Origin of the sequence: Moorena sp. SIO3A2, assembly GCF_010672265.1 — a bacterium.
Classification (GTDB): Bacteria; Cyanobacteriota; Cyanobacteriia; order Cyanobacteriales; family Coleofasciculaceae; genus Moorena; species Moorena producens.
Genome location: NZ_JAAHHC010000001.1, coordinates 230,687 through 346,029, shown reverse-complemented (window position 1 = coordinate 346,029; position 115,343 = coordinate 230,687). Strand labels below are relative to the sequence as shown.

The 115,343-nt window shown below is 44.0% G+C and carries 105 protein-coding genes, 3 tRNA genes and 4 pseudogenes (2 of these 112 running past the window's edge); 51 read left to right on the top strand and 61 right to left on the bottom strand.

The annotated features are described in order from the left end of the window. Positions 1-951, top strand: the end of a protein-coding gene (locus F6K64_RS01520) for a phosphoketolase family protein (RefSeq protein ID WP_008185869.1). The gene continues 1,260 nt to the left of window position 1, outside the view; 951 of the gene's 2,211 nt are visible here — the last part of the coding sequence; its start codon lies beyond the left edge, outside the window; it ends in the stop codon at positions 949-951. Between the two features lie 301 nt (positions 952-1,252). On the opposite strand, the gene F6K64_RS01515 is transcribed toward F6K64_RS01520, so the two are convergent. From F6K64_RS01515 to F6K64_RS01500, 4 genes and pseudogenes are all read right to left on the bottom strand, one after another. Beyond that, entirely contained in the window at positions 1,253-2,638 is a 1,386-nt protein-coding gene (locus F6K64_RS01515) for a PI-PLC domain-containing protein (RefSeq protein WP_048815270.1), read from the bottom strand. 246 nt (positions 2,639-2,884) lie between these two features. Next, the gene (locus tag F6K64_RS01510; protein WP_008185865.1) at positions 2,885-3,319 is read right to left on the bottom strand and encodes a hypothetical protein; all 435 of its coding nucleotides are present in this window, start codon (positions 3,317-3,319) and stop codon (positions 2,885-2,887) included. Positions 3,320-4,118: 799 nt separating this feature from the next. Next, positions 4,119-4,715 (bottom strand): annotated as a pseudogene (locus F6K64_RS01505) (zinc ribbon domain-containing protein); the annotation flags it as partial. A gap of 98 nt (positions 4,716-4,813) precedes the next feature. Beyond that, a complete protein-coding gene (locus F6K64_RS01500) occupies positions 4,814-4,918 on the bottom strand; it encodes a MerR family DNA-binding transcriptional regulator (RefSeq protein ID WP_287264711.1) in 105 nt (34 codons plus the stop codon). 68 nt (positions 4,919-4,986) lie between these two features. Here F6K64_RS01500 and F6K64_RS01495 point away from each other — a divergent pair, with 68 nt between their 5' ends. Next, the gene (locus tag F6K64_RS01495) at positions 4,987-5,550 is read left to right on the top strand and encodes an SDR family NAD(P)-dependent oxidoreductase (protein WP_081431876.1); all 564 of its coding nucleotides are present in this window, start codon (positions 4,987-4,989) and stop codon (positions 5,548-5,550) included. 93 nt (positions 5,551-5,643) lie between these two features. On the opposite strand, the gene F6K64_RS01490 is transcribed toward F6K64_RS01495, so the two are convergent. From F6K64_RS01490 to hslO, 9 genes and pseudogenes are all read right to left on the bottom strand, one after another. After that, entirely contained in the window at positions 5,644-6,366 is a 723-nt protein-coding gene (locus F6K64_RS01490) for a metallophosphoesterase family protein (protein ID WP_008177499.1), read from the bottom strand. A 33-nt stretch (positions 6,367-6,399) separates the two neighbouring features. Continuing rightward, positions 6,400-7,215, bottom strand: coding sequence for a metallophosphoesterase family protein (locus tag F6K64_RS01485; protein ID WP_071104567.1), 816 nt, complete (start codon positions 7,213-7,215; stop codon positions 6,400-6,402). After that, positions 7,212-7,964, bottom strand: a complete 753-nt coding sequence (locus tag F6K64_RS01480; RefSeq protein WP_008177495.1) for a CobW family GTP-binding protein — start codon at positions 7,962-7,964, stop codon at positions 7,212-7,214. The genes F6K64_RS01485 and F6K64_RS01480 overlap by 4 nt, the downstream gene beginning before the upstream one ends. 85 nt (positions 7,965-8,049) lie before the next feature. After that, positions 8,050-8,706: a GTP cyclohydrolase I FolE gene (folE, locus tag F6K64_RS01475; RefSeq protein ID WP_071104566.1), complete on the bottom strand. Its 657-nt coding sequence runs from the start codon at positions 8,704-8,706 to the stop codon at positions 8,050-8,052. 358 nt (positions 8,707-9,064) lie between these two features. Next, positions 9,065-9,827, bottom strand: a pseudogene (locus F6K64_RS38715) (IS1634 family transposase); the annotation flags it as partial. Between the two features lie 679 nt (positions 9,828-10,506). Beyond that, positions 10,507-11,934 (bottom strand): ion transporter, encoded by a 1,428-nt coding sequence (locus F6K64_RS01455; RefSeq protein ID WP_071104503.1) that lies wholly within the window; start codon positions 11,932-11,934, stop codon positions 10,507-10,509. A 230-nt stretch (positions 11,935-12,164) separates the two neighbouring features. Continuing rightward, the gene (locus tag F6K64_RS01450) at positions 12,165-12,299 is read right to left on the bottom strand and encodes a hypothetical protein (RefSeq protein ID WP_267871959.1); all 135 of its coding nucleotides are present in this window, start codon (positions 12,297-12,299) and stop codon (positions 12,165-12,167) included. Between the two features lie 253 nt (positions 12,300-12,552). Next, positions 12,553-14,856, bottom strand: coding sequence for an AAA family ATPase (locus tag F6K64_RS01445; RefSeq protein WP_008177481.1), 2,304 nt, complete (start codon positions 14,854-14,856; stop codon positions 12,553-12,555). Between the two features lie 224 nt (positions 14,857-15,080). Then, the gene (gene hslO, locus F6K64_RS01440; RefSeq protein WP_287248125.1) at positions 15,081-15,965 is read right to left on the bottom strand and encodes an Hsp33 family molecular chaperone HslO; all 885 of its coding nucleotides are present in this window, start codon (positions 15,963-15,965) and stop codon (positions 15,081-15,083) included. 182 nt (positions 15,966-16,147) lie between these two features. Here hslO and F6K64_RS01435 point away from each other — a divergent pair, with 182 nt between their 5' ends. Continuing rightward, complete coding sequence (locus F6K64_RS01435) at positions 16,148-16,543, top strand: hypothetical protein (RefSeq protein WP_287248127.1); 396 nt, start codon at positions 16,148-16,150, stop codon at positions 16,541-16,543. Here F6K64_RS01435 and F6K64_RS01430 read toward each other — a convergent pair. Beyond that, entirely contained in the window at positions 16,540-16,884 is a 345-nt protein-coding gene (locus tag F6K64_RS01430) for a metal-sensing transcriptional repressor (RefSeq protein ID WP_008177474.1), read from the bottom strand. The genes F6K64_RS01435 and F6K64_RS01430 overlap by 4 nt on opposite strands. Positions 16,885-17,333: 449 nt before the next feature. On the opposite strand from F6K64_RS01430, the gene F6K64_RS01425 reads away from it, so the two are divergent. The 9 genes from F6K64_RS01425 to F6K64_RS01385 all read left to right on the top strand — a co-directional run bounded on the left by F6K64_RS01425 (position 17,334) and on the right by F6K64_RS01385 (position 27,854). Next, positions 17,334-18,542 carry an HhoA/HhoB/HtrA family serine endopeptidase gene (locus tag F6K64_RS01425; RefSeq protein ID WP_287248130.1) on the top strand — a complete coding sequence of 403 codons (1,209 nt, stop codon included), beginning with the start codon at positions 17,334-17,336 and terminating at the stop codon, positions 18,540-18,542. Between the two features lie 765 nt (positions 18,543-19,307). Continuing rightward, positions 19,308-20,327: a LicD family protein gene (locus F6K64_RS01420; protein WP_287248132.1), complete on the top strand. Its 1,020-nt coding sequence runs from the start codon at positions 19,308-19,310 to the stop codon at positions 20,325-20,327. A gap of 304 nt (positions 20,328-20,631) precedes the next feature. Continuing rightward, entirely contained in the window at positions 20,632-22,323 is a 1,692-nt protein-coding gene (aepX, locus tag F6K64_RS01415; protein WP_287248133.1) for a phosphoenolpyruvate mutase, read from the top strand. Then, the gene (gene aepY, locus F6K64_RS01410) at positions 22,324-23,469 is read left to right on the top strand and encodes a phosphonopyruvate decarboxylase (RefSeq protein WP_287248135.1); all 1,146 of its coding nucleotides are present in this window, start codon (positions 22,324-22,326) and stop codon (positions 23,467-23,469) included. 51 nt (positions 23,470-23,520) lie between these two features. After that, positions 23,521-24,606, top strand: a complete 1,086-nt coding sequence (locus F6K64_RS01405) for a 2-aminoethylphosphonate aminotransferase (RefSeq protein ID WP_071104512.1) — start codon at positions 23,521-23,523, stop codon at positions 24,604-24,606. 92 nt (positions 24,607-24,698) lie between these two features. Further along, positions 24,699-25,364, top strand: coding sequence for an HAD family hydrolase (locus F6K64_RS01400; protein WP_287248139.1), 666 nt, complete (start codon positions 24,699-24,701; stop codon positions 25,362-25,364). An 18-nt stretch (positions 25,365-25,382) separates the two neighbouring features. Beyond that, complete coding sequence (locus F6K64_RS01395) at positions 25,383-26,390, top strand: iron-containing alcohol dehydrogenase (RefSeq protein ID WP_287257363.1); 1,008 nt, start codon at positions 25,383-25,385, stop codon at positions 26,388-26,390. Positions 26,391-26,395: 5 nt separating this feature from the next. Next, a complete protein-coding gene (locus F6K64_RS01390; protein ID WP_008191540.1) occupies positions 26,396-27,103 on the top strand; it encodes a CDP-alcohol phosphatidyltransferase family protein in 708 nt (235 codons plus the stop codon). Positions 27,104-27,206: 103 nt separating this feature from the next. Then, a complete protein-coding gene (locus F6K64_RS01385; RefSeq protein WP_008191538.1) occupies positions 27,207-27,854 on the top strand; it encodes a class I SAM-dependent DNA methyltransferase in 648 nt (215 codons plus the stop codon). Between the two features lie 104 nt (positions 27,855-27,958). Here F6K64_RS01385 and F6K64_RS01380 read toward each other — a convergent pair whose 3' ends face one another. Continuing rightward, complete coding sequence (locus F6K64_RS01380) at positions 27,959-28,798, bottom strand: class I SAM-dependent methyltransferase (RefSeq protein WP_008191536.1); 840 nt, start codon at positions 28,796-28,798, stop codon at positions 27,959-27,961. Between the two features lie 200 nt (positions 28,799-28,998). On the opposite strand from F6K64_RS01380, the gene F6K64_RS01375 reads away from it, so the two are divergent. From F6K64_RS01375 to F6K64_RS01360, 4 genes are all read left to right on the top strand, one after another. Then, positions 28,999-29,205 carry a hypothetical protein gene (locus F6K64_RS01375; RefSeq protein WP_287264708.1) on the top strand — a complete coding sequence of 69 codons (207 nt, stop codon included), beginning with the start codon at positions 28,999-29,001 and terminating at the stop codon, positions 29,203-29,205. Positions 29,206-29,310: 105 nt separating this feature from the next. Then, positions 29,311-30,159: an aspartyl/asparaginyl beta-hydroxylase domain-containing protein gene (locus F6K64_RS01370; RefSeq protein WP_008191534.1), complete on the top strand. Its 849-nt coding sequence runs from the start codon at positions 29,311-29,313 to the stop codon at positions 30,157-30,159. A gap of 244 nt (positions 30,160-30,403) precedes the next feature. Further along, entirely contained in the window at positions 30,404-31,102 is a 699-nt protein-coding gene (locus F6K64_RS01365) for a class I SAM-dependent methyltransferase (protein ID WP_008191533.1), read from the top strand. Beyond that, on the top strand, positions 31,102-31,845 hold the full coding sequence (locus F6K64_RS01360) for a phosphocholine cytidylyltransferase family protein (protein WP_008191531.1): 744 nt from the start codon (positions 31,102-31,104) through the stop codon (positions 31,843-31,845). Before F6K64_RS01365 ends, F6K64_RS01360 begins: the two co-directional genes overlap by 1 nt. A 57-nt stretch (positions 31,846-31,902) precedes the next feature. On the opposite strand, the pseudogene F6K64_RS01355 reads toward F6K64_RS01360, so the two are convergent. Together F6K64_RS01355 and F6K64_RS01350 are read right to left on the bottom strand one after the other, a co-directional pair. Next, positions 31,903-32,067, bottom strand: a pseudogene (locus F6K64_RS01355) (transposase); the annotation flags it as partial. Positions 32,068-32,159: 92 nt separating this feature from the next. Beyond that, positions 32,160-32,987 (bottom strand): class I SAM-dependent methyltransferase, encoded by an 828-nt coding sequence (locus F6K64_RS01350; protein WP_008191529.1) that lies wholly within the window; start codon positions 32,985-32,987, stop codon positions 32,160-32,162. Between the two features lie 209 nt (positions 32,988-33,196). On the opposite strand from F6K64_RS01350, the gene F6K64_RS01345 reads away from it, so the two are divergent. Next, a complete protein-coding gene (locus tag F6K64_RS01345) occupies positions 33,197-33,343 on the top strand; it encodes a hypothetical protein (protein ID WP_287251068.1) in 147 nt (48 codons plus the stop codon). Positions 33,344-33,409: 66 nt separating this feature from the next. Here the strand turns inward: F6K64_RS01345 and F6K64_RS01340 are convergent, their stop codons facing one another. From F6K64_RS01340 to F6K64_RS01330, 3 genes are all read right to left on the bottom strand, one after another. Next, positions 33,410-34,768, bottom strand: coding sequence for an aromatic ring-hydroxylating dioxygenase subunit alpha (locus F6K64_RS01340; RefSeq protein WP_008191526.1), 1,359 nt, complete (start codon positions 34,766-34,768; stop codon positions 33,410-33,412). Positions 34,769-34,903: 135 nt separating this feature from the next. After that, on the bottom strand, positions 34,904-35,752 hold the full coding sequence (locus F6K64_RS01335; RefSeq protein ID WP_008191524.1) for a DUF3598 family protein: 849 nt from the start codon (positions 35,750-35,752) through the stop codon (positions 34,904-34,906). 882 nt (positions 35,753-36,634) lie between these two features. After that, positions 36,635-36,814 carry a PEP-CTERM sorting domain-containing protein gene (locus F6K64_RS01330; RefSeq protein ID WP_008191520.1) on the bottom strand — a complete coding sequence of 60 codons (180 nt, stop codon included), beginning with the start codon at positions 36,812-36,814 and terminating at the stop codon, positions 36,635-36,637. 155 nt (positions 36,815-36,969) lie between these two features. On the opposite strand from F6K64_RS01330, the gene F6K64_RS01325 reads away from it, so the two are divergent. Together F6K64_RS01325 and F6K64_RS01320 are read left to right on the top strand one after the other, a co-directional pair. Further along, positions 36,970-37,557, top strand: coding sequence for an IS607 family transposase (locus tag F6K64_RS01325; RefSeq protein ID WP_287264023.1), 588 nt, complete (start codon positions 36,970-36,972; stop codon positions 37,555-37,557). Further along, entirely contained in the window at positions 37,460-38,548 is a 1,089-nt protein-coding gene (locus tag F6K64_RS01320) for an RNA-guided endonuclease InsQ/TnpB family protein (RefSeq protein WP_287264024.1), read from the top strand. The genes F6K64_RS01325 and F6K64_RS01320 overlap by 98 nt, the downstream gene beginning before the upstream one ends. 126 nt (positions 38,549-38,674) lie before the next feature. Here the strand turns inward: F6K64_RS01320 and F6K64_RS01315 are convergent, their stop codons facing one another. After that, positions 38,675-39,478 carry an alpha/beta hydrolase family protein gene (locus tag F6K64_RS01315; RefSeq protein ID WP_287251067.1) on the bottom strand — a complete coding sequence of 268 codons (804 nt, stop codon included), beginning with the start codon at positions 39,476-39,478 and terminating at the stop codon, positions 38,675-38,677. A 234-nt stretch (positions 39,479-39,712) separates the two neighbouring features. Then, a complete protein-coding gene (locus F6K64_RS01310) occupies positions 39,713-41,635 on the bottom strand; it encodes an ABC transporter substrate-binding protein (RefSeq protein WP_081431874.1) in 1,923 nt (640 codons plus the stop codon). 466 nt (positions 41,636-42,101) lie between these two features. Here F6K64_RS01310 and F6K64_RS01305 point away from each other — a divergent pair, with 466 nt between their 5' ends. Continuing rightward, positions 42,102-43,199: an acyl-CoA dehydrogenase family protein gene (locus F6K64_RS01305; RefSeq protein ID WP_008191568.1), complete on the top strand. Its 1,098-nt coding sequence runs from the start codon at positions 42,102-42,104 to the stop codon at positions 43,197-43,199. Between the two features lie 347 nt (positions 43,200-43,546). Continuing rightward, the gene (locus F6K64_RS01300) at positions 43,547-44,935 is read left to right on the top strand and encodes an SDR family NAD(P)-dependent oxidoreductase (protein ID WP_287248262.1); all 1,389 of its coding nucleotides are present in this window, start codon (positions 43,547-43,549) and stop codon (positions 44,933-44,935) included. Positions 44,936-45,575: 640 nt separating this feature from the next. On the opposite strand, the gene F6K64_RS01295 is transcribed toward F6K64_RS01300, so the two are convergent. From F6K64_RS01295 to F6K64_RS01280, 4 genes are all read right to left on the bottom strand, one after another. Next, a tRNA-Pro gene (locus F6K64_RS01295) sits at positions 45,576-45,649 on the bottom strand. 48 nt (positions 45,650-45,697) lie between these two features. Continuing rightward, positions 45,698-46,063: a DUF1818 family protein gene (locus tag F6K64_RS01290; protein ID WP_044495827.1), complete on the bottom strand. Its 366-nt coding sequence runs from the start codon at positions 46,061-46,063 to the stop codon at positions 45,698-45,700. 31 nt (positions 46,064-46,094) lie between these two features. Beyond that, the gene (locus F6K64_RS01285; RefSeq protein ID WP_008191576.1) at positions 46,095-46,754 is read right to left on the bottom strand and encodes a hypothetical protein; all 660 of its coding nucleotides are present in this window, start codon (positions 46,752-46,754) and stop codon (positions 46,095-46,097) included. 110 nt (positions 46,755-46,864) lie between these two features. Further along, the gene (locus tag F6K64_RS01280) at positions 46,865-47,095 is read right to left on the bottom strand and encodes a DNA-directed RNA polymerase subunit omega (protein WP_008191578.1); all 231 of its coding nucleotides are present in this window, start codon (positions 47,093-47,095) and stop codon (positions 46,865-46,867) included. A gap of 350 nt (positions 47,096-47,445) precedes the next feature. Here F6K64_RS01280 and F6K64_RS01275 point away from each other — a divergent pair, with 350 nt between their 5' ends. Together F6K64_RS01275 and F6K64_RS01270 are read left to right on the top strand one after the other, a co-directional pair. Continuing rightward, complete coding sequence (locus F6K64_RS01275) at positions 47,446-47,616, top strand: hypothetical protein (protein WP_287264707.1); 171 nt, start codon at positions 47,446-47,448, stop codon at positions 47,614-47,616. Positions 47,617-47,625: 9 nt separating this feature from the next. Beyond that, positions 47,626-48,336 carry a GDSL-type esterase/lipase family protein gene (locus tag F6K64_RS01270; protein ID WP_008191579.1) on the top strand — a complete coding sequence of 237 codons (711 nt, stop codon included), beginning with the start codon at positions 47,626-47,628 and terminating at the stop codon, positions 48,334-48,336. Here the strand turns inward: F6K64_RS01270 and F6K64_RS01265 are convergent. Together F6K64_RS01265 and F6K64_RS01260 are read right to left on the bottom strand one after the other, a co-directional pair. Further along, entirely contained in the window at positions 48,322-48,780 is a 459-nt protein-coding gene (locus F6K64_RS01265; protein ID WP_081431989.1) for a pentapeptide repeat-containing protein, read from the bottom strand. The genes F6K64_RS01270 and F6K64_RS01265 overlap by 15 nt on opposite strands. Before the next feature lie 81 nt (positions 48,781-48,861). Continuing rightward, positions 48,862-50,301 carry an LCP family protein gene (locus tag F6K64_RS01260; protein ID WP_008191583.1) on the bottom strand — a complete coding sequence of 480 codons (1,440 nt, stop codon included), beginning with the start codon at positions 50,299-50,301 and terminating at the stop codon, positions 48,862-48,864. Positions 50,302-50,964: 663 nt separating this feature from the next. Here F6K64_RS01260 and F6K64_RS01255 point away from each other — a divergent pair. Next, positions 50,965-52,026 (top strand): mannose-1-phosphate guanylyltransferase, encoded by a 1,062-nt coding sequence (locus F6K64_RS01255; protein ID WP_008191588.1) that lies wholly within the window; start codon positions 50,965-50,967, stop codon positions 52,024-52,026. Between the two features lie 1,035 nt (positions 52,027-53,061). Here the strand turns inward: F6K64_RS01255 and F6K64_RS01250 are convergent. After that, positions 53,062-53,370: a hypothetical protein gene (locus tag F6K64_RS01250; RefSeq protein ID WP_008191590.1), complete on the bottom strand. Its 309-nt coding sequence runs from the start codon at positions 53,368-53,370 to the stop codon at positions 53,062-53,064. Between the two features lie 419 nt (positions 53,371-53,789). Between F6K64_RS01250 and F6K64_RS01245 the strand changes: the two genes are divergently transcribed. Both F6K64_RS01245 and F6K64_RS01240 read left to right on the top strand, forming a co-directional pair. Further along, entirely contained in the window at positions 53,790-55,685 is a 1,896-nt protein-coding gene (locus F6K64_RS01245; protein ID WP_287263042.1) for a TolC family protein, read from the top strand. 325 nt (positions 55,686-56,010) lie between these two features. Continuing rightward, entirely contained in the window at positions 56,011-56,340 is a 330-nt protein-coding gene (locus F6K64_RS01240; RefSeq protein WP_008191595.1) for a 2Fe-2S iron-sulfur cluster-binding protein, read from the top strand. Positions 56,341-56,432: 92 nt separating this feature from the next. On the opposite strand, the gene F6K64_RS01235 is transcribed toward F6K64_RS01240, so the two are convergent. Further along, the gene (locus F6K64_RS01235; RefSeq protein ID WP_154659991.1) at positions 56,433-56,573 is read right to left on the bottom strand and encodes a hypothetical protein; all 141 of its coding nucleotides are present in this window, start codon (positions 56,571-56,573) and stop codon (positions 56,433-56,435) included. Positions 56,574-56,684: 111 nt separating this feature from the next. Here F6K64_RS01235 and psbM point away from each other — a divergent pair, with 111 nt between their 5' ends. Beyond that, the gene (psbM, locus tag F6K64_RS01230) at positions 56,685-56,798 is read left to right on the top strand and encodes a photosystem II reaction center protein PsbM (protein WP_044495836.1); all 114 of its coding nucleotides are present in this window, start codon (positions 56,685-56,687) and stop codon (positions 56,796-56,798) included. A gap of 587 nt (positions 56,799-57,385) precedes the next feature. Here the strand turns inward: psbM and F6K64_RS01225 are convergent. From F6K64_RS01225 to F6K64_RS01215, 3 genes are all read right to left on the bottom strand, one after another. Beyond that, the gene (locus F6K64_RS01225; protein WP_008191600.1) at positions 57,386-58,228 is read right to left on the bottom strand and encodes a universal stress protein; all 843 of its coding nucleotides are present in this window, start codon (positions 58,226-58,228) and stop codon (positions 57,386-57,388) included. 822 nt (positions 58,229-59,050) lie between these two features. Then, complete coding sequence (gene rpmF / locus F6K64_RS01220) at positions 59,051-59,221, bottom strand: 50S ribosomal protein L32 (protein WP_008191603.1); 171 nt, start codon at positions 59,219-59,221, stop codon at positions 59,051-59,053. A 44-nt stretch (positions 59,222-59,265) separates the two neighbouring features. Further along, a complete protein-coding gene (locus F6K64_RS01215; protein WP_008191605.1) occupies positions 59,266-59,811 on the bottom strand; it encodes a hypothetical protein in 546 nt (181 codons plus the stop codon). Between the two features lie 293 nt (positions 59,812-60,104). Between F6K64_RS01215 and F6K64_RS01210 the strand changes: the two genes are divergently transcribed. Then, positions 60,105-62,030 (top strand): caspase family protein, encoded by a 1,926-nt coding sequence (locus F6K64_RS01210; protein ID WP_008191607.1) that lies wholly within the window; start codon positions 60,105-60,107, stop codon positions 62,028-62,030. Positions 62,031-62,569: 539 nt separating this feature from the next. On the opposite strand, the gene F6K64_RS01205 is transcribed toward F6K64_RS01210, so the two are convergent. Further along, positions 62,570-63,301, bottom strand: coding sequence for a response regulator transcription factor (locus F6K64_RS01205; protein ID WP_008191611.1), 732 nt, complete (start codon positions 63,299-63,301; stop codon positions 62,570-62,572). A gap of 523 nt (positions 63,302-63,824) precedes the next feature. Next, entirely contained in the window at positions 63,825-63,983 is a 159-nt protein-coding gene (locus tag F6K64_RS01200) for a hypothetical protein (protein ID WP_287263043.1), read from the bottom strand. Positions 63,984-64,473: 490 nt separating this feature from the next. Here F6K64_RS01200 and F6K64_RS01195 point away from each other — a divergent pair, with 490 nt between their 5' ends. Then, complete coding sequence (locus F6K64_RS01195; protein WP_008191615.1) at positions 64,474-67,371, top strand: hybrid sensor histidine kinase/response regulator; 2,898 nt, start codon at positions 64,474-64,476, stop codon at positions 67,369-67,371. A gap of 247 nt (positions 67,372-67,618) precedes the next feature. Here F6K64_RS01195 and ruvA read toward each other — a convergent pair whose 3' ends face one another. Continuing rightward, positions 67,619-68,254: a Holliday junction branch migration protein RuvA gene (gene ruvA, locus F6K64_RS01190; protein WP_008191617.1), complete on the bottom strand. Its 636-nt coding sequence runs from the start codon at positions 68,252-68,254 to the stop codon at positions 67,619-67,621. Positions 68,255-68,717: 463 nt separating this feature from the next. Continuing rightward, positions 68,718-69,485 (bottom strand): sucrose-phosphate phosphatase, encoded by a 768-nt coding sequence (locus F6K64_RS01185; protein WP_008191619.1) that lies wholly within the window; start codon positions 69,483-69,485, stop codon positions 68,718-68,720. A 453-nt stretch (positions 69,486-69,938) separates the two neighbouring features. Here F6K64_RS01185 and F6K64_RS01180 point away from each other — a divergent pair, with 453 nt between their 5' ends. Next, positions 69,939-70,163, top strand: a complete 225-nt coding sequence (locus F6K64_RS01180) for a hypothetical protein (protein WP_131827029.1) — start codon at positions 69,939-69,941, stop codon at positions 70,161-70,163. Between the two features lie 38 nt (positions 70,164-70,201). Continuing rightward, positions 70,202-71,026 carry an MBL fold metallo-hydrolase gene (locus tag F6K64_RS01175; protein WP_044495806.1) on the top strand — a complete coding sequence of 275 codons (825 nt, stop codon included), beginning with the start codon at positions 70,202-70,204 and terminating at the stop codon, positions 71,024-71,026. A 208-nt stretch (positions 71,027-71,234) separates the two neighbouring features. Here the strand turns inward: F6K64_RS01175 and F6K64_RS01170 are convergent, their stop codons facing one another. Next, on the bottom strand, positions 71,235-71,618 hold the full coding sequence (locus tag F6K64_RS01170; RefSeq protein ID WP_008191623.1) for a DUF2780 domain-containing protein: 384 nt from the start codon (positions 71,616-71,618) through the stop codon (positions 71,235-71,237). A gap of 492 nt (positions 71,619-72,110) precedes the next feature. Between F6K64_RS01170 and F6K64_RS38045 the strand changes: the two genes are divergently transcribed. Further along, positions 72,111-72,503 carry a hypothetical protein gene (locus tag F6K64_RS38045; RefSeq protein WP_353736720.1) on the top strand — a complete coding sequence of 131 codons (393 nt, stop codon included), beginning with the start codon at positions 72,111-72,113 and terminating at the stop codon, positions 72,501-72,503. Between the two features lie 154 nt (positions 72,504-72,657). Here F6K64_RS38045 and F6K64_RS01160 read toward each other — a convergent pair whose 3' ends face one another. Further along, positions 72,658-74,346 carry a potassium channel family protein gene (locus tag F6K64_RS01160; RefSeq protein WP_008191625.1) on the bottom strand — a complete coding sequence of 563 codons (1,689 nt, stop codon included), beginning with the start codon at positions 74,344-74,346 and terminating at the stop codon, positions 72,658-72,660. Positions 74,347-75,767: 1,421 nt separating this feature from the next. On the opposite strand from F6K64_RS01160, the gene F6K64_RS01155 reads away from it, so the two are divergent. The 4 genes from F6K64_RS01155 (at position 75,768) to rbsK (ending at position 79,180) form a co-directional block, all read left to right on the top strand. Continuing rightward, the gene (locus F6K64_RS01155; RefSeq protein WP_008191629.1) at positions 75,768-76,175 is read left to right on the top strand and encodes a thiol-disulfide oxidoreductase DCC family protein; all 408 of its coding nucleotides are present in this window, start codon (positions 75,768-75,770) and stop codon (positions 76,173-76,175) included. Positions 76,176-76,409: 234 nt separating this feature from the next. Continuing rightward, positions 76,410-76,784 (top strand): type IV pilus biogenesis protein EbsA, encoded by a 375-nt coding sequence (gene ebsA / locus F6K64_RS01150; RefSeq protein WP_008191631.1) that lies wholly within the window; start codon positions 76,410-76,412, stop codon positions 76,782-76,784. Between the two features lie 37 nt (positions 76,785-76,821). After that, entirely contained in the window at positions 76,822-77,913 is a 1,092-nt protein-coding gene (locus F6K64_RS01145) for a phosphotransacetylase family protein (RefSeq protein ID WP_008191633.1), read from the top strand. Positions 77,914-78,250: 337 nt separating this feature from the next. Then, entirely contained in the window at positions 78,251-79,180 is a 930-nt protein-coding gene (gene rbsK / locus F6K64_RS01140; RefSeq protein WP_008191635.1) for a ribokinase, read from the top strand. Between the two features lie 215 nt (positions 79,181-79,395). Here rbsK and F6K64_RS01135 read toward each other — a convergent pair whose 3' ends face one another. The 3 genes from F6K64_RS01135 to F6K64_RS01125 form a co-directional block, all read right to left on the bottom strand. Then, entirely contained in the window at positions 79,396-79,959 is a 564-nt protein-coding gene (locus F6K64_RS01135; RefSeq protein WP_008191638.1) for a Uma2 family endonuclease, read from the bottom strand. 174 nt (positions 79,960-80,133) lie between these two features. Continuing rightward, the gene (locus F6K64_RS01130; protein WP_008191640.1) at positions 80,134-81,633 is read right to left on the bottom strand and encodes a sensor histidine kinase; all 1,500 of its coding nucleotides are present in this window, start codon (positions 81,631-81,633) and stop codon (positions 80,134-80,136) included. A 97-nt stretch (positions 81,634-81,730) separates the two neighbouring features. Beyond that, positions 81,731-81,877: a hypothetical protein gene (locus tag F6K64_RS01125; protein ID WP_008191642.1), complete on the bottom strand. Its 147-nt coding sequence runs from the start codon at positions 81,875-81,877 to the stop codon at positions 81,731-81,733. Between the two features lie 117 nt (positions 81,878-81,994). Between F6K64_RS01125 and F6K64_RS01120 the strand changes: the two genes are divergently transcribed. From F6K64_RS01120 to F6K64_RS01105, 4 genes are all read left to right on the top strand, one after another. After that, positions 81,995-83,122: a sensor histidine kinase gene (locus tag F6K64_RS01120; protein ID WP_287248291.1), complete on the top strand. Its 1,128-nt coding sequence runs from the start codon at positions 81,995-81,997 to the stop codon at positions 83,120-83,122. A 91-nt stretch (positions 83,123-83,213) separates the two neighbouring features. Further along, positions 83,214-83,648 carry a response regulator gene (locus F6K64_RS01115; RefSeq protein WP_008191647.1) on the top strand — a complete coding sequence of 145 codons (435 nt, stop codon included), beginning with the start codon at positions 83,214-83,216 and terminating at the stop codon, positions 83,646-83,648. A gap of 187 nt (positions 83,649-83,835) precedes the next feature. After that, entirely contained in the window at positions 83,836-84,054 is a 219-nt protein-coding gene (locus tag F6K64_RS01110) for a hypothetical protein (RefSeq protein WP_154659993.1), read from the top strand. Positions 84,055-84,417: 363 nt separating this feature from the next. Continuing rightward, positions 84,418-86,079, top strand: coding sequence for a hybrid sensor histidine kinase/response regulator (locus F6K64_RS01105; RefSeq protein WP_008191649.1), 1,662 nt, complete (start codon positions 84,418-84,420; stop codon positions 86,077-86,079). Positions 86,080-86,350: 271 nt separating this feature from the next. Here the strand turns inward: F6K64_RS01105 and F6K64_RS01100 are convergent, their stop codons facing one another. Next, complete coding sequence (locus tag F6K64_RS01100) at positions 86,351-87,157, bottom strand: PRC-barrel domain-containing protein (protein WP_008191651.1); 807 nt, start codon at positions 87,155-87,157, stop codon at positions 86,351-86,353. Positions 87,158-87,803: 646 nt separating this feature from the next. Between F6K64_RS01100 and F6K64_RS01095 the strand changes: the two genes are divergently transcribed. Further along, the gene (locus F6K64_RS01095; protein ID WP_008191653.1) at positions 87,804-88,169 is read left to right on the top strand and encodes a LapA family protein; all 366 of its coding nucleotides are present in this window, start codon (positions 87,804-87,806) and stop codon (positions 88,167-88,169) included. A 309-nt stretch (positions 88,170-88,478) separates the two neighbouring features. Here F6K64_RS01095 and F6K64_RS01090 read toward each other — a convergent pair whose 3' ends face one another. Together F6K64_RS01090 and F6K64_RS01085 are read right to left on the bottom strand one after the other, a co-directional pair. Then, on the bottom strand, positions 88,479-88,823 hold the full coding sequence (locus F6K64_RS01090) for a hypothetical protein (protein ID WP_008191655.1): 345 nt from the start codon (positions 88,821-88,823) through the stop codon (positions 88,479-88,481). 157 nt (positions 88,824-88,980) lie between these two features. Then, the gene (locus F6K64_RS01085) at positions 88,981-89,211 is read right to left on the bottom strand and encodes a hypothetical protein (protein WP_287264705.1); all 231 of its coding nucleotides are present in this window, start codon (positions 89,209-89,211) and stop codon (positions 88,981-88,983) included. Between F6K64_RS01085 and F6K64_RS01080 the strand changes: the two are divergent. The 3 genes and pseudogenes from F6K64_RS01080 to trpD form a co-directional block, all read left to right on the top strand. Next, positions 89,200-89,310, top strand: a pseudogene (locus F6K64_RS01080) (transposase); the annotation flags it as partial. The gene F6K64_RS01085 and the pseudogene F6K64_RS01080 sit on opposite strands and share 12 nt — an antisense overlap. Positions 89,311-89,377: 67 nt before the next feature. Beyond that, the gene (gene ispF / locus F6K64_RS01075) at positions 89,378-89,857 is read left to right on the top strand and encodes a 2-C-methyl-D-erythritol 2,4-cyclodiphosphate synthase (RefSeq protein WP_008180966.1); all 480 of its coding nucleotides are present in this window, start codon (positions 89,378-89,380) and stop codon (positions 89,855-89,857) included. Positions 89,858-89,923: 66 nt separating this feature from the next. Next, positions 89,924-90,964, top strand: a complete 1,041-nt coding sequence (gene trpD / locus F6K64_RS01070; protein WP_008180967.1) for an anthranilate phosphoribosyltransferase — start codon at positions 89,924-89,926, stop codon at positions 90,962-90,964. A gap of 103 nt (positions 90,965-91,067) precedes the next feature. Here the strand turns inward: trpD and F6K64_RS01065 are convergent, their stop codons facing one another. The 4 genes from F6K64_RS01065 to F6K64_RS01050 all read right to left on the bottom strand — a co-directional run bounded on the left by F6K64_RS01065 (position 91,068) and on the right by F6K64_RS01050 (position 94,992). Further along, a complete protein-coding gene (locus tag F6K64_RS01065) occupies positions 91,068-91,487 on the bottom strand; it encodes a hypothetical protein (RefSeq protein ID WP_008180968.1) in 420 nt (139 codons plus the stop codon). Positions 91,488-91,759: 272 nt separating this feature from the next. Further along, positions 91,760-92,446, bottom strand: coding sequence for a lecithin retinol acyltransferase family protein (locus tag F6K64_RS01060; protein ID WP_008180972.1), 687 nt, complete (start codon positions 92,444-92,446; stop codon positions 91,760-91,762). 52 nt (positions 92,447-92,498) lie between these two features. After that, entirely contained in the window at positions 92,499-93,950 is a 1,452-nt protein-coding gene (locus F6K64_RS01055) for a hemolysin family protein (protein WP_287264704.1), read from the bottom strand. Positions 93,951-94,269: 319 nt separating this feature from the next. Next, on the bottom strand, positions 94,270-94,992 hold the full coding sequence (locus F6K64_RS01050) for a hypothetical protein (RefSeq protein WP_044492411.1): 723 nt from the start codon (positions 94,990-94,992) through the stop codon (positions 94,270-94,272). Positions 94,993-95,158: 166 nt separating this feature from the next. On the opposite strand from F6K64_RS01050, the gene F6K64_RS01045 reads away from it, so the two are divergent. Then, a tRNA-Ile gene (locus F6K64_RS01045) sits at positions 95,159-95,231 on the top strand. 53 nt (positions 95,232-95,284) lie between these two features. Here the strand turns inward: F6K64_RS01045 and F6K64_RS01040 are convergent. Continuing rightward, on the bottom strand, positions 95,285-95,752 hold the full coding sequence (locus F6K64_RS01040) for a hypothetical protein (protein WP_131826948.1): 468 nt from the start codon (positions 95,750-95,752) through the stop codon (positions 95,285-95,287). 79 nt (positions 95,753-95,831) lie between these two features. On the opposite strand from F6K64_RS01040, the gene F6K64_RS01035 reads away from it, so the two are divergent. Further along, positions 95,832-96,014 (top strand): hypothetical protein, encoded by a 183-nt coding sequence (locus F6K64_RS01035; RefSeq protein WP_287264703.1) that lies wholly within the window; start codon positions 95,832-95,834, stop codon positions 96,012-96,014. A gap of 148 nt (positions 96,015-96,162) precedes the next feature. Continuing rightward, the gene (pyrE, locus tag F6K64_RS01030; protein ID WP_008180983.1) at positions 96,163-96,774 is read left to right on the top strand and encodes an orotate phosphoribosyltransferase; all 612 of its coding nucleotides are present in this window, start codon (positions 96,163-96,165) and stop codon (positions 96,772-96,774) included. A 15-nt stretch (positions 96,775-96,789) separates the two neighbouring features. Here pyrE and F6K64_RS01025 read toward each other — a convergent pair. From F6K64_RS01025 to F6K64_RS01005, 5 genes are all read right to left on the bottom strand, one after another. Beyond that, positions 96,790-96,862, bottom strand: a tRNA-Met gene (locus tag F6K64_RS01025). A gap of 857 nt (positions 96,863-97,719) precedes the next feature. Continuing rightward, positions 97,720-100,137: a peptidoglycan DD-metalloendopeptidase family protein gene (locus F6K64_RS01020; RefSeq protein ID WP_008180987.1), complete on the bottom strand. Its 2,418-nt coding sequence runs from the start codon at positions 100,135-100,137 to the stop codon at positions 97,720-97,722. A 1,395-nt stretch (positions 100,138-101,532) separates the two neighbouring features. Continuing rightward, on the bottom strand, positions 101,533-101,994 hold the full coding sequence (gene trmL, locus F6K64_RS01015) for a tRNA (uridine(34)/cytosine(34)/5-carboxymethylaminomethyluridine(34)-2'-O)-methyltransferase TrmL (protein WP_008180990.1): 462 nt from the start codon (positions 101,992-101,994) through the stop codon (positions 101,533-101,535). 711 nt (positions 101,995-102,705) lie between these two features. Then, complete coding sequence (gene gshA / locus F6K64_RS01010; protein WP_008180992.1) at positions 102,706-103,857, bottom strand: glutamate--cysteine ligase; 1,152 nt, start codon at positions 103,855-103,857, stop codon at positions 102,706-102,708. A 135-nt stretch (positions 103,858-103,992) separates the two neighbouring features. Next, positions 103,993-104,910: a histone deacetylase family protein gene (locus F6K64_RS01005; protein ID WP_044492412.1), complete on the bottom strand. Its 918-nt coding sequence runs from the start codon at positions 104,908-104,910 to the stop codon at positions 103,993-103,995. A 130-nt stretch (positions 104,911-105,040) separates the two neighbouring features. On the opposite strand from F6K64_RS01005, the gene F6K64_RS01000 reads away from it, so the two are divergent. Together F6K64_RS01000 and F6K64_RS00995 are read left to right on the top strand one after the other, a co-directional pair. Continuing rightward, entirely contained in the window at positions 105,041-105,457 is a 417-nt protein-coding gene (locus F6K64_RS01000) for a hypothetical protein (protein WP_008180997.1), read from the top strand. Between the two features lie 316 nt (positions 105,458-105,773). Continuing rightward, positions 105,774-106,724 (top strand): LamG-like jellyroll fold domain-containing protein, encoded by a 951-nt coding sequence (locus tag F6K64_RS00995; RefSeq protein ID WP_008180999.1) that lies wholly within the window; start codon positions 105,774-105,776, stop codon positions 106,722-106,724. Positions 106,725-106,976: 252 nt separating this feature from the next. On the opposite strand, the gene F6K64_RS00990 is transcribed toward F6K64_RS00995, so the two are convergent. Together F6K64_RS00990 and F6K64_RS00985 are read right to left on the bottom strand one after the other, a co-directional pair. Further along, complete coding sequence (locus F6K64_RS00990; RefSeq protein ID WP_229414357.1) at positions 106,977-107,219, bottom strand: DUF4351 domain-containing protein; 243 nt, start codon at positions 107,217-107,219, stop codon at positions 106,977-106,979. A 110-nt stretch (positions 107,220-107,329) separates the two neighbouring features. After that, positions 107,330-109,978, bottom strand: a complete 2,649-nt coding sequence (locus tag F6K64_RS00985; protein WP_502708024.1) for a tetratricopeptide repeat protein — start codon at positions 109,976-109,978, stop codon at positions 107,330-107,332. 1,236 nt (positions 109,979-111,214) lie between these two features. Here F6K64_RS00985 and F6K64_RS00980 point away from each other — a divergent pair. Then, positions 111,215-111,469 (top strand): hypothetical protein, encoded by a 255-nt coding sequence (locus F6K64_RS00980; protein WP_008181007.1) that lies wholly within the window; start codon positions 111,215-111,217, stop codon positions 111,467-111,469. 867 nt (positions 111,470-112,336) lie between these two features. Beyond that, a complete protein-coding gene (locus F6K64_RS00975) occupies positions 112,337-112,570 on the top strand; it encodes a hypothetical protein (protein ID WP_287250400.1) in 234 nt (77 codons plus the stop codon). On the opposite strand, the gene ctpB is transcribed toward F6K64_RS00975, so the two are convergent. The 4 genes from ctpB to thrC form a co-directional block, all read right to left on the bottom strand. Then, positions 112,540-113,862: a carboxyl-terminal processing protease CtpB gene (ctpB, locus tag F6K64_RS00970; RefSeq protein ID WP_287250398.1), complete on the bottom strand. Its 1,323-nt coding sequence runs from the start codon at positions 113,860-113,862 to the stop codon at positions 112,540-112,542. The two genes, F6K64_RS00975 and ctpB, sit on opposite strands and share 31 nt — an antisense overlap. Before the next feature lie 756 nt (positions 113,863-114,618). Beyond that, positions 114,619-114,894 (bottom strand): MoaD/ThiS family protein, encoded by a 276-nt coding sequence (locus tag F6K64_RS00965; RefSeq protein WP_008181013.1) that lies wholly within the window; start codon positions 114,892-114,894, stop codon positions 114,619-114,621. 150 nt (positions 114,895-115,044) lie between these two features. Next, the gene (locus F6K64_RS00960) at positions 115,045-115,185 is read right to left on the bottom strand and encodes a hypothetical protein (protein WP_154659702.1); all 141 of its coding nucleotides are present in this window, start codon (positions 115,183-115,185) and stop codon (positions 115,045-115,047) included. Further along, positions 115,164-115,343: the 3' portion of a threonine synthase gene (gene thrC, locus F6K64_RS00955; protein ID WP_287264701.1), read on the bottom strand. 1,125 nt of this gene lie beyond the right edge of the window; 180 of the gene's 1,305 nt are visible here — the last part of the coding sequence; the start codon falls outside the window, past its right edge; its stop codon occupies positions 115,164-115,166. Before thrC ends, F6K64_RS00960 begins: the two co-directional genes overlap by 22 nt.

Below are 115,343 nucleotides of genomic sequence, written 5' to 3'. Positions count from 1 at the left end.
GCTTCTGGAATTAATAATATTAACCAAGCCCTAAAAATTATCCACCCCACCCCGGATGAAATTTACTTCCAAGGCCCAAAAGGTCAGGTGTATGAACCCTTGAGTGAAGATGCTTGTGCTGGATTAGCGGTAGGGTTAGCTTTGTTTGGAGCTCGTACTCTGTGGTGTTCTTATGAATCTTTTGCTATCAATGGGTTACCCATTTGGCAAACCGTTACCCAAGCCATGGCAGAATTGCGCCGTCCTACTCCCTCTACTATTACATTATTTACGGCTGGGGCACTGGAGCAAGGACGGAATGGTTGGACTCACCAGCGTCCTGAAATTGAAAATTACTTTGCTGCTATGATGCGCAATGGCAATATTTTCCCGTTGTTTCCCTGTGATGCTAATAGTATCCAAGTGTGTTATGAGTGGGCGCTGAGTACTAAGAATAAAGGAATTACCATTACTGCTAGTAAGTCACCCTTACCGGTGCGCACGACCTTTGAGCAAACCCGTCAAGGCTTGCAAGATGGTGCAGTGGTTTTGCATGAAACTAAAGGCAGTAAAACCGTTGTGTTTGCGGTGATTGGGGATATGAGCCTGATACCAGTGTTTGATGCTGCTTCTAATTTGGAAGACCAAGGGATTGGGGTGCGGATTGTTTCGGTAATCAGTCCCCGCCGTTTGTACCGTCCTGATGATACGGCTTGGAAAACCTGTAGTGAAGCTGATGGGGGTTTCTTAGATGATCAGGGGTTTGAACGGCTGTTTGGTGGGGATGGATTGATTGGTGTTACTGGTGGTACCAGTGCCATGCTGGAACCGATTATGTTACGTAGTACTTGCAAGCGGGATGTGGTTTCTTGGAAGCGTGGTGAAACTGCTAGCAGTGCTGGTCAAATTATGGCCTTTAATGGTTTGACTGCTGAGGCTTTGGCCAAACGGGCCACTGAGTTGGTTAGTTAAAATTTAGTTGGTTAGCATTTTTTGGTGTAGCCCTATCCTTAAGGATGGGGCTGTCAGCTATCAGCGATCAGCTATCAGCTAATGGGCTATGCCCACGCTACTTGAGGTGCTTTTGAATAAAAGAGATAAGCTAAGGCCAAAGGCCACGCTACGGGAACGTTTAATCTGAGTGTAAGCCTTGAGCTATCAGCCATTAGCTTTCAGCTTTTTAATAAAATAAGCTGACGGCTAATAGCTGATAGCTAACATCGGGCTACACCAATTAAGCCCCCCTAGGAATATTAGGGAATGCTGCCCTATCCTACTGCTCGCAATTGTAGCCGCCTTTCATTCTACCATCATTCCAGTCTTTTATTTCAAAATTATCTATTCCAATGTAGCTAAGTCCATAGCTATTAACTGCAGTGCTGTAGGAACAATCATTCTCTGGGGAAATCACTCCAACATGGGATACATAGTTATTGCTTCTGACAGCCTCTCCTAAACTGCTAGACATGCTTTCGAAAATGAAATTATCGCAGACTACAGACTCCGCCGTCTTGGCATCGAAACTCTTTGGTATTCCAGTAATCTCTTCTAGTGTCTCTACATCAGGGCAAGCAAATATCAACCCTTGATTGTAGTTTGTATCTCGAACATATTGAGCAATTACTGGGTTAGGATTTCCTGTTATTCCTCCTGCCGGTCCACTACCGCCAATGATTACCATGAATTGTCCTTTATAATCACCCTCTTTGCCCCAACAATTATTTTGTGCAGCAACTCGCATAGATGATAGTCCTTCGCTGTTTTGTAAGCAGCCCTCCCCTTCTAGTAAGTCAGTGGGTTCGTAAAAAATATCTGCATTATTTGGAGATAGTATTCTTATAATTAGAGCATCTAGATCCTGGGGACCCCTTTGTTCGCCCTTTTGCCCCCAACCTTGTTTCTTATCAATCAAGATAGTAACAAGCTCGTGTTCGGGATTTTCTTCGTGCCATTGTCTGACATCATTCAGGCAGTCTGATAGGAATTTACCACTACAGTTATTGCGTGGGAAATCTGTCGGGTTGTGAAATACGAACCAATTTCCTGGTACTGAGCCACCACCACCAATTCCGAAAGGCGAATCAAAGATATCAATCTCGATCGCTTTTACCTGGTCTAGGACTTCCGCCAAACTATTGGCATATTGTAGCTCGTAACTGTTGTGACTCATTGGTTTAAAAACCTGACCAATATTAAGGGAGTCACTATAGTCACAGGTAGTATTTTGATTTCCCCCACCATTGTCTTCGCAAGTGGAAGTATAACCTAATACTTGAAAAAGTTGAGTAGCACCATTGGGATTTCCTATGTACATTTTAGGGTCTTTTACCAGCTCTGTAAAAGAACAATCACGCAGGTCTCGAAAAATTGTGGGGTCAGAACCGGGTTGATCTTGTGCAACACTAAATTCAATCTGATCAGCTTCATCTGTCAGTTCGATCTGCCATTGTATCAGGTCACCTTCGCAATATCGTGTGCTGAAATTATCACTGCTACGCCAAGTTTGACCATCTTGGGGTCTTGATTCTGACCAGCCAATAAAACAGATCTCGCCTTGAGGTTCACAAGCTGAGGCATAAGCCTTCGGTACAGGGATGAGACTGGTAATAATCAGACTCAGTAAAGCAGCTATGAAAAATTGCTTAAGGGTTTTGAACATCTTAATCACTTTGTTTTTCAACAGTATTTTCAACAGTGTTTTCAACAGTAACTGTCTAGAACGTTAGTGAATTAGAGTAGTCAATTAGAGTATGATTTCTACAAAGGCGGATAGACACAGGAGGATAGACACAAGGTAGTTCATTCTATGATTCCCTTGCATCTATCTCTTTATTCTAGAAAGCCAGAACAGAAGGTAAACTAGATTACTCTAATTCTGGATTACTCTAATCTGCCAACTTGAACTTTACTGAGGCATGGGTTCATTAGTGTAAACATGCACTGAGAACGTTTGACCCGCTCCCCTTGGATTTCCTAGGTACAGATTGTTATCTTGGAACATAGTAGTGATTCCACAGTATACAATTGGATCCTGTAAAGTAGGGTCACTTCCACTTACATCTTTTGCAAGACCAAATTCAATGTTTTCAGCATCCGGACCTTGGGCGATCCACATCATCTGAGTTCCTGGGCAATATCCTGTGCTGAAATTATCACTGCTACGCCAGCTTTGACCATCTTGGGGACCTTTTTCAGAGAAGACAACAGCACATAGAGTACCGTTATCAGGACCAGGAGGTTGACAAGGAAACTGAGCATAGGCTTTCGGTACAAAAATACCGCTGGTAATCAGAATGCTGAGTAGACCAGCTAAGAACAATTGCTTGATGAATTTGAACATTAATTTACCTCGTTGGTGTGTATCTAATGTGTATCTAAGTTATTACCCTCTTGCTGACAGAGGGCTGTGAACAACACGTCCAGAGGTAGTTAACCTTTAACCTTTAAGCTGCAAATAGCTATAGAAACCAGCTGGTGATTGTGGCAGGTATATCCTTAAACAGACCTAGCACACAACCGGTTAGCTCTCATTTTTTTAAGCACCCTAAATTTTTGATAAGCTGTTGCGCATCTAAGCTTTAGATTTGCCTATCTGATTAAATCCTGGCCAAGCTTTACCCATAAGCATTTTGACCAGAAGTTTTATGTTATAATAGGCAGATTGAATCATCACAGCTCTGGTTTTACTTAATCATACTAATATCTTAAAAATAATTTGTCAAGCCTTTTTTTTAGACCCAATTCAGATTTGCTTTTGGCTGGTGCTATAATGTGGTATGTTCTATGAACTATATTTTTTTACCCTTTCGGAGCCGCTAATTTATACAACCTTTATCCTCAGAAGGATTAAGTGATTTGAGCCTAGTTTGGATTAATGATTAGGATCCTATGGCATTCCCGTCCCGTGACCTACGCTCAATCGCTAGTTGTGTAATACTTACAGGATCTATAAATTGCCAGGGTTATACCCATAGGAAAGGGAGCAGGGAACAGGGAGCAGGGAGTAGGAATCAAAAATTTTCACAATTCATTGAAGATACCTATAGCACCTAAATTTACTGACTCTATTTTCAATAATTAAGTCTGTGATCAACTGTATTCCGATACTTTTTAGCTACCAAAGTCTACCAAGGTAGAAATTAGCCCGCCAAGGCAAGATGCTCTCGCATCCAGGGTGTATCTACCAAAGCTCTCAGGAATATCCCACGAGCGCCATTTATATCTCTATCCATTTTTTGACCATCAATTTTGGACTTAATGATTTTGCTTCCACCAATTTTGACGAGTTCACCTGTCCAGCTGACAGTTTGGCTGGTGTAGGCTTCACATACATCAACTACGAGCTTTCCTGTCTCGAAAGCTTTATGCTTAAGGAACTGTTTGAACCTGTAATGAGCAAAAGAGAGTAGGTTTCGGACTGTTTTTGTTCGCGTAGCGTGGCCTTTTGGCCAACGAATCTTTCGCTCTTGTCGTTTTGACATTTGAGATGTCTCAAAAGTGGGAAGCAGAATAAAGTCAAAATTGTCAACCAAAAATCTGGCAGCTTTGTGATGCAATTCATTGATCAAGTTCTGTATTCTGATAGTGATTATTCTGGCCGCCTTTCTGATTCGACGTTTTTGTTTACCTTTTGATAGGCTGATTTTTGAAATCAGCCTATCAAAAGGTAAACATAGACGCTGAATTCGAGAAAAGTCCCCTTCACCAATTTTTCCTACAGAATTTTCGGTGACATACTCCCACACGCTCATCGAAGATTACAGTGTGGGCTTCTTACCAACTCCAGCCATCACTATCGGCTTTCGCCGACGCGGGGCGCGTTCGGATACACGGGTTACTTTATTAACGACACGGGCCCCTCTTTGTCCCACCGCCTAAGAGTTGAGATCGAGACTCCGAGGTGCTCGGCTGCCTCTTTTGGAGTGACATATTTTTTCATTGACCGTGAACCTTACTAAATCTAGTATACTTAACTTTAGTAAAGTTTGCTAAGGCTTAGTAAGATATCTGGCTAATAGTTGCACCTCTTTGAAGGGTAATGTCGAAAACCTCAGGGTGAATGACTATCGACGTCTTTGGGAAACCAATGTTTTTGGGGTACTGAGTACCATCTACGCCACCTTAGATGACCTCAAGAAAACTAAAGGAAGACTGGTCATCATTAGTAGCGTAAAAAGTTACGTTGCCTTGAGTGGCGATTCTCCCTATAGTATGAGCAAATTTGCGATGCGGGCTTTGTGTGAGTCGTTGTCTCAAGAGTTGGCTCCCGATGGGGTGTCGGTCACACACATTTGTCCAGGGTACGTTGCTACTGAAATTCGTCAGCTAGACAATCAGGGAATTTGGCATTCAGACTGGGAGGATCCTATTTCCCCCAGGCTTCTGATTTCTGCTGATCAAACTGCCAAACAAATTGTTAAAGCTATTTCCCGACGACAACGGGAACAGGTAATAACAAACTACGGCAAGCTGATTGTCCTGATCAAGCGTCACATGCCTTGGTTGCTCTCATTGCTGATTTCAAAATTCCAAATCAAGGTAGCTTCTAAGCCGTCACCGATTCAGCAATAATATTTTTTACTATAGCAATTATCATCTCATTTTCCAGAAAGTTGTCTCCGACTACCTGTTTTTGCACTTAGCCATACCTTTAGTAACCTGAAACTAATTACCAGATCCCTTTTTATTGCCATAAAAAACTGTTTTAAACTCCAGAAAATCGCTGTTTGGACTATAAAGCGTATAAATAGCCTTTCCTAGTTCTTTGCCTACATTTCCTACACCAACAACTCTTCTTTTGGGTGCAGTAATAGTTTGCACGGGTTGCTGGCGATCTAAAGTCATCACCGAACTATTTACTGAACCTCTTTGTAGTTGATATTCAAATACTTGACCCGAACGACCACAAAAGAGATGATTTGCCTGGACTCTTTGCAAGCGGTCTAGCATTTGCCAGGGTAAGGTTTCGGGGGTTAACTCATCGCTGACGCTAACAGTGCTACCGTGAATTAACAAACAATCTAATTCAAAGAAGCCAAAATGACAGTTGCGTAACCACTGTACGGTTTCGCGAGATACCGAATCCCAAAGAAGTTTAGCGGTTTCTTTACCAAAGCGCTCGATTAATTCTGTCGGTTCTGCTGTCGAACCCAAACCGTGTAAAGCAAAGCATTGTTCTTCCCACCAGCCGAAGCATACTTGGGGTTCTAATTCTCCAGGTAAAGGATTCTGAATTCGTTTAATTACTTGTTCGCTATCTTGGTTAGCTGCTACGATATCGCCCAGAATATACAATGCTTCCACCTTAACGCGCTGGCGTTTGATATCTGCCAACACTGCTTCGTAAGCTGCGATATTTCCTTCAATTCCGCTTAAAATTGCCCACATTGATTTTCAATTTAAATATTTAAGTAATTTAATTTACCTCTCACACACATGAGTAGGATCGTCGGCTTTTTCGGCAAATTCCAAACCTCTAGCCAAACGCCAAGCGAAAATCGGTGGTAAACCAGCATCTAAGATGGCAGCGCAGGTTGTTTGATAGTCATACTCCACTTCCCGCAAGTTTACTGCTTGTGTTTCCGTGTCATAGATAACATAGGTAGCATTGGGACGACCATGACGGGGTTCGCCTACCGAACCGACATTGATAATTCGCTTCAGGGGAGTATTAAAACTTATGGTTGGTTGTTCGTTTCCACTGGGTTGACGAACTTTAACCTGTAATTGTCCAGAATCTAGGGTGCGGACATAGGGAAAGTGGGTATGTCCGCAAAATAATATATCTGCATCGCTGGAGAGAACTCTTTCTAAAGCAGTGAAAGCATCCATTTCGGGTAACAAATATTCGTGGTTGCTATTAGGACTACCATGTACGAAACAGAGATTATCTTCTTTGTAGGTATGGGGTAGTTGGGCTAAATATTCCCTAACTTCGGCATTGACGTGCTTATTTGTCCATTCGTGGGCAATTTTACCTCTTTTTTCCGCCAACAGGGAAGGATAACTACATTCACAAGCATTTAGTCCTTCTACAATATCTTCATCCCAACAACCCTGTACAGTGGGAATATCTAAAGAACGAATTTGTTCCACCACTGCATTAGGATAGGGACCATAACCCACTAAATCCCCCAGACAATAAATCTTTTCTGCTTTTTGTTCGTCAATATCCAGTAAAACTGCATCTAAAGCTGCATAATTACCATGGATACAAGATATCACTGCTATTTTCATACCACTTCTACCTCTGGTTCACTTTCTAAAGACTCTTTTACTTGTTGTTGGTAATAATTAATTGCCGATTCGGGAAGACAGCAATCTCGGACAGTTTGAACAATTTCAGCTTTATCTAAATTACTACCTACTATTTCAAAACCACTAAAACGATCTGGTTTACCATTTAACCAACGGGGTAATTTTAAAGGTTTAAATGCTAATTCCGATTCCCCTAGTATGAAGTCACCATAATAAATTTGTCCATCCACTAGGTCGAAAATTCCTTTTACCCGAGCTACCTCACCGTAAGCACCTTGAGTAAGTTCCAGCCAAAAAGTAGCTAAACTATCAAAATCTACAATTTCCCCCGTCAAAACCCCCCGATGAATCTGCAAAGCTGTGGTTGGCTTACTGATGTTATTTCCTGGAATAACTTCATCCGCCCAAGTATTTAACTCTGTACTATCTGTATCGCCGGGGATTATGGCTACTCGATGGGGGTTCAAAGTTTGCAGTAAAGGTTCAATTCCGGCTAAATCCAAATACCAGGGAATCTCTAGATAAGTTATGGTTTTGTCTAATTCCGCTTCTTCCCCTGTCTGATAAAGTTTTAGTTGAGGGTATTCACTTTGGAGATATATTGCATCAATGGGTACGGAATCAGTTTGAGGACTGAAATAACCTACAGGTTTATTGGTTTGGGCTATTTGTTGACCAATCCAGTGGGTTTTACCGCCACCGGTCGGACTGGCGACAGCAATAATCATAAGCAGTTTTGTTGATAACGATAATTATTGTATCAAAAAAAGAGATGAGCTTTATACCCATCTCTCATGCTGTCACGCGAATTAATTAATGCATTGAACGGTTGTAGTGAATTAAACTCATAAACTCCTGACGGGTTTTTGGATCATCTGCAAATACGCCTCTAACCGCACTAGTGGCAGTCCAAGAACCAGGTTTTTGGACTCCTCGCATTACCATACACATATGGCTTGCTTCCACTACTACCGCCACCCCTTTTGGTTTTAATAATCCTTGAAGGGCATCGGCAATTTGGGCAGTTAATCTTTCCTGTACCTGCAAACGTCGTCCGTACATTTCACAAATACGAGCAATTTTTGACAGTCCGATTACCTTACCGTCGGGAATATAAGCGACGTGAGCGTGACCGAGAATAGGTAAGATATGGTGTTCGCAGGAGCTAAATAGGTCAATGTCCCGAACTAAGACCATTTCATTGGTATTTTCGTGAAATACTGCCCCGTTGAGGAGTTCGTCTAAAGATTGATGATAGCCAGAAGTCAGAAATTTTAAGGCTTTGACCACTCTTTTAGGAGTATCTTTCAAGCCTTCGCGGTCTGGGTCTTCTCCCAATCCTAACAGTAAAGTCCGTACCGCTTGGCGCATCTCTTCTTCAGAAACGAGAGGTTGGTGGGTGGTATTTAGTTTTGGTAATTTGCGATTAATTTTATCAATCTGGTTCGGTTCGGACTTACCTAAGGTCATGAATTTGAATTAGATGAAATTAAACAGTAACAGAAGTAGCCAAGCAGTTATTTAACTTTTGGCGAAGTTTATCGGTATCTATAATGATAACCGATAAAGACTAGCTGATTCGTAAATTCGCACTAAACCTTGTAGGATAAGGCTTGCGCTACAATAGCAAAACTGAACTATTTAATAACCAAAAGACAATCATACCAAGGCTTTCAGACTTTTTGAGATTTACGTTACGAATCAGCTGTTAATTGCGATGCGGCTTTGCCGACGCTACGGGAACGCAACGACTTCTGTTTCTTTTGCTCAAAGCCAGCTAAAATATCGCAATCAATAGGACTAATGTACCCCACATTCCGCAGGTGGGTCAGATCAACAAATAATATTTTTGGCAGGGAGCACCGAGAAACTGTAGAATCCCTTGATGCTCTTGGGTTAAGTTGATAATCTGTTGAACTCCATCAACAAGACCTATGTGAATCGACTGAAAACACTGAAACACCCAACGCATTGTTGGGGTAGCCGTCGGCTTACCTAATTGATTGTCAATGGTTTGTTTGGTTCTGCTGAGAGCTTGGCGTAAGGCTCTGTGAGCCAGAGTATAAACCAACAAACACAGACCCATCACCATGTGCGTTGGCGGCTACCCGTTTAGGAGTTTTGAGAAAGACACTGTAGGCATACGAACATCGGGTCTTTGAGAAAACGGAAACCCCTCTCAGTGCATTGTTGCCCTTTGTACTCACAGAGGATCTCCTCTGGGCTAAGTTGTTTCGACTCCAAGACATTGGTGGCAAGAACGAACCGTCCCGCCCTTCTTCGAGCCAGGGCAACCACCTCTTGTTTAACTTTCAAAGTCCCTTGGAGACGATAGTGATAGCCGTCTGGAGGTTGTCCTATTCGCGGTCGTCCCGGTTTGTGGTAGTAAGGATGTGGCACGACTTCGAGCTGAGACAAGCGCATGATAACGCAACTGTTGATTCAACTTTTCCCCTGCCCTGAAGGCATCAGCAGCACAGGCGAAGTCCTGTTGCCCTAACTGCAACAGTAGCTTTTGAGCCGACTGCTGATGCTGTTGGATTTTCTTGTTCTTGCTGCTTGAGGTCAGCTTCTTTTCTAGCTTGACTCTCCCGCTTCCGGAGTGTACTCGAAAAAGCAAGCGAGCGAAGCTGAATAATCATTAGTTACCATCTTCAGTAACACTCGGCGGATTGTGCTGTATGATGGCAGTCGGTTGACTTGAAACAATTGGCTCAACTCCTCACGATTGTTTCAATCCAATCAGCGTACGCTAAAAATCTTTTATTCCCTGCAGCTACTGCTAGGGTAAAGATAGCCAGACATATAGCCACGCTCGTGTCAACATCCGCTGCCCTAATCGAGCATCTGGTAAATCAGAAAAGGCTTCTAAAATAGCAATTTGACCCATTGATGTTGATTCTCTTGTGCCCTTGTGCCGGGAGCAGGTCTTGCGTTGCAGAACAAATGAACTATGTACCATCACAGCAAGCTTAAACCCATGAGGGGGCATAAGATTTAGTACAAATGTTCGGCATTTGTGACATGCTCCCTGTTGTGCCAAAGCATCTTATCTTACCATCTAGAATGAAATAGCCCTGTACCAATTACGGAGAGGAGGTTTAATTTTGAAGTGCCAGGGAAGTAAGTTTTAAAAAATTGTAACTGCCCAGATAGGGTATCTAGATAAAGACAAGCGGAATGTGGGTTTAAAACGTCGGAATCATGGTAAACTGAAGGGGGATATGAACTTGCGATCGCACCATAAAAACCTGCCGACAAGTTGAGACTTCACCGGACTGGAACCCCAATTTTCGGCAAACTACGAGCAATAATCACTAAGTGATCGCCAGACAGTAGTGTTTGATCTTTGGGGGGATTAATTAGGGTTTCCCGATTTCCATTGCTATGGCGCTCTATTGCGATCAACGTTGTATCAAACTCCTCTTTCAACCGCCGAGCAGCTTCCCAAAACGAAATGTCAACCCACCTCTGTGGTAAAACAATTTTGTAGAATTGGTTTCCCACTTGCACAGTTAGCAACTCTGCCAGCACATCTACAGCCCCTAGGTTCCGAGCTGAGGTAGCGATTAAGTGACTGGCTAGTTCATCAACAACAATAACATCTTCAACTCCCGCTACTCGCAGTTGGACATTGTTTTTCCGGTCAAGGAGTTGAGCACAAGTGTAGATTCCGGGTTGGAGTTTTTCAATGGTCAAGGCAGCTAGGACTGTCCGTGCATCCCGGTCTTGGTCACTTCGAGGACGGGTAGAATCAGCAAGGAGGATTGCCCGTGAGGCATGATAGATCCCCACACTTTCGAGGACATCAATAGTAGTGTAATCACCAATATAGAAATATATTTGGGAACGGTTAACTCCCTTGAGTTCCCACTCTGGTGTGTCGGTAAACTCTGCCACAACCACCATTGGATAGTGCTTGAGCTCAGAGTCTGCCTGGAGTTCCTCAATGAGTAGGTGACCACCTCGGTTCCAGCCGCAGATAACAATGTGATTGCGCAGTTCATCCAGTTCCAAGTATTTCACCTCCATGACTGTTCTAAGTCGTTGCACCATCACTGCTGACACTACACCAGTGAAGACGGCAAACATGGTTAACCCGCCAATGACTACCATGAGGGTAATCAGACGCCCAGCATCAGTCTGGGGTTCACCACCAATGGGTTCTCCTGAGATTAGGGTAAAAAAACTCCACCATAATGAGTCTCTTAGGGAAGCAAATGACTCATTTTGTCCTCCCTCCAGCAAATACATCCCTAAAGCACCGACTAATATAATTAAGCCGATAATCAGAAAAACTCCAATCTGAGCACTAATACTGGCAGCCAGTGAGGAAGAGATACGGTTGAGGTTACGGTTTACCAAAATTCCGACTCTGAGCAGCCTTAACATCCGTAAAACTCGCAATAAGCGGAATGCCCGGAACAAAGGCAGCACAGCAACAATATCCAGCCAGTAGTGACGCAAGAACCGACGTTTGTTTCTTGCCACTAGGTAGCGGATTGTTAGTTCTACGATAAATATGCCCGTCAGTAGCTCTTCGCTTACATAGACCAGTCCATATATGAAACCTGCACCCTCTAGACTTGCTTCAACAACCACTAGAACTACCGAAAGTAGAATTAGCAGAATGAGGGTGAATTCAGTTTGGGGAGCATGAATGAACTGGTCAAGACGGGACTTGATGGTTGATGACAAGTTAAAGTCTTCTATATTAAATGGAATTCACTCCATTTAATATTAAGAATTTTTAATTCTGAATGCTTCCCCCACCTGAGTTTTCATGGTGTGGGTATCCGTCTTAATTACAAGGTTTTATCCCTCGCGACAGGCGGCATTCTCGCGCCTGTTGCCAGGACTTTTGCTGGACTATTCCCCCAAGTCGTTGTCTTGATGCAATAGCGAGTGGGGGAAACCACGGCAGTCGCTCATGGGGGGAACCCCCAAGACCGCGCTGCCTCCCCAAGACCGTAATGGTGCGCTTTCCGTAGGCGAATTAAATTCGCCACGGGTCGCACCTCTGCATCGCTTCCGCTGTGGGGCTTATGCTTAGAAACTTTCACCTAGAGTCTGACGTTTATAAACCGACAGAGCGAGGAAAAACAGGTTTAATTTCCCTATCGTGAGAGGTCGTGCCTCCAGTTTGCTCAGAATCTCGTTCTGCCCTTTGCCGTACCACTCAAGATAATTCAATTATATCACAATTTGCCGCTCCTTGACCCCCACCTGCGTTCTCGTGGTGGGGGAATGCGTCGCTCATTTTTGTTCAATTTCCACAGGTTTGCTCCTAGCCGGTTGTACTACCCTCGGAAACTCTTAAGAGTCAGCATCAATCAACTCAATCTTCCTACCAGCGGGGGGATTAAACCTGGGCGGCTCTAACTGAGTCGGTGGTTTGACGATACCCGATGGTGAGGTCACTTCCGGTGGTGGAACCACAATTGGGAAGGAGCGAACCGGTGATGGCGGTTTGACCACTGATGATGGTTTTACCACTGATGGTGGGGAGGGAGCTGGTTTCGGGATCACCACTTGTGGGGGAGATGGAGGCGGAACCGGTCTTGGTCGTCTTACGGGCACAGGAGGTGGGGGAGGTGGGGCTAAAATCTTGCGCCATGATTGAATTTGCCGTTGGGCTTCCTGGTAAGGGCGAGTACCAGACGGAACTATGTTTGCGATCGCAATGGATTCAGACAGGTTATAGGCAGAACGACTTCTGGCTATGGATAGGATTTTGTAACTCCAGCGATTGACTACTGTTCTCGCCTCGCTACGGGATTTGGTTGAGGTTGGCACTTGCCTAGCTACTCGAATCGCTTTTCTTAGGGCTTGTGGAGTTCCAGCCTCAGCAATTTGGTAAGCTTCCCGTAAACGCTGCTGACCCTCTAGTTCTAACTTCCAGCTTCTGACTTTGCTTTGGGCTTCATTGTACAGAGCCCGACCTGCCTTAATTTGTTGGGCAGTTGCCACGGCTGCATATAGATCACCCCGGATTGCCAGAGTGCGTGCTTGGTCTAAATAAGGTTGGTCTTCTTGCTGCTGGATACTTCTAGACCACTGATTAATTTTACTTTGAGCTTCCTGGTAAAGACTACGACCTCGGGAAATTTTACGGGCTTCTTGAACAGCAGCTTGCAAAGAATCAATGCTGCCATAACTAGCCAGTTGTGCTGCCCGTTCCAGGAATGGCCTGTCTTCGATCAGCTGAATTTGACGAGTCCAATCTCGAATTTCGCCCCGTGCTTCCTCATAGCGGGGATTACCACGAGGGATCTGTTCCACTTCAGCTACTGCCAGTCTTAAGTCACTAGGTAAACCCGAGGTAGCATAGGTTCTGGCTCGCTCAAGTCGCGCCACATCTTCTACTTCTCGTTGCCAACGGCTAATTAATTGCTGCCCTTTCTTATATAGGGGACGTTCTGATCCCAGCTTTTGGGCAGATGCGATCGCTTCTTCTAAATCCCAGGTTGTACCAGACTCAGCACGAGATAGGGCATGAGCTAGGTCAATTAAATCCGATTTGAGTTCAGGTACTTTAATCGTTTCGGGAAGTTTATAGGCAATGTCAAGAACTTCGGACCACTTACCTTGCTCTAGCTTGTTCTGAGCAATCTCCACCAGCTTGTTGCCAGAGTCTTTAATTAAATCCTGAGCTTCTTTGTAAGCATAACTTTGCTCTGTGATTTCCTTAGCTTTTTCAATAGCTGCCAGGATCTTCTCTATATTGCCACTTCTACTCAGCTCATAAGCCTTATCCAGCTTAGCCGAGTCTTCCCGTCCCATCTTAATCTTATCCGTTAGCTGGTTATACTTAGCCGTAGCCCAGTAGTCATTGTCCACATAGGTCAATCGTACTGCTTCGCGAAATGCTAAGTTCCAGTTTGATAACCTCAACTGTTTTTCCGCTTGCTCATAAACTCCCTCTGCCCTCGACCAGATTTTCTGCCAACGTTTTACCCGCTTTTCTACTATCGCGCCAGCTACGGATTTTGAAGGAATACGTTTAGCAATCTTAAGAGCTTCACTGAGCTGACCAGCTTGAAACTTAGCTTCCCCAATCTCTAGGATTACCTGTGACCACTCTTCGATATGTTGGTTAACTTGTGGGCGTAACGGGTGATCTTCGGGCAGGGCATCCACTAATGCGATCGCTTTTAGCAACTGGGGGACAGTTTGCTGATTTGCTGCCACCTGAGCACAAGATAGGCGCATCGATGCTGAAGCCGTTGGCCAAAACACAGCACGGCAGTTTGGTACAGCTGGCAACCTTAACAACATCATTGCTGAAGCAAATCCAGCACTACCGAAAAGCAACACAACTAAAGCTGACCAAAACTGCCAACTGCGAGGCAAGAGGTTTTTTACTCCAGTCGTTTTTCCTGAGGGAGCTTGTCTACCGGTAGTTTGTGCTGTGTTTAATCGAGAGTTAGCTACTGGTTGACCAACCCCAAATTTTTCTGATTGCTGGGGGGGCTGTGTCGATGGGTTTCCTCGGTCAGGATAGTTTACGTTCGGTTGAGTAACCGGCTGGCTCTGGTTAGGTTGCCAGCCATTAAACTTACCTGAACTTGAACCATTTGAGGTTGGCCAACGGTCTGGAAATTCTCTATTTCTGGTCATAATTCACTTCCACACTCCCTACACCGGAAGACAGCAGGTTGTTTACAGCAACCTCAGTTGTTGAGATTTTACCCACCTTACACATATAGAGTCTACACCCTATCTTATAGTAGTGTTCTTATAATTCTGGTTGAGTTTATATGCTGATCCATATTTCTTGCAATCCTTTACAAGTCAGGATTCTAATCTTCCAGTTACAGTAGGAAGTCCAGTAGCTACTGAGTTTACAATTCTTTTATCAATTGAGATAGTTGATCGGGATTGGCATGATAGACCTCTGAGCAAAAATGACAAGTTGCCTCAGCGCCACCGTCTTTTTCTATCATATCCTGAAGTTCCTCTTTTCCCAGCATTTTCAGAGCCCCCAACATCCGGTCAAAGGAGCAACCACAGTTAAAATGCAGCATCTGGGTTTCTGGAAAAATCTCTAGCTCCATATCCCCCAGCAACTGTTCAAAAATCTCTGGTAAGGTCTGGTTAGCTTGGAGCAGTGGTGTAAAACCTGATAGTTTGGTAATGCGAGATTCCAAAGTTTGAACTAATGCCTCATCCGTTGCTGCCTTAGGCATAACTTGGATTAAAATACCCCCAGCCGCAGTGACCCCTTGAGCACCTACGAATACACCAACCACCAGCGCTGATGGGGTTTGTTCCGAATTTAGCAGATAGTGAGCGATGTCATCACCTATTTCACCAGAAACCAACTCTACTGTACTCGAATAGGGATAGCCATAACCCACATCCCTAACCACGTATAGGAAACCATCCTTACCAACAGCACCACCCACATCTAATTTGCCCTTCTTATTTGGTGGCAGTTCCACCTCTGGGTTGTCTACATAACCTCGAACTTTACCATCTAATCCTGCATCCACCATAATTCCACCCAGTGGACCATTGCCATTGATCCGAATATTGACCCTCGACTCTGCTCGCTTCATACTAGAAGCCAGCAGAAGACCTGCAGACATGGTACGACCTAGGGCAGCCGTTGCCACATAAGAGAGTTGGTGACGTTGTCTAGCTTCTTCCGTCAGGCGTGTAGTAATCACACCAACTGCGCGAATACCCCCTGAAGCTGCTGTGGCGCGAATTAACTGGTCAGCCATAGAAAACTCTTACACTTCTTAATATAATTAATGTTTATTTTACAAAGTATTGAGAAAGTATCGAGTCCCTTGCTTGCCCTCTCCTTTTAGCCGAGGCATTAAAACAACAGACGGGATTTATCCCATTGGTTCATTCACAATAATTACAAATATTTCCTACGAGTAAGGACGATCTAACCAAAATGCTAGGAATCTTTCAAAAAAGTCATCTGAGGATTGAAGTCGAAGCACCACAAAATGTGATCCGGGATAGTCTGCTCTATACCGCGCAACTGCACCAGTGGTTGTGGCCGGAGAATTTATCTTCCGAGTTACCCGAACAGCTAGATTTAGGATTGACCTTTACTTCTTCCATCGGGCCAGTAGCAGTACAACACAAAGTTGAGCTTGTTCAGCCGAACTGTTTAAGACTGCTCTTGAGCCAGGGAATTGATGGTTATCATGAATGGTATTGGGGAGATGGTTGGGTACAATCTCGCCTAGAAGGGGTGTCTTTGTTACCCTTGAATTGGGGTCAAACCTTAAGTTTGCTGAGGCTACGTCAGTTTGTAGAACAGCATAAAGCCTCTGACTCCTAACGTAAAAATTGATCTAAAGCGGCTTTCAACTCCTCAATTTCTACCTCAATGTTGCCCTGCTCAGCGGCACGACCGATACACTCGCTTAAATGTTCATCTAGGATAATTCGTGCCACTTTATCCAAAGCCCCTCGAACTGCAGCAATCTGTACCAAAACATCAGGACAGGGGCGACTTTCTTGCACCATAGTCTTAATCCCTCGAATATGCCCCTCGATTCGAGACAGGCGATTGATAATTCGCCTCAGAGATTCTTCATCATGGACGTGACCATGGGTATGTTCACTATGGTTGTGATTCAGTTCTTGAGTCAGGGCATATTCTCTATCTTTCGAGATCATAGCGGTTTTATTAGTTTTATTAGTCCAAGGTTAACCAACTTCCTGGGTATATCATTATTGATAATTATTAAGCTTAACTTCTTCGGGTCTCAAGGGCTGATCACCCCTTGAGGTCAACCTCTCTCACTCTCGGTGCGCGCCTCCTAGGGTCGCACCGTCTGGAACTCGCCCAGGTACTACTAACGTCATAGTAATAACTCTCAAAATAGCGATTAGATGCTTGTAGCAACTAATCCACAATCCTACAAATCTGCCTCGAAACCCACTCCTGGCTCTGGGTGGGAGGAATATCAGGGAAGGTAAACTTGAGTTAGGGGTTAACACTAAGGGTCAGCAACAACTGACTACTAACCACTAGCCAAAGCCAAGTAAATCCCATGGGTTTTAGGTCGTGGGATTGGCTTAGCAATAGTATTCCCCAAAATTAACCAGAAGAATACGATAATACTATGTCATCAACTAAATTTTCGATTTGGCTTCGCTCAATTAGTAACTATCTCTTGGCTATTTTACTTGGAGTCTTATTGACAGTTGGCGTTTATCGTGTATCTCCCTCCAAGGCTGCTCCTGTACCCAGCACAGACTCAGTAACTCCGCCACTGATCGCCCAACAACTGCTAAGTCCACAGCAAGCTAGTAATAGCAGTTTTGTAACAGCAGCGGTGAATCGGGTTGGAGCAGCAGTGGTGCGTATTGACACCGAGCGCACAGTTTCCAGGCGCGTCGATCCCTTGTTTGATGACCCCTTCTTCCGGCGCTTTTTCGGTGATGACTTTTCAGCCCAAATTCCCCAAGAAAGACGTTTACAAGGTCAAGGCTCTGGCTTTATCATTGACAACAGTGGCATCCTACTGACTAATGCCCATGTTGTGGAAGGTGCAGATAAAGTAACCGTTACCCTCAAGGATGGGCGCAAGTTTAATGGTCAAGTCAAGGGTGTTGATGAATTCACTGACTTAGCTGTTGTCAAAATTAACGGTACTTCCTTACCGATTGTCTCTCTAGGGGATTCGAGTCAAGTTCAGGTTGGAGATTGGGCTATTGCTGTTGGTAACCCCCTAGGGCTAGATAATACAGTGACTTTGGGAATTGTCAGCACCATAGGACGCTCCAGCGCTCAGGCAGGTATTCCCGACAAGCGACTGGACTTTATACAAACCGATGCTGCTATTAATCCTGGAAACTCTGGTGGTCCGTTGTTGAATGCTACAGGGGAAGTTATTGGCATCAACACTGCTATTCGGGCTAATGCCATGGGAATTGGTTTTGCTATTCCCATCAACAAAGTCAAAGAGATTTCCAACAAACTAGCCCAAGGGCAAAAAGTTGTCCATCCATATATCGGTGTTCGGATGACAACCCTAACCCCGGAACTAGCACAAGAGAACAACAATGATCCCAACTCTGTTTTACTATTACCAGAAATCAATGGTGTCTTGGTAATTCAAGTAATGCCGGATACACCAGCTGCTGATGCTGGTATGCGTCGTGGGGACATAATTGTTCAAATTGATGGAACATCTGTTACTAATGCCACACAACTACAGCGCCTTGTGGAAAATAGTGGAGTAAATAAGGTTCTAGAAATAAAAGTAAGGCGCGGTAAGCAGACTACTAGCGTGTTTGTCCGCACCGATGCACTAAAAAATCCTAATTAGTGATTACCAAAAAATTTGGGTCTAAAGCCCCGTCCTTACAGGAGGGCTTTTTTTTTGTTCGCAACTGAAGGCTCCAAAGGAGCATCTTTGTATTGACAGTTTGGTAGCACCGTGTTAATATAAAGGAATAATTAATGTTCTAAATAAACATGATATTGAATAATTAGACAGTGTAAAAAACATGTTTTGAGATAATCATGTTGCACAATCAAGTCTAACGATTTGGACATCTATGAAAGTCTTTGATCAAAAAAATGTTCATCTAAATTTGTTAACTTAAACTTGTTAACTTAAACTTGTTAACTATTTTAGGTACGGTGGGGTTAGAAGTTACCGTAAAAATAGTGGAGCCTTTATAGTTAGTCGGCGCTTGTGTAAAAATTTTTAACCTTTTTGATTAAGGCTCCACTATTCTATGGTTTAGTTTCCGGCACACCGAAACCTGGATCCGCTGATCCAATACGCTTATAGATAATTGTCCTCTACCTTTTCTGGTTCAGACCTGAATAGGCAAGACAGCTCGTTGTTCGCTTAGCGTGGCCTACGGCCAAGTAAGAATCCCCTTTGTTATAGCAGGGCTGTAACATTGCTCGATGCTAAAATTCCTGGGTGAGGGGCTCAAAGCCCGTTAATGTCAAGCAAATCGCCGTTTTTTTATACTATTTTTAATAATATAAAAACAGGGGCGAAACCGCTGCCACTCGGGAGCTTTAGCGAACCGAAAAATTGACAATGAAACAGCCCTGCGTTGTTATAGGAGGGGGAGTGTCAAGAAATTCACCAGATGATCTAGTACAGGCAATCGCCAACACCCAGAAAAACATTGAGCTACAACCAGATAATCCTCAACTTTATTTAGAATTGGGAGAACTCTACTGCCAACAAGGTGAGTGGGTCGAATCAATTGCCTGTTACCTGAAAGCGATTAAGATTAAACCGGACTGCGAGGAATTTCACGAGCAGCTGTGGTACCTATTGTTGTCTGCTCAGATATCATCCCAGGGATTAGAAGAAATTGATCGCTGTGCCCGTCAAGTGATACAAGCAGCCACCATGTATCAGCAAGCCCTTGCGCTAGAGTCAGATGTGTTATCAGCGCAACCCCACGAGGCGCTGACAAAACAAGAAGGACTTGCTGAAGCGATCGCGGATTACAACTATGCCATCGAGAAGGGCATTGAGTCAAAAATGACAGGGACAATCGCAGACATGGTGGTTGCTTTGGCTGAGAAATTAAAACCAATACATTGGCAATTGCGCCAAGATTTCCAGTTCCTTGATTCCCTCCTTAGACAGCATCATATCCCTTACTGGGCTATTTCAGGAACTTTAATCGGTGCTCTGCGACACGAAGGAGTCATTCCCTGGGATGATGACATTGATATTGAGATGACAGAGGCAGATTTCCAGAAATTATTTACTTTAGAAACTCTCCTCAATGATCATGGTTTCTACTTTAGAAAGATCGAAAAAAATCTTTACAAAATAACTGACGGGATTGAAATTTATATCTATGACCAAAGGAGATTGCCCTCTGAAGGGGGACATCCTCAGTATCCAGATCTCGATGAGATCTTTCCTTTGCGAGAGTTTCAATTCTACAATTTTAAGATTTATGGACCCAACCAGGCCGAGAGGTATCTCAAAAGAGGATACGGGCAAGACGTTTTAAAGGTTTGCAGGATTTGGAATCATCGTTTGAATGTCGCACTAGGACCTGATCACGATCCGAAGCGATATTCATTGAGCACAAAAAAGGTTAAAATTATTTTAAATTTAGTTTAAAGGTTCGTTAAACGTCGTTAGATAAGGCTATTGAGCCTTTGCACTGGTTTCCCTAACTCCCCTGATTTCTTCCCCACCATGGAAGGGCTGGGAGCTAGGTAAGCTTGTCATGTCTCTAAACACTGCTAGTCAAGTAGTGCTGAAAGGCTATGAGCCGACAGCAGCATCAGGGATTAGAGAGCTAATCCTGAGTTAACTGTGTTTTGAGTGGCTCATGATCGATTGAGATCCTTAACAAAGATGAAAATCTTGCCTATCCCCTAGACCGCTTTGGTTAAACATTGTTGCAATTTTAGGATGCCACATGAAAACAACAGCACAATTTAGAAAAACGACAGAACCTAGAAAAGCAACGCAAGCTAGAAAAACAACACAACCTAGAAAAACAACACAACTTAGAACACTGCTGAACTCTAATCAGTTAGAGTTTCTGATAGAGGCCCATGATGGAATCAGCGCTAAGATTGCTGAAGAGGCAGGCTTTCAGGGCATTTGGGGCAGTGGCCTCAGCATTTCTGCCCAGTTGGGTGTGCGTGATAACAACGAAGCAAGTTGGACTCAAGTCTTGGAAGTAGTTGAGTTCATGTCCGATGCCACTTCTATCCCAATTCTGCTGGATGGGGATACGGGCTACGGAAATTTTAACAATGTGCAACGCTTGGTCAAAAAATTAGAGCAGCGTGGTGTCGCTGGTGTCTGTATTGAGGACAAACTCTTCCCCAAAACCAATAGCTTTATTAAGGGCACAGCTCAGCCCCTGGCTGACATGGACGAGTTCTGCGGCAAAATCAAGGCCGCTAAAGATGCCCAAAGTGATGATGACTTTGTCCTGATTGCCCGGGTAGAAGCGTTTATTGCCGGTTGGGGGCTCTCAGAAGCATTAAGGCGAGCCCAAGCCTATTACGATGCCGGAGCGGATGGCATTTTGATCCACAGCTCCTTGCATGTGCCTGATGAAGTGTTGGCCTTCAAACGGGAGTGGGGCGATCGCTCGCCAGTGGTGATTGTACCGACCAAGTACTACGCAACACCGACTGAAGTCTTTAGGGATGCTGGCTTCTCTATCGCCATTTGGGCGAATCACCTGCTCCGAGCTTCCGTTACCATGACCCAAAAGGTGGCTCAGAGGTTAATGCTAGAGCAGAACCTGCTGAATGTTGAAGACGAGATCGTCCCTGTGTCTGAGATCTTCCGGCTTCAAGGGGTTGCCGAACACCTGGAAGCGGAGCAGCGCTATTTACCCCAGAACGCTGCTGCTGGGATCCGCACGATTCTGCTAGCCGCCTCGCGCGGGATTGAATTGGGTGAGTTCACTAAAGATAAACCCAAGTGCATGGTAGATCTGCACGGTCAACCCCTGCTATCACGGATTGTGGAAGAGCACCACAATGTCGGTATTCAAGACATCACTGTGGTGCGTGGCTACAAAAAGGAAGTTGTCAACTTACCTGGCCTCGATTATGTAGATAACGACGACTATGACACCACAGGTGAACTCGTTTCCCTGAGTCGAGGCTTGCAGGAGTTGCCCCAGGATGGACAGGATTGGATCATTGGCTACGGTGATGTTCTGTTCAAGAAGTACATTCTGCAAATGCTGTCAGGGGTTGATCATGACTTTGTGGTCATTATAGATTCGAGTCAGCACCGCCAAGCCGAGCAGATCCGACCCGATTACGTTGCCTGTTCTCTACCCGACTCGACTCAGGCATTTTATCAACATGTTTATCTACAGCAAATCACCCCTGACCTGCCCGAGGGCGAAATCTGTGGCATATGGACCGGATTGCTGAAAGTGTCCCAACAGGGGCAGCAGAAATTACGGGATACCCTTAATACTCTGCTCCAGTCAGAGCAGGTGCGGCAACAGGGACGAATGCCAACTCTGATTAATGGGTTGATCAGCCATGGCCATCGGGTACATGTGCTTTATATCAAAGGGCATTGGCTCGATATCGATCAAGTCGAAGATCTGTTCAAGGCTGGAAGTTTCTAGATGATCAAATCCGAAGACTTTATCCGAGCGGCTCAGGCAAAGGGGTTTGGGTTATACACAGGGGTGCCCTGCTCCTACCTCAAATCTTTTATTAACACTGTGATTGACTCTGATCATCTCCGCTATGTGGGGGCTGCCAATGAAGGGGATGCCGTGGCGATCGCCTCCGGTGCCGAGTTGGCTGGAGTGCCCAGTGTGGTCATGTTTCAGAATTCGGGGTTTGGTAACGCTGTCAATCCCCTCACTTCTCTGAATCAAACCTTTAAAATTCCCATCTTGGTGATTGTGACCTGGCGAGGACAACCCGGTGGGGCACCGGACGAACCCCAGCACCAGCTGATGGGAGCCATTACTCCCCAATTGCTAGATCTAATCCAGGTGCCATGGGAACCTTTTCCCACGGAAATAGACCAGGTTGAGCCGACTCTAGACCGGGCAGTTGCCCATATGCAGGAGCATCAGACGCCCTATGCCCTGGTGATGCAAAAGGGTTCGGTAGAATCTTGCCAGTTAAGCTCTCAATTAACCGTCAAGCCCCTCTCGATCACCCCTGCTGAGGCTCTCCCCCTTCCACAGAACCCCTCCTTCACCCGTCGTGACATGCTGCAAGCCATCCAAGCTGCAACTGGGCCTGAAGACATTCTGTTGGCCACTACGGGCTACACCGGTCGGGAATTGTATGCCATTCAGGACCAAGCTAATCAACTTTACATGGTTGGTTCCATGGGATGTATCTCCAGTCTCGGCCTGGGCATGGCCCTGGCTCAGCCCCACCGTCGGGTGATTGTGGTCGATGGCGATGGTGCCGCTTTGATGCGCCTAGGAGCGTTAGCCACCGTTGGCTATGAACGTCCGCCCAACTTGCGGCATATTCTCCTAGACAATCAGCGCCATGAATCCACAGGGGGACAGTCCACGGTGTCGGCCTCCATTGATTTTGGTGCGATCGCAAAAGCCTGTGGTTACAAACAAGTTGCTGTAGCCACAACCCCTGAAGAGGTGAAAGCTTTGACCCAAGACCCATCCGAGGAATTAATGTTCATTCACGCCAAGATTAAGCCTGGTATTCCTGAAAAATTACCTCGGCCCCACATTACCCCCCTAGAAGTTGCTCAACGTTTACGGCAGTTTATCAAATCGCCGTAATCACACCTTGATTCGATCTCAATCCAGCCAAACTCTAAGCTTTACATCAACATGAACCGGACCATCTTACTCAACCCTGGCCCTGTTACCCTAAGCGAGCGGGTGCGCCGTGCCTTACTCCAGCCAGACCTGTGCCATCGTGAACCTGAGTTTGCTGAGCTGACCCTAGATATCAAAGCCCGCCTAGCCAAGGTGTATCCCGCAGCCGCTGAGGACTATGAAGCGATTTTACTTACCGGTTCCGGCACTTGTGCCGTAGAGGCAATGCTATCAACCCTTGTGCCTCAGGATGGCAAGGCTTTAGTGGTAACAAATGGGGTCTATGGTGAACGCATGGCAGCAATGATCAAGGCTCACGGTAAGTCCCTGGAGGTGATCAAGGCTCCCTGGCACGAGCCAATGAACCTGAAAGAGGTTGAAACCTGCCTGAGCCAGGATTCAGCCATTACCCATGTGATTGCCGTTCATCACGAAACCACCACTGGACGGCTCAATGATGTGGCTCAGTTGGGTCAACTATGTCAGCGCTACAATGTCGCACTGCTACTTGATAGTGTTTCCAGTTTTGGGGCTGAGGCCATTGAGTTTGCCCCTTGGAATTTAGAAGCCTGTGCTGCAACGGCCAATAAATGCTTGCATGGTGTGCCTGGTCTATCCTTTGTGTTGGTAAAGCGATCCATTTTCGAAACTCGCCCCTCTGCCGCTGGGACCGTTTACTTAGATCTCTATCGCTATCATCAAGAGCAGGCAAGGGGCTATTCGCCCTTTACCCAAGCAGTACAGGTGGCTTATGGGCTCCAGGAGGCTCTCAAGGAAATGGAGGACATGGGGGGACAGTCGGCTAGAAACAGCTCTTACACTGAGCGTGCTCAGCAGATTTTGCAAAGTCTGCAAAATCTCGAGATCAAACCGCTCTTGGATGTGCAGGATTATAGCTGTGTCCTGACTTCTTTCAAATTGCCCCCAGGCTACAGCTATGACCAAATCCATGACACGCTCAAAGAATCCGGTTTTGTGATTTATGCGGGGCAGGGGGGACTCAAAAACCAGATTTTCCGGATAGCTAATATGGGCGATATCCAACCGAGTGATCTAGACCGTCTGCTGGATTGTTTTCATGGCTTGTTTAAGAATTAACAGGGAATATAAATTTAAAATGCTAGCTCCTAATTTTTGGAGCTACACACATATTTTTTATAGTTTTGGAGAGGTCTTTTTCGCAGTAAAAAATGGAAGCTATTTTTTTAGATTTTGATGGGGTAATCGTAGATTCTCTTGAAGAATGGTATCACATTGGCGTACTTGCATATCATGGTATCGACAAACCTCTTCATGATAATCAACATAAAGAATTATATAAAAATAATTGTCATCTTATTTACTCAGATGCAGATGAATATTGTTTATTTAAAGCCTTAGAAAATCAAACTATAAAAGACTTTCACAAAATTCGTAAAGATGTAAATCAAAAAGAAGTAGATAGTTATAGTAAACAATTCAAAAAAATTAGAAATTTTTATCAAAATCATCATTTAAATTGGTGGTGTGGGTTACATAGTCTTACAGATTATGGAAAAACACTGACAAATCCAAAAAACACCAAAGATTATTTTATTCTAACTCGTAAAAATATGGATGATGTTTTAATTTTAAAAAACTATTTCAATATTAAAATACCCGATCTAAAAGTATTTGATTATAGTCATTCTGTAAAATATGGCGGTAAAGTAGATTTTATTGAAAAGTTTTTAGATAACCATTCAGACTATAATCAGGCTGTTTTAGTTGATGATAGGATAGAGAATTTGTGTAAATCTTCAAAAGTTAAGTGTTATTTCGCCTCTTGGGGTTATGGTAAAGGAAATAATACATTTGAAACATATAAGGTTAGTTAAACAGTAGTCAAACTTATTATGAAGTCTACATTACATATTTCAAAAAATTCGATAGATAAATGCATAGAAAAAATTCTAATAAATGAAAAAATAGACGGTAGTATTATAGGTCCAACTGTCTATTCAATGAATTGTTTTGCTCCCATTTACGAGCATTTTAATAAAAATCAGCTACCGATAATTGTACCAAAATATCCTTTATTTTATTCAAATATTGAGAAATTAAAGTTTCCTACCAGTGGTCAACGTTTTTTAGTTTTTGGGGGGGGAAGTCTCATAGATTTTGTAAAAGTTTGTGCTCAACGGGATAAAATTTATTTAACTGTTTTGTTATCTTCTATTTCCAATGATGGATTTTCATCTAGTTTTAGTTCGTTAAAGGCGGATGAAATGTCATATAATCAGAGTTATCCATCAAAAGCACCTCAGTCTGTTTATGCTTGTTTGCCCTTATTAAATAAGCACATGCCACATAAATTTTGGATTAGTGCTCTGGGTGAATTATTATCAAAATTGAATGTGTGGGAGGACTTAAAAGTTGATAAGAAAGTCAAGGAATTTGATCAAACACCTTTTTATCAAATTGAACGATTTATAAACAAATACACGAAACGTAATGAAAACTCATTAATCGAAATAATCAAACAGCTTTACTCATTTTCTTTATTAATGAAAAATGATAGTAGTTGGTGTAGCCGTTCTGAACACGAATTTGAGAAGTTATATGCAGCAGATAGTGACATGTCACACGGTAAATTAGTTTTAATGGGTGCTTTAGTTGCCATGAAGATAAGATGTATTTATAAATTACCTGATTTATATGAGCAGTTATTATATTATTGTCGAAAATTAGAGATAACCTTAGAATTAAAACAAGGATTTGATACTATTATAGAATCAAATACTTATAAAAGAATGAAAAAACTATCTTCAGTACGACCTGAAAGATTTGGCTTGTGGAATATTGTAGATTCCACAACTGTTGACTGGAAAATGATTATCAAAGAAATAATCAAGGAGTTATAGATATCGTGATTAAACCGAATCACATTACCTTATTTAGATTATTTTTAATTTTTATAGCTTTTGTTTCATGGTATCTTGTTCCTCCTCAATACTATCTGTATATTGGTGTGTTATTCTATATAGCATTTTTATTGGATGCTGTTGATGGGTGGTTAGCTAGAACAAAGGACTTAAAAACAGATTTCGGTAAGTATTTCGATCCGATTGTAGACTATATAGGTTTCCTAGCTTTGTATGTCATTAGCATTGAGATGGGAATTCTCCCGATATGGTTTGTTTTTCTAGCTCTGACAAGAGACTTTTTAGCAACATTTGCCAGACAGATATTAAATTTAAATAATATTGTGATTGAAGCAAATGTTATTGCTAAATTAAAAGCCGTATATATTGGTTATCCGTTGGTAGGGCTTTATTGGTATAAACTTTATGGGTTTTCAAGTCAATGGTTGTTTATTGTTATTGGTTTACACATACTACTAGAAGGTCGAATTTTTGGATATTCCGATCCTTTAGAAAATCGTTGGAATTCTATAATATTGTGTTTCACGACTATTGCAGTAATTACATTAACTACATTAAGACCTGCAAGTGAGAGTCTTTCTGACCTGACTGTGTTATTCATACTTATAACTCAATCATTGATCTGGGTTTCTGGTATTCAATATTTATGGTATGCCAGAGAGTATATTATTCAATCATTTGATTCAAACTAATCACTTTCACTAGTTTTTATTTTCTGTAGAAAAACAGTTAATGCTATGCTATAGTAGAAATTAAAATATAGGTAATTAAAGTTAAAATTAAAGAGAAGACTTAATGACTAATAATCAACAAGCCCAATTCTTAGCAAAGTGGTCAAATAAATGGAACACTGAGAGCAGCGAGGTTGAGAAGGAATATGATACTTTAGCTCAAGTATATGAGGATAAAGTCTTGAATTGGCAGTATGCTGGTCATCAGGTTGCTGCTGAACTGATTGCAAAATTTGTTGCTACCGATGGCAAAATTTTGGATCTCGGATGTGGAACAGGACTTGCTGGACAAGCTCTTCGAGAACAAGGTTATCAAACCATAATTGGAGTTGATATTTCTGGTAAATCTTTAGACCTCGCTAGGGATAAAAATATTTATACTGCTTTATATAAAGCAGATATACAGCAAGCATTGCCATTTCAAGATAATGAATTTGATGGAATCATTTCCACTGCTGTGCTTACTAATATGGAAACGTCAAATGTGTTGTATGAGTTTTGCCGAGTAGTAAAACCGGGAGGATATCTGGTGTTTACAAACCGAGAGGATATCCACTCTCAAAAAAAATTCGACGTTACCTTGCAACAGATGGAGTCAGAAGGCATTTTAAAACAAGCCTATCTTTCGCCACCACAACCCTATCTTCCCAATAATCATGATTATGCAGAGAAGATCAAGATTCTGTATTGTGCCTATGAGGTGTGCATTTGATGTCTCTCTGGGCTGTTGGCGAAGCTTGCGCCTTAGCCCATAGCATTGGAGATTCTAAAAGGTCGTTAATTCACGTCCTTCTAGAAATTAAAACATGGAGGCTCTCAACTCTGTTTCTTGTAGGCATAAACAAAGGTAGTTTGCCCCAATTTTTGGCGCAAACTTTCCCGTTGCTCAAGATAGTGAACGATGCTTCCATCCTTGTTCATATTTCCAACTCGCTCCAATGCTTGTTCTAATTCCCCTTGCTTCGCCAAAGACCAAGTAGAATCACCATTCCGATAGGTTTGCTTGAGGGGGCCTTCTGGGTCAAGGTAATTGTCACCTTGCATAACAGCATGAATTGGAACAACAATGCCCCCAAAGCAAAAGCCAGCTTGATCCAATTTCTGAGTAATGCATGCTATGGGTGGCATACGTTTAGCGATTCTTGATACCGCGTCTGGAATCAGATCAGCCCACCAAAATCCATCATAAATCTGTGGATGACTGCTGGTATTACACACAAATACGCCTTGGGGACGCAGCACTCGATACGCTTGCTCAAACACCTGGTTCAGTTCAGGAAAATTTTCCTGAGCTGCGTCGTCGGAACCCAAGTGATGGAGAACCTGGTTACACATTATCCCATCAAAGGTTTCATTCTCATAGGGAAGATCGATAAGACTGCCTTGATCTAAGTGAATATTGGGGTGATTGCGGAACTTTTCTGTTGCTTGCGCCAACATTCCCCCATTGAATTCTAGACCCCACAGGCTATTGACTTTGCTCTTCAACGCCTGGATATAGTTTCCAGTACCACACCCACCATCCAAGATCACCTGCTCTGGCAAAGGACGAGGGGTAGTCGCAAAGCAACCTAATAAAATCTCAACCCCGATTGGGATACGAGTGGTGTCGTAGTTTTTGGATGTATCCTGATAGTTTTCATATTCTTTAATCATGGCTTTGTTTTTACAATTTTCGGTGTTATCGATGATATTCTATGTCCTCATAATATTACACTGAGGTATACCATAGATATGGTTTTATGGGCGTTGCTGAATTAAGCAATTAATAGGAGTGGGGTGGGCATCCTGCCTGCCCGAAAATATTGATAATGGGCAAGATGCCCGTTCCACCAAGATGCCCGTTCCACAACAAGATGCCCGTTCCACAACAAGATGCCCATTCCAAAAGTTTATCCCCCTCCAGGATTGATCAACTTAAAGTTAGCCTCAGAAATTACGGCGGTTTGCATAACTATCAGGTACACAAGATTTTTTTCCCTCTTCCCTGTTCCCACTTCCGACTTCCCTGCTCCCTGCTCCCTGCTCCCTGCTCCCTAAAAACCGATAACGAAAGTACCTAACAGCAAGTGCAAACCGCTGTAGATCACATCATTATCCGCTTAACTGTTCAAGGGGGTAGAATTATAAACGATAATATTATACACAATTAACCATAACTATTAACGATGAAAAAATACATTAAATATATCCAAGACTCTCGGGATATCGCTAGATTATTAAATGGTGTAGAATCCGAAAATTTAAACAACTTATTTTGGTATGACTTACCCTTAAAATATGCAGTCAGTTGGCGCGGAATTTTTCACATATTTAACGCACACATATTCCAACGAAAACGAGATGCGATTGCCAAAAATTACGACATCAATACTATTTACTATTCCCACAGGGAAGAAGATGGTATCAACCATCCGAACCCTAGTGTTTGGTACTGTACATCCCTCAACAGTAAACCGTGGTTTGATGATAACGATGAAATTACCTCAATCCTCGAACAAAATGCCGAAATAATTATATCTGAGTACAACAAAATAGATGAATATATGAAAGAACATCCCGATCATGTTAGCTTAATGGGGTCAGGTCAATGGAATGGTATATTTATTTTTTCTACTGGGCGAGAGAAACAAGCTATAGCATATTTATGCCCAAAAACACTTTCAATACTCGAAAAATTACCCCTTTGTATTAACTTTGGTTTTGTGCTGTTTTCCGAGTTAGTTTCTGATAGTCATATATTGCCCCATAGTGGTTCTTCAAACTTAAGATTGAGATACCATTTAGGAGTGCGCATACCCGAACCAGAAAGTGCAAAAATACGAGTAGGAAATGAATGGCGCTTTTGGCACCAAGGTAAAGCTATGGCGTTTGACGATTCTTTCGAGCATGAAGTATTGCATCAAGGGGAAAAATCAAGAGTTGTCTTAGTTATCGATGTATGGCATCCCTCATTAAGTGAAGAAGATATAAAAATACTCAGTCATCCAGTTTTTGCAACTTATGGTAAACTGTGACGGATAAATATTACGTTATTCAGTTCTGTTGGCGATCGCTTAAACTGGTCAAGAAAATAATCCAATATGAATAATTTATAGAAATCTGATATAAAAATTTTAATATGTTCTCTACAAACACCATAGAACATGATTTGTATCTTTTCCCAAATCATAATTGCTGAATAGAGATGCTCACTGTAGACAAAGTAATACATTAGGGTGTAACATACATATTGTTTTAGAGCTATTTAAAGATTAGACATTGCAGAACAATTGGCACGACATCTGGAATCGCAGACAGGCTGATCACGCAGAGCAGCCAACTTTAGTTTCTTTGCTGGTTGCAAATGGCTACGATCCTCCCTGGTCATCAGGTGTGCAAGAATCTGGCTGGATGGCTTATGGGAAGCATATCGCGGCTCGGCTCAACATCACCCCAAAGGATTCATTGTTGGAAGTTGGGTGTGGTGCGGGTGCTTTTCTCTATCCGTTTTACCAACAAGGAAACCCCGTCGCGGGAATTGACTACTCAGCTAACTTGGTCAAAATTGCCCGAGTGGCCATGCCCCAAGCCACGATTAGCCTAGGAGAAGCAATTGATCTACCAAGAGACCGTCAATTCGATGTTGTGGTGTCAGGGGGAGTCTTCCATTATTTCCCAACCTATGAGTATGCAGCAGAAGTACTCCGGGGCATGGTTCAAATCGCCCAGAAAAGTATCGGCGTTCTTGATCTTCCTGATCTGTCTAAGCAGGAAGCAGCAATCAGTGCCCGGAAAGCAGCCATCGGAGATGCGGAATATGAGCAGAGGTATCGGGGACTCGATCATTTATACTACAGCAAGGACTGGTTCCAACAAGTTCTAGCAACTGAGTCGGTTGAAGTAACGACTGAAGATCAGTGCCTTCAAGGCTACGACAATAGCAAATATCGTTTCAATGTCTTGATCCATAAACACTAATGAAAGTAGAAACAGCTGTTATTCTAGCTGCTGGCATGGGCATTAGACTGCAGAAACTAGGGCAATCGGCTCCTAAAGGATTTCTCCAGTTGGGAGAGCAACCCATTATTGAGGAATCCATAGAGCGCCTGACTGCCTGCGGTATCCAGCGCATCATCATTGTCACTGGTCATTTATCTGACTTTTATGAGCGTCTCCAGCAACGTTTTAATGATCAGATATTGACGGTTCATAACCCACACTATGCCGAATCAGGTACCATGTATTCCCTCTATTGTGCCCGTGAGCTGATTGAGGGTGATTTTCTATTGTTGGAATCAGATCTGATTTACGAAAAGCTTGCTTTGACAGCAGTCTTGAACTTTCCTAAAGACAATGTCGTCTTGCTATCTGGTAAAACCAATGCTGGCGATGAAGTGTATGTGGAAACCTCAGGTGAGACAATCGTTGCGATGTCTAAAAATAAGGCTGAACTGGGGAGTCAAATTGCCGGTGAATTGGTCGGTATTTCCAAAATATCCCAGCCTTTGTTTCAAAGTATGTTGGCCCAAGCCACCGTAGGATTTAAAACGAGCCTCAAGCTGAATTATGAAACTGATGGGCTGATAGCAGCAGCAAAATCCTATCCAGTTTACTATACGGTGATTAGCGATCTACTCTGGGCAGAAATTGATGACCGATACCAGCTTGCCAGAGCAACAGAGCAAATCTACCCAGCAATTCTCCAGAAAGATGCTCAGTGACAGCACATTGGCAGATGGCCTTTATAGCACTGCGCGCTGTTATATTTACAGATCCTGTCAGGCTGCATCGACTACCTTGTCAAGATTAAAATCATACTTAGGCAACTCTTTCCTAATGGCCGTCTTCTCTTTGTGCCACCAATGCTTGATGGGGTTGAAGTCAGGGGAATAGGTGGGCAAGAACAGTAATTCACACCCAGCTTTTTCGATCAGTTCCCTAATGTAAAAAACCTACCCCTGTGAGTGCCCCATCTCCTCATCTGGATCTGTAGTCCTAGTTTGAAGAATTGGTATTACTTTAGTTGGGGAAGAGTTCAAGGTTTCTGAGCAGATACAACTAGGGCTGACATAGGCAGAAGCAGTCGATTATTTTGCCTATAGCTTGCAGTGTTCTGGTGAATTGCTGCCCGTATATTGTCAAGGGATTTACTAGTTTGAGCGCGCAGTATACCACCTGTTCTGGCGGTGCCTTTATAAAAAGCATCAAAAAGTTCATCGGCACTGGTAAGTTCCCAGACTAGGGGAATTTCCTGTACAGAAGGATTTTGAAATCCTAAATTTTGCAAACACTTGAAGCAATAATCTGGTTCACTAAATAGAAAAAATGGCGGCCCTTCTGGAAGAGTAACCTCTGAATTTTTATAGGTCTCAATCGCCTTATTCATAATCTTCAACGCTATCGATTTTTCTGGCTTACTCCACACAGTAAAGCCAAACTTGGCCTGGCTACGAATTACCCGAAATGCTTCACCCAGTGCCTTTTCTGGTTCAGCCAAATGCAAAATTCCAAAGTTCATTACGGCTGCTTGATATCGAGATTCGGCAAAGGGTAATGATTCGGCTTCCCCCTGAAAAAATTCGATCTGGGGATTCAGTTGCCGTGCTTTGGCAACCATAGCGTCTGATAAATCTACCCCCGTCACCTTACATCCTCGCTTCTGGGCCTGGGCAGCCACATAACCAGGACCAGTGGCAATATCAAGTAATTCCATATCCATTGCCGCATTTACACTATCGAGCAGAGTGTCGATAGTTTGGCTAGTCAGAGACGAAAAAGAGGAATGGTATTGGTCTACTGACTGTTGCCATCCACAATATTCAAATTGTCTAAATTCCTTGGGATTATTGGTGGGTATTGTCATCTTTCGGTAATCTTTTTGGTAGCTGTTAGGTAAGCATTCAGCCGTCAGCCGTGAGCTATAGCAGAAGTCATTTGTCAGAAGTCATTTGTCAGAAGTTAAACTCAAGCCAAACTGTAGTTTGAGACTTTTGTCATGTCCTAATTACCCTGGCGACTGCTATAAGAGCTCACGCTACTTGAGGTGCCGTCAGCAGACTTAACTCATATTAAATGAATGGTTACCTGTTTTATTCAAAAGCTTTTCCCGTAGCGTGGCACAGGCTACTTGAGGTGCTATCAGCTATCAGCCAAAAGCCTGTGGCTACGCTACGGCAACAGTTTATGCCCATAGCGCAAGCTACACCGAACAGCTTTTGAATAAAATAAGCTGACGGCTGATAGCTGACGCCTGAATGCTTACATGGCGTTGAGCCAAAATTAGCCTTAATGACGAGTGTAAGAACGCTCGAAATGGGTTTTAACTTGATGGGCAACTGTTGCTATAACAACGGCTGAGCCAGACCCTAAACTAGCTATTAGTTCAGTCCCAGAACCATCCGTAACTATTGCCAAAGCCGCCAATGCGATCGCTACTCCCACAAAAGTCGTTTTTAACCGGTTGGTTACCTGATAGGCTCGATTGCAGGAACCACAGATTTGAGTATGTCGCCTTAATCGGTCTAGGGGAGCTGGTTGCTGATTATCCTCTCGTTCTTTCTGGGATAGCTTCCTGGTGGAATAGCCTTGATAAAAAGGTAAAGACGTTCCGAACTTATCGAGCCACTTGCGATACTCAATCAACAACATATCCGATGTTTTGAGTTGTAAATACAGTGAGTTTAGGCTTGTTCCCAACCGCTCCACTTCTGCCTGCTGTCCCACCACAAGTGGTAAATCTTCTTCTAAGAATTTGTCTCGGTACCAGTGTTCCATCCAACGAGGCTGTAGCTTCAGTTTCCAGGTAGAGTGATTATTATAATTCCTGATAATAATACGGCATTTGCCTTTACCTAGAGGAAGGGAATAAAGTGCTGCTCCACCGATACGAACTGATTTTTCCCCACTTGAGCTTCTGTAGGTCACTAAATTGGGAGCAACGAAATCAAGGTTTACCCATGGGCTATTCTTTTGCCTGGTTTTTCGGTACCTGCCTCGAATCCCAAAAGTAGAACTTTCCAGGACTTCCATTTCTAAGGGTTGAGCGTATTTTCGACTACTTAGGGTGCCCTCGTGACTGATGTAGAGGTGAGAGGGATCGAGGGCATTTTCTATAAAATAGGTTTGGTCGTAGGGGAGGTCTATCATATAGTCTGAGCTGGCAACTGTAGGATTGTCCAAATCCGCTACAGTTGGGATTCCCTCTTGATCAGCAGCTTCAGGTTTCCCCATCCATACCCAGACAATACCTTGCCGTTCCACAACCGTAAAGGATTGCACACAGGCTTTGGCTGGAATCTTGGCATCTTCTGGTAACTGGGGAATGTGTAAACATTGACCATCTCGACCAAATTGCCAGCCGTGATATAAGCACTCAATTTTACCATCAATGATTTGTCCCTCTGAGAGTTTAGCGGCGCGGTGAGGGCAGCGGTTTGTTAAACAGGCTAGCTTACCATCTTGGTTTCTGAACAAGACCAAAGGCTCGTCGTACAGGGAAAAGCTGTAAGGACGGTCTGTGGGCAGGTCTTGCACAAAGGTAACAGGATACCAGCACTGCTGCCAGTTGAACTCTTGCTGTGTTTCAGCTATAGGAGCGGTGCCAGTTTTTTGTACTGCTTCTGGTGTTTTGGTATCAACTCTCATAGATAACTTCCTCTATGAAACAACTGACCATCAAAGATGGCGAATCTGGAGCTTTTTCGGCACTGACGCCAGCAATACTAAACCTTTAATGTCAATCTTAGTACTAAGGCTTGCTAGACATTGCCCACCCTATTTTTAGACAATCACGCATTCCTGTGTAATCAAATCAGCTGTGCGGGTATCATCCGTGAAGTTAGCAATCCCTCTCTTGATCCGATCGGTGCTGTATCTCCAACTAAGGATAAGAGTGCTATCGTGGCCAGGCTCAAGGGTTTCTGGCACGTTTATGGAAATTCCGTCGGGAAAATCAAAGATTAATCGACCGTCCTTCGGCCAATGGACAGGGTAATCTGGCAGGGGAATTTCATCAAATGTGCCTGATCGTAATACCAGGGTATCTATCGCCTTAATGCTCGGATAATCCCGATTACTTACCTCTGGTCTCTGATTAGACCAGGGAAATGGGACAACGTCAAGTTTCACTTCCCGGAACAAGGAAATCCTGGAGAGTACACATGGATTGCCTGATTCCTTGGAGCGATCGGGGAAATAGCTAATTACCACACTGATACGACGGTTCCCTTCCAACAGGTAAATCTCGGTCAAGTTGACCTGGTCTTTCCTAAAAGGTCTACTCAATATACCAGAGGATTTAGATGAAAACATCGTCGTTGAACTCAGATCGATGGGGTGAGAGATACCTGGACCGCATTTTTCAATAATCCACGTATTTTCTTGGACTTTCGAGGGATCGTCTTGGTTAAGAAAACACACATAATGCTCAATTTGAGATGCATCTGCTAGAGGAGTAAATCTTCTTGTGGAATCAAGGACTTCATCAAGACTTCCGTTACCCTTATATCGAGAAAGAATTCCTTTCCAGGTGAATCCATGATCCTTAATAAAACGATACCATTGTCGGAATAATTTTTCCTCTGACTGGTCAGTTGACTGCTTGTCCTGAATCTGATCACGATCATTCATGGTTCTTTAGTCCCTCTAGTCTGACTTAACCTACTCTAAGTTAACAAAGAAAGCGATTGGCCGTAGGCCACGCTACGCGATCGCTATACTCGCACCTATATACTCGCACCTACAGGATGGCATAGCTCTCGCGATCACCAAGTCAACTCCCTGATGCGATCGCGTAGGGGTTCAATGCTCGCGCATCGCATACCCCAGATTCATAAAACAAATGCGTTCGCGTAGCGGCTCAATGCTCGCGCATCGCATTTTTTTTCAACCCCTTTCTTTCTATTAAATAGATAGCAGTTATCAATCGGGTGAGTTACCCAGCCCTTGGGATTTTAGGGAGTAGGGAGTAGAGAGCAGGGTAAGCCCAGAAAAAATTGAGCCAAAATGTGATAAAAGGCAAGTATTATGACCATAGTAATCTTTGATTATCAGCACTATTGTACTTTTTTTCAATAGTTTTTTTCAATATTGTTAGTAATAATTACTCCTTACGGCGGTTTGCATAACTATCAGGTACACATTGTTTCTCCTCTTCCCACTTCCGACTTCCCACTTCCGAACGCGCCCCGCGTGGCCCACGGCCTCAGTCCCTGCTCCCTGCTCCGAAGTCCCTACAAACCCAAAACGAAAGTACCTAACTGAAGTGCAAACCGCTGTATTAATTTTGGCTCTCCTACAATGGGTGTGGTAAATGAGTAGTTTAAATGAGCGATTACCCCTTCAATAGCAAGGGATTCAATGAACTAAAAATGCCATTTTAATAAAAATGCATTTTTAAATTACTCAAAAGCTTACTTAGTAAGGTTTACGGCGATTATTTTATACTAATTTATCATAGCCACTCTAGGAGAGCCTTAATTTTTGCCCTTACCCTGGGCAGCACACTAACCCCTATTTACGCTGCCACAGCCAACTAATACCGCCCATAGCTACTGCCAATACCCCAAACAGGGAACTTGGTTCCGGAACAGTTTTCACCTCAGCAATCACAGTGACATTAGGATCTAATTTTGCCCCTGTATCGAATACAAACTCAAAAGCGTTGGCATCATCTAGAAGATTAGCGCGCAAGAACAAAGCACTCCAACGGGCAATGGTTTCAATCGCTTCATCCTGAGCTAGAGTGGGATTGCTAAAATCGGGTCGCGCACCAGGGGGTTAGTGGACAGTTACAATAAGTATCACAATATCTAGTAAAGTCTATGGAAAAGTCATAGACTTTAGTCATGGCATTAGTACCTCTCCGTAAGGCGGTCGAACTTACGGGACTCTCTCAAACCACTCTAAGGAAGTACGCAGACAATGGCACGATCAGATGCGAACGAACCCCCAGCGGATACAGGATGTTTTGTACAGTTAGCCTTGCCACTTTGGGGAAACGACAACCCCCAAAACCAGCTACCATCTGTTATTGCCGGGTCAGTAGCTCCAAGCAAAAAGATGACCTCGTCAGGCAAGTCGCGTACATGCACTCGCTCTTCCCGGAAGCAGAAATCATCAAAGACATCGGCTCAGGACTTAACTACAAAAGGAAAGGACTTAGAGCCATATTGGAACGACTTATGCAGGGATGTCAGCTCACGATTGTTGTTACCTGTAGAGACCGGCTCACCAGATTCGGTTTTGAACTGTTTGAGTACTTGGTCGGATACAACGGTGGAAAAATCTTGGTTCTCGACCAACCTAAAAGTTGTCCAGAATCAGAACTTACCGCAGATCTTCTCTCCATCATTCACGTCTTCTCTTGCCGAGTCCACGGACTCCGAAAGTACGGGACAAAAATCAAAGAAGATCAGGATATTCCTAAGTGCTGATCAGAGATCGATTGTCCGAAAGTGGTTTGGAGTGTCTCGTTACGTCTTCAACAAGACCGTCAAGATACTTCAGAATAGTAAAGTAAAAGCTAATTGGAAAGCCATTAAAACTGGCATATTAAATAACCTTCCCGAGTGGTGTAAGGAAGTACCTTATCAAATTAAATCGATAGCGATAAAGGATGCTTGCACCGCTGTTAGGGAGGCCAAGAAAAAATACCAAAAGACTGGAAAAAGTAATCGGGTTAGGTTTCGCTCTAGGAAAAACCCAATTCAGTCTTGCTACATCCCCAAATCAGCAGTCTCAGTCAAAGGCATTTATCACACTAAACTGGGAGGATTAACTTTTGCTGAGACTTTGCCTGAGAACAGGGGAGATTGTAGATTGACTAGTAATAATGGGGACTACTACTTAACAGTCCCCCATCAGACTACTCAAATAAAAGCCGAAAACCAAGGTAGGGTAGTCGCGATAGACCCCGGAGTTAGAACCTTCCTGACATTTAAGAGTGAAAATTCTACAGGCAAGATTGGTCACGGTGACTTTTCTCGGATTCAAAGGCTTTGCGCTCATCTTGATAACTTAATCTCAAAAATAAGTAAGGCCAAGAGGAATCAAAAACGACGAATGAGAAAAGCTGCCAGGCGGATTGTTCTCAGAATTCAAAACCTAATAAATGAACTCCATCATAAAGCTGCTAGATTCTTGGTAGATAAATTTGATGTGATATTACTTCCGACCTTTGAGACATCTGAAATGTCAAAAAAAGGAAAAAGGAAAATCAGATCAAAGACAGTCCGAAACCTACTCACTTTATCCCACTTCAGATTCAAGGAGTTTTTAAAACACAAAGCTTCCGAAACTGGGAAAACAGTAGTAGATGTCTGTGAAGCCTATACCTCCAAGACTGTGAGCTGGACAGGAGAAATGGTAAACATCGGCGGCAGTAAGACCATTAGGTCAAAGATTGATGGCCGGTCTATGGATTGACCTTTGGTCACGCTTCGCGAACGGGACATCAATGGCGCTCGCGGGATATTCCTGAGGGCTTTGGTAGATACACCCTGGCTGCGAGAGCAGCTTGCATTGGTGAACTAAAGTCTGCGCTAGTAGACTTTAGTAGCCAAAAAGTATCGGATTATTAACATTAGTAATACTAAAGTGATTGGCACCTGCAACGGTAATCAATGCTTTGGGAGGATCTTGGATTAACTCAAAAGTCCCCAAAGCTTCCTCAGGGGTTGCCCGAGCATCGAGGCTTCCTTGAACTAAGGCCACAGGAATGCCATCATTAGCCGTAGGAACAAATTCCATTAAGAAGGGATCGAATCGATTTGTACCGTAGAAAGCACCGGCCATAAGTGCTTCTGGACGATTAAAATCATCCAAACAGAGGGGAAAAATACAGGAATCTTCAATCGCGGTTAAACCGACTGCCCCCCCTTGGGAATGACCGAGTAAACCTAGCTTCTCGGTATCCACAATACCCGCAAGCTGGGAATTATAATTCTCGCTTTCTGCAATAATAAAGTCGAAAATCGAGTTAATTTGCGAAGCTTCAGGAAGCAATCCTTCAAAATTAAACTGGGGTAGAGATACCCTATTGTTAGGAACGACAACCACAAAGCCGTAGCTAGCAACCTGAGTCGCAAAACTAGAGTAGAAGGATTTGTCTACCAATCCACCTGGCAAGAGGATGGTAGTGGGAAATAATTCCTTGCTAGTCCTAGATACAACTGGAAAGTAAATGTCTGCCGGATTGCCATTGGTTGTAATGGTAGTACTGAAGCTATCAACTTCAGAAAAAATGGGTGCATCACTGAAAGTGGCAGCAGTGGCTATTTCTGCAGTTCCGAGACTCAGAAAAATAGCACTAGAGAGGCTAAAGGAGTATTTTATTCGAGAAGAGTAAAAATTCATGAATTTTGTCAGTTTTATTACTAAAATAATGTTGCCAAAAACACTATAATTTAGCAAATTTTCCGCGCACATTCTAGTCCTGGTACCCTATAGGGATAAGCTGTAAGGACGGTCTGTGGGCAGGTCTTGCAGAAATTTTTCTACCAATTATTAGCCCTCACACCCCCACACTCTCCCCATCTCCCCATCTCCCCATCTCCCCACAATCCCCATCCCCCAAGACCCAAGACTTGATTAGTTTTCCGCAATTCTCAGCTCATCAATGTTCCATAACGGTCCCCCTAAGCTAGAAAATTTGATATTCTCGATGCGATCGCGTACTGCCTGAAAGTCTAGTGAATTGACCAGGAAAAACACGGGCAACTCCTCGGCAACGATTTCCTGGAATTGACCATAAATGACTTTGCGTTTGCTCTGATCAAGTTCTTTTATCCCAGCATTGAACAGACGGTCAATCTCTTGCTCCCAGTCAGACACTTCCCATCCTGCCAGTGGTGGTTGTCCGGGTTGAGGACCTTGATTAAATTGATGAAACGAGCCTCCACTGTACCAGAACACAAATACATTGTGAGGCTCATTTACTCCTGCTCCAAACGCACCCACATAACACTCCCAATCTCGAGTCGATAGAAGCTTTCTGAGCACAAGGTTGAAGCTGAGTACCTGCAAATCTGCTTCTATCCCAATTTGGCTTAAGTCTTGTTTAATCTGAATTGCTGCGTCTACTCGGGACTTATCGTCTGATTTCACCAGCATAGTAAATCTTACCCGGTTGCCATCCCAATCCAGCAGCTGATTTTGGGAGTTATATCTGAAACCAGCGTCTAATAGTAATTGTTTGGCCTTCTGGGGTTGATAGTTGTAGACTTTTAACCCTTCTTCTGGGGACAGGTAATAGGGACTTTGGACAGCAATGGGGGAATGTTGTACTTCACCGAGTCCCCGATAAATATTAGTTTTCATCCTTTCCCGGTCAATAGCATAGGCTACCGCTTGTCGAAAGGCCAAGGTATTGAACCAACGAGACTTGACTGGGTCTACGAAAGGTTTTCCTTGAGCATTGCGAGCTTTGTTGAGATTAAAACCGACAAACCTAATGCTAGGCATCGGTCCTCCATTGTAAATGGTGTATTTCCCCCGCTTTTCCTCTCGTTTGAGTAACCCAAAGGCCTCAGGATTTACTCTGAGGCTATCCAACTCCCCAGAGCGAAATCTGAGTAACTGGTTATCAGAGGATGGGATAACTTGCAAGACAATCCGTTGAATGTAGGGTTGGGGATTTCCCTGAGCATCAGCACGCCAGTAATAAGGGTTGCGTTGTAGGATGACTCGCTCAGCAGGGGTATACTTTTGTAGTCGATAGGGACCATTGCTAACAATATCTTGGGGATTGGTGTCAGTGCCCCAAGTGGCAAGAAACTGGGGATTGCCATTACCATCAGTGGCTTGCACAGACTCTTTTAAGGCATGAGCCGGTAGAATGGCTAGGGTTCCGGCGTATCTCACAAATGGCGCAAAGGGTTCTGGTAAGGTAAACTCAACTCGCCGCTGATCTAGTTTGCGCACCGATGGGTACTTACCAGTACTACCAATCTGGAGGAAATCTCGGGAGACTGTGGGAATCTTGGGATTCAGGTAAAGCTGCTGATAGGTAAAGATCACATCATCCACTGTTAGGGGTGCCCCATCAGACCACTTTACCCCATCCCGCAGGGTGAAGGTGATCTGCTGTCGGTCTGAGGAAATGTCCCAAGATTCAGCTAGTCCTGGTTCCAACTCCCCTGTCATGCCATTCTCACTCAACAATCCTTCGTAGAGGTAACCAAATACACCGAAGGGAGAGGTATTAACAATAGCGTTAAAGGTAGCTGGGTCACTAGGAGTAGCTAACACTAGTTGAGAGACCTGAGCTGCTTGAGTCTTAAACTGGTTCGGATGACAACCTGTGAGGATTAATAGACAAGATAGCGCCAGCGCAACTGCTTGAAGAGGGAGGAGTGTGGGGAGTGTGGGAAGTGTGGGGTGTGTGGAATTTATAGAGCAGATAGGGTGTATAGGGAGTGTGGGGAGTGTAGGGAGTGTGGGGAGTGTGGGGAGTGTGGGGAGGGAAGAAGTAGTTTTGGATAAGAAGATATTTTTAAATAAACTTTTGTTCATTGTCTTGATCCACAACGTGGAAGAAACGGTTTTTTAGTTGCTTTTTAGTTGGTATTCACAGCTGCGATTCGGCTTTGCCGACCCTACGCGATCGCTTTTTTTGGTGAAAGTAGCTCACTGAATTACGCAATGCTATAAATCACAGGTAAGCATATGCGCTACAGATGGTGCTACTTGAGGTGCCGTCAGCTGTCAGCAGACTTAACTCAGATTAAACGAATGCTTACCTGTTTTCTTCAAAAGCTGATAACTGATAACTGATAACTGATATAGCAGTCGAAGTAAAGCTTAAGACATATTTCTGCTCCCTGCTCCGAAGTCCCTGCTCCGAAGTCCCTTTCAACCAAAATACTCTGTCCTAAACTATACTTCGGTTGCTATAACTGATAACTGATAGCTGATAGCTGATAGCTTACAATCACAGTGGCAGTATTAATGTAGTAGATCAGAGTAACTAGAAAGGTTGATGCAGGTGATCAAACGGTATCCCGATAATGAGCACCAAACCCTATTAGAGACAGCGGAGTCTTATCTCAGGGAATCCGTTGCTCCCTTGGCTTCAGAAATTGATAGTGCTCCTGAGGTGTTACGAGAGGCTCTCAAGGGAATGAGCGTTCGCACTTTGCTAGGGCTAAGGATTCCGAAATCCTGGGGAGGTCTAGAAGTAAGTAGCACAACCTTTGGCTACTTCCAGCAACTGTTAGCACGGTATTCCGGTGCTTTGGCATTCTTGCAAATGCAACACCAGAGTGCTGGAGCAATGATCGCCTACTCTGAGAATGAATCGTTGAAGCACCAGTATCTTCCTAAATTAGCCAAGGGTCAAGTGCTAGTTGGTATCGGCTTTTCCCAAGTGCGACGAACAGGTAACCCACCGGTGAAAGCTATTCCGGTAGATGGTGGATATCATATCAATGGAAAAGTGCCTTGGGTTACTGGGTTTAGCTTGTTTCAAGAGTTTGTCATTGGTGCAGTATTGCCTGATGGTCGAGAAGTTTACGGTATGGTGCCATTGACTCCAACTTGCCAAGATGGAGGTGGTACTATTACCTTTAGCAAACCCATGGCACTGGCGGCGATGGAATCCACCAATACGGTTAGTGCTACCCTTACCGATTGGTTCTTACCTGAAGAACGTGTGGTCTCGATTGCTAAAGCAGGTGCAATTCACGAAAATGACCAGAAGAAACTTTTGTCTGCTGGTTTTTTGGCCCTAGGATGTGCCCAAGCTGGACTGGACATTGTAGAAGCGGCTGCCAAAACCAAGCAACTGGATTTTCTATACAATACTTTTGAATCCCTCCACGGGGAATTCACTCGCTGCCAGACAGCTATGATCCAAGCAGCACAAGCAAATTCTCAGACTTTTCAACAACGGCTACAACTGAGGACTTGGGCAATTAACTTAGCAGGAAGATGTGCTCAAGCAGGGGTGACTGTGTCTAGTGGTGCTGCTAACTACAAACACCATGCTGCCCAGCGAGTCTATCGGGAAGCTTTGGTATTTACTGTCTCTGGTCAAAGCACGGCTATCATGGAGGGAACTCTGGCTCGGTTGGTATAGCGCTACGCTTAGCGTCAGAAGTCAGAAGTCAAAAGTCAGAAGTCAGCTAGGACTAGGTTTCGGAGTTTAGAAATGTCAAACATCTGAATGGGTAGTGCTATAAATGTTTCCTGTGGGTGAATCCTGATTGACTGACTTAGAAACTCCTATACTCCCATATCTTGCCCTTCTGCTAACTTTGTGGTATTTATCAACATCTAATCTACTTCTGTAATATAATTGTATTATAATGGAACGTAGTGCAGAGGCAGTCACACCAGCCTTCTAAGCTGTGAACAAGTCGGCTTTGCTGAATCGCCCCCGCCGAATTCTGTCTGTGTAGTACAGCTTGTGTAGTACATACAACTATGGATATTACCCAACCCCATCACCCAAGTTTCAATGAGCAGGAGTTAGCCATTTGCCTGAGGGTGCTGGAGGCAGCGGGTAGGATGTCCAGTGACAATCCACAGCTGTTGACTATTGAACGGGCGGCCTCAGCACTGATGAAGCGACTCAAACAAAAGCGTCGCCACCAGCGCAAGCAGGCTCGCCGTCAGCATGACTTGGCTTTGCTCGCTCGCGCCCAGATTCATGGCGAAGCCTTGCCGGAACGATTACGCCAGCTGGCTGCAGGGGTATCCCTTGAGCATGATCAACTCTATACTCCCCAGCTATGCTACCTGTGCAAGCAGCCTTACAAACGTGTACATCACTTTTACCACCAGTTTTGTCCTAACTGTGCCCCGGAACACTATAGTCGGCGCTACGCCCGAACTGACTTACAGGGTCGGCGAGTGCTAGTCACGGGTGGACGGATTAAGATTGGGTATCACATTGCACTCAAAATGCTACGGGACGGTGCTCATGTGATTGTAACCACCCGATTCCCGAAAGATGCCGCCCGTCGATACCTGGCTGAGAAAGATTCACAGGTATGGGGTGAGCGATTGGAAATCTACGGGCTAGACTTTCGTGATCTGCGTGGGGTGATGGCATTTATCGATCAGTTGCTGGCATCTCCCCCACTCAATATTATTATCAATAATGCTGCCCAAACCATTCGCCGCCCACCTGCATACTTCAAAGCTCTTGTCCAAGGGGAGATGGAGAGTCTGGATCAACAAACCAGGCAATGGGTGAAAGCTGAATCAGAGGCTCTGGTAAAGAAGTCAGCACTTAACGCTTTTTACCAGCTCTGTCTGAGCAGCAAGGAGGATCCAAACTTTCCGGATGGAGTCCTTGACATTGAGGGTCAGCCCTTAGATTTGAGGCATGTTAATAGCTGGCGACTCTTACTTGACCAGGTTGAGCCGATCGAGATGGTTGAGGCTTGGTTGGTAACGACTATGGCACCTTACTTATTTAATTCCCGCTTGAAGCCGTCACTGATGGCATCTCCTTTCGAGGATCGTTATATTGTCAATGTCTCTGCTGTAGAAGGTCAATTCTCCTATGGTAATAAGACACCCTATCATCCCCACACTAATATGGCTAAAGCTGCACTGAACATGATGACCCGAACGGTGGGGATGGATTATGTTTGCGATCGCATTTATATGACCAGTGTTGACACGGGTTGGATTACGGACGAGAAGCCTCATCCTGTGCGTGAATACCTCCGTCAGCAAGGATTCCGTCCACCACTTGATGTGATTGATGGCGCTGCACGGGTTTATGATCCCATTGTGCGCGGGTTAGCAGGGGAGCGCCTCTATGGGGTGTTCCTGAAAGACTATAAACCATTTGATTGGTGAAGTAATATAGCGCTACGCGCAAGGCAAGAGGAATCCCCCCTAACCTCATAAGGGTAGGTTTTTTACAAAGACCTCAGGTGTGGGGTGTGGGGCGTGGGGTGTGGGGGATAAGAAAATGTACTTAATTTGTCCTTCAAAATCATCATTGTCTTGATGCAATAGCGAGTGGTTTGAAGTTACCGTAAGACAGGGGAGCCTTAATCAATGGAGGCGCGCTTTCCGCGTGAAGAATTAAATTACGGGGTCGCGCCTCAAGTTTTAACCATGCATCTGCATAGCCTACCAACCATAAAGGCTCCCCTGTCTTAGGTTTCGTCTCCGGGGGAAACCCCCTGTTCCGAAGCTGCATCGCTTCTTCAGGTGCGACCCGTGGCGAATTTAATTCTTAATAGGTCAAGCGCACCTAAGTTGTTTTCCTTTTCCTCTCCCTCTGGGTCGCCCCATGTTTTACCCTAATGTAAAAAACCTACCCCTGTGAGGGGCCCCAAACTCCCCACACTCCCGATCTTTTTTACAAATATGAGATGCACCCGATGCAACGCCGCTTTTTTAGTTTTTCACAGATACTTTGTCCAGATCACATTAATCAGACAACAGTGACAAATTGGGACTGACTACCCTAGCGAATTTTAAAACCGAATCGGAGCGGCGGGATTTGAACCCACGACCCCCACTACCCCAAAGTGGTGCGCTACCAAGCTGCGCTACGCCCCGGAAAACTTTATCTATTATACCACACTATTCGAGATTTGAACAACTAAACTAAAATACTTTTAGGGACTTAGCTGCTGCTAGCAACCCTGGAACCGCTGTTGCCACCCAGCTCCCCTCACAACAGCGTCCCTGATTCAAAATCAAGCGTAGGGTATAAGCGGAAGGATAGCCCTCTACCTCCATCCACAGCCAATCACTTTCTGCTTCACAAGTAATTTTCTCTTCGTCCATCAACTCACTTGCCATCTCACTCATAGTCTGAGCTAATTGCAGCAACAACCGACAAAAGTCGTTCAACTCCGACTCCGTTAGCTCAAATGCCCAGTGCTCGCCACCGACTAAACCTTTATAGTTAGGAGCCTCCGGATCCCAACCAATACGCCAGCCTTCTCCATGTTTAACAAGACGTTCCATTAACGTGATTCTGCCCAATTCACCAGACAAGTCAATTAGGTTTGAGTAACTGAGCATCTCCTGGTTTAGGTAAGGATAGTCCTCTTCTAGGATTGGAGGTTGTCGCAGGTGATGTAGGATTGGAGGTTGTGGCAGGTGATGGTGTCCCAGGTGATGGTTGTGTGCTCGACTCTGGTGCAACAGTTTCGGTGCGATTGGGATTGAATATGCTGACCAAAACGCTTACTAGTGCATCCCGTTCGGCACGAGTTAATTGTTCTATCGCTGCAATATCCCCTTTCATGGGATTTTCGGTTAAGGTATTCCCACTGGGATACTGGGATGCTACTAGGTAATCGTGTGCACCTAGATAGTCAGCCATGGTCAATTTCCAATCAAAACGGTAATTGGGCAACCGTTTTTTACCATAGACGTGATACCGAATTAAGCGGTTAACCAGGGTATTATTGGCAGCTACTTCACCGCTTTCTTTGCTAATGTATTGGTTCTCTTGTGGTAAATCCGGTAAACGCTGATATACTACCTTGCTAATCTCTGGGGGAATAAAAAACTGGGCGACAGCAGGCTGTGCTCCTAGGAGCTGGAAGACACCGGGGGCTTGGTCGTAGGATTCCCACAGCAATAGTAAACCACTGGTCAAAGTAGTAATAGTTAAACCTAGCGCTAGTTTAATTCTATTAGTCTTGTACATTGCTTAGAGACGACTATTGAACATTCCTGCACAACCTTGGGATAAAACTAGGTGAAAGAACTATTCTTGCCCCTGACCCTCTAACCCCCTGACTCACTCAGCACTATAGCTTAGTCCGCAATAATCTCTGGCTGCGTCAGTTCATCAGACATCTCAACAATTGCTCGCAGCACTGGCTTCATTGATGGCTCATCTAGACTTTCAAAATCTTCGAAGCGACGGCGCTTAGCACGGCTGGCCACTTGTACAGTTATCCGATAACGATTAGAAGCTGCACTTACTAGCTGCTCCGTCCGTTGCAGAATGTCCATTGAATCAAAGTTATAGATTTTGTGCAGCATAAGGTTTATGATGTGTTGCTTTCTGGTTAAAATCAGTATCGCCCCCTCTACCCTAGCATACTTCACTCCTAAACTAGGGGTTACCCCTGAGACAAGTCATAAAACTTTTCTTGAGGTTAATAATATACCATCAAAAAGTGAAAGAATTTGTGAAGTTGCGTGATTACTACTTACATTGCTTGGTATGTATGACAATAATAAGAAAGAACAGTCAATTTGTACTAACTATACCGAATCGACTAACTATACCGAAACTATATATCTAACCCAGGCTGGGAAGTTCTACCAAACTATCCCAGCCTACTTATATGTCAATAAGTATGTAAATAAGATGATGCGCATATGGGATTATGTTGTGTATATGGGAAGTGTATATGCGATCGCATCGATGGGCTACCTTAGGGGTCAGAGTACTTGGATTGACTCCTGTGGTAGATGTACCTTTTACATATACAAAAGATCATACCATTGCTAAGCTATCAAGAGTGTGTCGAGTTGTTAACAATTATCTGACTAAATAAATCTTGTCTATGCAAACACTTGCCGCTCCTAGCTTTGAGTCATTCCATCAGCGCCAAAGAACTCCCCTGAAATTCGTTGTCCTCGGAGATAGTCTGATCTATGGATTTGGAGACCCAGAAGGTGGCGGCTGGGTAGAGCGACTGCGACGTCAGTGGATGTTACCCGATAGTCCTGGTCATGTACTCTACAATTTAGGAGTTCGGGGTGATGGGGTTACCCAAGTCCACAAGCGACTAGAGCATGAATTTCGCAGTCGTGGTGAACTCAGAAACCGTGTACCTGATGCCATTATTTTATCAGTGGGCGTTAACGATTCAGCCCGTAAGGGACGTCCCGATGGCAAGAATTTTACTAATTTTGATAGTTTCCAGGAAGAACTAGCCAATCTGCTTGAGCTAGCCCAGCAACTCTGTCCAGTGCTATTTGTGGGCATGGTACCAGTGGATGAAAGGAAAATGCCCTTTCTCGATTGTTTTTACTACACTCATGCTGACCAGTACTGCTACAAAGAAGCTACTCGCCTTGCTTGTCTGAGGCGTCAAATTCCCTATCTAGACGTTTTTGATTTATGGACGTCCCGTGGTTATGATTGGTGCTCTCAACACCTATCTCCAGATGGTCTCCATCCCAATGTGGCTGGTTATCAGGAATTATTACAAGACATCCTGCTCTGGAACCCCTTAGCCCAGCTCAACTCCTTCAGCCTAGCGACAGCCTAAACTATCCCGTGTGGAGATCCCAGTTACAGGATTTACCCCCGTAGCACGGCCACACATCAGTTTAGCCTGATAGCGGTCAATCAAGGCATCGGTAAAATCAGCACCAGTTATCTCGGCATCGTAAAACCTGGTGCTATTCATAATTGCATCGGTCAAAATAGCATTGGTCAAATTAGCTTGGTCTAAAATTACCCGATCTGCCAAAGAATCGGTCAGGTTTGCACCTTCGAGATTGGCTTTCAATAAATTTCCCTTGGTGAAGATAGATCCACTCAGGTCAGCACCTTGGAAGTTTGTGCCTCGCATTTCAGCGCCTGCAAATACGCCACGAACTAAATTGCCATGGGAAAAGTCACGATAACTCAAATCCGTAAGGGCATAATTTACTGTATTCTCCTGAGCATAGGCAGGAGTAGCCGATAAAAGCACCCATAGCCAAGCCATAACAAGAACTAAAATTAGTCCCAATAAGCGTCGCCAAATCACCCTAATCACTTGTGAACCTGACTCCTTAAAACTTAAAGCCTAAAACTCCCTCTCTAACCAATCTTCACCGACTCTAATCGTCAGCTCAGATTTGAGATGACCAGTAGAGGATGCTTCTACTCTACCTAGTCCCAGGACTTTTTTGACAATATCTGCTGTTTTTATGTCCCCTTGCTGAACAATAATCTCAGTCTGGGACAAGCGGTCAGGCCAATCTGAGACATAATAGACATTGTAGAAGTCATGTCTGGCTAAATAGCGGGCAACACGGCGACCAAGTTCTGGGTCATCGGTAGCATTTTGAACCGCAATTCTGACCCGATGGGGTGAACGGCGGCGCTTTAATGAACTCTTATATTTCGGTTCTTGCTCGAAATACTCACTCATCACTCGGTCTCGCCCTCGTGAATTCATCAGCCAGTAACTGGCAATGTATTCATCAGCCTTGCTAAATCGACCAGGCAAGAGTACCATTCTGATATTATCTTTACCAACCTCTAGACCAAAACCGACCAGTGCCAAGATTTCCTCTAAGCTGAGATTGGTATCAATATACTGCTGCATCACTCGCAGGATTTTGGGTAAACGAGGCAAGACACTGGGAGTAACTAAACGCTGGCGCAGGGCCTTGAGTAAGATCTGCTGCCGCTGTATCCGAGCAATATCACCATTGTCTTTTCGGAATCGAGCAAATTGTTCGGCTTGGTCTCCATTCAAAGTTTGCCACCCTGGTTCTAAATCAATTTCCAGTTTCTGAGTGACATCTACATATTCCATCCTCTCAGGCACAAACACTTCCAAGCCACCGACCAAGTCCACAAGTTCCCGAAATGCATCAGTGGTAATGCGCACATACCTATCAATTGGCACATCATTCAAGGTACGGCTAACCACTTCTGCGGTTAAGGTAGATCCACCTTTGACATTGGCATCGTTAATTTTAATTATCCCAACACCGGGAATTTCTATTCTGGTATCCCGTGGAATTGAAAGCATATTCACTGAGTGGTCTTTAGGGTCTAAGCGCAACAGCAACAGGGTATCACTGCGACCTCCAAAAACCTCTGGGGAACCTGGCAACGCATCTGGGACTCGGTCTATTCCCATCACCAGGATATTAACCGGTCGTGACAGGTTATAGGGAAAGCTTTTACGCCAAGACTTGTGCTCAGAAGCCGCTGGTTGATTCTGGGGGATTTTGGAGTTTTCCGGTTGAGAATGGGATTTAATCAGGGGCGACAATGGGGTAACTAGGGCTAAGGTGGCTCCCAAAGCCGCAGAAATAACTGCTGTCAGGACAAAAGCGCTACTCCAAAATACCCACCGCAAATAGGGGGCAAAGGTTAATCTTAATCCAGAGACAGAAGCGTCTAGGTCTGTAGTCAGGTCAAGCTGAGAGTAAGAGACTCCTGTATCACCCTCTTGGGGTGATGGTTGTGGTGTTGAAGCTGAGGCATTATTAATCACACCTGTATCCAAATCTACCTATGAATTGTGATGACTGTTGTTCGCGTAGCCTGGCCGAAAGGCCAAGCATTCAAGTTCCAAGCCTATAGTTGGCTATCCAATTAAACTGTAGCCTGTGGCTACAGTTTAAGATATTCTTCTTTGGTAAGCATTCAGCTATCAACTCTCAGCTCTCAGCTCTCAGCTCTCAGCTTTGAGCTTTTAAATAAAACAAGTAAGCATTCGTTTAATCTTTGTTACGTCAGCTGAATGCTGACGGCTGACGCCTGACGGCACCTCAAGTAGCGTGAGCTTTTAGCTGACGGCTGACGACTGAATGCTTACGTTATTTATTAGTCTATAAGTCTAGAAGTCAAAGCCAATAAACCATTGTGCCTACCTTCAAAGTGGCTTAATTGAAAAAAGCGCTTTGGCTACCCACGGCTAAAGCTCCTGGGGAAAGCGCTTTGAGGAACATCAATGAGTGATTAATCGTTTATGATCAATGCACAACAGGAATGCCTGAACAGGTATGAAGGAATTGGTGGACAAATGAGATTAGTCATGAGATTAGTCATGACTAATCTCATGGCTAAAGAAGTACTTTAACCATTTTTCATAATCTACAGCCTATACCAGCTGAATCAGGGAAAGTGAGGTTAGTATGTAGCAGAAAACTACAGTTAAGGCTACATCATGGATAACTCTCTCATACCTGTGATTCTTGCTGGTGGCAAAGGAGAACGGTTTTGGCCGTTGAGCCGTAAGCAACGACCCAAGCAGTTTTTATGTTTGGATGGTAGTGGTAAGAGTCTTTTACAGGCAACGGCTGACCGATTGATTAAGCTGACGGTCGGGCCAGAACAGTTGTGGGTGATTACTTCTGCTATGTTAGCTGAGGGGGTGACTCAACAACTACCATCGTTACCCCAGAAGCATCTATTAGCTGAACCGGAAGGACGGGATACAGCACCAGCGGTGGCTTGGGCAACTCTAGAGATTGCTAAGGCTTACGGAGAAGATGCGGTAGTGGGCTTTTTCCCTGCTGACCACTGGATTGAAGATGAGCAAGGGTTTCAGGAAACTATCAAGGCGGCTGCTCAATTGGCTGCTGCTGAGTCATCGATTGTGACCTTAGGCATCACGCCCCAATACCCTTCTACAGGCTACGGTTACATTGAGCAAGGTGATAAGACTGGCACGTTTGAAGGATTGCCAGTGTATCAGGTCAGTCGGTTCACCGAAAAGCCTAACCAAGAGACCGCTGAGGAATTTTTGTCTACTGGTCGATTCAGCTGGAACAGTGGAATGTTCATTTTCCGGGCTGGGGTAGTTTTAGATGAATTGCGCACCCATGCACCAGAAATTATTGCCCCTTTAGAAGAAAAAGGTGTGGCGGCTTATGCTGAGCTAGATAAGAAAAGTATTGACTATGCTTTGATGGAAAAAACACAACTAGCTTATGTTTTACCAGCCTCCTTTGGTTGGGATGATTTGGGAGATTGGAATGCCTTAGAACGCCTGCATAATGGCGATGCTAAAAATGTCGCAATGGCTAATCATGTAGAACTGGATACTCAAGGAGCAATTGTCTACTCCAGTAGTGAAGATGAGGTGATTGTTACTATTGGTTTAGACGATGTGGTGGTGGTACGCGATCGCAATGCTACCTTAATTGCAAAAAAAGACCGTACTCAGGACATAAAAAAAGTTATAAAACTTATACAAAATAATTCAATACTTCAAGATTTTTTGTGATTAATCGCTTTTCATTATTTCTTGGTTTAACTCCCTTATAATTATGATTAACCTCAGAGTGATTCAGAATATATAGCTCATGGTTTTATCATTATTTATGATTTATGAGTCAGTGGTGCTCTTAATTTACTGAATTAATTATATAATCTTAACTATCAAAAAATATAAAAAAAAATATAAAAACTTAGGCTATGGATCAAGTGTATAAACAGGGAACAGGGAACAGAGCACAGGAAAAAAAATATGTATGGATTTTTATTCACTAGTTAACAGGTTGTCATATAAATACCTAAGGCTAAATAAATAATACCCTGAAATTAATAAATACAAATAATTATTTAAAAGTCTGTTTATTTCTGGATTTTTGCTCCAGGGTTTACTAAATTTTATTGCTGCTTATTTTTGTAAAAAATTAGGTAATTTGACTGGCGTAAGGTCTATTGGTGGATTGCTAACGCCTTGCTATTGCCGGATTGCTAACGCCTTGTTTCAAGAAAGAACGTTATCCCACTGTTAATCCTTAGCCATAAACCTTAGGCAGACACAATTTGGTGAATTTGTGAATGCCGAATAGATAGTAAGCAAGAGAATGCGATGCTCGGTACGAGCCGCTACGCGATGAAGCGTTCGCAAAGCGTGGCCAAAGGCCTCAGCTTCCGCTAAAAGCGATGGCAAAACCCTTGGAACACAATTAACCCTGAGCATCAAGTAATCGTCACAAAAGGGATAAGGTTTTGGTAGTGTGGCAGACAGGAAAACCTGTTCTGCTGTTCAACCCCACCCCAATCTAACCTAAGGTCAAAAAAGAATAGTTTTATCGTAATTGAGGCCACTTACTGATACTAGAGCATCGGCTCAGTAATAGAATTTAACCCATCAACCCGATATCTGGATTGACAAAAAGTTGCTCGATTCCCATCTCTCCATCCTGGCATTTCCCTATCTTCCCATCCCTAGTCAACCCAGTTTTACGATCACAGCAAGCAGTCAGTTAATATGCATTTAAATTTCCACCTCAAGTAGCGTGACCTACGGTCAATCGCGACCCTTATGCAAAAGCGAGTCTACCATCTCCCCATCTCCCAGTCTCCATCTCCTGACAAGGGTAGGTTTTTTACTTTGGAGATAGGTAATAGGTAATAGGTAATAGGTAATAGGTAATGGGTAATGGCTAATCGGTAATGGGTAATCGGTAATGGCTAATGGGGAGATGGGTCGGTAATCGGTGGAAATTCTTGTAGATTTTCCGACATATTTTGAGAAATTTATTCCCAATGCCAGTACGTACTCGCCCAAATGTAAAAAACCTACCCAAGTGAGGTCTCCATCTCCCCATCTCCCCATCTCCCGATGAAGCGTTCGCAAAGCGTGGCCAAAGGCCTCAGCTTCCGCTAAAAGCGATCAGCCCCTATTCACAATTGAAATGTGTGACAGATTATTCTAGGGGTTATGCGATGAAGCGTTCGCAAAGCGTGGCCAAAGGCCTCAGCTTCCGCTAAAAGCGAACGCATCTAGTCACTTTTCTCCCTGCAACAAAAAATTGCCAATATGAGGATACTGTGAAGCCATTGCCCACTATAATAAAGTCTTGTTAAAGAGCAACTCCTATAAAAAATGGCAATTTGAGGCTCAATCCTGATTTAGATATGCAAACCGGGAATATTCCTTTGCTAAACGCAATAGCAAGCCATTATCCTGCCATTGGTTGCTAAATTGAGCAAGAGAAGTAATTCTGCTAAGACTAAAAATCAACTGTAAAATCTATGCCAACTTTTCGTTATATATTAGCTGTAGGTGTGGGGACGGCAATTGCCTTGAGCGGCATGGAATCCGGAGCCTCAGAAGATTTACCATCAGTTACTAAGCCTCAGAATAACTCAGTAGCTACACCTAACCAAGAATCCTTAACAGAAGCAGCCCCAAACTCAGAGGTAGGGGAGCTAGTGGTAGAAGTCATCAATAACACTACCTCAGCTGCCAAGCAACCAGAGCAACAGGAGTCTATTCCCTCTGTAGATTCCTCACCTTCAGAAGCAGAATTAGTCCAAGAAGAATTAGTCCAAGAAATTATTGATCAAACCATCCTGCCTACTGACCAGCCAAAGCAGGAGGAGTCGATTCCTGCTGTGGCTGAACTCCTAGCAGCGCCAACTAATCAGCCAAACCAAGAGGAGTCGATTCCTGCTGTGGCTGAGCTAGCAGCGCCATCGGAATCTGTAGACGTTGGTGAGGATACGGTGGTTGAATCTGCCACAGAGGAAAACCCTGAGTTAATGTCACAAACTTCTGGAAGCTCACCAACCCCTGGAACCTCAGCGCCAGAGTTTCTTGATCCTGATCCCAATCCTTTATCATTTCCTACCCAAAGCCAGGAAGTCCAGATAGATATCACACAGCCCATTACCCTGCAACAAACCATAGAACTGGCAAAGCGTAATAATCAGGAATTACAGCAAGCGCAACTGACCTTGGAACGTAATCAGTTTGTTCTCCAAGAAGCCTTAACCGCTTGGTATCCCAGTTTGTCAACAAGTGCAGCCATTAACTATGCCGATAGTGCATCAGGCCAGGTAACAGACGAACTAAGGGCTCAGCAAGGATTACTTCCAATCAATGAGCCGTCAGGAAGTTTCACTGCAGCCCTACGGTTAGAATATAACCTATACACTGGTGGGCAACGACCAGCACAAGTCCGGGTAGCTGAGGAACAGCTAAAGTTGCAACAGCTAGAGGTAGAACGCCTCTCTGAAGAGATCCGACTTCAGGTCACCCTTGCCTATTACAATTTACAAGAAGCTGATGCTCGAGTTGAGATTTCCCAAGCGGCAGTCACCGAGTCCGCTCAGATTCTACGGGATACGGAGTTACTGGAACAAGCTGGTTTAGGAACCCGATTTGAGGTTTTGCAACAACAGGTTGAGCTAGCCAATGACTCTCAAGGGTTGACCAACGCTCTGAGTGACCAACGTATTGCTCGACGTCAGCTGGCGGAGTTATTAAACTTATCTCAATCCGCAGAAATTACTGCAGCAGATCCCATCGAAATTGCTGGAAGTTGGGATTTATCTCTAGAACAGAGCCTGATCCTGTCTTATAAAAACCGATCTGAGTTAGAACAGCAACTGGTCCAACGAAAGATCAACAAGGAACAGCGCACCATTGCTCTGGCTCCAGTAAGGCCCCAGTTGAGTGTGTTTGGTCAAATCGACCTAGCTGATAGCTTAAATGATACGTTGGGTTTTGGTGATGGTTACTCGGTAGGGGCACAATTCCAGTGGAATTTCTTTGATGGCGGAGCAGCGATGGCCAGAGCTAGGCAGGAAGATATTGATGTTGCCTTAGCTGAAAGCAGTTTTGCTAACCAACGGGATCAAATACGCTTTGAGATCGAACAAGCTTATTCTCAATTAAACTCCAATGAAGAGAGTATTGAAACGGCATCCTTTGCCCTAGAAGTAGCACAAGAGAGTCTCCGGCTAGCTCGGTTACGATTTCAGGCAGGGGTTGGTACCCAAACCGACGTAATTAACCAGCAAACGGCTCTTACCCGGGCTAGGATTAACCAACTTACTGCAATTCTGGGCTACAACCGCGCTCTGGCCAACCTGCAACGGGCAGTGAGTAATTTACCAGATAGTAAAGTTAGCGATATTCCCTAGTATTCCATCAAAATTGAATGAAGGGGTAAACTAGACTTGTCCTAATTAGACCCCAGGTATTAGGCACTAGGTATTAGGCACTAGGTATTAGGCACTAGGTATTAGGCACTAGGTATTAGGCGTTAAAAACTAACCCCTAACATCTAATACCATTAACCTTGCCCTAACTCTCAAAACTAAATTGACAGAGTAACTCCTATGGTTTATGGTTAACGGTTTATGGCTAACTTAGCCATGAACCATTAACCAGGGATGCTTATTTTTTTAACATTCCTTAATAAAATAGTAATACTATCAGAAAATAAGATCAGACTTGGGACAAATCATGGCTAATATCAAATTTGTCAAGGAAGACCAAGAAGTCATTGCTGCCAATGGAGCGAACTTACGGGAGAAAATGCTGCAAAATCGCATAGATCTCTACACGTTTCGGGGCAAGCTGGTGAATTGTGGCGGTTATGGTCAATGTGGGACCTGTATTGTGGAAATTGTGGCAGGCATAGAAAATCTATCCCCTAGAACTGAGGTGGAAAATCGGAAACTCAAGAAAAAGCCAGATACTTACCGATTAGCCTGTCAAGTCTTGGTGAATGGACCGGTGAGTGTGAAAACTAAACCAACCCTTAAGAGCAAATCCCCATCTGCTGCCATCTAACCTACCAAGGGATTTTAAGGGCTAGCTGGCGAGGGATTGTCAGCTGAATACCGCTCGTTATATAGAGGTGTACATAGGGTTTGTAGGATTTATCAATTGGATGAGGTGCTTTCGTCCTGGGTTTGTTCGCGTAGCGTGGCCCAAAGGCCAGGGAGTAGGGAGTAGGGAGTAGGGAGTAGAGCTAAGATAATTGACTGTATCTCACCAGTATTATCAACGCGCTTATCTACCATTAGCCGGATTTCCTCCTGCCAGGCTTCGATTTCTATCTTCTATTTCTACCAGCCGTGTTAATGGTATCCTATAGCTGGTGGGTTAAAAACGATTTAGAGGAACTAATAATCATGCAAGTTAACGATCTAGGGTTTGTTGCCAGCATCCTGTTTGTGCTGGTTCCGGCGGTTTTCCTGCTAATTCTTTATATCCAAACCGCGAGCCGTGAAGGCTCAGGAAACTAGTTAGCTGATCTGGTGATAATCCCCACGCCTGTACCAAAAGCGCAAGCATTGCTCCTTAGCTAAAGGTCAGGGTGGGATTCTTCCCAGGATAAAAGTCTAAGGTATTTTTTGTATAAGGTTGTTTAATTAATTAGAATTAAACAACGGTTAATTTAACTTTTCCCGCCACTAAACTAGGCGGGATTGTAAGTGATGGTTACCGGATTTACGAGTATATCTCCCACGACTAAAGTGCATGGAAGCTAAAGTACGTGGAAGTTTAAATAGTTAGTCATTAACTTTTTCTCATTAAGCCTTGATCATAAACCCTTTTTAAGCAACTTGTAAGCAACAAGAGGTTTACTGGCAATACTAATGACAAAGTAAGCATTCAGCTATCAGCCGTCAGCCGTCAGCTAATTAACTAATCAACGGGCGGTAGTAAACAAGCTTACGAACTAGTATGGCTGGTTGAAAATCCCTGCTCGTTTACTCATCCGACTCCGTGCAGTTAAAGCGCCTACTCGCTAATAGCTGATAGCTGATAGCTGACGGCTGAATGCTTACATGACAAATGACTAATGGCTAATGGCTAATAACTGACTGCTTCAAGTAGTTGTGCGTGATAACAACACTGGGCAATTGGCTTTGACTCTGACGTAGTCTGATAAAGAATTACCCAGTAATCGATCTAAATCTACTAAACTCTTGGCGATAGAAGGACGACGGTCAGGAGAACCGAGAATCAGCAAGTCGATGTTCTTGTCCTCTGCTAACTGGCAGATTCCTGGTCCGGGTTTACCGCCACTTAGAACACAACGGTAAGAAACACCTTGCCTTTTGGCTTTTGCTGCTGCTTCTGCAAGCACTGGGTCTGCTTCAGCATTGCTCATCAGTTGATCAGGTTTGGCTTCGGGGATGACACGAGCTAGATATAGTTGAGCATTCTTCATGTCTCGCACTAGAGATAGAGCCAACTCGAAGGAATTTTGAGCAGCATCAGATTTATCCATTGCGACCATAACCCGTCTGATTTGTTTGACGTAGACATCGTCTTTGACCAACAACATCGGGCGGGAGGACAATTGGAACACATATTGGCTAACGGAGTTTTCCAAAATCGCTTCTAGGCGAGTTAGTCCTCTCGAACCCATAATAATCAGGTCGGTTTCCTCTTCGTCTGCCACTTGGGTAACGATATTTTTAGGGTCTCCCTGTTTGAGTCTGGGAGTGATTTTGCTGGGGTCAACTTTTAACGACTTGACCGCATCTGCTAAAATCTTACCCCCCTCTTCTAACTTAGCTGACATGGCTTCAGCTGTGACTTGAGGACGCACGACATGTAGAACTGTGACCGATGCCTGTTGTATGGCAGGGATTTCGGCCAACATGTTGAACATTTCTTCACACAGTCCCCGACCAGCTACAGATATTAAAATTTTTCTTATCATTGGGCAATTATTGCTGGAGTTAGTGACATACTCCCACACTGAACTCAACGAGTCAGTGTGGGCTTCTTGCCAACTCCACCTATCGGTTCGGATACTCGGCAAGCTTTATTAACGATACGGGATGCCCCTCCGCACCGGAACAATACAGAAAAGTTCGATTTTAAAGCACGTAGGTGGCGGTTAGCTCTTAATTTGTTTTCCCTACTATTTTCAGTATAGACGATTTCAAAACAATCAATCGCGGTATTAGCTAAATTATCCTTGGTTACTGATCATTGAGTTACCAAATTTAGTTACCAAACTTAACAATTGACCCTTCAAAATGTTTGGTAAATTGTCTGGCATTGACTTGAAACTTAACTCAATGGTATTAAGCTGTGATACATCTAATTACCACAGCCCAACTAATCAGTTTCTGTTAATTGTTAACCACCAACAGTTAACGAACAGAAATTAATTTTAGATATGCCAGTTCAATCCCCAGCAACCTATGGGAACCTCAGATAGTTTTCCGGTAGGGGTTGAGGGTTGGACTTTCCCTGGTATATAAAGACCAGGATACTGATAATGAGGCTAGAAAATTTTTAAAATTTATTAACGCCGGTGAGAAGACAGTACTCCTTGATCAGTCAAGACTCTCACGCCTAGCTTCAGTATTAGCTTCCGATTTATTAAGGCAGATCAGTAGCTTGGAGACCCGAAAGTCGGATCTAGGTTTTAGAGCAGCAAGCCGTATAACGCCTTCTAAGTGATACGTAACCCACCGGAACCATGGTAAAAATCAGCGATACGCCGTCCGAAGCCCGGTGGGGAGGAGTAAACCTAGTCTTCGTCTTCTTCTTCCGTTGTTGGATAAACAAAGCTAGAACGCCCACTCAGGACTGCTTTACCGAGAGAGAGGGCTTTTTGTGCTTCCAGATGCGCTTTGCGCTTCCAGTTAGCTTTACGTTTATCCCGTTTGGATTTTGAGGTTTTCTTCTTAGGAACAGCCATAAGTGTAAATTATTTAAATTGTTAGACAGCTTTTCTATCTTATTTCATTGTCTTGTATCTCGGTCTTCTATCTGGTTGTCAGGTGATGATGACTCAGGAGCCTGGTTGTCAGGTGATGATGACTCAGGAGCCTGGTTGTTTGCTGGCGGTGCCTGAGGACTTGGGGAAGCTGGTTCCAGTGACTGTGGCTGAGTTTGAGCAGAAAAATCAGGTTCCTCAACTCGCAGTAGGAACTGGGTATTGGGAAAGTAAGTTGCCCAATACTTGGCATCCGGTCGTCTTTTCCAGGATGGACGGCTGACTTTTAACAACAAGACTGGGGCAATTTCTCCTTGATTTTGCCCTAGAATAGTAATCGCTACCTTTGTAGTCAATATGTCACTATCGAAGCTCCGTTGAGCTGCTGCTCTAGCAACTACTTCAGCACGGCGCATAAAGCCTTGGTAAGTTTCGTCAGGCTCACGATTCAGGGTAACATTAATACGAGCTGTCTTGGCTTCGGCGCTTTGGGGAACAATGGCAACTGTAGTCAACCAACTAACCCCTACTAAGCCGGGTAACACCAATAGCCGGATTACTTTGGACAGCATACTATTATATCCTCTGATTAGGCCAAAAAAGGTTAACTCTTATAATGAAGGAAAATCTTGACAGAAGCTAGATTGACATAAATTAGTTGGAAAGCCTAGTTCGAGAGCCTTTAGAGGTGGACTATCTTCGATGGTGTTAGATTAATTAATTAATAAATTTAAGCTGTTAGCTTAAGCTAAACAAGGTTGAATTAGAATTTAAGTGTAAGGGGAAACTACAGCAATAGTAATAAAATTAGGCATATATATTAGGCATAAAATATACTAGTTTCAGCCGCTAGGGTATGGGGTAAATGGCAAATTACGCTGGTATAGCAATTGGCATCAACCGCTATCAGTTCTTACAACCTCTGAACTATGGTCAAGCAGACGCTCAAAGACTACAAGGGTTTTTTGTAGACCAAGCTCATCTGCAACCCAATGAGTTTCTGTTATTAACTGATAATTCACCACCGATTGATGATTTTTTAACCTACCCCAACCGAGAAAATATTTTAAGATGTCTCGACAGGATTCGCCAGAGTCCAGGTTCTCCAGAAAGTTGGCGTTGGTTCTTGTTCAGTGGCTGCGGGGTCAGTTGGGATAAAGTTGACTACCTCATGCCGATTGATGGCAACCCAGATGACATTCCAGGAACAGGTATACCAATAGAATGCCTGTTTTCCTCTCTCAAGACTATGGGGGGCAATAAAATCCTGGTATTGTTAGACATAAACCGCTCACCGGGAATGCCATCTGGTGAACCGGTTGGTGCTGAAACAGTGGAATTAGCCTACAAAATGGATATTTCCCTGGTACTTTCTAGTCAACTCAACCAGTTTTCTCACGAAGCTGCGGCTCTAGGGAATGGCTTATTCACCTCAGCACTTCTAGAAGCACTGGGTTACTATCATACTGACATTACCCTTGAGAATCTTGACGAGTATCTCAAGGAGCGGCTACCGGAGTTGAGCCAACACCATTGGCGACCAGTTCAGATTCCTCTGACGGTGATTCCTTTACAGGAGTATCGACAACAACAAATTTGGCCTGAAGGGGCAAGCTCACCACCAGAAAATCAATGGGCTAACCCAAGCACTGACTCAGAAGCTACCGAGGTAGTTCTTTCTGAAGATGGGAATAATCTTGAGGTGCGACCCAAGGCCGGGTTCCCCGGCCATTGGAAAGCGCACCTTGAGAGTGAATTTACGAAAAAACCTTTATCGGTGGTAAAGCAAAACCCGAATCGGTCTTTACCCACTAACACTGACAGCTCAAACCAGGAGTCATCTAACTCAGTAGCTTTAGTTTCTTATTCAGACAGCCAGCCTCAAACTGATACAGAAGAGTTATCGTCATGGCGAGAATGGTTGTTTTGGGGTAGTGGTATAGCTTTGTTGTTAGGACTAGTAAGCCTAACTGTTGTCCGTAACCAGGAAGGCTTAATTAGTCAACAGATGATTAAAAACACACAGACGACCACATTAACTACCACATTACCAGAAACTACCAAGGTCAGGAATTCCCCAGTAACATTACCTGCAGGGTCAACATCCCAGGCAACTCCAGCTCCCTTGCCAAATTCCAAGAGTAAATCCCTGGAAACTAAACCACAGAAATCCCGGGAACCGAGTGGGATTAAGGCGAATCAAGCAGCTTTGGACGAGGCAAGACAGTTAGTTGAACCGAAGCAGGCATCTGTGTATAGCGATGCGATCGCAATTGCCCGTCAGGTGAAACCTGGGGATCCTCTTTATGAGCAGACACAACAATATATCACTGGTTGGAGTCAGTCAATTCTGGCTCTAGCCAACAAACGGGCAAAAAAAAGTGATTTTGAAGGAGCGATCGCAGCTGCCCAACTAGTTCCTAAAGATAACCCTTCTGTTTATCCTTTGGCTCAGGATGCCATTAAACAGTGGCAGATTCTCTCCCAACAGAAGTCGCAGAATCAACAGATTATCCAAACAGCCATCAAACAAGTCCAACGCAATCAAGCATCTAGTTATAATCGTGCGATCGCAACCCTCCGTAAGATTCCACCGGGTCAACCGAAGTATGCCACAGCACAAGCGTTAATTGCTCAAGCTAGCGATAAGATTTATCGGATTGCTAAGTCCCGTGCCTCGCGAGGCAAGTTTCTCTCCGCGATTAACACAGCAAAATTAGTCCCACAAGATACCCCTTACTATGAGGCTGCCCAAGAAGCGATCGCTAGATGGGAGCAAGGTAGACCTTGATAGTGATTTGGGTTACAGGTTACAGGTTACAGGTTACAGGTTACAGGTTACAGGTTACAGGTTACAGGTTACAGGTTGAAGGTTATAGGTTGGCAGTTACAGGTTGAAGGTTACAGGTTGAAGGTTACAAGTTGCCAGTTACAGGTTCCCAATTATACATCCGGCTTTCAGTTGTTAAGGCTCTAATTTTCAACCTACCCTACTTCGGACGCCAAAGGCGAACAACCAACTAACCTTCAACCAACTAACCTTCAACCAACTAACCTTCAACCAACTAACCTTCAACCATCTAACCTTCAACCATCTAACCTTCAATCTTTAACCTTCAACCAACTAACCTTCAACCAACTAACCTTCAACCAACTAACCTTCAACCATCTAACCTTCAACCATCTAACCTTCAACCAACTAACCTTCAACCAACTAACCTTCAACCAACTAACCTTCAACCAACTAACCTTCAACCTTCAACCTTGGCCAAAAGGCCACGCTACGCGAACAGCCGTTTAATTGTAAAAGGTTACTCTATGGTATCATCGTTAAATAACTAAGCCAGACCGGAGGGCACGGACAGCTGCTTGGGTACGGTCATCCGCACAGAGTTTATTCAAGATATTTCGGACATGAGTTTTGACAGTTCCCACAGTGATATATAACCTTTCGGCAATCAGAGCATTGCTGCAACCTTCTACAATCAACCGCAAAACCTCTAATTCCCTTTCCGTTAAAGGATAAGCTTCAATCATTTGATTGTATTCATTGGGAGCAGCATGGATAGCTCTCGTTTCACTAGCTTCAGTAGGCTGAGTTTCTTGGCTTGGTTTGATCTGCTCAAGTACAATCCTGGCAATGGCTGGATCAATCCAAGCATTACCTTCATAGGTCACTTTCAGAGCTTCTACCAATTGATCAAAAGTTATATTTTTCATGCAGTAAGAGTCAGCTCCAGCGGCGAAAGCAGCTAGTACCGCTTCTTCATCATCCTGCAAGGTCAGTACCATAATCTTGGTGGGGAAATCATCCTGTTTAGAATCATCCTGTTTAGCTTGAAACTCTTTGAATTGTCTAGTTAATTCAGTTCCATCCATGTCAGGAAGACCAATATCGACAATCCCGATATCTGGTCTAGATTCCGCGAGTAACTTTAGTCCTTCAGCAGCATTGGCCGCTTCGCCCACCAATTCAATTTCACCGTTTTGTTGGAGGGCTGTTCGCAGACCCATCCGAGTCAGATCATGGTCTTCAATGAGAGCCACACGAATTTTACCCATCATTAACGTCTAGGGGGGTGAGATTTATAGTTTATTGATTTTTAGAGTAAATTTGTAAAGTTTTGGTAAAAATCATCATGATCTCCACCTATTGGTAGTTGTAGATATTTATGACTTTGGGATAGAGTTTCCAAAAGACCAGATTTTGGCAACAATCACTTAAAGTTAGCTGGAATGAAAGCATTTGTCAAAAGCTATTACAGTATCACATATAAAGTTATTGAGAAATTACAGGGGGTAGTTACTTATTATAATCTTTACAATTTATTTATGAGTATAAGGGGTGAGTCGTGCCAAAAGTACTTGTCAGAGGGGTTGGCACGATTTTCCATTCCAACAGTTAGAGGAGATTCTCAACAGGATTGACATGGGATGGGCTTATTGAGTAACTAAGGTAGCCTCACCAGCACGAAATGACCAATTCCGATAAATCCTACTCTTTCTGCTCATCTGCTGATCGTCCCACCCTTCCTGAGCCAACAGCAGGATATAATAGGGGGTAAAACCCCCTAAAAAATCTATCTCAGGGAGTTTGTTTCTCAGGAAATACCACTGGAAAATTAGCATGGGTTGATTGCGTTCGCGTAGCTTGGCCAACGGCCAATCCGATTGGTTGATTCCCTAGATGGGTGAGATTACTAATCAAGGGAGTTTTTCGACAAGTATACTCATGCCTACTCATCAATTTGGCAAATGTTTCGGTGATACTACACAACCATGGGATTTCCTCTACCTAGTCAGATTGGTATTTTTACTGAAGCTCTCTGACTAGTACCGAGGTAAGGTAGAAGCCTACAATCAGCGATGTGGAGAGATTGTCAAGTCCGTAAGGTTGACTAAATTGGGGCGATACCTAAACTGAACCAATAGAGTATGCTCAATATAATTCATTAGCCTCCTCAGGTGTCGGTTGTCAGTCAAGAACTGCTACTACCCACTATCCACTAATCATTACACCTCTTGCAAAAATATTTTGAGTTAGAATAATAGTTTTGGTAAAAATTATGTAGATTGTGTGTACTAGGCTTATACACAAACAAAGTACAAAGTAAGTTTGTTAGTCTTAAGCGATCGCTAACTCGAAAATTCCCAAACTACTGATTATACCACGAAAAACTTTTGCAAGAGGTCTATTAGCCCATAACCAATGACAAAAGCTCAACCGCTAAATCATGGACGAGATTATCAGACTACTGATCGTAGAGGATGATCAAGTTAACTGCAAAGCCATAATTAAAGCTCTTAACAGAGGGGGTATACCCGTAAAAATAGCTGTTGCAGTTGACAGCAAAAGCGCTAGGTCGATCATCGCATCACGCTGCGCTAACTCTAGCCTTACCCAACCGAGTTTGGACTGCATTCTATTGGACTATCACTTACCGGATGGGGACGGATTGACTCTGGTTAAAGAAATCCGTGATGCTGGCATTGAAGTCCCTGTGATTGTGTTGAGTGACCAAGGGAACGAGCAAATTAATGAGCAAATTGCGGTTGAGCTGATGAAATCTGGAGCATCGGACTATCTGACCAAAAGCCAAATCTCATCAGAAAATCTCTTACGTAGCCTCTCTAATGCAGTTCGCCTCTACCGCGCAGAACGGGAAGCAGCTGTAGCTCATCAGCGGCTCAAAGAAAGCGAAGAACGCTACCGCTTGGTGCTAGAAGGTTCCAATGACGGGATCTGGGACTGGAACCTGATCACTAAACAACTGTATTGTAATGACCGCTTCTATGAACTTACTGGCTTGTCGCCTGAACAGATAGGGAAGTACCACCATAACTTTTCCCCTGATGTGTTATTTAATTTACTAAATTGCTCAGATCTACTCAAAGTTACTAAGGCGGTGGCTAGTTACCAACAAGATTACCTTGAACTGGATGTAGAATTTAACCTACCCTGTGCTTTTGGAGAAGATCGCTACTGTACTGCTCGTGGCAAAGCCCAGTTGAATGATCAAGGAGTACCATTCCGGATGTCTGGTGTAATTACTGATATTACTGAGCAGAAGCGAGCAGAAGAATCCCAGCGATTTCTGGCGGAGGCTTCTGCTGTACTTTCAGCTTCCCTCGATTACCAGACTACATTGGACAACCTAGTGCAGCTGGTAATCCCTCGCTTTGCTGATTGGTGTGCTATTGATGTGGTATCGGGAGTTGATAGCTATGATACTCCCCAGTCTTACCAGCGCCTTGCCGTTGCCCATGTTAACCCAGAGCAAGAGCAGTTGATTTGGGAACTGCACCGTTGCTACCCTGCCCAGGGGGATGAAGACTATGGCAACGGCAAGGTTTTACGTACAGGTTGTACGGATGCCTATTTTGAGGTTTCTGATCAATTCCTAAGTGCTGCTGCTGATGATCCTGACCATCTCAGAATGTTACAGGCACTGAAAATTAAGTGTTACATTTGTGTACCTTTACGAATGGGTTCACAAATCTTGGGCTCAATTTGGTTTGTCAGGAGTGATTCAGGTCGCCGCTACAATGAGATCGATGTCAAGTTGGCTGAGGATTTAGCTAGTCGCGCTGCCCTAGCCACTGAAAATGCGCGGTTATACCGAGAGGCAAACCAGGCGAGTGATGATCTCAGGCAGGTAATTACCATTCTCAATGAACAGCAAAAGCAATTGAGAACCCTACACCAGTTGACTAATCTCCTCAATCAACGGCTGACTAACCTTCCAAATCTGTTGCAAGAGATGGTATCGGAGGTAGTTAAAGCGATTGCTGGGGTTGAATTTTGTTTCATCATTCTCAATAATTCTCTTGGTAACTCTGAAGTCTTAAGGGTTATTGAGGGAATTGATACACAAAAGTTCCAGTGGGAAGACATCTTGCCCCTTGAGCAAGGGTTACTCTCTCAAGTCTTTTTAACTGGAACATCTGAGTTAATTCAGCGCAAGGGTTGGGATTCGCGGCATCCGGAAGAGGAAGTACCTACAGCTATTTACGCTGTGGCGATTGAGTCTGTGCAAGCAGGACCCTTGGGAGTACTAGCTATTGGCAATTGGGAAGACCCAGAGGCATTAGACCAATCAGGTCGGAATCTGCTAGCAGCAGTGGGTGAACAAGCTGCGATCGCAATTGATAATGCTCGCATGATTAATGAACAAGCTGCGATCGCAATTGATAATGCTCGCATGATTAAAGCCTTAGAGGAGCAAGAAGCACGTTTAGAGTGTCAGAACAGTATGCTGGCTCGCCAGAATCGGGAACTGGAAAGGAGAGATGCATCCCTCAAGCTACAGAACCTGCAATTGTTGGAAGCAGCACGGTTGAAATCCCAGTTTGTTTCTACGATATCCCATGAGTTACGAACTCCCATGAATGCCATTATTGGCTTTTCCCAGCTTCTATTGCGTCAGCGTCAGGGCTCCTTGACTCACCAACAAGCAGATATAATGGAGCGCATTGTCAATAATGCTCAACATCTACTGACTCTGATTAAGGATATGATTGACCTGTCCAAAATTGAGGCAGTTTGTCTGGAGTTAACCTTGGAAAGTTTGCATTTGGACAGGTTGATCAAAGAAACCATCAATGAATTCCGTTGTCTAGCCGCTCAGAAGGACTTAGGGTTGTATATCCAAACCAATTTAAAAAATCCGATCGTAATCAATGATAGCCTCCGCCTGCGGCAGATTTTGGTCAATCTGGTTTCCAATGGGATTAAGTTTACCGAAATGGGCAGGGTAGAGGTGGTAGTCAAGGAAATTTCCACCGACTGGCTGATGCTCACTGTTAGGGATACGGGAATTGGAATTGCCGAGAATGACTTAGAGCATATTTTTGAGGAGTTCCAACAAATTGATCAAACTACAACTCGCAAGTACTCGGGTACCGGCTTAGGACTGGCCATTACAGAATCTTTAGTCAAGTTGATGCAAGGAACGATTACGGTAGAGAGTAAGCTGGGTAAGGGGTCTACCTTCCATGTCAAGTTTCCTAGACGAGTAAAAGCTTCTACTGGCGATTGTCATGATTGCGATCTACCACAATCTAAAACCCTAGGTTGTTCGTTTTTGCCCCAGACTCTTCAAGGATTTCGTGCTCGAAGGGTAATTTATTAGGTTGGAGGTTGGAGGTTGGAGGTTGGAGGTTGCAGGTTGCAGGTTGCAGGTTGGAGGTTGCAGGTTGCAGGTTTCAGGTTTCAGTCAGATTATAGCGGTTCTGTTGTGGGATGAGGTAAACCCAAATTTCTTCAATCTCCTCCCCCTATTGCCACTCTCCCCCTAGTAGCGCTGATCCAGATGTAGCTCACTCGTGGAACCGCTATATTTAGAAACGCTATATTTATGGGTACGATCAGGAATATCATCAGCGACTCAACCAAGCGATCGCTTCTCGAATCCAATCTTCCGCATTCTTACTTTTAGCGACCTGAGTATCCTCACTAATAGCATGGAGTGCTTGAGCGATTTCATCATTTTCATATCCCAAAGCTAACAGGGTCATCTCCACATCTTCCTGAATCCCTGGTGAGAGTCCATTAGCAGATAGTGGGGACTCTACCTCCGATACCTTATGCCATTGAGCCAACTTTGTTTTCAGTTCTAGAGCAATGCGTTCAGCAGTTTTGCTACCCACACCAGGGGTTTTGGATAAGGCACGAATATTACCTGTAACAATCGCTTGGACTAAATTTGGCAATCCCAAGGTGTCCAGTAGTGCGATCGCTAATTGAGCACCAATACCGTTGACACTAACTAATTGACGAAACAAATCCCGCTCAGCGGCTGAGGCAAAACCGTATAGCACCTGTTGCTCCTCCCGGATTTGCAAATGGGTGAAGATTTGCACGGTTTTTTCCGATAAAGCTACGGGCAACTCCTGGGACAAACGGCGAGTAATTTGTATTTCATAGCCAATGTAGTTGACATCTAAAATCAGAGTGACCCGATTACCAGTGCTTTTTTGAATGCTAGCTACTGTCCCCTTGAGATAGCTGATCATTAGTTGAAGGTTGAAGATTTAAGGTTGGTTTAAGGTTGGTTTAAGCTTTAAGGTTGAAAGTTGAAAGTTGAAAGTTGAAAGTTGAAAGTTGAATGTTGAAAGTTGAAAGTTGAATGTTGTTCGCGTAGCGTGGCCGAAAGGCCAAGCTTGGTTTAAGGTTGTACTCCACCACGAAAATAGTGAAGGATAGTTGAGAGCATAACTTGCAACTTACCAACCTACAACTTGTAACTCGATTAACCTACAACTTGTAACTCGATTAACCTACAACTTGTAACTCGATTAACCTACAACTTGTAACTCGATTAACCTACAACTTGTAACTCGATTAACCTGCAACTTGTAACTCGATTAACCTGCAACCTACCAACCTGCAACTTTTAACTCGATTAACCTGCAACCTACTAACCTGCAAGTTGTAACTCGATTAACCTGCAACTTTTAACTATTAACTATTTCTTATTTATTGGCGATCATTACTGACAAAAAAGCTAAAATAACTTAAACCTTCTATTATACCACCTGCACAGTGAGCTTGAGCCAGGTAATGGTAATCTGCTGAGTTGTTTTCGTACCACTTGCGAAGTTCTGGTCGGGCGTTACCCACTATAATTCCTCGGGAAAAGCCAACGCTAAATAAGGCAATGTCATTTCCTGAGTCGCCACAAACCACTGTCCGTTCCGGCTCAATTCCCCACTGTTGCCGTAAAAATTCTACCGCTAGACCTTTATCGCTATTGCTGGGTAGAATGTCTAAGTCTTTCCCACCACTATAGATCAACTTGAAATTAAGACCCCTTCCTTGAAGCTGAGATTCCAGTTGAGGTAGCACCCTCAAAGCTGCTTCTTCCGTCAGGTGATAGCTGACTTTAAAGGGACGTTGTTCTGATTCTACTTGAGGAATTAAGTCAGGATATTGGGCAGCCGTTTCCACAATCATTTCCCGATCCCAGCCTTCAGATAACTTGGACGACCAGTCTGGATTGGGTGTATCTTGGCCATCATTATCATAAATTTCTGTACCCACAGAGGTGATCAGAGCATCTGGATCAAGAAGTGGCTTCTCGGCTTTCAGCTGGTGGTAGGAACTATGGGATCGCCCTGTAGCATAAACGATTCTTGTACCATGTTCTTGGCGATGCTGACTTAGCAGAGGGTTCAGTTTAAGCAGAGCCTCATCATCCCCTACTAGAGTATTGTCAAGGTCAGTTACAAACAGAAATTTAGTCACGAGATGCTAAGAGGTTCGGGTATTGCCTTATTGTCCTACATAAGTTGGGTTAAAACATAGTTGGGTTAAAAATGCGCTTTGGTTAATCGCGCTTTAGCTACAATTGAATTAGCTATATCCCCTGGTAGCAAGCGCAATCCCTATGACGAACGAGAGTTAGACAGTTATGGCTCATCTCAACCAACGCCGCGCTCAAAATATCACTGGTGACTTTTACCAAAAAAATGGGTAATCGCGCCCCGTCCTTCTAGGACGGCTTTTAAGTTGACGCTTATCTAGCGCCAGGTTATAATTAAAATATAGGGTACAGGCTGAAAAACCGTAGGCTGAGCCGGGAGAGAGACCCGTAACTTATCGACCTTAAAGTAGTAATGCCCGGAGGGTAGGGAATCTCCTCCTTAAAAACCCAATCATCAATTAACAGTTGGTGTGTGAACCCAGAAGAATCACACTTTGAAAAAAAAACGGTACGGTGGGGCACACCGGAACCAAACGAAAGGAAGAGAAACAGACTTTTTAAGGCACTTCCAAAGAGTAGTTAAACGCCTAAGGAGAACTGCCCTCTGGGTCTATGGTGAATTAACTAGGAATTTAGTCTTAACGGATTCTCGGTTGAGTATTGTCTTGTTTTTGGCGGCGTCAAAGATGAGAACTCCATGGTTTAAGGCGGCTCGTTGATCTAGGAATCCCCGCGCCTAAAGGCCGGGGAGTGTCAAGTGGATAGCAGCTGTATTGATTGTGATGCCTGCCGTTGGATGACTCCGGAAGTGTTTCATCGTGCTGATCACCAGTCTGCAGTTTATCATCAACCTGCTAATGATACAGAACGCTTGAGAGCTCTTCAAGCCCTATTATCTTGTCCCACCTCTTCTATTGGTACTGTTGAGAAACCTAAAGACATTAAAGACGCTCAGCATAGTTTCCCCATCCCAGTAGCAGAAAATGTCTACCATTGCGGCTACCATTCAGAAAACTCCTACGGTGCTGCTAGCTACCTTATCCAACGCCCCCAAGGCAATATTTTAATCGATTCTCCTTGCTTTACACCACCACTAGTCAAACGTCTAGAGGCAATGGGTGGGATTCGTTACATGTTCCTGACCCATCGGGATGATGTGGCAGATCATCACAAGTACAGACAGCATTTCCAGTGCGAACGCATTTTGCATAGAGATGACATTACCACTGATACCCGTGATGTGGAAATTCAGCTCACTACTTCTAAGCCTTATCCCTTAGACAAGGATCTGTTGATTATCCCCGTTCCTGGTCACACCAAAGGTCACACGGTTCTACTGTACAATAACAAATTTCTCTTCACGGGTGACCATCTTGCTTGGTCTGATCAACTTCAGCAACTGATTGCCTTTCGTCGCTACTGCTTCTACTCCTGGAAGGAATTAATCAAGTCAATGGAGAGGTTAACCAACTACTTGTTCGAGTGGGTATTACCAGGACATGGACGCCGGTATCATACTTATGCTCAGACTATGCAAGATCAGCTGAACCAGTGTCTTGTCTGGATGAAGCATCAAGGATGAAGCATCAAGGATGAAATTAAGTGACCACCTAAAACATTCTCCCTCATCCCTTAGACATCTCCAAAAATTAACCTCAAACCCTTGCACTGCCTGGGTCAAAACCGAGTTTATGGAGATGTCTCTTTGATGACCTGACTTTGGGAAAACATACCCAAGTCTTGGGTTGATCCCTCATTACCATCACATATCAGCCATCCAATCAATCGCTCTAGCTCAACACTTTTGCCAAAAGGTTTTTGATCTCGTCCCCACCTTGGTTTTGAACGAAAGAGAGGACTATCGGTAGAAATTTGGAAATCATCCCACTATCCATGCCTAGTTGAGAAAAACCTGCTGCCAGGGTAGCTAGAGTGCCTAATTGTCCAACGCCACCACCCATTGATGCCGCTAATCCTCCCAAGGCTCCCATCATGCCACCACTTTTTGGTGCTGCTTGGAGCAAATCATTTATTCCTGGAATAGATTGCAGTACTGGGGCAAAACTCTCATCTCCCAGCTTGTCCTTGGCCAGTTGGAAAATAAGTCCAGCTCCGCCTTGGGCTTGATTCTCTTGCACTCCCAGGTTTTCGGTTAACAGTTGAATCAGTTCCATAGATGCTCTCTTATTCGATTGCTATATCGTTGCCGCCTTAATTTAACATCGGATAGCCAAAATAATCATTTATTTACATTTTTTTTACATAGTTATCTATCACTATTTATATTTTATCTTTTTGAACACAATTTATAACATTTATACACAACTAGTAACTTAGAGTAGTAAGTTCCTTTTTGGGCTATAAGCTAGGTGAATTTAAGGGTTAAGGAAATTAACAAAAAATTAATTATTAATCTATAGCAATGGGATCGGATTCGTGAACAGTAACAGGTTTTACTCAGGATTCAGGAACGATCCGACTCAGGGCGATTTTCAAGAAAAAATTGCTAGATTACATTTGTTAGATTACATTTGATTACAGGAAACCGCTGCAATCTTAACTAAATTACTAAAAAATATAAAGTATTGATAATATAAATAAAATATCGCTCTTAAGCTGAATAATTGTTTTCCAAGTTACGTAAAATAAAATCCAGATAAAAGACTTTGACCTATCTGGAGGTTTCTATGGTCAGCTACGCATCACCAATGGGAATGGGAGTTAAGTTAACAGCTAACCCAGGGGATAGGATTGCCACTGAACCCCAAACTATTGAGGAAAAAGCGAAGCAGGTTGCTGTGGATACGATTGATATTACAGGGGATCACATCAAAGTTCCCACTTACTTTGTCGTGAAATACCCTGATGGTGAAACCAAGGCACTACACCATGTGAAGGATGCTGAAGCAATTTCCGATGTGATTCGGCAAATGCAACTGCAGCAAAAAGAGTGGCCTCAAGAATCAGAGGAAGTTAAACATTGGTTAAACTTACCTGGTATGCTTCTGATATTGGCTGGTTTCTTAATCACTTCCATTGTCCTAGTCGGTATTTTCTAGCTACCCTAATCCTGCACGAGTAATCATGGATAATGAGTGATGAATGATCAACCTTAGACTATAGCTAGGGTTTTATCATTCATCCTTCATCGTCGATAATTTCCAGATTAGATCCCATGGCTTCGATTTAGATCCCATGGCTTCCATTTTTAACTCACATCACCATCATTTGAGGCGGTGTTGTGCGCCACAATTGCTCTAAACCAACTGCTGGCATAGTTAGATACAAAAGATCACCAGCGGCTAGGTTAATTTCCAATAAATCCCAGCCATGAATCGTTTGATACTTCGTTTCAAGATACAGTGGCACAAAGTCAGCGGATCTGGCAGCATCTTTAACACGGCGTCCACAGAAGGGATGATCGGTGGTAATCTTAGTGGCTAAGGCAACCCAAAGCGTATCACCAATCATACCATTGCCTAACACTTGTCCACCTAATGCTGCAGCTGCAAAAGAAGGAGTGGCTAATTCTGTGGGAGAGAATACTGCTTCAAATTCAAATACTTGCTGTACCATGTGGGAAAAGTGGGGGTCTTGATTGCGGACAACCACTGACAATTTAGAAGCTAGACTTTTGGCACTTAGAGCAATTTCTAAATTGGCTGTATCATCACTCGTAACTGCTAAAAGGGCTTCTGCTCGTTGGATGTGTGCTGCTGTGAGTGTAGCAGGTAAACTGGCATCTCCGTGAATGACTGCAATACCTAGAGAACGAACAATGTTCAGGAAACGATTGTTGGGGTTACTTTCAATCACCACCAATTCATGGCCTTGGGCATGAAGTTGGTAGAGGATTTGGACTCCTACATTTCCCAGTCCACATACAACATAGTGATTTCTGTAGGGAACTCTCGCCGCATCCCAAAACTGTTTGAGTCGGGTACCTAAAACAAAATCGTTTAGTAGAGCATAGCAAATGCCAATCACACCAGCCCCTACTAACATCATCACAGCAGTAAATACCTTAATAGTGTCCGGGGACTTTTCTGCTACTTCTTCTTGACCACCAGCACCGGTAATCATACCCACAGAAAAATATAGAGCATCAACAATAGAGGTTTCTAAGTTGACACACACATAAGTCAATGTGGCCGTAAAAATTATCAGGAGTAGGAAAAGGGTCACTACTAACATTGGTTGAGCATGATGCTGAAACTGTTGTAAGTTTGTGAAGACTTTCAGCAGTTTCTGTAGCCAGGATTGGCGTTTAGGACGAAACCGAGGCTGAGTACCAATAATTAAGCGATCGCCAGGTTGTAACTGTTTGCCCTGAGCTACTGCGGAAACTAAATCTAAGTTCGAGTCCATCGGTAGGTAGTAGATCAACATTCGTGATCGCTCATCCCACAGGTCACTCAACTGTGTTCCCATCCAAGGGTGGCTTTCGGTGATAATTTCTTCGTGTATCGGCCAGGTTTGATTGTATAGCTTGAGTTGCCCAATGGCTCGATTCCCCATTGCTGCGAAGGCAAATACCGGTGCTGCTAGAGAAGAAACACTCATGCTGACATGATCGGGTAGGGTCTGATCTAAACGAGTACCCAGGCTGGTATTAAACAATCGGTTAACGATCCGAATCCGGGGATTAATCACTCGTGCCTGAGTCAGGATTGCCAGATTGAGAGCATCGTCATTACAGGCCAGAACCAGGGTTTGGGCATGTTCGAGTCCAGCTGCAAGTAGGGTAGAAATAGCCCGCAAGTCTCCAATAATAATATTGTTTTCGTCACCAGGCATTATTCTGTTGCTGATGCCAACAACAGCTACTCCCTGCTGCTTCAGTAAGCGGAATATTTTGTATCCAGTGCGACCCAAGCCACAGATAATGATGCGGGGTTTCATGTGTCAAGCTTGTTGACCGAAATAATTTTTGTCGTTTTGCATCTAGCTAAGTGTTCTTTTACAATTCTTATCCAAGATAGCTCAAAGAAATGTAGCGGAAGACACTGCTGCTAGTTAGAAAGGGTAAAATCTCCCCGCTTAAGCCATTCCGGTAAGCTGCTGACCCTCTAATTTGCCTATTTCAGTAGGGTGATCAGGAGATGGGGCAACGGATGGGTTAACAGATGTAACGGATGGGGGGATAAGGGCATGGGGGTGCCGGAAAGCCTGTAATTTGAATAGGCATTAGTTGAATAGGACTTAGACATTATGATATATTGATTTATTAAGCACAAAATCAATATAGTTCTAAGCTGTCGCGGATTTAAATTGTATAGCTTTGAGTAAGCTCGAAAAACTGATTAACCCTATGCCCTGCTGCTCTGGTTCCCTGCCCCCTTGCCGATTCAATATATAAAATAAAATTAAATATATAGATCTATAAATTAGATGTAGATGCCTCACAGCTGATCACTCCCTCACCCCCTCACCCCCTGATCCCTTCATTTTCAAAGGAACTGGCTACAAATATCTACCAAGGTGTACTAGGAATGGGGCAGCCTCTCAATGGCTGGAAGCGTGTATTGACTTAATAGGGCAACCTCCTGCTCGTATATGAACTCGCTGTAGTCAGCTAGATTGTCCAGCCCCAGAAAGTTGAGGATGATCTCAGCTGCTAGCCAAATCGCTATTCTAACCAATAACTGCCGCCATCGTATTATCATTGCATCAGACCTCCTGACTATAGGTGAGGGAGGTTAGGTTTATGGTTGTGATAATCTGTTCAATTTAGTTATCAGCCTCAATTTTGTCTTTTATGCGACCGAAACCAGCAATTCCGTCCCGGTGCGCTTACAGTCGTCGAATTTAATTTGCCACAGGTCGCACCGCTGCCCGAGATAACTTGACCGTTTACTTCCCCCTACTGCATTTTGCCGAAAAACCTGAGGAAGCTAGTTACAGTGTCAAATACTGATGTGGGTAATTGTGTTGGCAAAATGTAAAATTTATGTTTATGAGCTAGTAGTCTGTCAATTTAGTTTTGAGGGTAATGGTGGGACGATGTTAGGTGGCACGGTGTTAGCTCAAAAGTCTTCATACCTGATCCAAGCGTGCGATCGCGCCCTTCATCCAAGCGTGCTATCATGCCTAAATCCTGCCCGGTGCGCTTACAGTTGTCGAATTAAATTCGCTATTTGTGCGTTTTCCAATGGTCGGGGAACCCGGCCTTTGGTCGCGCCTTCGGGTCGCACCGCTTGGTGAAAGCTTAAATTCAAACTTGACAGGGCACTAGCCGCAATGTTTAGGACTACTGTAGTAGTCCTAAATACGGTTATAAGCTACTTTGGGGCAGATAAACTAGGATTTAGGAAAGAAGCTGAATGGGATATCACGTTATTTACGATGGCGATTGTAATCTTTGTGTCACTCTGGTACAGCTACTAGAAAATCTGGATCAGGGCAAGCTATTTGATTACATACCGATGCAGGATAAAGAAGCTTGCGGCAAATTACAGGTAACACCTCTCGAGTGTGAGATGGGTATGATTTTGATCGATGCTTCTTCTGATGATTGCCGATGGCAAGGAAGTGATGCCGCTGAAGAGATTGGGCGTCTATTGCCATTGGGTAATATCTTTGTATCCGCTTATCGGGCAATGCCTGGGGTGAAGTCGGTAGGCGATCAGGTTTACGAGCAGATTCGGGATAATCGTTACAGTTGGTTTGGTAAGCGTTCTACTACGTATAAATCGGTTTATCCAGTAGGTTGCAAGGCTAATCCCAGTTGAGGCTAGACTAGAGACTCAATCAACTTTTATCAGCTAACAATTAATTATAAACACATAAGCCCCTATTATAAACTGTGGGGATAAGCTTAACCTATAGGAAAGTTCAATGTAATGTATTAGAATATTTATTTTCCTGGACTGATCATCTGATCGTGATGGGTTTTCCATCACGGAGATTGTCCCATAGGAATAGTTACATCAATACCATCAACGGCAATTGAGTGATATTCAGCCATGTCGATCGAAAAACTTAAGCCTGCCGACAAAGGAGCTGTCGGGATTTATGTGCCCTACTACCAGGGTAATAAACGGAATCTTTTACCTATAGCAATTAGCCTCTACCAACAAGGGTCTTTGGAAGGTCGTCGCCACATAGAAGGTGGTGATAGTATTCCCTTCGTTGCTACTTGGTTTGTATCTAATCTTCCTTCGGAATTAACTCGTTGCCGATTACAGTTTGATGGTAACGCGGATCTCAGTTACGAACTTACTATGCAAAATTCTGAGTTTGTGAATTACTTAATCGAAGTGATTATGAACTTTAAGCGATCGCGCATAACGGATTTTTCCAAGGCATTCTACCGCAAACTGCTACGCATTGATGAATAAACAACCAGTTTTCTAGTTATAGGAGTGTAAATAAGGGGTGGCAAAATCCGCTAAGTATTTACTAATTGGGTCAACAGAAGCTTACAGCGGTAAGTCAGCAACGATCCTGGGAATTGCCGATCAACTGCAAGCAAAAGGGATAACGATTGCCTACTGTAAACCACTGGGTACCTTTTTGAGTAGCAATCAAGGGTCAACGATAGAGGAAGATGTCCAGTTTATCACTGAGATACTTAAGTTGCCGGAGAACATGGTGCGATCGCCTTTGCTGTTTATGGATGCTCAAACCATTGAAAAACGCTTGGGAGGACAAGACTCAACAGATTACCGTCAGTCTCTTCAAGACTATCTCCAACCACTAAGTAGTGATGTAATTTTGGTGGAAGGAGCAGGAACCTTGAGTGCGGGGACTCTGTTTAACTTATCATTACCAAAAGTTGCTCAGACAATTGATGCTGCTGTCTTGTTGGTGGCTCGTTTTCACTCGGTTTTACTAGCAGATGCGTTGTTATTTGCTAAGCAACGTCTGGGAGAAAGCTTACTGGGAGTTTTAATTAATGATATTCCCCAAAACAAGCTATCAAGGGTAAAAACAACATTGAAACCGTTTCTGGAACGGCAAGGAATCCCAGTATTGGGAATGATGCCTAGAAATAATCTGTTGCGCAGTGTTAGTGTTCGGGAACTGGTACGTCAGTTGCAAGCTAATGTGCTATGCTGCCCTGACCGTTTGGATTTGATGGTGGAAAACTTGACCATTGGGGCGATGAATGTCAATGCTGCTCTGAAGTATCTACGCAAGGGCGTTAATATGGCGGTGGTGACCGGAGGCGATCGCCCAGACCTTCAGATGGCTGCTCTAGAAACCTCAACCCACTGTTTAATCCTTACCGGTCAAGTTCAGCCTCAATCAGTTATTCTCAGACGTGCTGAAGAGTTTGAAATTCCAGTACTTTCCGTTGATTTAGACACCCTCACTACTGTTGAGATTATTGACAATTCTTTTGGTCAAGTACATCTCCATGAAGCAATTAAGGTGGAGTGTATGCAACAGATGATGAATGAATATTTCGATATTGAGCAGTTGATAAAGCTCCTTGAATTGAAACCATATAAACCAGATTTATAAATGCATTATTTTAAGGTTGAAAGGTTATAATGTTGTTCGCAATTTGGATTAGATTAGGGGAGGTTGGCAGGTTTTAAACTTGTCAGTTTTTCAGGTTAAAGGTTGTCATTTTTAAGTTTAAAACGTTCAATTTTAACCTTACTCAACAAATTGTAACTCTGTTTAAGGTAACTCTATTAAATTAAATAGGAAACCAATTATGGTTGTTGTTACCATTAATCTTGAAGGTGGTCAGGTTATAATGTTGAAGGTTAAAACGTTCAACGTTCAACGTTCAACTTGCTTGCCTTGTAACTCTTTTCAACTTTCAACTTGCTAAGTTGTAATTCTGTTAACTATGAAACCAGTTATTGTTTTCGGTAGTATCAATATGGATTTGGTAGCCAAAACTCCCCGGTTACCAGTTCCAGGTGAAACACTACAAGGCCATGAATTTTTTACTGCTCCTGGTGGGAAAGGGGCTAATCAAGCTGTGGCGGTGGCACGGTTGGGTATCCCCACTAAAATGGTGGCCCGCATCGGTAGTGATGATTTTGGAACTCAGCTACACCACAGTCTAGGGGTAACGGGTGTTGACACTGATAGCGTTTTGGTTGAGGAGGGGGTCAGTTCTGGGATTGCAGTGATTTCCGTGGATCAGGCTGGGGAGAATACCATTATTTTCTTGGCTGGTGCTAATGGGCATGTTAATGAAACTGATGTGGAACGCCTCAGTAGTTTGTTGCCAGAAGCCGCTGTTTTATTGATGCAGTTGGAGATTCCCATGTCCGTGGTGCTCTTAGCAGCAGCGGCAGCTCAGAAAGTGGGTTGTCCAGTGATTCTTGACCCAGCACCAGCTCAGGAGTTGCCAGAGGAACTGTATGGCATGGTGAATATTATGACACCGAATCAGTTGGAAGCCTCTGTACTAGTGGATTTTCCTGTGGATACCATAGAGTCAGCCAAGAACGCATCGGAAGTACTGTTGCAACGAAGTGTGGATACGGTGATTGTGACCTTAGGAGAGCAGGGGGTTTTCTGTGCCACTGGTTCTGAATCGTTCTTCGTCCCTGCTTTTTCTGTTGATGCTGTGGATACTGTGGCGGCTGGAGATGCGTTTAATGGTGCAATGGCTGTGGCAATAGCCAAAGGGTTACCCTTGCGGCAAGCGGTAGTATGGGGAGCTGCAGCTGGGGCGCTTGCTGTTACTAAGGCTGGGGCTCAGCCCTCTTTGCCTGATCAAGAGACATTCAATGCCTTTCTCACAGAAGTAGGTATTAGGTATTAGGTAATAGCTATGATAGCATGATAGTCTGAGATATTACATATTAGATATTAATTTTTAGATATTAGTGATTGGTAATAGATCATTTACCCGGAGTTGGCTAGTATTGTAAATCCTGATTGTGGATCTAAACATTATTACTAATTAATCCAGTTTGAGCAAATTATTGAGGTTTGGTAGTACGTTTATCTAAAAAATCAGCCCTTAAGCACTCACTACTATACAGTAACATCCTCATAAATTAAGGAGATGGGACAACTAAAATCAATGCTGGTCAAGTGAATTTCGTCTCCTTCTGTGTAGGGATTGAGTTCCCATTTCCCTTGTGGATTGCGCCGGAAGCACTCGATAGTGATCTGTTGAGTATCAATCAAAAGGTATTCTTGTAAGGTTTTGATGCGGCGATAGTTAGCAAATTTGCGACCTCGGTCAAAGGCTTCAGTGGAGGGAGAGAGTACTTCCGCAATCAGACAGGGATGATAAATGACTTTGAGCCGATTGCTGTCTCGTTGATCGCAGGTTACCATGACATCCGGGTAGTGAAAAGGTCCTTTTTCTGATACACCCACTTTGACACTAAAGATAAAAGGACGACACGAACCTCCCCGTAGATGGCTTTTTAAGGCAGTCGCAAGATTCAGAGCAATGGTTCCGTGGGGAATAGTTCCCCCAGTCATAGCATAGACTTCGCCGTCGATGTATTCATAGTTGAGTTCTTGCTTTTCCTCCCAGTCTAGATAAGCTTCGGGAGTCATGTATTCTCCCTGATAAGAAGCAACCATAACCACCTCACTTATTGAGTGATGTCTTTTATGTCCTGTTTTGGAGCTAGTTGAGCTTATTTTCAACTATAGCGCGAAACTACCTCTGACTACAGAGGGATGTTCCTTTGGAAGCGCTACGCGATCGCATTGTCAATTTTGGCAGACACATGATTATACAAAATATTTTTGCTTTCATACCTGCTCGCTTTCGACAGGGCTTTCAGCCTTGCTTTTTCTAAAAACGGGTATTGTAACTGTAAAGGTTGTCCCTTGGTTGAGAGTGCTTTCAACTTCGATTTGACCGTGGTGATTCTCAACTATTGTTTTAGCGATCGCTAAACCTAGCCCTGCTCCTTTTGCTGTATCATAGGGTCTGGCTGGATCAGCTCGATAAAAGCGATCAAAAATATGAGGTAATGCTGATGCACAGATGCCTTGACCGGAATCAGTTACCTTGACTTGAAGCAGGAATTGCAGGTTTCTTGCCCTACGTTTGCTGGGAGGTTCTAACTGTTGTAATTCCACTTGAATAAATGCTTCCCCTGGAGTTTTGGTAGAGGCTGGTGTGTATTGGACAGCGTTATTCACTAGATTGGTAAATAAACGTGCCAATTGATTCCAATCCCCCTCAAGGGTAAAGGCATCTTCGTCCAATGTTGGATTTTGGAACCCTTTACTAGGGCAGGGTGGCAGAAATACCTGATCAGCCCCCATCTCTTCCTCTGTCTGCTCTGTCTCCTTTGTTCCCTCTGTTAACTCTGTGCTCTTTTCCTGATCGGGATTGGGGATTTCAATCAAGTAAAGGGAAATGCGTTTTTCTGTAGCAATCGGCTGTTGCTCCTCGATCACTTCCATCAGCAAAGCATCCAGGTGGACTAATTGCCACTGGGGTTTTACCATACCGCTATCAGCACGAGCCAAAAACAGCAGGTCATTCACCAGTCTTCCTAAGCGCTGGGTTAATCGCTCTATCACTTCGAGTTGGTGCCGTTGCAACTCAGATGCTAAATCGGGATCCCCCAGAGCAACTTGCACGTTAGTCTGAATCGTCGCAATTGGGTTTCTGAGTTCGTGGGAGGCATCAGCAGTGAATTGTTTGAGCCGTTGGTACGACTCCCGTACTGGCTTCATAGCCATACCAGATAGTAACCAACCAATAGCACCAGTAGAGATAATCATCACCACTGTACCTAGAGTCAGATCAAATATCAGTTGGTGGCTGGGTTTGGTGACTTCAAACCATGGGTGGCTAACCCGTAAATAACCCAAGATATAATCCTCGATTTGCACCGGTTGGGTTAACTGTCGCAGGAGATGCTCTGCTGATAAATGAACTGTTGCCCTAGTGGTGTTGGCCTTTAACGGAATAGTTAAGGGTTCAGAGAAGGTTGACCACAGCAAATCCCCCTTCGGACTAAACCACTCCAGGTCAATGTGGTCATCTTCTACCCCATCACTATTGTCTCGAAAACTGGCTTCAATGTTGAATTGGTAGGGACTCTCGCCATCATCCACAGGTTGAATCACCAGTGATCGCTCTACCACTTCTACGACATGTTTGAGGGTGTCATCAACCCGTTCAATCAGGGTGTGGCGGACATAAAGATAGACACCAGTTGCAAATAGTAACAGTAAGACTGCTGTGACCGTAGTATACCACAGAGCAAGGCGTCGGCGAGTAGTTTGAAACATGATAATTTAACAGACATCAAAGATCAACAGGACTTACGCCGCCAAGCCGGTTTATTAAAATAATTACACCGATTCCAGCCTTTGATTTATGAGGTGCCTAAGTCCTGATCAAATCCGGTTGACTAATGATCATATCTAGGATCGGGTCATGGGTAATGGCTACTATCAATTCCAGTAGGATCGGATTGAGCACAACTGAGAAGCGAACCAGTTGCTGCCAGTGTAGAGTAATAACTGAGGTCAAAGCTAAAATTGATATCGTCTCCGGTTAAATCGTTCTTGTTTGTAGAGACTTGGTCTGCAACGTCTCTACACAGAAGGTTTGATTGATTGTTCCTTCTCCGACTTGTCTGCCAAAAGAATGAGCCTTCAAAAAAGCGATCGCAAACCAGCAAAACTATTTCTAAGCTCTCGGGAAGACCTCTTGGAGTCCCTAGTCGAAAATTCTCCCGAGTGTATAGCGGTATTTGACCGGGAATTTCGTTATGTCTATGCTAATCCGGCCTTGTCACAGGCATTTGGGATAGCCCAGTCAGAATTAATCGGCAAAACCCATCATGACCTCCAGATGCCAGAAGACTTTATCCACTTATGGGATAGAGCGATGGAAAAGGTGTTTGCCACAGGTCAAGAAAAGAGGATTGAATTCCAGTGGATCACAGAGAATGGGCGACAGTTTTATCAATCCTGTCTGGTACCAGAGTTGGCCAGTCATGGTTCAGTAGAATTTGTGTTGGGGTATAGCTGTAACATTAGCGATCGCATAACCAATACAGAATTTTCAAGGTCGATTGAGCAACTACAGAATTCTAACCGAGAACTGGAACAGTTTGCTTATGTGGCTTCCCACGATTTACAAGAACCCCTGCGGAAAGTCAAGAGTTTCACAGAATTGCTGGTGGAAGAGTACCAGGGGAAATTGGATGGCGAAGCAGACAAATACATGGCTTACATTGTTGATGGTGTCTTCCGGATGCAGACTCTGATTAAAGATCTGCTCGCCTACTCCCGTTTGGGTAGGTCTGAACTGACCTTTGAACCCACAGATATAGCTGAAGTGCTTGAGCAGGTTCTTGAAAACTTGAGTGTTACCATTAAAGAAAATCATGCTGTCATCACCCATGATCCACTACCAACTATCCCAGCTAATCCTCAACACATGGTGGAATTGTTCCAGAATCTAATCAGTAATGGCATCAAATTCCGTTCCGAGGCAACTCCTGAGATTCACATTGAAGCTCAGTTGCAGGAATCCCAATGGTTAATAGGGGTTCGAGATAATGGTATTGGTATTCCAAGCAAGTATGCTGAACGAATTTTTTCCATATTCCAACGGCTACATGGTAGGAGCAAGTATCCCGGTACCGGGATTGGTTTAGCCATTTGTCAGAAAATTGTCCAGTGTCACGGCGGAAATATTTGGGTCGAATCCGAGTCTGGTGTTGGCTCAAGATTCTATTTTACCCTGCCAATTCATCAGAGTTGGTAGCCAAATATGACTCATGGGTTTGTGGATAAAAAATCAATAATAAACGATATTATAACCAATTTCAAATAACCCAATTTCAAATAACTATGATATGTACAGTAAATTCCCTGAAATTCTGCTAATAGAAGACGATCCTGGAGATATAGAACTCACCAGGAAAGCACTCAACAAAGCGAAACTGGCGATTAACCTCCATGTGGTTATGGATGGTACTCAAGCCCTGGCTTACCTGTACAGAGAGGGGGAGTATGCTGATTCCCAGCAACCTGACTTAATTTTGCTAGACCTAAACCTGCCTGGGATGAATGGACAAGAGATTCTCCAGCATATCAAAGGTGATGATAACCTCAAGCAAATACCCGTTGTGATGCTGACCACTTCAGATGCTCAGGAAGATATTGTAAAAAGCTATGACTTGGGAGCTAACTGTTATCTTAAAAAACCAATTAGCTTAAAAGAATTTGACAAGATTATCGAAGCCCTAGAAGATTTCTGGTTTAGTGTTGTGAAACTACCGCCGCCATAAACTAGCTGGAATTCAAAATTCAAAATTCAAAATTCAAAATTCAAACATGTTTAACTAGTGGTAAAGATGTAGCGGAATTCAAAATTCAAAATTCAAAATTCAAAATTTTTACATGTCTAGGTAGTGGTAAAGATCTAGTGGTTTGGCTACGGTCTGGTCAAGGTAACGGGAGCTAAAATCGCTACTTTTGTACAACTACCCTTCTTCCCTCTCCCCTCTCCCCACAGTCTTCCCCCGATTCCCGATTCCCGATTCCCGATTCCCGATTCCCGATTCCCGATTCCCGATTCCCGATTCCCGATTCCCGATTCCCGATTCCCGATTCCCGATTCCCGATTCCCGATTCCCGATTCCCGATTTCCGATTCCCGATTCCCGATTCCCGATTCCCGATTCCCAGTGGGTAGCGCTATAGGTCAGAAACCATTAGCCTCAAGCCTAATCTGATCATGGCTAATGCCTTCAAGGATAAACCTAATTATTGAAATCTTACCACCATTACGCCTCCTGATATTTAAGATTAATTTTATGATTCGAGGCTAAGTTAGCCATCGAAGACCCTCAGACGGTATACTTTTTTGTATTTTAATCCCCTTGATCTCAAGGATTATACGGGTTTTATGTGCATTTTTTAGTGAATTATCCGTATAAGTACGGAGATGACTATTAGTGAAATTACGGTGGAAACAGGTTTTTTTTTAGGTCAATATTAACATATTAGATTTAATTGATATCTAACCGATGTTTGTTGATTAGTTAACGGTATTCCAATGTCATCAACGTACCTACCAGTCACTTCTCCTTCAGCTGATCAAACTAATTTCTCTGCACCAGTCCCTGCTTCAGTCATTTATTTTCAGAATAAACTCCCCACAGAAAGAGCAGACCATCCTGATTGTACCCAAATCCTATTAATTGAAGACGATATCCAGGATGTTGAGCTGATTAAAGCATTACTCAAAAAGGCAAAACATTTTCGAGCAACACTCACCCATGTAGAGACCTTAGAGCAAGGTCTCGAATGCCTAAAGCAGGGAAATATTGATATCGTACTCTGTGACCTGTTCTTACCAGATCAAAAAGGTCTAGAGACATTTTGTGAAATTTATGCCCAGTGTCCCGAAGTGCCTATAATCATTCTGAGTGGACTGACTGATGAGAATTTAGCCATAGAAGCGCTACAAGAAGGAGCACAGGATTACTTAGTTAAAGGAGAATTTGATCGGAACCTATTGGTACGAGCGATGCGCTATGGCATTGAGCGGCAACGACTGCTGTTAGCACTGAAGGGACAAACTGAAGCCCTACGAGCCAGTGAAGAGCAATTTCGCACCATGATTACCAGAAATGCTGATGGTGTTGTGATTATTGATCACAATCGAATGATTCAATTTGTTAATCCCGCAGCAGAATCCCTGATGAACTGTAAAGCGGAGAAACTCCAAGGAGAACTATGGTGCAGTTCCCTAGTGGTTGGCGAAACTACAGAACTAGATATTCGCTCCTCCTATGGAAAAATTGTTATTGCCGAAATCCAGCTAGTAGAGATTCAATGGGAAGGTAAAAAAGCCTATATGGCATCACTGCGAGATATCACCACTCGCAAGGAAATAGAAATTGCTCAGAAGCAACTGAATGATGAGCTAGAACGTCGGGTTGAGGAGCGCACACTTGAACTAAGAGTAGCTAATGATCAGCTCCAAGTTTTGGAAATTAAACTACGTCAATCACTGGTTAAAGAAAAAGAATTGAGCAATTTTAAATCTCGGATTATCTCTAGCATTTCCCATGAGTACCGCACCCCATTAACTACCATTTCTTCATCAGCAGCAATCCTGGAACGGTACTGTCATCAAATGGATCTGACTCGGCAAGTAAAACATTGTAGACGTATCCAATCCATGGTTCAGCAACTGACTGGTTTAGTGGATGATGTGCTATTTATTAACAAGACAGAATTTAAGCAACTAGATTTACAACCCGAACCTATAGACTTAGTTGAATTTTGTAGTAAATTAGTTGATGAAATCAAATCTAAAACCACCTATAAGCACCAGCTCTTGTTTAGGCATGAAGGTGACTGTCAGGAATTCAGATCAGATCCTAAGCTACTAAGCCAAATGCTAACTAATCTCCTCTCTAATGCTATTAAATATTCTCCTCAAGGAGGCAAAGTCGAACTTAACCTTAAATGTGACACTAATCAAGTAATACTGGAAGTTACCGATGAAGGAATTGGCATTCCTAAGCACGATCAAGGTGAGTTATTTAATTCCTTTAGTCGTGGGAGTAATATCGGCTCCATAGGGGGAATTGGATTGGGGTTATCAATTGTCAAAAGTTATGTGGAACACCATCAAGGTGAGATAGTTATGGAAAGTAAAATAGGTTTAGGTACTCGTGTTACTGTCTGTTTACCATTGCTTGCTTAGTGGTTAGTATGACTGACAAAAATTGATTTATTGATTTATTTAACCGCAAATTATCAGAAGGGGAGAATACTAATATAGTTGGTAAAATGTATTTATAAGCAATCAGATCTAGTTCACGTCATGACTTATTAGTAAAGACTTATTGGTCTTGGGTCTTAGTTAATGGAAAATGGAAAATGGAAAATGGAAAATTCATAACTCCCAATTCCCAATTCCCAATTAACAGCCATCGGCAAAAATTATCGCCTGATTATAAATCCTTAGAGTCCTGTTATGTTTTATCTTTCAACTGCTTCGTAACGGATTTGGCTTTATCCTGTAAGTGTGCGGTGGTAGCCTGAGCTGTGTCTTTCAACTGATCAGTAACTGATTGAGCTTTATCTTTAAACTGTGCAGTGGTCGCTTTGGCTTTATCCTTCAACTGTTCAGTAACTGATTGGGCTTTATCTTTAAACTGTTCTGGTATATGTTGAGCTTTTCGCTTGACATCTTGAAATTCCTGGACAGTTTTTTGATAATCTTCCTTGATCAGGTCTGTAGCTTGACTAATTTTTTGATTAAGTCCTTCCCCATACTGTTTACTATTTTGAGCAACTGCATCCAGTACAATTATCCGCTTGCTGCCAATACTCGAAATTGCTACGGGTGGGAGTAGATACATACCATCCATAACCCCATGCCAGCCAAGGTCCGAGAAGAGATAGTTAACTACACTACCGCTTTTGGGTTTAAGCAAGTAGTCCACTAGCTTACCAATTTTGTTACCCGCATCTGTCCATACCTCATGTCCGATCAGGGAATCCCAAGACTCCGTTTTCTGTTGAGTTTTGTGATTTTTGCTAGTGTTGACGAGAATACTATCGGTGCCAATACTCTCGACTTGACCCCAAGCAAAGTAGCGTTTTTTCGCCCCAAGTAATCCAGACTTACACCTTAAGGCCACGACTCGATGAGCTTGATAGTCCAACAAGAGTTGATCGACATGACCAATTTCTTCCGTCGTCTGACGCTCTAAGACTAGACGATTGAGTAACTGGCTCTGCCTGATCGGTTTGGGTTGGATAAATAGTAAAGACATCTGTTCATGTCTCCAATAGTTAAGAACTGGCGATGGCGGTCGGAAAAAGACACAGAAGGCTCAACAGCAGTAAGCTATCAGGTAAGCATATGCGCTACAGATGGTGCTACTTGAGGTGCCTTTAGCAGTCAGCCCTCAGCTATCAGCTTATGGGCTATGGGCAGGCTACTTGAGGTGCTTTTGAATAAAACAGGTAAGCATTATTCAATGCTCCCGTTCAAGGTTTATTTTAAGCTGACCGCTGACCGCTGACCGCTGACCGCTGACTGCTGACTGCTGAATGCTTGTGTACCCCTCTGTGATTTTTTCCATCTAGATTTTAGCTTACAATAATTGAGTCAAGTCTGATCTAGGGTAAGCATTCAGCTATCAGCTATCAGCGTGTGGTGTATCAGACGAATTAAAGTAGAATTAAAGTAGGGTGGGCAAAGTAATATAATCATTAATACTCAAAACAATCAAACTGTTTTTGCCCACCCTATCAGCGTGTGGTGTATCAGACGAATTAAAGTAGGGTGGGCAAAGTAATATAATCATTAATACTCAAAACAATCAAACTGTTTTTGCCCACCCTACAAGCTGATAGCTGACCGCTCACGGCTGAATGCTTACGATCTAGGGGATTACCAAGGAGTGAGTTGAGACTATGCGCTTATTATTTTTGATTTCGGGCTTCGTGATCGGCTTAGCTATAGCAGCTATCTTATTCGCCCTCCAAAATAAAACCATTGTGCCGGTCAACTTTGGGGTTTGGACTATAGAAGAACCCTTATCTATAGTGATTCTTTTAGCTCTATCTATGGGCTGTTTAACTGGTTTATTAATCTCCACACCTACCCTAATCAACCAAAGTCGTAAACTAGCTCGGCAACGGAAACGGATTAATGAGTTAGAGCAGGATTATAATGAAACAATAGTAAATATTGATAACCAACGCAAAAGAATACAGTACTTGGAAGATAGTTTGAAAACTAAGATAGGTGCGTCATCAGCAGAATCTGAGCCGCAATAGCTGGAAAAATAAGCATTCAGCGGTCAGCGGTCAGCGGTCAGCGGTCAGCGGTCAGCAGATTTAACTCAGATTAAACAAATGCTTACCTCTTTCTTTTATTCTAAATGCTTTCGTGATCAATAAGAATGTGCATAGCCCATAAATAAACTGTTCGCGTTCGCGGAGCGTGGCCATTCGCGTAGCGTGGCCAACGGCCAAGGCCAAGCGTGCGCGTAGCGCTAATCGCTGTTCGCTGTTCGCTGATAGCTGATAGCTGATAGCTGATAGCTGATAGCTGATAGCTGGTAGCTTACCTTTTACTTACCTATTTTAACTACTGATCAAGGATTCAAACTCAGCTTTTAATGATTCAAAATCTGCCACCCTTGACACCAGTAAATTATCCTTACCAGCATCATTTAATCGTTGTTTCCAATAACTGATGATTTCTGGGTGATTCATCCAGAATTCAATGACACTGTCTACAGCTTTATCTATACCCCAATCTGCCTGGGAGGGAAGGGTTTCAGCTGATTCAATTAAAGCATCAAGGGTACACTGATAAGTACCTAAGTATTTCAGTTTTGGTGGGACTTTTCTCTGACTCAACGTCTGTTGATGATTGAAAAAGTCTAGGACAGGAGATACTCCTAAGATTTCAAAGGTGTATTTCATAGGTTGAATACCTTCCTTTTTACCAGTTATCCTTTTTACCAGTTACCTCAACCTTTCCAGCCAAGGTCATCAAGATTGGTAGATTTTTATGAGTTTTATGTTCTGTGTTCTGGATAAGAACTCTGACTGTTGACCAATCCTATAGAACTGCTATGCACTAAATAATAAAGGAATTGTTAAATTGGTTTTGTAGTAATTGTAACACAATGTTATAGCCTGTAGCACAAGGGATCTCGGAACAGGGAATCGGGAATCGGGAATCGGGAATCGGGAATCGGGAATCGGGAATCGGGAATCGGGAATCGGGAATCGGGAATCGGGAATCGGGAATCGGGAATCGGGAATCGGGAATCGGGAATCGGGAATCGGGAAAAACTTCTTTGCCCAACTCAAGCAATATCGAGCGATTGCCACACGCTATGATAAAGGGGCAATAAACTTTCTATCCGCAATTTATCTGGCTGCTACCGTTATCTGGCTTAATTGATGACACGCCCTAGATAGCAGGTAAAATTCGATCGCTTGCTCTGTTAACGTGGGATTCAGTGGAAAAAATGACTATTCGGATTGGCAACGGTTACGATATCCATCAATTGGGCAAAGGTCGCCGTCTGATTATCGGAGGTGTAGACATTCCTCATGAATTGGGATTAGTCGGTCATAGTGATGCCGATGTCCTGACTCACGCCATCATGGACGCCATGCTGGGAGCCTTGAGTTTGGGCGATATTGGTCATTATTTCCCCCCAACTGACGAAAAATGGGCGGGTGCGGATAGTTTGGTATTGTTGAGTCAGGTGAATCAGTTGATCCAATCCCATGGCTGGCGGATTGGCAATATTGATTCGGTGGTGGTGGCGGAGCGTCCTAAGCTTAAGCCTCATATTAAGACCATGCGCGATCGCTTAAGTGTAGTCCTAGACCTGAAGCCTGACCAAATTGGCATTAAGGCAACCACTAATGAAAAGTTGGGTCCGGTGGGACGTGAAGAGGGAATTGCTGCTTATGCTGTAACCTTGTTAGTTAGAGATTGATCGGAAATAGTGATTGAATAGTTAATGCGATCGCATTTCCAGATAAAATACTCTACTTCTATAATAATGGTTCAAACCTCTTCTAACTGGCCCAGTTTGTTGCAACAGTTGTTGGATGGGCAATCGTTATCCAGTGACCAGGCATCACAACTGATGCAGGGATGGTTGAATGAAGAAATTCCCACTGTGTTATCTGGCGCACTTTTGGCAGCTATCCAGGCTAAAGGGGTGTCGGCTACCGAATTGGCAGGGATGGCTCAGGTGCTACAATCCCAGTCGTTGCAGAAGACAACCATTAAACACAACCAACCCGTCATTGATACCTGTGGTACCGGTGGGGATGGCGCGTCTACCTTTAATATCTCTACCGCAGTAGCCTTTGTAGTGGCGGCGGCTGGAGTGCTGGTGGCTAAGCATGGTAATCGTTCTGCTTCTAGTAAGGTGGGTTCGGCTGATGTGCTCGAAGCCCTAGGAGTAAATTTAGCAGCAGCACCGGACAAGATTCAGGCAGCCCTGGATGAGGTAGGGGTAACCTTTCTGTTTGCTCGGGGTTGGCATCCAGCCATGAAAGCAGTGGCACCGTTACGGCAAACCCTCAAGGTCCGGACAGTGTTTAACTTGTTAGGACCATTGGTAAATCCCCTGCGTCCCACCGGTCAGGTAATCGGTGTTTATGCTCCCAACTTTGTAGAGACTGTAGCGCGATCGTTGTGTTTGATGGGTACTCCCAACGCAATAGTTCTCCATGGTAGGGAAAAATTAGATGAGGCGGGATTGGCAGATCAAACTGACTTGGCACTGCTATCGGGGGGTGAGGTGCGACTTTTGAGTCTAAATCCGGAACATCTTGGTCTAACTCCTGCCCCTACTGAGTCCCTACGAGGCGGTGATGTAGCGGAAAATGGGGCAATTTTACGGAACGTTTTGCAAGGTAAAGGAACACCAGCCCAGCAGGATGTGGTGGCGTTAAATGCCTCATTAGCCCTTCAAGTCGCTGGTGTTATACCTCTCGAAGACTACACAGCAGGGATTGCTCTGGCAAAGGATGTTATGGCTAGCGGTGCCCCTTGGTTGAAGTTAGAGCAGTTGGTGCAGTTTTTAGCTTGACTGACGAGAATCCCCAGGTCTAACCTGTAAGGGTAACCTGGGATCAATGGCGGAGGGTGCTACCCAATGTCCAGCAGCCGAAGTTGCCTATTCTCTATTGCCTTCACCCAGCGCTAAGCGTGAATGACTGGAGATATTTTCCCCACTCCACTGCCAAAGGAATTTCTGTAAAGGGAATTTTGACTGGATCTATGGGTTTGAGGAATTGAAATTCTAATGCGATCGCACGACCTTTATCCGGTGGTTGCTCTAAGTCAACCACTTGATTATCAACTAGCAAGTTGATTGATTTAACGTCTTTGAGGGAAAAGGTTTCTAGATTTACTGGTTTATTTCTAGTGGGTTTACCCCAAGTCAGGTCACTGCCGTTTTGACCAAGCACCGCATATATATCATACTTTGCCCGTTCAAACTGTTCAGCCCAGCGGCGATAAGCTTCAATCTTTTGGTATTCATTCCAGCCTGACCAGGCAAGCCAGCAAAATGCTGCTAGCAGAGGTAACCATAGTAAACCACGTTCCATTCAGTTTTTTGGATCTTTACAACTAAAAGTAAGTATATAAGCAAATATATAGTTATATCTGCCTATCCTCCCATCATCTATACGTAAGCATTCAGCCGTCAGCCGTCAGCCGTCAGCCGTCAGCCGTCAGTGGTCAGCCGTCAGCCGTCAGCCGTGAGTTTATTTTATTCAAAAGCTGATTACTGAGAGCTGATAGCTGATAGCTATTAGCTGATAGCTGATAGCTGATAGCTGACCGCTCAAAGTAGCTTTCTGATTACTTAACCAACCCACTAGGTTTGTTGCCAGTTCATACGGTTGCGAATCAATGTTTCTGTCATCTTCGCTAACTGGTCTAATTTAGCTTTCTTGTCCGTCGCGCTTTTCTCATAGTTCCGCTTCCGCATCAAAGCCGCACGGGCTAAGTCTTCTCTATTGTTTTTAAGAGCTTGAATTGCCACTTGCTGCCAGACATTGATTTCTTTAAGTTCCTGTTTATACTTAGGTTGAATCTCATCCCAAACCACCCTGAGATCAGATAATGCTTGGTTAAGTAACTGGGTTGTATCGTCTTGCTTTGCTCCCTGAAGTGCTTGTTTTATAGCTTCGTACAAACCCTCGATTTTCATATTACTAATTACCGGAATAAAATCCTTGACTTGCTGGCTCTCACTTTTGCCAGTCTTGCACCAATTAGCAAAGTGTTCACAGTTATTAAAAATTAGATTATATTGTCTTTCCCCTAATCGACTTTCTGCTCGACGAATCACAACATCTGGAATTAAACAAACTGAGTACTGCCTGACATAAATTTTTGTTTCACCTAGAGCAAAGGTAGCCAGAGAAGTACGCTCAATTGTTTCAGTATTTTTGCGGTAGTGGATAACACTACCATCTCCACAGTCAATACCATGATGTTGGTAAACCCCCTCAAGGTTAAGAAACTTTTGGAATACGTAAATTTGATCTCCTCGCGCCATTCTTTTCTATTGGTTTTCTCCAGAGCTAATCAAATAAAATTCACCAAAACTATCAAAGCCCTCCATTGTCAAAGGAGACATCATCCTTTCTGGGAATTATCGGCATTTGTTCAGAATCGGAAACATCTACTGAATTCTTACCTTGTGGCTGCTGGCGGCTTATGCGAATTTGGTTTAGGCGCGCTCCAGAAGCAGACACAACGGTCAATTCTAGATTGTCATAATTTAAGGTTTCACCGGGTACAGGAATTTTCTGAAACTTGTCCAGCAAAAAACCTCCCAAAGTATGATAGTCATCAATTACTGGTAGGTTTAAATCCAAAAGTTCGTTGACTTCTTCCATATTCATCTGAGCTTGCACCAGGAAGGTATACTCGTCGAGAATTTGTACAGTCAAGTCCTCGCTTATGTCAGATTCAGGTCCATCACCAATAATTTCAGCAATTAAATCCTTGAGGGTGACTAATCCAGCCGTACCTCCAAACTCATCCACCACCATCACCATTGCCAAATGCGATCGCTGCATCATCGGCAGTAATTCACTCAATGGGGTAGTTTCTGGGACAAACTTAGCTGGACAAATCCAGGATTTAATCGGTGTCTGAAGTCCTAGCTTCCCTTTAGATAAAGGTTTAGCCATTTTTTTGAAGTCGATAATGCCACGAATGTCATCTAGGGATGCCCCAATCACAGGATAGCGAGAGTGACTAGTCTTAGCAACTTCCTCTAACAAAATATCGAAGGTTGCTGCATGGGAAATAGCCACAAGACTGGTGCGGGGAACCATTACCTCTGCGGCTGTTACCTCCCCAAACTCAAACACATTTTTCAGTAGTTTTCTCTCTTCTGCTTCCAGTCCGATAGACTCCCGTTCAGTGGTAATAATCAGCTGCAACTCTTCCGGTGTTACACGGCTATACCAACCTTGACCAGAATATTGAACACCCACCAGCCTCAGGAGCCAGCGGGTAGATTGGTTCAAAATCTGGATAAAAGGATTAAAAAACCTGGCAATTACCAGACTGGGTGGTCCAAGAAACCGTGCTAGTTGTTCTGAGTAAAGTAAAGCCAGGGATTTGGGGCAAAGTTCCCCCAAAACAATTTGTAGATACGCAATCAGGAAAAATGCCACCAGGATTGCTAGGGAATGGGTAATAACTGGAGTTAGAGCTGGCGTTATTGGTAGCTTGGCTATCCCAGCTGCTACCAAGGTTGCCATGGTAGTCTCCCCAATCCATCCCAGAGCAAGGCTCGAGAGGGTAATCCCTAACTGAGTTGTAGATAGTAATCGGTCAATGCTCTGTTGCAAAGCCTGAACGGTCTTTGCTTGCACGTCACCCGCATCTACTAATTGGCTAATCCGCGATCGCCGCACGGCCACCATGGAAAACTCAGCCGTAACAAAAAAAGCATTGATCGCTATCAGTAGTAGCACTGATAACAATCCCAGCAAAACCTCTCCCTCAGAGAGGCTAATAGAAGCATCCACTGTTAGAAAAACCATTAGGTTGGCAACCATAGAAAAGGTGAAAGGTAAAAGCAAATAATTTTCATTTTTTGCTGGTTACGGTTGCCTTCTGATGTATCTTCCTAGACCTAGGGCAGCTTGGTATCGATTTATCGCTTACCATCAAAAACTTATCAGTTGTATTATGGGGTTTTCAGTTGTATGACTAGCATTTCCTTGAGCTAGTTCAAGAGTGCCAGTCAAGGGAATTTCTGATACTGGCTGGCGAAACTGGCTTAGTTGCTTGCTCTCAACATAGGCTTTTAGCATAGCGTCAACGTTTTATCCTTAACAACCATTCCCTCGACTTGCTTCGTTATCTAACTACAGGAATCTGAGACATTTTCAACTGTAGTTTTTGATCGGGATAATCGGTCAGTGTCAGGGAAAGCTTTTCGGAGTTCTCTAGTAAAGCTGTCGGTATGCTCACTGTTCCAGAAAATTCCTTGCCATTAGCCGGTAATTCTCCTGGTAAGCCTTCCGTAATTGCGCTTAAGGCACGACCGCGATCATCGGTAACATTCAAAAAGCTGTACAGAAACCTGACTGGATTAGAACTCTGATTCTTCAAGCTGACATCCAACATTAAAGAACCCTCCTGCACACTGGCAGAATTTACCGCTAGGGTGACTCCCTTATCCTGACTTTTAACCGGCAAATTTAGCTTAGGGTTTTTCCGAGTGAAGGATGCCTCTTTAGTCAATACACCAGACGATGACTCCTTCTGAGCTGGCTTAGACCAACTAATTTGCTTAGTTTTCTGGCTGTTTTTCTTAGCCGGAGGATTTTTACCCTTATTGTGTATGTGGGCGTGAACGTTAACCAAGATATCCTTCTCGCTCACAATCAAGACCCCTTCTTTCCCAGAAGAAGACCCCTTATTCCCTGTCAACTTTTTCTTAGGGTTAGTATCCGGTTGAGTAACTCCTTTGAGGGCTTCGTGACCGATAGAGAATCCCCAAAAGGCACTCACGACACCTGCACCTAACATCATTGTCAGTAGAACTATGGTTAGCGCTACAGTTGTGTTGAATTTCATAGCGTGATTAACGTTATTCCGAATTACCGCTGGTTCCGTGCTGTATTATAGTCCTGCTATACAGCTAGATTATCTTATGTTCTGTGAATTATCGGATAAATCGGGAATTTCTAGTTAGTGGTGTTGCAATAACCCGATTCAGGCTACCATAATAGAAAAGGATAACCCAGGGTTGGCCGAGCGGTTGAGGCAGCAAACTCATAATTTGCCCTAGGCAGGTTCAACTCCTGCACCCTGGATTTAACACTTGCGGTCAGCTACTACTATCACCCCATACTGATCTGCCCCATACTCATCTGCGCAGCTGTAGTATGGGCTGCGGTGCCAAGAAAAATTCTTGGTTTTCCACTTGGATTGGTATATCACTCGATTGCTCTAGCAACCGTAGGGAAGTATTGTAGGGGTTTGGTAAATCCAGAGTACGAATAACAGGGCCACTCTCTACCTGCTGCTTTAGTAAATCCCGATAAAGATTACTCACACGCTGAGCATCGCGCTCAAGTGCCAGTTCTGGAAACGCAGGTGGCCATCCAGAGCCGAAAATTGTATCGATTTGACTCTTGATGCTCCTGTTTTCAAAAAAGTTCCCAGAGTCATCAAAAAAAGCGTTTTCAAAAGCCTCAGGTAATGTTAATAGAGGAATTAGCTCCAAGTCCTCCGAATTAGTTTCTGCTATGGCACCACCTGCTCCTAGACTAGCAGTGGCTGCTATAACTAAAACGCTAAACAGCTTTTCCCAACGCATTTGCATCGCAATCACCCGTAGTTTTCCTCAATAGTATCCGATATTAAGGGTAAAGTACCCCAGTCGGTGAAAAGTAAGCATTTAGCTGTCAGCTATGAGCTATGAGCTATCAGCTATCAGCTATCAGCTATCAGCTATCAGCTATGAGCTATCAGCTATGAGCTATCAGCTATCAGCTATCAGCTATCAGCTATCAGCTATGAGCTATCAGCTATCAGCTTATGGGTCCCAGCCTCGAAGCCTGTGCCACTGTACACCGAACAGTTTATGCCCATAGCCCACGCTACACCGAACAGCTTTTGAATAAAATAAGCTGACGGCACCTCAAGTAGCGTGAGCTTTTAGCTGACGGCTGACGGCTGACGGCTGACTGTGAAAGAATACCGCATAATCCAAATCAACCGCCACTAGTAGTAGTAAGTTTCATGAACAACCAATTCCAAGCCCTGTCTACCCCAAAGGATTTACCTCTCCTGCGACCTTTTCTGCTGGATTTGTTTTGTAAACTGGCTTACCAAGAGGGTGATTTTGTGCTTTCGTCGGGGCAGCGTAGCTCTTATTACATCAATGGTAAACAGGTCACCCTTCATCCTCAAGGAGCATTGGCAATAGGACGTTTGCTATTCTCAATGCTACCTGCTGATACTCAAGCTGTTGCTGGCTTAACTCTGGGTGCAGATCCCATCGTGAGTGCGGTTAGCATTGTTTCTGCCTTAGAAAACTGCCCTATCCCTGGTCTAATTATCCGCAAACAGCCAAAAGGTCATGGAACCAGGGCATACATTGAAGGTCCTAGTTTGCCCACAGGAGCCAAAGTAGTGGTATTAGAAGATGTGGTGACTACTGGGCAATCAGCCATGAAAGCCGTGGATCGCCTTAAGGAAGCCGGTTACCAGGTAGAGCTGGTAATAGCCCTGGTTGACCGGCTCCAAGGCGGAGCCGAGCTTTATAAGTCCGCTGGCCTAATGTTTCAAGCTTTGTTTTCGATTAATGAAATCCGAGAACACTACCAGGGTTCTCTTGATCAATCCAGTTGACTAATTAATTAGTTATGGCTCAGGCGGGATTTGAACCTGCGACCTCGGGCTTATGAGTCCCTTGCTCTAACCACTGAGCTACTGAGCCTTTTCTTCAATCCTTATCTACTATAACATATCAATGCCAATAATTTCTTTATTGACACTCGCCGTCTTGAAAGAACGGCGATTCCCAGATCAATGAGCTGCCTTAAACCACTGTGTCCTAATCTTTGACGCCGCCAAAAAGTAGGCAGTACCTAAACCAAAAACCCGTCAAGACCAAGAATTTAGTTTAGTTCACAGTAGACCCAGCGGGCAATTCTCGCGATCGCGTTTGGCTACTTGTCAGGAAGTGCCGATAAAAGTCCGTTTCCTTCCTTTTCACCTGGTTTCGGTGTGCCCCACCGTACCGTATTTTTTCTCAAGTTGTGATTTTCCTGGGTTCACACGCCAACGTCTAATTGACGATTGGGTTTTTAAAGAGGACTTTCCCAGAGACGAAACCTTAGTAGAGGGTCGCCTTACTACAAAACCTTTTCCCTATGCTGCATAACCTACCGACTATAAAGGCGACCCTCTACTTACGGTAACTTCAAGCCCTCTGGGCATTACTACTTTTAGGTCATGCAGTGGCGGATCTCTCTTCCGGTTGCGCCAAGGCCAAAGGCCACGCGGGGCGCGTTCAGTTTTTCAGCCTGTACCCTATACTTAAACTATACTATAGCGCTAGATAAGTGTCAACTTTTTGCTCTTGTGTTTTTTTAGGCTAAAAGCGCGCTAGTCACTTTGATCTGGGCTCGCTTTGTGGCGGAGTTTTCAGTGTTGGGATTTCTCATAAATATTGTCAGAGAAGTTGAGGAAGAGTAGGAAACTTCCCTGTTGCTTACCTTACCCTTTTCCTCTGTCTCCTCCTTCAACCTAGTAATTTTGCCTGATTGGGATACTTCCCTTGAAATCACTCTATTACCGTCTTGTAGGCAAATAGGCGATCGGATTTGCAGCTCCCCGACCTCTGGGATGTACCTCAAAGTGTAAGTGAGGACCAGTGCTATAACCTGTGCTACCCATAGCGGCAATTCGTTGACCTTGGCCAACCTGTTGTCCACGACGCACAAAAATTCGGCTGTTGTGGGCATAAAGGGTCAGACTACCATCAGGATGCTTGATTTCCACCAATTTACCGTAGCCACCTGAATTCCAACCAGCACTGACTACAACACCAGGGGCTGCTGCCATAATTGGTGTCCCAATCGGAGCTGCAATATCAATACCCTTGTGCATCCGTCCCCAACGCCGACCATAACCTGAGGTAATCACACCATTACTTGGCCAGATATATCCGTTAAAGCGGTTAGGGCTATCTGGCAAGTACATATCTGGTGTAGACAGAGGTGGCACTCCTGGTGAAACAGGTTTTCCTACCGGTATGCGGATCATTGGGTTAAATCGTTCCGGTGGGGCAGGAGCTACAGCTATCCTTCTCGGTTGTGATACCTCAGGTGGAGGCACAGGAATGGCAATAGAACTGCGTCGAGTTTTCCGGGGTGGCTGAGGTCTTGGAATAGCAATAGGAACCTGTGGAGCTGTCGGTGGCTGCGGTAATAATAATTCCGACTCTTTCGCACCGGTTGCTTGATTATTCTCAGGATTCCACTGGGGAGTGATCTCGACAGATTTAGACTCCTTGTCTGAGGGATCAGCAACTGGCTCGTTAGTAGGAGTTCCTAGGTTGATTGGTTTGCTTTCCTCTGGGCTGGTTTTATTGTCCCGGATTTCTTCTCGCATCTTGAGAATATCAGCCCTTAATTTTTCAACATAGGAGTTGCGCTGAGAGTTAATAGACTCTAGAGGCTGATTTTCAATCGAGGAAGTAGCTTGAGCTAGCAGACCACTGTCTGAGGTCGATTGAGCCAGAATGGTCTCAGTTACCGGTTTTACTTTAGGTTTTTCCTCTATAGATACGGATGTGACTTGATCTCGACTAGTAGAAGTCTTAACAGAGATAGTTGTTTCTAAATCCAATGGTCGCCCTATTGCTGGCTTCCAAGGTTCAGATTTCGGGCTGTTGCTAGATAGCAAAGTTACTGACGACTGTTGCTGATCGAATGTCCCAACTTGAGGAATTTTCAGCTGTTGATTAATTTCAATTAGGTGAGGATTATCTAGCTGATTGGCTAAGACTAGCTCTGAGCGGGATAAACCATAACTACGGGCAATAGAATCGAGGGTTTCACCAGCTTTGACCTGGTGAAAAGAGTTACCAGTAGATGACAGCCTAGTTCCCACCACCACTGGCTGTGGTACATTTAGTTGCTCTGTAGTTACCTTGGTTGTAGCCGATGCAATTCTTGGAGTACTGACCTTGAAAACTGATGGTTTGACTGCCGATATGACAGTTGTTTCTGGAGTCGGTACTGGAATGACCACCGGTAGTGGCTCAGATCTAGTTGATTGGGTTAAGGCTGGTGATACAGCAACTTTCGGCCTTGGCTGTGGGAGCGTCGCCGGAGCTGTAGGTACCGTAACAATGGGCTGCGATGTTTGTGTTACTGAACCCTCAGGTTTTAGCACTGCAGGGGGTAAAGTGTGTGGGCTAGAACCAAGGGTCGCTGATGCCAGTTCATAAGACTTGTTAAACTCCTCGGACCTCAACTGAACCAGACTTTTGCTCAGACGGTTTCGATGTTTTTGGAGGCGCTTGAGGGCTAGGTCTTGTCTAGCTTTTAAAAGATTATTGGTCTTGTCGGAAACAGCTTGTGATGCATCCGTTGACAGGTTACCCGATTTTGATACTGGTGCAGATGCTAGCAACTGTTTTGGCTCTACACCCTCAGACTTAGATGAGGCTTTGACATCAGTACCCTTAACCTCACCAATGGTAGACTTCCTGGCTACTGGGAGAGTGTCATCGGTTTTGAGCTTGTTAAAATTCCCGTTCCCGTAGCGGAGGCCGTAGGCCACGCTTTCGCCGTAGGCGACGCTGCGCGAACGCGAACGGCTTTGCCGAATCGCAAGTTCTGGGGGTGAGGCTGGCTTTGATGCCACACCCCCTTGTCCCTCCTTAGCCGGGTTTAGCAATGAGGGGCTTGAAACAGCGGTAACCTTAAATTCGGCTGCTGGTAGATTCGTCCCACTTGGGTCAGGAGCAACTGGCTCGAATGCCATTGCTTCATCACCCTGTTGAGGTAATAGTAACCCAGATGCCCCCATGGAAATCGCCAATCCAATCATGGCTGCTGAGGTACGAGCCTTACGGTTCACCTCAAGGGGAATTACTGCACCGACCGCATGATTACTTGCAGGTAGTTTCGATGACGAATCCGATGACTCTGCTGCACAGGTCGGAACATGATTGACCTTATCAGTAAGTGTTCCTTTCAAAAACGTCCTCCTGGTGTTTGACGAGCGCTTAACAGTTCCTGATTTATTTTTTACCAGTCAATGATGTGACTCACTTCTAAAGTGTGATCCAAATCACATCTATTTGGCAGACTTAGCAAAGATTACCGTGCTTCTTTGATTTAGACAAGCTCACATGACTACTAAAAAATTTATTCCTTGACGGCAATAGCTAGATACACCTTGAAGCCATTGATAAGTAATTATCCTTAGACAACTAGGTGGACAACATCCCATAGCAGAGATCTTGTCGGGATTGACCACGGCTGCCGTTAAGGATTGCTGCATATGCTGCATATATATGCATATAAAGTAACTGGCTAATCAGGCCTTCTCCGGGAAACCACCCTCAGTAACCCAATAAAATCGAGCATATTTGCTGATTATTCTGTTTGAGCGCCATAAAAACAGCGATGGTAATCTCGAAGCAACTGACTGGTTACAGCTGAACTCTACGCGAATTTTGGGTAAGACAACAACCGTATAATCCTGTATCAACCCGGATCTTAATCCTGGTGGGTTGCTAGTTGATGGTGTGCTCACAAAATCCTTCAAATCCTCCTTTTATCTACTGATAGTTGGTTTGGTATACTGAACACTCCCCATTTGATATCAGCAAAATCTATCGGTGATTTCTCGGTAATCCTACTGTTTATGATAGAAATTTCTTATATGTCTTAAGTAATTTCAGTCTTCTAGATAGCTGAATTTTTGGTGAGTAATTCTACACACACTAACTCATTCAACCAAGGTGCGTCCGGTCAGCTGTAGGCTGACAGTCCTTGATTCTACCCAAAGATGCTTGTTTTGACGTCTTTCCCTGATTAAAACCGACTTGTGCGACAAAACGTTTTTACACAGTTTAACCAAATCTAAAAATCTAGTTATTGATTGATCACCTAGGGAATTCCCAGCAGAGGGATTGTTTTTCACAAAAATTACACATTTCTACAGACATTTCCTATTTACACCATCAGTAGAGGGTAAATTAGGTATTTTAACTCTAGCTATAGTGTTTAAACCCCTGAAGGGGGATAAGTATTTTTTGAGTGGGGTGATCAGCTGCTCCCCATGTAATTTTTCTATCGTAGTCCGGCAAGAGTAGGAGAAGGCAAACAGCGACTAAAGTCGCTTTCGATATTTCTATTGACAGCTGATTTTATTAGTGATATAATCTAGGTTTAAGGTCAAATTAAAACTCAAACGGTTAAGGCTTAAACCTAAATCGATACAACTAAATCGATACAACTAAATCTATAAGAAAAATCTATACAAGTAAATCTATACAAAAGAAATCTATATCAAAAATTTATACAAATTATACAATACCGAAACCAAGTCAACTTAGTAAGTCCTAATTATTAACACAGAAAACACCTATTCCAAGTAACCCAACTGACGCCTGGCCTCAAATAAGCCAAGGGCAGCACTGACGGAGAGATTTAAGCTGCGCACTCCTGGCTGGGTCATGGGGATAAAGACTTTAGCCTGACAAGCCTCTAACACATGGGGAGGCAAACCTGTGGTTTCGCAGCCAAACAATAACCAGTCCTTGGGCTGAAACTGAAACTTAATATAGTTGTATGTTCCTCTCTTGGTAAAGCCAATCCATCGCCCCTCTTGCTTCTGGTGATAGCTGACAAATGCATCAAAGGAATCATGATATTTAAGATCTACATAGGGCCAATAATCTAGTCCTGCTCGTTTCAAGTAGCGATCGCTAATTTCAAAACCCAACGGACCCACTAAGTGCAATTGAGTAGTGGTGGCGGCGCAAGTTCGGGCAATATTGCCGGTATTCGGTGGAATTTGCGGGTTGATTAAGACAACTTTTACCATGAAACCCTTAATATCAAGTCTGGTTTAATACCCATAATTAAAGAGAGGGTGGGGAGGGTGGGGAGAAAGGTCGGTGTGGGGAGATGGGGAGATAGGGATAAACGGGAGATAGGGAGATTTTTATTAAGGGTAATTATCCTGACATGATATAACACGTCTGACCCTAATCTATATTCATACCAAATCTGGGTCTAAAACCCCTGATTAGAAAACAAATGGGCGATCGCCTATTGGTATTTGAAGTGGTAACAAGTAGCTTTAAAGCTATACTGGGTGTGGGGTGTGGGCGAACGGGTGTGGGCGAACGGGTGTCAAGGGCACCTAAAAGATTTATTTGAATGAGTTCAAGGGATTCAGGTTCGAGGAGCATTGGATATATATCTTAGGTCATAGTACTATAGGCATACCTAAGGTCAATATTTTTGTCTGTATTTCAGATAACCTCTACCTAGTGATATAGATCATATATGTTTTTCTTATATTAGTTTTCGTTGAAGCATATATTAGATATTCTTATATTTCACAGCATTTCACTTGGCAAAAAAATTATTCAATTGAGGCGGTTGTCTTTACAAAAACTCTAAAAAATTAAAAAAAATTCATAAAAAATGCCATCGCGAGGTTAGGGGGAATCCGGATTCCCCCTAACCTAAAATTGCGATGACAACTTTAGCTATTTAATTGTAGTTGAATAACAAAGCTGTTAGTCAGTTAGGCTACCAGGGACTGACACAATTGATCTTCTAGTTGCGACTCTTGCTCAGCCATGGATTGAATGGCTTGAATCATCACTTGGCGAGGATCAACACCCACTGAATGAAGTTGTAACCACTGGCCAGCGGTGTTTCCTTCCCGTAGAATTTTCTTAATCGGTGAGAGGAAGCAACTAAAACCGTGTTTTTTCGCTACCGGCCAAACCTCTTGATAAAGTTCCTCAATCCAATCTCTGGCCAGAATTAGTCTGCCATCCTCCCAATGCCTCAGTTGCGCATCCAAACTGGATTCAGCCGCAGCGATTTCATTGGCATCGGTGAGGCCAATCAAGTCAGCTGAACGGTTGTTGGCAGGTATTTTACTTATCTCCAGGGGGTCAAGACTGGGATCATGAATCAGTTGTATCAGGCGTGCTTCCAATAGTGCCATAACCGCTAACAGGGCAATGGGATCGACCATTAAATCACAGATTCTCAGCTCTAGGCGGTTGAGATCATAGGGCCGTCGGTTGCCATTGGGGCGCACAGAGGTCCACAGATGACGGACATTAAACATGGTACCAGCAACGAGTTGCTCTTCATTCCACTGGATAAAGTGACGATGGCTTTCAAATAAAGGAACATCAGAGGGAGTTTTGGGAAACATTCCCCAGCGGGTGGAGTGATAGCCAGTGGTTTTACCGTCCAGAAAGGGGGAAGATGCACTCAGGGCTAGGTATAGTGGAGCTTCCATTCGCACCAGACGACAAGCTCGCATCAGGATTTCTGGGTCAGAGATGCCCACATTGATATGGATGCTGGCAGTAACAACCTTAGTGCCGTAGGTGGTCTCAATGTAGGAATGGTAAGGATTATTGGGGTCAGAACGGTAAAAGCGATCGCTTTTACCTAAGGACAGGGTACTGCCGGGAATTAGTGTATAGTTACCCAAGCTTTTTAAATACTGTCGCAGCTGTTGTCGGGGACGCACTAAAGCACATAAGAGACGGTCATAGCAACATAAAGGAGCAGTGGTGTATTCTACATTGCGCTGATCTGGCTCTCGGACAAATCCGTCGAGGGATGCAACAATCTGATCGGAAAAACCGACAATATCCCCTTTGGGAGTGCCGGTATACATTTCTACTTCAAAGCCTTTGGATAGCAGCACAGTTTTTTCTAATGGGGAATGGTAAATTGGGAGTGGGGTGTAGCGTTGGTCGTAGCTCTAGGGAATGTATCTACCTTATCTAGCTATCAATCCTATCAATAACGACCAAATAATTCCTCCTTCTTTAGTTTGCCATCAAAGCTTACACTGGCGATAGACCTGAAGAGCAGCACGGTGGAGTAAAGAGTGGCGATAGATCAGGGCATCGAAATCATTACCGTAGCCACCACCAATCACACTAGCCACTGGGATGCCAGCTGCTACACAGGTACTCAACACTTGCATATCCCGACGGTAGATTCCTGTGTCGGTCAGGGCTAATTTCCCCAAGTGGTCTTCTACATGGGGGTCAACTCCAGCATCGTAGAGCACTAAATTGGGTTTGAATCCTGAGAGTAAGTCCGGAAGATACTTGGCTAGGGTTTGTAGATAGGCATCATCATCCATCCCCTCTGGTAGGGGAATGTCTAAGTCGCTTTTTTGTTTCTTGCTAGGGAAATTGACTTCACAGTGCATGGAAAAGGTGAAGACACTGTGCTCGTTTTGGAAGATAAAGGCGGTACCGTCTCCTTGGTGGACATCTAGGTCAACAATTAAAATTTTCTGAACTAGTCCCAGTTGTTGGAGAACACGGGATGCGATCGCTAAATCATTAAAGATACAAAACCCTGAACCATAATTGGGAAAAGCATGATGGGTACCACCAGCAGTATTGCAGGCTAACCCTTGGCTTAGGGCGAGTTTAGCCGTAAGAATGGTGCCACCTACGGCAGTACAGGTACGCTTTACTAATGCTGGACTCCAAGGTAAGCCAATGCGTCGCACAGCTTTCGGGTCAAGAGTACCTTCATAGTAAGCTTGAACATAGGCGGGGGTGTGAACCAGGTGGAGCCACTCTAGTGGGGGAAGGTCTGGAGTGTGGAATTGTTTAGGAGTGGCAATGTCTTCTTGTAGCAGTAGTTGGTAGAGTTTCCCAAATTTAGGCATGGGAAAGCGATGCCCGTCTGGCAGAGGTGCGACATAGTCCTGGTGATAGACGATTGGCAAGTTCATGATCAGACAATCCCAGACAAGGTTTTCCAGCTCGCTACACTTCTTGATGCAGTCGCTCATGGGGGAAACCCCCAAGACCGCGCTGCATCGCTTTTTTTAAAATCCTCAACCAAGTCAAAGGAAGCATAACATGAATAACCCTTGGCATAATTTTAAGCAACAGCCTTGGCTAGCTCTGTCGAAAGTAGCTGCCTTCACCACTGTGCTGGTAGTTGCTCTAGAGAACCTGTTGATATGGGTCTTGACTCAATCAGAAATTTTCCGTCCCGTCTCGGTGCTACTATTTTCTCGACCCCTAGTAATAATCTGGTTTTTCGCTGCGACTATAGGAGTTGGGGTGTTAGGAGTTTATATTTGTGAACGTTGGCAGTCCCAGCTACTCCTGAATACCTCTAGTCTCTGGGCTTTAGTGTTGTGCCTTATCGTCGGTCTATTGCTCAAGTCCCAACTTCCAATCCCTCCTGGGCTAGTTGGGTTTTCCATGAATTCTTTGATTGGAGTAATCCTAGGGGTATTTTGGAAAGGTCGTCCTTACTGGCGTTATTAGGATTAAAAACGCGATGCTAACCAAAGAGCTGCTACGGTAAAGCATCAAAAGCATCAACGAATACTATAGCAATCCACTATAATTCCGAAAATTATTGCAGTGGGGAAATCTTGCCTGCACTATAGTCTCAGGTTTTTTTAGAAACAATCGCTAATTCTGCTACTAATATTGGACTTTTGACAAAATAGTACCCTCAAAGGGTACTGTCACTATCTAAGGGAGCCGAGACAATAGATTTGTTAGCCCATTGTTTTGAGTAGAAACAAAAGGGAAAACATCAAATTTTCTCCAAAGTCTAAGCAGAATAAAAACAGAAATGTTTACCCCCGATCCCACAGATTTGGTAGCTGAGTATTTATTTGAAACTCCAACTGAAAACGGAGTGATCAGGAACACAGCTAATCCTGGAACCTTTGACGGTATGATCCAGCACGATCCCGATGCCCATCCTCTGGCTCCCTCAGCGGATGTCCCGCCAGGGTTTGTTGGTTCAGCATCCCTGAACTATAACGTTCTCAGACGCTTATCAGATAGCGGCGAATCACCGCAAATGTCCTTTGCACAATACGTTGAGGTTCCCAATTTCCCAGATCTGGCTAACCTGACCGTGGAAACTTGGGTTAAGGTTGATTACATCAAAGCAAACCCAGCCTTTACCGATCCTCCCCAGGGTACTTACCCTGATGGAGAAGTTGGTTTTGGAGCCTGCCCACAGCCCATATGCAAAGCATTTTCCTGGTATCTTTTTCTGAGTACTCTACAAACCGATCGCAATCTGATTCTGACTATCATCCCTAACAATGTCACCCAAGGATTACCGAAGGAAGCAGACGAAACTAGCGGCAGTGGTGGTGTAGTCAGTGAGGATATCGTCCATGGTGGTCAATGGACCCATATGGCTGCAACCTTTGGTGAAGTTGCTCCCGGTAGGTTTATCATGCAGACCTACATCAATGGCATCCAAAGCCACATCGAAGAAGTTCAAGACTTTAACGGCAACATCCGTCGGATTCCCAATCAGACTGACAACCCGATAGCGCCTTCCCCTGGTAGACCCCTACGGCTGGGGCAATTCCGTGATATTCAAGGCAATCTTGACTATCAGTACTCCGGACTTTTGGCTGGTGTACGAATTTACAGTCGGGCTTTGACTCAGGAACAGATTCAAGCTGACTACAGGCATGACATCTGTTCAGATCAAGCACCATTAGGGAAAGAAATCTTCAGACTGGGCTTACTTAGTCTATGGCTGTTGAAGTCTACTTAATTGGGGTCAGAAGAATGTAGAATTTAGAATGAAGAATGAAGAATGAAGAATTAAGAATGAGGAATGAAGAATGAAGAATGAAGAATTAAGAATTAAAAATTATACCTTTGCCCATTCTAAATTATTTTGAATTCCCAATTCCCAATTCCCAATTCTAAATTCTACATTCTAAATTCTACATTCTAAATTTTGCATTACACACTCTAGCAGCTCCCCATGGCATTGCTTTTGAGTGCCACCCCTAACGGAATTTTACTTATCCCTAAACTGGTGCAACCAATTGGTCAAATCCACCTCAGTTTCAAAATCTAACAACGCTTCTCCTAAATCCTCCAACTGGTCAAAGGATAATTCCTCAATTTGATTTTGTAATTGGGGATTTATCTGACCTAATCGACGGTTTAGTAGACGGATAATTAACTTAACCTCATTGCGCTTTCCTTGTTCTAATCCTTGGCGAATAATTCGTTGATAAACTACTGACTCTTGCATCATATCCTCCCGAAAATAAGCTTGAATTAAATTAATAATTTAGAATTAATAATTTAGAATTAATAATTTATAGCAACCGAAGTATAGCGTTTCTAGGACTCATGAGGTACACATTATTTTTTCCCTCTTCCGTCTTGCCTCTTCCGTCTTCGCTGCTTCCTAAAACCCAGAAATTTGTACCTCACAAGTCCTATAAGTGCTATATATACTGATCGCTGTGACAAATCATCCCGCAATCTTTCTAGATTATTACGGTAGGTAACAGTATTAGGATGATTTGATCCTAACTTCCGTTCTGCAATATCCAAAGCCTGGACATACAGGGGTTCCGCTTCATGGTAACGCCCCTGAGCATAGTAGAGTAATCCCAGGTTGTTGAGACTACTGGCTACATCGGGATGTTCTTGACCCAGCAGCTGCTTTCTCATGTCCAAAGCCTGGACATACAGGGGTTCCGCTTCATCGTAACGCCCCTGAACTTGGTAGAGTAATGCCAGGTTGTTGAGACTACTGGCTACATCGGGATGTTCTTGACCCAGCAGCTGCTTTCTCATGTCCAAAGCCTGGACATACAGGGGTTCCGCTTCATCGTAACGCCCCTGAGCTTCGTAGAGTCCAGCCAGGTTGTTGAGACTACTGGCTACATCGGGATGTTCTTGACCCAGCAGCTGCTTTCTCATGTCCAAAGCCTGGACATACAGGGGTTCCGCTTCATCGTAACGCCCCTGAGCTCGGTAGAGATATGCCAGGTTGTTGAGACTAGTGGCTACATTGGGATGGTCTTGACCCAGCAGCAGCTTTATCATGTCCAAAGCTTCGACAAACAGGGGTTCAGCTTGATGGTAACGCCCCTGAGCTTGGTAGAGTAATCCCAGGTTGTTGAGACTAGTGGCGATATTGGGATGTTCTTCTCCCAGCAGCAGCTTTGTCATGTCCAAAGCCTGGACATACAGGGGTTCCGCTTCATGGTAACGCCCCTGAGCTTCGTAGAGTCCAGCCAGGTTGTTGAGACTAGTGGCTACATCGGGATGGTCCTCACCCAGCAGCTGCTTTCTCATGTCCAAAGCCTGGACATACAGGGGTTCCGCTTGATGGTAACGCCCCTGAGCTTGGTAGAGTAATCCCAGGTTGTTGAGACTTTGGGCTACATCGGGATGTTCTTCTCCCAGCAGCTGCTTTCTCATGTCCAAAGCCTGGACATACAGGGGTTCAGCTTGATGGTAACGCCCCTGAGCTTGGTAGAGTAATCCCAGGTTGTTGAGACTACTGGCTACATCGGGATGATCCTCACCCAGACGACTTGTGGTAATATCTAAACATTTCTCATACCACGGTTCAGCTTGGTCATAGGTACCTCGACCTCGATAGAATCTTCCTAAGCCAACAAAAGGCCAGATTAAATCTTCATCCCTGAGCCAGTCAGTGAGGACTGTGGCAACTTCCTCTAAATGAGGGATGGCGGGGGTCACTACTGCAATCTGATCGCGAGTTGGTGTCTGGGGAATTGTTTTGGCAACAGCCACCATTGTCTTACAAAAGCTTTGCTTGTAGCTATCGGCCTCTGGTAATTGAGCCAGCTTGGTCAGGAAAAATTCTCGAATTAGTGGATGGAGTTGATAGGTTTGCTGTTCAGTCAGTTGCAACAGGTTCAGTTTCAGTAAACTGCGATTGGCCGTAGGCCACGCTACGCGATCGCGTAATTCCTCCAACTCTTCTTGTTCTTCTTCCCGGTCATCTTCAGTTTCGATAACACACTTCTCTACCAGGGACCACTCAAAAGGAGCAGGAGCAAACAGACTCAGACGACATCCCAACTGCTGGACTTCTGGACAATCTTTCAAATCTTCCCAGGATAACTCAAAGGCTGCTGCTACTCCCAACTGGGCTGTCATTTCCCCTTCTTCTGTGGGGTCAAGTAATGCCTTAGCTGCTAATTTCTTTTTCTCTAAACGTTTCTGAACTTTAGCAATGGTGAAGGTCGGATGTAGATCTAAATATCGTCCCACTAACTCTAAACCCAAAGGCAAATAACCCAACCATTCACATAAGGCTTCTGCTTCGGTTAGTTCTTTATCAATGCGCTCTTTTCCAACAAGCGATTGGCCGTAGGCCACGCTACGCGAACGCAATAATTCTAATGCTGCCTCTGGGGATAGTACATCCAAGTCAATTCGTCGGTAAGAAGCCCCTGGACGCTGACGACTGGTGACCAGTACTTTGAAGCGGGATTCAGCTGGAGGTAAATAGGGTTTAATTCTTTGTTTGTAGTCATTGCTGAAAGAAGCCACATCATCCAGCACGATCAATGCTGTTCCCTCTGGCCAATTTCTCCAGCAGTATCTTACCTGCTCGTTGAAATCTAGTTCATCTGGAATGGTTAATCCTAATTCCGTACGCCCAAAACTAACAACTTGAATCCCCAGATCTAGCCCGCGCACTGGAAACCAGCACCTACCACCAGGGTAGTTATCCTGATATCTCAGAGCATATTGTAAAGCTAACTCGGTTTTGCCAATACCGCCCATTCCGGCAATGGCGCAAATGGCTAATCTATCGGTCTTTTGAAGTTCCTCATGGAGCTGCTCAAGTTGAGTGTCTCTACCGACAAAGTAGGGAGTGCCACTATTGATACTAATGTTAGTCGGGGAATTTAAGGTTATTTGTTTTTTTTTGAGGCATTCCTCAATAAATTTCTTGACACCAAGATAGACCAAACTGTTTTGAGAATCTGGTTTACATAGGTCAATATGGTGCTTTGGTATGGCAACCGGCTTCACTCCTTCAATGCCTGGGTTGGCACTATCTTCGTCTACAACTAAAATCCCTTTTACAGGCTGGGTTTCATAATAGACTTTGGTGGCAATTTCTAGACTCCGAACGTTTTCTCTATACCACTCATTTAATTCCCGTAACTGAGAGTCATGAGCTTTTAGTTCCTCCACACTTACGGTGGTTCGTGCGAAAACACCAATATTATCAATTAAATTAGCTAGATGAGCACCAGTGTGGGGAGTAGCCAGAAATACTATGCCTTTAGTCTGCTCAATAATCCCTTTATAGTTATCAAAATTATTAGCACTACTAAGCATCTTTTTGACTAAAAGCCCGCCCATACTATGAGTAATAAATACTAATGGACGCTTGCCGAGATCGCAGCTGTTTAACCAATCTAATAAATTACTGGCTTGATCGAAAAGGGGCATACTGCCATTGCTTTGCCACTTTGTTGCTTTCGCGTCATACCCAAAAGACCAGATGTTAAGGCATAGCTGCTCTTTTCCTAACCAAACTGGCCAAAAATTATCATCATTTATTGCATGCTGGTGATGCCACGTGCCTCTGGGATCACCTCCAAGTCCGTGAACAAACACCACATCCATACTGGCTTCTGAGCCCTCCCACCCTGAGATTTTGATCAATCCCCTCGAATCGCTCACCAATTAGCCTCCAGTTAAATCTATAGCCTTAACCAGTAGATGCAGAAAATCCTATTTTTATTTATTCTAATACAAAAAAATCCAGGGAGTAGGGAGCAGGGAGTAGGGAGCAGGGATTAGGTAGTAATGGAAAAAGTTATCACAATTTATTTTATATACCTATAATAACTTATCGGATATAGTTTATTTTTTTTCTGTTTCCAAGGCTATCAGTAAATTAAATCAAAAAAAAACAAACGCTAACATTTTTACTATGTGCCCTGTTTGCGATTCTAACTTCTAACTTTTAACTTCTAACTTCTAACTTCTACTTGGTGGTGCGTTACGGGGCGGGCTATCCCAATACTGGCTACGAAGTAGAAAATTAGGGCTATCCCGCCCCTAACGCACCCTACGCACTAAATTCTTAATTCTACATTCTTAATTCTAAATTCTTAATTTTACATTCTTAATTCTTAATTTTCTTCCATTACCCCTCCAAAAAAAATTATAAAAACCCTTGACAACTAATTTTATAATCGTTATGATTATAAATGTTAAATTCAAAAGTAATTTTGAACTATGTCTGACAACTTTCGCCCAGATCCACAAAACAATCCTGAGGATATCACTCCTAGTAATACTCCTCAGGAACGTTCCCAAAAAAAATACCCCATTAAGCACATTCTGAAGGGGTCCCGCCGGGCAATAAACAACACTATGCATACCCTTTATGCACGGGGTTACGCCGAAATATCGGAGTGGAGCCCCCTTCAGCCGACTGGAATTCCTGGCGAATTCATCACGATGATGACCAAGTATTTAAATTTGGGTTAAACTATTAAGTTATAGGGGGGGGAACCCCCCTGGCCAAAGTATCAGGTTTGTTCGCGTAGCGTGACCTTTGGTCAATCCTATGGGATCATTTCTGGATTGGTTTCGAAAGTTGAGGCATAGCTAAAAATTCCTAGCCGTGGAAGGTATTTCTGCGGCTATTTTTTTTTGAGGTTGTTCGCGTAGCGTGGCCAAAGGCCAAGGTTAGAAGGTTAAAAGGTTGAAGGTTAGAAGGTTTAAGGTTAGAAGGTTAGAAAGTTAGAAGGTTAGAAGGTTTAAGGTTAGAAAGTTGAAGGTTAGAAGGTTGAAGGTTAGAAGGTTAGTTGCGTAGGGTGCGTTAGGGGGGGCCTCATTTTCCGCCTCGTAGCCAGGCTTTGGATAGCCCGCCCCGTAACGCACCACCGTGTCAAACAGCTTTTAGGAGATGCACCCTAAGGTTAGAAGGTTATCAGGTTTAAGGTTAAAAGGTTGAAGGTTGTTCGCGTAGCGTGGCCTATTGGCCAAGGTTTAAGGTTAGAAGGTTTAAGGTTAGAAGGTTTAAGGTTAGAAGGTTTAAGGTTATTATCCGAAGATTAGCGTTAATAAAAATCTGCGCTATTTCCCGATTTTCCCATTTCACGATTTGCCCAGGATTCGTGATTGATCCTTGGTGGGCAGTGCATACCTAGGTGTACCCAAGCAAATTAATCTTTCTGTGGCACTGCCCACCCTACATCTGTTCTATTGTGATTCATCCGTTGGTGGGCAGTGCATACCTAGGTGTACCCAAGCAAATTAATCTTTCTGTGGCACTGCCCACCCTACATCTTCACTGCCCACCCTACATCTGTTCTATTGTGATTCATCCGTTGGTGGGCAGTGCATACCTAGGTGTACCCAAGCAAATTAATCTTTCTGTGGCACTGCCCACCCTACATCTGTTCTATTGTGATTCATCCGTTGGTGGGCAGTGCATACCTAGGTGTACCCAAGCAAATTAATCTTTCTGTGGCACTGCCCACCCTACATCTCCTTCCGATTCCCGATTCCCGATTCCCGATTCCCGATTCCCGATTCCCGATTCCCAGCGCAGCTTACCAAACCCTACCTGAGTTTATAGGTTGACTGAGGGTTCCAGGCCCAGAGGCAGTAGTGGATTTTAAAACTGCGATCGCTCTTCCGTATTGAGGATCCTTACTAGTGCCACGCCATCCCGGTTGACTAGATAGCAGTTGCCGTTGCTCAAGGGTCAACTCTTGGCGAATATCGGGCACAATTCCTTTCAAACTAATATCTTCACCACTGGGTAGGTAGTAACGAGAGACGGTCACCGTTAAACCTGAACCATCGGATAAGGCATGGACAGACTGGACAGCGGCTTTACCAAAGGTGCGAGAACCGATAACAGTAGCGCGTTTGTTATCTTTCAGAGCACCAGTTAGAATCTCACTAGCACTAGCGGAGTTACCATCCACTAGAATTGCTAAGGGCAGATTGGTCAAGGCCGTTCGATTAGCCGTGTATGCCTGTTTGCCACCGATCCGGTCTATAGTGCTAACAATTTCCCCCTCTTGCATCCACATCCGGGCAATTTCAATACTGGAAAAAAGCAATCCGCCTGGATTCCCCCGCAGATCTAGGACATAAGCATTCACCTTCTGCTGATTGAGGTTCCTAATTGCCCGTTGCATTTGTTCAGCTGCATGGGAACTAAATTCATTTAAACTGATATAACCCACTCGCAGATTCCCTTCCTGCTTGACGCTGTAACGAACAGAGGGGATTTCTATCTGAGCTCGAGTTAGTTCTATTTCAAAGATGCCCTGTCCTGGTCGGGCAATCCGCAGAGTCACTGATGACCCCACTTTACCCCGGATTAGTTCGGAGGCATCTTCGAGACTTAACCCTTTCGTCGATTTGCTATCTACCGCTAAAATCCTATCCCCAGCTTTAATACCTGCCTTAAACGCTGGGGAATTTTCAATCGGTTCAATGATTAACGGGGTCTCCGTCTGCTTTTCTATTTCCATGCGAATACCCACACCAGACAGTTCACCAACGGTTTGGTTTGTCAAGGCTTGGAACTGTTCTGGCACTAAAAAGCGGGTGTAGGGGTCTTCTAAGGTTTCTAGGGCTTTCCTAATCGCTTTGTAGGCTTCTTCTTTTGAAGCGTAGTTTCTGCTCAGGAGTTCATGTCTAGTCGCTTGCCAGTCAACTTGGTTAAAGGTGTTATCGACATATTCCCGATTGACAGTTTGCCAAACTTCATCAACAATCGTTTTAGGGCTATCCTGAAATGCTACAACCACAGAGCTACCATTAATCGGTGTCGCCCAAGACCAAACTGCTGTGGTTGCGATCGCTCCAGTGAAGAGAACACGTTTGAGTCGGGGGAAGTTTGTCAGGGATTGTCTCATGGATATAAGGCGGCAAATTACTTAATTACTTAATTTATTTAGTTTTTTATAATTATTGATGTTTTTGTTGGCCAACTCTAGGATTGCCCATGGCTATGAGCTACTGATACTACTTAGGTGTGACTACCAATCCTACTGATGATAATAACGAAAAAAAATTATTTTCTAGTTTTAGTTTCTGATCTGATATACTAAAAAGATATTCCTAATGTCGGCTGATGCCGCAAACTTAGTCACCAAGTTCCAGTCACTAAGTTTTAGTCACTAAGTTTTAGTCACCAAGTTTTAGTCACTAAGTTTTAGTCACTAAGTTACAAGAGAGGCTAAAGTTTTTAATATACGATTGAATAGTCTAATTATAATATACTGAAATTCAGCAACTATGGCATACTGCCGTTGTGCCAGTTCCAAAACTGAACTGTTCTGGGTACACAGACTGACCTAGCGATCGCAAAATAATCACTAATTTATCTGCCAGCTCAGGTTACCCGATCGGGAGTCGGGAGTCGGGAATCGGGAATCGGGAATCGGGATGCAGCGCAAACCTAAGGGGGTTACTCCCATGAGCGACTGCATCGCTATTGCCTATTGCTAGCATGCCTATTGCCTTAAAAGGATAAGCAATATTGCTCAAAGGTTGCTGAGAATTGCTCTATCTTGTAAGCAGTCAGCTATCAGCCATTCCCGTAGCGTAACCAAAAGGCCAAGGCGAATGGTCAACTACTGATCGCTGACTGCTGACTGCTGAGTATCTGTCTAACCACCAGCAACAGCTGTGACAATACTCACTTCATCCCCATCGTTGAGTTTTGTTTCTGTATTTTCCAACAACCGGATATCTTCCCCGTTCACGTAGAGATTCAAGAATCGACGGGGTTTACCCTGCTCATCGCACAGCCGTTGTTTAATTCCAGGACAATTACTTTCCAGAGATTCGATCAGTTCAGAAACATTCGTTCCCTGACATTCTACTGTTGCTTGCTCTTGGGTATATTTTTGCAGAGGAGTAGGAATTAAAACTTTTACAGCCATAATCAATATCTTGCTTTGAATTCTCAATTTTCAAGGTTTAATGGTAAACCATCAGCTATCAGCGTGTCGCGTATCAGTTATCAGCGTGTCGCGTATCAGTTATCAGCATTCAGCTATCAGCATTCAGCGTGTCGCGTATCAGTTATCAGCTTATGGGTTATCACAGGCTAGAAGCCTGTGCCACCACGCTACTAGATCGGTGCTTTTGAGTAAAATAGGCTGACCACTGACCGCTGACTGCTGACTGCTGACTGCTGACTGCTGACTGCTTAAACTAAAACTTGTTGCCATTCCAGACGGTCTAGGGTGTTAGCCCGCTCTAATGCTTGCTCAAAATTGTCTAGTTTTGGTTCAATTACCAAAGGTTCACCCACATAGCCTTGAACTGCTTCTTGGGTCTTCAAGCCATTACCAGTGATGTAGGCTACTGTAGTTTCATCGGGGTCAAT

Bases quoted from the DNA above. Each gene is read 5' to 3' on its own strand.
- F6K64_RS01515 (WP_048815270.1), bottom strand. From the start codon at position 2,638: ATGTTCAAAACCCTTAAGCAATTTTTCATAGCTGCTTTACTGAGTCTG.
- F6K64_RS01510 (WP_008185865.1), bottom strand. From the start codon at position 3,319: ATGTTCAAATTCATCAAGCAATTGTTCTTAGCTGGTCTACTCAGCATT.
- F6K64_RS01500 (WP_287264711.1), bottom strand. From the start codon at position 4,918: ATGAAAAAATATGTCACTCCAAAAGAGGCAGCCGAGCACCTCGGAGTC.
- F6K64_RS01490 (WP_008177499.1), bottom strand. From the start codon at position 6,366: ATGTGGGCAATTTTAAGCGGAATTGAAGGAAATATCGCAGCTTACGAA.
- F6K64_RS01485 (WP_071104567.1), bottom strand. From the start codon at position 7,215: ATGAAAATAGCAGTGATATCTTGTATCCATGGTAATTATGCAGCTTTA.
- F6K64_RS01480 (WP_008177495.1), bottom strand. From the start codon at position 7,964: ATGATTATTGCTGTCGCCAGTCCGACCGGTGGCGGTAAAACCCACTGG.
- folE (WP_071104566.1), bottom strand. From the start codon at position 8,706: ATGACCTTAGGTAAGTCCGAACCGAACCAGATTGATAAAATTAATCGC.
- F6K64_RS01445 (WP_008177481.1), bottom strand. From the start codon at position 14,856: ATGACCAGAAATAGAGAATTTCCAGACCGTTGGCCAACCTCAAATGGT.
- hslO (WP_287248125.1), bottom strand. From the start codon at position 15,965: ATGGCTGACCAGTTAATTCGCGCCACAGCAGCTTCAGGGGGTATTCGC.
- F6K64_RS01435 (WP_287248127.1), top strand. From the start codon at position 16,148: ATGCTAGGAATCTTTCAAAAAAGTCATCTGAGGATTGAAGTCGAAGCA.
- F6K64_RS01430 (WP_008177474.1), bottom strand. From the start codon at position 16,884: ATGATCTCGAAAGATAGAGAATATGCCCTGACTCAAGAACTGAATCAC.
- F6K64_RS01425 (WP_287248130.1), top strand. From the start codon at position 17,334: ATGTCATCAACTAAATTTTCGATTTGGCTTCGCTCAATTAGTAACTAT.
- aepX (WP_287248133.1), top strand. From the start codon at position 20,632: ATGAAAACAACAGCACAATTTAGAAAAACGACAGAACCTAGAAAAGCA.
- aepY (WP_287248135.1), top strand. From the start codon at position 22,324: ATGATCAAATCCGAAGACTTTATCCGAGCGGCTCAGGCAAAGGGGTTT.
- F6K64_RS01405 (WP_071104512.1), top strand. From the start codon at position 23,521: ATGAACCGGACCATCTTACTCAACCCTGGCCCTGTTACCCTAAGCGAG.
- F6K64_RS01400 (WP_287248139.1), top strand. From the start codon at position 24,699: ATGGAAGCTATTTTTTTAGATTTTGATGGGGTAATCGTAGATTCTCTT.
- F6K64_RS01395 (WP_287257363.1), top strand. From the start codon at position 25,383: ATGAAGTCTACATTACATATTTCAAAAAATTCGATAGATAAATGCATA.
- F6K64_RS01385 (WP_008191538.1), top strand. From the start codon at position 27,207: ATGACTAATAATCAACAAGCCCAATTCTTAGCAAAGTGGTCAAATAAA.
- F6K64_RS01380 (WP_008191536.1), bottom strand. From the start codon at position 28,798: ATGATTAAAGAATATGAAAACTATCAGGATACATCCAAAAACTACGAC.
- F6K64_RS01375 (WP_287264708.1), top strand. From the start codon at position 28,999: ATGCCCGTTCCACAACAAGATGCCCATTCCAAAAGTTTATCCCCCTCC.
- F6K64_RS01370 (WP_008191534.1), top strand. From the start codon at position 29,311: ATGAAAAAATACATTAAATATATCCAAGACTCTCGGGATATCGCTAGA.
- F6K64_RS01360 (WP_008191531.1), top strand. From the start codon at position 31,102: ATGAAAGTAGAAACAGCTGTTATTCTAGCTGCTGGCATGGGCATTAGA.
- F6K64_RS01350 (WP_008191529.1), bottom strand. From the start codon at position 32,987: ATGACAATACCCACCAATAATCCCAAGGAATTTAGACAATTTGAATAT.
- F6K64_RS01345 (WP_287251068.1), top strand. From the start codon at position 33,197: ATGAATGGTTACCTGTTTTATTCAAAAGCTTTTCCCGTAGCGTGGCAC.
- F6K64_RS01340 (WP_008191526.1), bottom strand. From the start codon at position 34,768: ATGAGAGTTGATACCAAAACACCAGAAGCAGTACAAAAAACTGGCACC.
- F6K64_RS01335 (WP_008191524.1), bottom strand. From the start codon at position 35,752: ATGAATGATCGTGATCAGATTCAGGACAAGCAGTCAACTGACCAGTCA.
- F6K64_RS01325 (WP_287264023.1), top strand. From the start codon at position 36,970: ATGGCATTAGTACCTCTCCGTAAGGCGGTCGAACTTACGGGACTCTCT.
- F6K64_RS01315 (WP_287251067.1), bottom strand. From the start codon at position 39,478: ATGAATTTTTACTCTTCTCGAATAAAATACTCCTTTAGCCTCTCTAGT.
- F6K64_RS01310 (WP_081431874.1), bottom strand. From the start codon at position 41,635: ATGAACAAAAGTTTATTTAAAAATATCTTCTTATCCAAAACTACTTCT.
- F6K64_RS01305 (WP_008191568.1), top strand. From the start codon at position 42,102: ATGCAGGTGATCAAACGGTATCCCGATAATGAGCACCAAACCCTATTA.
- F6K64_RS01300 (WP_287248262.1), top strand. From the start codon at position 43,547: ATGGATATTACCCAACCCCATCACCCAAGTTTCAATGAGCAGGAGTTA.
- F6K64_RS01290 (WP_044495827.1), bottom strand. From the start codon at position 46,063: ATGGAACGTCTTGTTAAACATGGAGAAGGCTGGCGTATTGGTTGGGAT.
- F6K64_RS01285 (WP_008191576.1), bottom strand. From the start codon at position 46,754: ATGTACAAGACTAATAGAATTAAACTAGCGCTAGGTTTAACTATTACT.
- F6K64_RS01280 (WP_008191578.1), bottom strand. From the start codon at position 47,095: ATGCTGCACAAAATCTATAACTTTGATTCAATGGACATTCTGCAACGG.
- F6K64_RS01275 (WP_287264707.1), top strand. From the start codon at position 47,446: ATGTTGTGTATATGGGAAGTGTATATGCGATCGCATCGATGGGCTACC.
- F6K64_RS01270 (WP_008191579.1), top strand. From the start codon at position 47,626: ATGCAAACACTTGCCGCTCCTAGCTTTGAGTCATTCCATCAGCGCCAA.
- F6K64_RS01265 (WP_081431989.1), bottom strand. From the start codon at position 48,780: ATGGCTTGGCTATGGGTGCTTTTATCGGCTACTCCTGCCTATGCTCAG.
- F6K64_RS01255 (WP_008191588.1), top strand. From the start codon at position 50,965: ATGGATAACTCTCTCATACCTGTGATTCTTGCTGGTGGCAAAGGAGAA.
- F6K64_RS01250 (WP_008191590.1), bottom strand. From the start codon at position 53,370: ATGGGGAGATGGGGAGATGGAGACCTCACTTGGGTAGGTTTTTTACAT.
- F6K64_RS01245 (WP_287263042.1), top strand. From the start codon at position 53,790: ATGCCAACTTTTCGTTATATATTAGCTGTAGGTGTGGGGACGGCAATT.
- F6K64_RS01240 (WP_008191595.1), top strand. From the start codon at position 56,011: ATGGCTAATATCAAATTTGTCAAGGAAGACCAAGAAGTCATTGCTGCC.
- F6K64_RS01235 (WP_154659991.1), bottom strand. From the start codon at position 56,573: ATGGTAGATAAGCGCGTTGATAATACTGGTGAGATACAGTCAATTATC.
- psbM (WP_044495836.1), top strand. From the start codon at position 56,685: ATGCAAGTTAACGATCTAGGGTTTGTTGCCAGCATCCTGTTTGTGCTG.
- F6K64_RS01225 (WP_008191600.1), bottom strand. From the start codon at position 58,228: ATGATAAGAAAAATTTTAATATCTGTAGCTGGTCGGGGACTGTGTGAA.
- rpmF (WP_008191603.1), bottom strand. From the start codon at position 59,221: ATGGCTGTTCCTAAGAAGAAAACCTCAAAATCCAAACGGGATAAACGT.
- F6K64_RS01215 (WP_008191605.1), bottom strand. From the start codon at position 59,811: ATGCTGTCCAAAGTAATCCGGCTATTGGTGTTACCCGGCTTAGTAGGG.
- F6K64_RS01210 (WP_008191607.1), top strand. From the start codon at position 60,105: ATGGCAAATTACGCTGGTATAGCAATTGGCATCAACCGCTATCAGTTC.
- F6K64_RS01205 (WP_008191611.1), bottom strand. From the start codon at position 63,301: ATGGGTAAAATTCGTGTGGCTCTCATTGAAGACCATGATCTGACTCGG.
- F6K64_RS01200 (WP_287263043.1), bottom strand. From the start codon at position 63,983: ATGAGTAGGCATGAGTATACTTGTCGAAAAACTCCCTTGATTAGTAAT.
- F6K64_RS01195 (WP_008191615.1), top strand. From the start codon at position 64,474: ATGGACGAGATTATCAGACTACTGATCGTAGAGGATGATCAAGTTAAC.
- ruvA (WP_008191617.1), bottom strand. From the start codon at position 68,254: ATGATCAGCTATCTCAAGGGGACAGTAGCTAGCATTCAAAAAAGCACT.
- F6K64_RS01170 (WP_008191623.1), bottom strand. From the start codon at position 71,618: ATGGAACTGATTCAACTGTTAACCGAAAACCTGGGAGTGCAAGAGAAT.
- F6K64_RS01160 (WP_008191625.1), bottom strand. From the start codon at position 74,346: ATGAAACCCCGCATCATTATCTGTGGCTTGGGTCGCACTGGATACAAA.
- F6K64_RS01155 (WP_008191629.1), top strand. From the start codon at position 75,768: ATGGGATATCACGTTATTTACGATGGCGATTGTAATCTTTGTGTCACT.
- ebsA (WP_008191631.1), top strand. From the start codon at position 76,410: ATGTCGATCGAAAAACTTAAGCCTGCCGACAAAGGAGCTGTCGGGATT.
- rbsK (WP_008191635.1), top strand. From the start codon at position 78,251: ATGAAACCAGTTATTGTTTTCGGTAGTATCAATATGGATTTGGTAGCC.
- F6K64_RS01135 (WP_008191638.1), bottom strand. From the start codon at position 79,959: ATGGTTGCTTCTTATCAGGGAGAATACATGACTCCCGAAGCTTATCTA.
- F6K64_RS01130 (WP_008191640.1), bottom strand. From the start codon at position 81,633: ATGTTTCAAACTACTCGCCGACGCCTTGCTCTGTGGTATACTACGGTC.
- F6K64_RS01120 (WP_287248291.1), top strand. From the start codon at position 81,995: ATGAGCCTTCAAAAAAGCGATCGCAAACCAGCAAAACTATTTCTAAGC.
- F6K64_RS01115 (WP_008191647.1), top strand. From the start codon at position 83,214: ATGTACAGTAAATTCCCTGAAATTCTGCTAATAGAAGACGATCCTGGA.
- F6K64_RS01105 (WP_008191649.1), top strand. From the start codon at position 84,418: ATGTCATCAACGTACCTACCAGTCACTTCTCCTTCAGCTGATCAAACT.
- F6K64_RS01100 (WP_008191651.1), bottom strand. From the start codon at position 87,157: ATGTCTTTACTATTTATCCAACCCAAACCGATCAGGCAGAGCCAGTTA.
- F6K64_RS01095 (WP_008191653.1), top strand. From the start codon at position 87,804: ATGCGCTTATTATTTTTGATTTCGGGCTTCGTGATCGGCTTAGCTATA.
- F6K64_RS01090 (WP_008191655.1), bottom strand. From the start codon at position 88,823: ATGAAATACACCTTTGAAATCTTAGGAGTATCTCCTGTCCTAGACTTT.
- ispF (WP_008180966.1), top strand. From the start codon at position 89,378: ATGACTATTCGGATTGGCAACGGTTACGATATCCATCAATTGGGCAAA.
- trpD (WP_008180967.1), top strand. From the start codon at position 89,924: ATGGTTCAAACCTCTTCTAACTGGCCCAGTTTGTTGCAACAGTTGTTG.
- F6K64_RS01065 (WP_008180968.1), bottom strand. From the start codon at position 91,487: ATGGAACGTGGTTTACTATGGTTACCTCTGCTAGCAGCATTTTGCTGG.
- F6K64_RS01060 (WP_008180972.1), bottom strand. From the start codon at position 92,446: ATGGCGCGAGGAGATCAAATTTACGTATTCCAAAAGTTTCTTAACCTT.
- F6K64_RS01055 (WP_287264704.1), bottom strand. From the start codon at position 93,950: ATGGTTTTTCTAACAGTGGATGCTTCTATTAGCCTCTCTGAGGGAGAG.
- F6K64_RS01050 (WP_044492411.1), bottom strand. From the start codon at position 94,992: ATGAAATTCAACACAACTGTAGCGCTAACCATAGTTCTACTGACAATG.
- F6K64_RS01035 (WP_287264703.1), top strand. From the start codon at position 95,832: ATGAGCTATGAGCTATCAGCTATCAGCTATCAGCTATCAGCTATCAGC.
- pyrE (WP_008180983.1), top strand. From the start codon at position 96,163: ATGAACAACCAATTCCAAGCCCTGTCTACCCCAAAGGATTTACCTCTC.
- trmL (WP_008180990.1), bottom strand. From the start codon at position 101,994: ATGGTAAAAGTTGTCTTAATCAACCCGCAAATTCCACCGAATACCGGC.
- F6K64_RS01005 (WP_044492412.1), bottom strand. From the start codon at position 104,910: ATGAACTTGCCAATCGTCTATCACCAGGACTATGTCGCACCTCTGCCA.
- F6K64_RS01000 (WP_008180997.1), top strand. From the start codon at position 105,041: ATGAATAACCCTTGGCATAATTTTAAGCAACAGCCTTGGCTAGCTCTG.
- F6K64_RS00995 (WP_008180999.1), top strand. From the start codon at position 105,774: ATGTTTACCCCCGATCCCACAGATTTGGTAGCTGAGTATTTATTTGAA.
- F6K64_RS00990 (WP_229414357.1), bottom strand. From the start codon at position 107,219: ATGATGCAAGAGTCAGTAGTTTATCAACGAATTATTCGCCAAGGATTA.
- F6K64_RS00980 (WP_008181007.1), top strand. From the start codon at position 111,215: ATGTCTGACAACTTTCGCCCAGATCCACAAAACAATCCTGAGGATATC.
- ctpB (WP_287250398.1), bottom strand. From the start codon at position 113,862: ATGAGACAATCCCTGACAAACTTCCCCCGACTCAAACGTGTTCTCTTC.
- F6K64_RS00965 (WP_008181013.1), bottom strand. From the start codon at position 114,894: ATGGCTGTAAAAGTTTTAATTCCTACTCCTCTGCAAAAATATACCCAA.
- F6K64_RS00960 (WP_154659702.1), bottom strand. From the start codon at position 115,185: ATGGCAACAAGTTTTAGTTTAAGCAGTCAGCAGTCAGCAGTCAGCAGT.